The following is a 112,965-nucleotide window of genomic DNA, read 5'->3' on the forward strand; positions in this document are numbered from 1 at the left end:
AATACCTTTGAGAGAAAGGTGGCACATTATACAAGAGTAGATGTAGCAAATTTTATTATTAATGATGATAAATTTTTTAGAATGAACTCTACTGAATTTATGAACGATCCAACTGAAGGGTCATTAGTTAAGGAGTTTTTGTCACTAAAAACATTAGATTCATATTTTTATCAGCATAATTTTTTATCATGTTTTACCTTTAATCATAATTATTTAAATCAATTTCGACTATATGGTAGAACCAAAGGTTTAGATGGAACAGGTGTTAGTTTAGTTCTTAATGAAAGTTTTTTTGATAAATTGAATCGCTTTTATTTCAATGATGATGAGGTGGAGCTAGATTTACATATCCGAGAAAATAATAAATTACCTCTTTTTAGGTGTTGTTATTTTGATCCTAAATCAGAATATATTTCGATTGCTAAACGTTCAAAATTTTCTTTCTTTCAGGAGTTTAAAGGACAGAAAAGTGCGGATGAAATAGAAAAAATTTGGACTGATTATATGGACTTAATAAAACCAATTGAGAGTGATATTCGAAACAATCTAAATTATTTAAAAATAGTAATTAATGATCTGAAAAAACTTTACTATACAGGTGATGAGAAGGTTTGGAACATTGTTGATGACTTTATGAAACCTATTAATTATTTATTTAAACATTCAGCATTTAAGGAAGAAGAGGAATGCAGAATTATAAAAGTTACGAATTTAAGTGATAAAAGTATAAAAAATGAACTAAATGCTGACGGTCAAACTTTTACATATATTGAATATCCTGCTGACCTTAAAGAATCATTGGCAAATATATATATAGGTCCAGCTTCCGCGAAATATTTGACTTATTTTAAAACTTCTCTTTTAAAGAAAACAAAGAAAGAAGTAAAAATTTGTGTATCTGATAATCCTTTACGAATTTGAAATAAAAAACCCGCTCTAAAGCGGGTTTTTTATCTAAAAGCTAGATTGGCTTAACCAATTAACTTTTTCATTAATTCATTTACTTGAGCAGGGTTAGCTTTACCCTTAGACGCTTTCATGACTTGACCAACAAGACCGTTAAAGGCTTTTTCTTTACCAGACTTGTACTCTTCAACCATTTTTTCATTGGCTGCAAGTACTTCTTTAATGATTGCTTCAATTGCACCAGTGTCGGTTTCTTGCTTTAAGCCTTTTTCTGCAATAATGTCATCGGCAGATTTACCTTCCGATTCCCACATAAAGCCAAAGACTTGTTTTGCAATCTTACCGCTAATGGTGTTGTCAACAATACGAGCAATCATGCCACCAAGCTGTTCAGCAGAAACAGGTGAGTCAGCCAAATCTAGGCCTGCTTTGTTTAAAGCACCTGAGAATTCGCCCATTACCCAGTTTGCAGACACTTTACCTTGCTTCGCACCGCCAGCAGCAGCCACAACAGCTTCATAGAAGTCTGCCATTTCGCGTGAGAGCGTAAGTACATGTGCATCGTACTCAGTTACACCAAAGTCTGCGATAAAGCGTGCACGGCGTGCAGCAGGAAGCTCTGGAAGCGCAGCACGAGCAGCTTCGATTTGCTCATCTGCAATAATCACTGGTAACAAATCTGGATCTGGGAAGTAGCGGTAATCGTTCGCTTCTTCTTTAGAACGCATTGAACGCGTTTCCATTTTGTTTGGATCGAACAAACGAGTTTCTTGGTCGATACTTCCGCCGTATTCCAAAATTTCCATTTGGCGTTCAATTTCAACATTGATCGCTTGCTCAATGAAACGGAATGAGTTGAGGTTTTTAAGCTCGCAACGCGTACCAAAAGGTTGGCCCGGACGGCGTAAAGACACGTTACAGTCCGCACGGAATGAACCTTCTGCCATGTTGCCGTCAGAAATACCTAACCAACGTACTAATGTGTGAATCGCTTTGATATAAGCAACCGCTTCCTCAACCGAACGCATGTCTGGTTCAGAAACGATTTCAAGTAAAGGAGTACCAGCACGGTTTAAGTCAATGCCAGACATGCCTTCAAATTGGTCATGTACAGATTTACCCGCATCTTCTTCAAGATGAGCACGAGTTACGCCAATACGTTTAGTCGTACCATCTTCAAGTTGAATGTCGATATGACCCAAGCCCACAATCGGGTTATCCATTTGGCTAATTTGATAGCCTTTTGGTGAGTCAGGGTAGAAGTAGTTTTTACGCGCAAATACTGAAGCTTGGTCGATGTAGGCATCGATACCCAAACCAAAGCGAATAGCAAGATCAACTACTTTTTCATTTAAAACAGGGAGTACACCCGGCATAGCCAAGTCTACAAGGCTCGCTTGTGTATTTGGGTCTTGACCAAATTCAGTCGATGAACCAGAGAAAATTTTAGAATTGGTTGCAAGCTGAGTGTGAATCTCGATACCAATAACGACTTCCCAACCGTCAATCAATTTCAACTTTTGAGCTTCAGCCATTATGCATTCTCCTCAGCAATTGCCGCACGTTGAGTATGGAAATCGGTATTTTGTTGGTATTGATGAACAATCGACAATAATTGCGATTCTGACCAGTAGTTACCAATTAACTGTAAGCCTACAGGTAAGCTGTCTTTATCCAAACCAACAGGAGCATTAATCGCTGGTAAGCCTGCTAAGTTCACTGCAAGTGTATAGATATCGCCTAAATACATTTCAGTTGGACTTAAGTTCGCACCAATTTTATAAGCAGTTGTTGGTGCAGAAGGAGCCGCAATCACATCTACATTTTCAAATGCTTTTAAGAAGTCTTGTTGAATTAAACGACGTACTTTTTGAGCTTTCACATAGTAAGCATCGTAATAACCCGCAGAGAGTGCATAGGTACCAATTAATATACGACGTTGAACTTCTGGCCCAAAACCTTCTGAGCGAGAGCGCTTATAAAGATCCATCAAGTCTTCTGGGTTTTCACAGCGGTAGCCGTAACGAACGCCATCGTAACGTGACAAGTTAGAAGATGCTTCCGCTGGCGCAATCAGGTAATACGTCGGTACATAAGCTTCAGTCATGTTGAGATCGATCTCAACAAGGGTTGCACCCATTTCTTCAAGCTTTTTCAAAGACTCTTCAACACGTGCTTTAACGTCAGCATCTAAGCCTGCAACGTTAAAGTACTGTTTAGGAATACCAATGCGTAAACCCTTTACAGATGTGCCATTTAAATTTGCAACGTAGTCATCAACTTCCTTTTTAACCGAAGTTGAGTCTTTTGCATCGTGACCTGCCATTACATTCATGAGGTAAGCACAGTCTTCAGCAGAGCGTGCCATTGGACCCGCTTGGTCTAAAGATGATGCATAAGCAATGATCCCGAAACGAGATACACGACCATAGGTCGGTTTTAAGCCTGTTAAACCACAGAAAGAGGCAGGTTGACGAATTGAGCCACCTGTATCAGTACCTGTAGCAAAAGGTGCTAAATCAGCTGCTACAGCCGCAGCAGAGCCACCTGATGAGCCACCAGGAACGTGGTCAAGCGCCCATGGGTTACTTGTTGCACCAACATATGAGCTTTCAGAGGTTGAACCCATCGCAAACTCATCCATGTTCACTTTACCTAAAGTGACAAGACCAGCTGCTTTAGTTTTTTCAACAACAGTTGCATCGTAAGGAGAGATGAAGTTGTCTAATATTTTTGAACCAGCAGTGGTTTTAATGCCTTTGGTACAAAAGATATCTTTATGAGCAAGTGGAATACCCGTTAAAGCAGTTGCATTACCCGCTTTTAAAGCTGCATCGGCTGCATCGGCTTCAGCAAGCGCTTGCTCAGGCGTAACTGTCACGTAGCTTTTTACCAGTGGGTCAATTTTAGCAATACGTTTTAAATAGTGTTCAGTCAATTCGCGAGATGAAAACTTCGCTTGGCTTAAGCCTTCAGCAAGTTCACGAATTGATAAGCGATGTAAATCAGTCATGAGTAAAATTTCTTTACATTCAAAATTGGGAAGATGGATTAATTGACTAAAAGTTATTCAATCACGCGAGGAACAAGATACAAACCATCTTGAGTTGCAGGTGCAACAGCTTGGTATTCATCTCGATGATTACTTTCAGTTACCACATCAGCACGTAAAGGTTGAGGATTGTCAAAAGGACTCTTCAAAGGTTCTACGCCTTCCGTATCAATGCCTTTTAAGGTTTCCATCATGCCTAAAATTTTATTTAGACTTTGAGCATATTCAGCAGATTGCGTATCATTGAGCGACAATCGAGCAAGATTGGCGATTGCTGAAACTGTTTGTGCATTTAAATCTGCTGAATGCTGTGCATCCGATGTAGACATAACATCACCTAATCAGTATTAAAAATTTTCAAAATATCGTGCGTTATAATAAGCGATTGACTTGTTCAAATCATCACATTTAGTTTAAAGTTGCCACCTTGCATCCACATGAAAGTTTAACTGAGAACGAACCGTGATTCTAAAACGACTAATTGGCTTGTTTTCGCCGGATCTAGCCATTGATTTAGGTACAGCAAATACACTTATTTATGCACCAGGCCGCGGCATTATATTAAATGAACCAACAGTTGTGGCAATTCGTCACAGTGGTTCACAAAAAATTGTTGCTGCTGTAGGGCTGGATGCGAAACAAATGTTAGGCCGTACGCCTGCAAATATTTCTGCAATTCGTCCAATGAAAGACGGTGTAATTGCAGACTTTGAAGTGACTGAAACCATGCTGAATCAGTTCATTGGTAAAGTTCACGAAAAACGTTTGTTCCCACCTGCACCTCGTGTAGTTGTATGTGTACCATGTAAATCAACTTTGGTCGAGCGTCGTGCGATTCGTGAAGCCGTATTTAATGCGGGTGCCCGTGATGTGCGCTTAATTGAAGAGCCGATGGCGGCTGCAATTGGTGCGGGTATGCCAGTTGAACAAGCATGTGGTTCTATGGTTGTGGATGTTGGTGGTGGTACAACTGAAATTGCAATTATTTCATTGCAAGGTTGTGTCTATGCTGATTCTTTACGTATTGGTGGCGATGTATTTGATGAGCAAATCATTAATTATGTTCGTAAAGCTCACGGTTGCGTAATCGGTGAAACCACAGCTGAAATCATTAAGAAAGAAGTAGGTATGGCTGTTTCTGATGGTACGACATTAGAAATTGAAGTACGTGGTCGTAACCTTGCAGAAGGTGTGCCTCGTGCAATTACTGTAACTTCTGACGAAATTACTCAAGCGATTTCTGACCCATTACAAAGCATTGTAAGCGCGGTGAAATCAGCTCTTGAACAAACTCCTCCTGAACTTTCTTCAGATATCGCTGAGCGCGGTATTGTGTTGACAGGTGGTGGTGCGTTACTTCGTAATCTCGACAAATTATTAGCTCAAGAAACTGGTTTACCAGTTGTTGTGGCTGAAGATCCTCTTACTTGTGTAACCCGTGGTGGTGGTAAAGTATTAGAATTCTTCGACAACCCGAACCATGACATGCTTTTCGTCGGTTAAGTTTAAGGATTAGGCGGTGCAACCGAATATTTTTTCAAGACAGCCGCCATCTTTCCGCTCGTTCATTATTGCGGTCATTACATGCTTGGTTGTGCTTTTCTTTGATTGGCGTATGCCTTATGTAATTCAGCCAGCAAGGGATGTCTTGTACGCTGCATATAACCCAATTTATGCGCTTGCAAGTTATCCAGTACTGTCGAGAGAATGGCTGAATCAACAAACTAAATCTGAAACACAACTGCGCCGTGAAAACACTGCAATGCAGGCCGAGCTGTTACAAGCTCAGGTTCGGTTGCAGAAGCTGTCAGAACTGTCTGCTGAAAATACCCGATTACGCGGCTTACTTGATACACCATTAATTATTGATGGTCGTATGGAAATTGCTGAAGTAATTGGAACAGATGCCGATCCGCTGCGTCATATCATCATTATTAACCGTGGTTCAATGGATCATCTTAAGGTTGGTCAAACGGTTCTAGATGATAAAGGGATTATGGGGCAAATTATTAATGTGTACCCTCATAGTTCACGTGTGATGTTACTTTCTGATAAAGAGCATTCACTATCTGTTCGTCTAGAGCGTACAGGTATGCGGGCGATTGTTTCTGGTACTGGCGATTTAGGTCGCTTGAAAATGGAATATGTTCCAACCAGTGCAAATATTCAGGTTGGCGATAAAGTCCTGAGTTCTGGCTTAGGTGAGCATTTTCCAGCAGGTTACGCAGTGGGTACAGTAGCTAAAATTCGCCGTCATAATTCAGGTGAGTTTGCGGAAATTGATATTACTCCAGCTGCTCAGCTCGCAACGGGGCATCATGTTATTGTACTTTTCTCAGACTCATTAGCGAAGGAGCAGCCATATGCCGATCGCTAAATTGAAACGTGAGAAGCGTAATGATCCATTATGGGTAATTATACTCTCTGTAATCGTGGGTTCAGTACTCATGGTTTACCCGTTGTCCTATGATATTTCTGGCTGGCGACCATTGTTCATGCTTATGATCATGTTGTTTTGGGTCGTTTGCCAACCAACATGGTGTGGAGTATGGTTTGCATTTGGTATGGGGCTTTTTACAGACTTACTACTTGATGCTCCATTAGGACTAAATGCACTGAGCTTTGTTATTGTTACCTTTGTTACCCGGTTTTTAATACGCGAGCGTCGTATTTTGACGTTTGGTAATTTATGGACAATTGCCACTTTGGTTATTATTGCTCATTTAGCCTTTATGTGGGTGACCCAAACCATGGGAGGTACTCACTTCTCAATTGCTCGCCATTGGCAACCATTAATGACCAGTGTTCTAACTTGGCCAGTAGTTTATTATTGTTTAGCAAAATGGCGCATTTAGTTTTAGCTTCCAGTTCTCCGCGTCGGAGAGAGTTGTTGCAGCAGTTGGGTTTAGCTTTTGAAATTTATAGCCCTGATATTGATGAATCTGTTCATGACGGTGAGCTGGTTTATCAATATGTTGAGCGTTTAGCTAGAGAAAAAGCCCAAGCCGTATTAAATATTTTTCCAGATGCCGTGGTTATTGCGGCCGATACAAGTCTTGGGCTTGATGGTCAGATTATTGGTAAACCTGACTCAAAACAGCATGCCTTTGAAATTTGGAAACAATTATCTGGCCGTTGGCATGATGTGTTTTCCGGAATTTGTATTGCGACACAGCAACAAATCTTGAGTCAGGTGGTGCAAACACAAGTTGAATTTGCGGCCTTAACTACACAAGATATGGAAGACTATTGGGCCACAGGAGAACCTGTAGGGAAGGCCGGTGCGTATGCAATTCAAGGAATTGCTTCGCAATATATTCCCAAAATTCAAGGAAGTTATAGTAATGTGGTAGGACTTCCTTTGTACGAATTTTCACAGTTATTCAAAAGAGTGAAGACATAAGGGGTTGTTGATAATTCTTGATTGAATTGCATTGTCGATGAATAGTGGACAAAGCTACGTTAACAGTCTCTCTGACTCTTTAATAAAAATTTTATAATGCTTTGAGTTTATGTATGTCAGAAGAACTACTTATTAATGTCACGCCTATGGAGTGTCGGGTGGCATTAATCGAAAATGGAACTGTTAATGAGCTGTATGTAGAACGTACAGTTAAACGTGGTTTGGTCGGTAATATTTACAAAGGTAAAGTTGTTCGTGTACTGCCTGGTATGCAAGCGGCTTTTGTTGATATCGGTTTATCTAGAACAGCCTTTTTACATATTAATGATATGGTTTGGCCTCGTTCTCAACCAACGCCTAATGTTTTTGAATTACTTCATCCAGGACAAACGCTTACCGTTCAGGTTATGAAAGATATGCTGGGTACAAAAGGCGCCCGCCTGAGTACTGATCTTTCAATTCCTTCTCGCTATTTAGTTCTCATGCCATATGGTAATCATATCGGGGTTTCTCAGCGTATTGAGTCAGAAGAAGAACGTGAGCGCTTACGTAATATCATCGAAGGTATTCAGGCAGAGCACAATCTACCGGGGAGTGTGATTGTACGTACTGCTGCTGAAGGCGTAGATGATGCTGAGATTGCGCAGGATATGTGTTACCTCAGTAAGTTATGGGAATACATTCAGCGTAAGCAAGTTGACGTTGCAGTACCTTCCTTAATTTTTGAAGAATTACCGCTACCACAACGAATTATTCGTGATTTAGCAAGTGAAGAAACTGCAAAAATTTATGTCGACTCGAGAGAGATTCATGGAAAACTCCGTGAATTTGTAGATGAGTTTGTACCGAATATGCAAAGTCGCCTGATTCATTATCCAGGTGAACGTCCATTATTCGATCTTTATAACGTTGAAGAAGATATTCAAAAAGCGTTACAAACCCGTGTTGCTCTAAAGTCTGGTGGTTATCTAATGATTGACCAGACTGAAGCCATGACGACCATTGATGTGAATACTGGTTCTTATGTCGGTGGTCGTAGTCTTGAAGACACAGTCTTTAAGACCAATATGGAAGCGACTCAGGTTATTGCACGTCAGCTCAGACTAAGAAATCTGGGCGGTATCATCATTATTGATTTTATTGACATGCAAGAAGCCATTCACCGTGAAGAGGTGATGCGTCAATTTGAAAAAATGCTTGAACGCGATCATGCGAAAACCAAAATTACTCAGGTATCTGAACTTGGTTTGGTAGAAATGACGCGTAAACGGACACGGGAATCACTCGAGCACTTGTTATGTGAGTCGTGTCCAACGTGTCAAGGACGTGGTTTTGTCAAAACAGCAGAGACAGTATGTTACGAAATATTTCGTGAGATATTACGTTATACCCGTGCTTTCGAGTCTACGAGTGGCTTTACTGTTGTTGCGCATCCATCGGTGATTGACCGATTATTAACTGCAGAAGCCCCAGCAGTGGCTGATTTAGAGCATTTTATCAACAGAGTTATTAAATTTCAGGTCGAAAATTTATATACGCAAGAGCAATACGATATCATTTTAAGTTAAAGTTGTAACAAGATATCGCTTAATCCTTGTTACAACTGAAATTTTACTTTCATTCATGAATTTTAAATACTACTTACATACAGTAGCCCTAGACGTTCTCCCTATTTAAAACGTCTTAGCAAACAATAAGAGGTATAACCCATGAATGTAAGTGAAAACTTAATTAGCAACGGTCTTAAACATGTTTTAGAAAGCACGCCAGTAAATAGCTGCTATATGTTGAATGACCAAGGTAAAGAAGTACCGATCACAACTGCAATGATTCGTTCAGTATGTCATCAGTTACTTAATCAGTGCCGCACAATTAAAAAATAAGGGGCCATTTCAAAGCCCCTTAGTTTTTCTTAACCAACCGAATGATGTTTTAGTTGTTTCTCTTCAATAATCTCTTCAAAACGTTGAATCTCGTCTTCAAGATGAGTTAGAAGGTTTTGCATTTTAGGTAAAGCATTTCGACATGCTGTTAAACCTACTTCAAGCTTATCTAGATAGCTCGTCATCGTAATATTGAGTGCTTGCCCGTCCATGACAATAGAAGCTGGGTAGAGCGCATCTAATTTCGCACCATTCCAATAAAGTGGCTCACGTGGGCCTGGTACATTAGAAATCACTAAATTAAATGCTTGGCGCTTAGGAAGCATCCCAGACATGATGTTTAGACCTGCTGGACCATAAACCACAGCACTATAGTTTAAAATCTCATTTGCAGTCATGCGGCTAAAGCGTTGCTTCGAATTTTGCATACTACGACGAATAATTTCGAGTCGTTCTAAAGGCTGGTCTTTATGAGTCCCCAAATTCGCTAGAATCATCGTAATGCGATTACTCACGTCAGAGTCATCTGTGCGTAGTGAAGCAGGGACCATGGCAATAAGAGGCTTTTTAGGCAAACTGTTATGACTAATCAGGTATTCACGTAGCGCACCTGAACACACAGCAAGTACGACGTCATTGATGGTCACACCAAGCGCTTTAGAAATCTTTCTAAGACGACTTAACTCGAAAGATTGGGCTGCAAAACGGCGTGAAGCACTTACGCGCTGATTTAAAATAGAAACTGGGGCTTGAAAAGTTGAAACGTAGTCAGGATTTTTCCCCATTTCTTTAAAAATGGTTTGTGATAACTCATGCATGACTTTCGGAGTAACTTCAAGTTGTGACTTGATGCCTCCTAAAATACTTTTGATTTTACTGGTACTTGGTTTTGGCACTTTTAAGCGCTTTGTTCTTTTACTTTCTACACACCAAAGGGGAACTACATGTTTTTCTTGTGGGGTCTTAGATAGAGACTTTTCAATTAAACGCATACCCGCAACGCCATCTACCATGGCATGATGAATCTTAAAGTACATCGCGAAACGATTACCTTCGATTCCTTCAATAATGTCGCACGTCCAAAGCGGTTTTGCTCGGTCAATTAAAGAACTATGCTGCTGTGAAATATAAACGAGTAACTCACGGATTCGACCAGGATGAGGCAGAGCAATATGACGGAAATGGTGATCAATATCGAATTCTTCGTCTTCATCCCAAAATAAACCATTTAAACGGTTATTAAAGGGTGGGACAGGAATACTTTTTGATTGGCGAATTTCTTCTACTAAATCACGAACAAAAGTTTCAGGGGCATTTTCAGGAATTTCAAATAAAAACAATCCGCCAACATGCATCGGTTGTTGTCTTTTTTCTAGTGATAGAAAAATAAAATCAATAGGGTGTAATGGACGCATAACTTGTTGTGCCTCATGCTTTTTTCTAAGAAGCCCTTAACTGAGCTCTTATTAGAATTATAGAACCGTAAAATTTAGTATATAGCGTTTATTACAGATTAAATATGACTTTGTGTACGAGATATAACTGTAAAAAAAACCACTGATTCATCAGTGGTTTTTTTATACCAGACTATTTTTTTAAGTTGCCTGCGTGTAAGCCACATTCTTTTTGCGTTGCTTCTTCCCACCACCAGCGGCCTTCGCGTTCATGCTGGTTTGGAAGTACTGCACGAGTACATGGTTCACAACCAATAGAAACGAAACCACGCTCATGTAAAGGATTATATGGAATTTCCATCATACGGATATAACTCCATACTTCGGCGCTAGACCAGTTCGCAAGCGGATTATATTTAATGAGTTGTTTGTCTGGACCAGAGAAACCTACGTCAGCTTGTACGACAGGAATTTCGGTACGTGTACCCGGACTTTGATCTTTACGTTGGCCTGTAATCCAGCCATCTAAAGTTGCGAGTTTTTTACGCAAAGGCTGAACTTTTCGAATACCACAGCATTCTTGGTGTCCATCTTTAAAGAAGCTAAATAAGCCTTTTTCATTCACCATGCTTTGCACAGCTTCAGATTCAGGAAAGCAAATTTCGATATTAATATTGTAATGCTTACGAACAGTTTCAATAAATTGGTAAGTTTCAGCATGTAAGCGTCCGGTATCAAGGCTAAAAACACGGAAAGGTTTGCCTAAACGCGAAGCCATATCAATTAAGACGACGTCTTCTGCACCTGAGAATGAAATTGCGATTTCACCTTGTTGGCTTAATGCAAGTTCTAAGATCTCGCGTGGGCTTTTAGCTGCATATTCAGCTGCGAGAGCATCAACAATATCAATAGTCGGAATAACGGTCATGGGTGTTCCTGGCAAAAGGCTTGGGCGCATTGAGTTATGAAAAATATTCTAAAGGATAGTAAATAAATTGCTTAGCACTTTAATTTCGATCCTTATGAATAAAATTGATTTGATCAATAACAACGCAAAACTGAAAATCTTAATGGTATGATACAGCAATTTTTAACCAACGTTGGAAGCATTCATGGAAATCGTATGCCTAGATCTTGAAGGGGTTTTAGTTCCTGAAATCTGGATCAATTTCGCAAAAAAAACAGGGATTAAAGAACTAGAAGCAACAACTCGTGATATTCCGGATTATGATGTTTTAATGACTCAGCGTCTGAATATCTTAAAACAACATGGTTTAGGCCTAAATGACATTCAAGAAGTGATTGCTGAGATGGGACCATTACCAGGTGCCAAAGAGTTTGTTGAATGGGTAAGTACTCATTTCCAACTTGTGATCTTGTCAGATACCTTCTATGAGTTTGCTCATCCTTTAATGAAGCAATTAGGGTGGCCAACAATTTTCTGTCATAAGTTAGAGACAGATGAAGAAGGAATGATCACCGCTTATAAACTACGTCAACCAGATCAAAAACGTGAGTCAGTTAAAGCACTTCACGGTTTAAATTTCCGTGTAATCGCGGCAGGGGATTCATATAACGACACAACCATGCTTGGTGAAGCTGATCATGGCTTCTTATTTGATGCACCTGCAAATGTGATTGCTGAGTTCCCTCAGTTCCCAGCCATTCATGGTTATGATGCATTAAAAGAAGCAATTCGTTCAGTTTCGCAGCGTAATATTCCTGCTTAAGAATGGACAATAAAAAAGGCGCTTTAAGCGCCTTTTTTATATGTAATAATTTTTAAACTTAGAATTTATAACCAAGTTTTAAGCCATAAGCGATCGCATTGTTGTCAGAGAACTCTGCAACATATTGATCCGTACCAGCTTGTGCACCAGTTTGTGCTTTAGCATCACCCAACCAGAAGTATTTTACACCACCAGCAATGAAGGTTTGTGGAGTAGGGCTATATTGAACACCTAAACCTACGTTCCAGTAACCTTCTGTTGGGCCTAATGTAGTTACAGGGTTTCCTGCACCAGAGTCCCAACCTACAGAGACATTACCTGCCCATTTTTCATTAAGCTTACGACCTACACCAGCATTCACCGTCCATTGATCATCAGCATATTCAACTAAGTTAAAGCCATTTGGACGTCCAACAAGAGGTCCAACAACTTGTGAAAGTTGGCCAAATTTGTATGGTTGAATCGCGAAATCTTTCCAGTTCACCCAACGTACGTTAGCAAACGCAACAGTGTTCGCCATGATACCTGTCTGGAAATCAAAGTTTACTGACTGAGGTGTCGTAATTTTTGTGTCAGCTGAACTATTTGCAATTGCAGCAGCTGCGGCATCTTGTCCTAAAAGTGATAAAGCTGGAAGGGTAGGGATTTTTTCACGAATATTTACATCGTGATCGATTTCAGAACGATAAGTCACAGAAGCTTTAAGGGCAATTTCAGGAATTTGATAAGCAACACCAGCTAACCAACCAGCTCCACCTGTTTCTTTAATGTCAGCATCGTAGCCATTATAAATACTATAAGCTTGTCCACGTAAACTTACATTGCCTTTAATTGTTTGATAGACACCACCTGCATAGATATTCCAGTTTTGAGTCGGTTGGAAACCAAATACAAAAGATAAGTTTTGAGTATCAACTTTAACTTTTGTAGCACCAGTTCCAAGTAAACCATTTACTTGCTTCAAACCTGCATCTACTTGTGCAGCAACACCTTGTTTTACACCTGCATCAATAACAGCTTTAGTTGTTGGGTCATTATTGTATGCATTTAGAGTTGCAGCAAATTGTGCTTGACCTGCTGGAGTAGATAAGTTAACACCTTGTGCTTGAAGTGCTGCACCAACACGTTGATTTGCTGTTAAATTATTAAAAGCTGTATTAATAGTGTTTGTGCGGATACTATCTAGGGCTGCTGGAGCTAAAATAGTATTAGATGGGTCAGAGACAAATACATTTTGACCACTATATTCAGCATTAGCTCCAAATGGTTGGTCGTAGAGTAAACCAAAAGAAAATTTATCGTTGAGTTGTAATTTTAGTGCGGCATTTGGAAAATAATAATCATTAGCCATATCACCAATATCGCGACGAGTTGCGCTTGATCCTGCTTCTTTACCCTCTACAGTTGGGTCTAAAACAGAAATACCCGCTTCAAAGTAGTTACCTGGTTGTAAGAATGCAGACATTGACTGTCCAGAGCGATCCAAAGCTGCTGCGAAAACCCCAGTTGCAGGCAGCGTTGCCAAAATCATTGCAGTGCTCAGATGTTTTAATTTCATTTTAATCTTTCCTTGAACTTCAAGACATTTTTTTAAAAGTAACAGAGTTAAACCGTTTAAACTGTGTTGCCTTCAAAGCTTTTAATTACAAGTTTCAAAGCTTTGATAACTCCATGTAACAAAAATAGCATAATTACACTAAGAGTAAATCTGTTATATGAACTGGGGAGTACTCATTTTTTATACAAAAAAAGTCAATAAAGAATGAAATGTGGAGAAATTTTTACATTATTAAACTATTTTAAATAATTGATATTTATATTTTTAATCTATTAGTAATAAGCCATGTGTTTATGACATTTTTGTCAAAAATCCAAGAAAAATGGTCAAAGATTTTTTTGTAAAAATATGAGTTGATTGATCATGAAGTGAGTATTAGTTATCATTTTTACTGGATAAGTCTAGTTTCACTACAAGTGTATATTATTGATTCCATTTTATATTATTCAGAATAGAGCATAAATCAGTATTTATTTTTTACCATTTGATCAATTTTTGGGTGTTTCCAGTAGATCAATTTAACCGTCTAAAATACAAAGAATGAACCAAATTAAAAGTATGAATACAATTATTCCGATTTAGAGTTAAAACAAACCGTTAAAGGGGATATAACTTTTCATCAAATTCTTCAAGTTTGGGAAACTTTAAAGGTTCAAGCTGGTCGAGGTGGGTAAGGTACGTTATATAGTCCTCAAGAATGGTTTTTCGTGCTTCTTGGCTAATATAAGGTACATGATAGGCAATAAAAGGTGGAAAAACTTCAAAACCGCTATAGGCCAAGGTACCGCGTTGAATAGGTGATAGATAATGCTCTATTGGTCCGTGAATAGAGTTCTCGCCAAACATATGCGTTCTACCGCCCAATGTTAAACAGAGCATCGCTTTTTTACCCGCCATACCACCGTGGTTATAAAAGCGTTTTCCGCCATAAAAAAGTCCTGAAACGAATACGCGATCAATCCATCCTTTTAAAATTGCTGGGACAGAGGTCCAGTAAAGTGGGAAGTTCAAAATAATCAAATCTGCTCGTTTTACTTTTTCAATTTCCGCTTGAATATCAGGTGCTAAAAGGTTTTGCTTGGCGGCATTACGTTGTTCTAATGCGTAATTGAAATAGTCGGGTTGATTGAGTTCTAAAAAATCCTCTTTGGAAGCTACAGGGTTGAATTGTATTGCATACAAGTCAGAAACTTCTACACGATGACCCAACTTTTTAAATGTTTGCTGAGCTGTCGTTTTCAGTGATGTTGTAAAAGACTGTAGCTCTGGATGAGCATGAACGATCAAAATATTCATAAGGTGACCTGTATTCTTTTCAGAAATTGTGCTGTCTAGTGCGAATCACTGGATTCCATTTTGAACAACTATGCATCAATTTAAAAACGTGGCATAGTTCATGAACTGACAGTTTTTACCATTTGACGCCACAATTATGATTGCTAGTGGACCATGCATGAATCCAGAATTACCTGGAACTTATATTAATTTATTAGTCGATATAGTTAAGCGCTGGAATATCTCGGGTTATCAGCTTCTAGATGGAAGTGGCATAACATTAGAACAATTAACCAAACCCTATTGGTATGTTGAATTTAATGCTTTAAACAAACTTCTTGAACGCGCTATTGAACTCACTCATAAGCCAGCATTGGCGGGTTATTTGGCTTTGGAAATGAAAGCATCTTGTTATGGTTCGGTAGGTATGGCGGCCATGGTCTGTGCAAATTTAGAAGAAGCCCTTAAAACACTTGAACAATTTATTGGATCACGTTGTGATGCATTTAAGCCAGAGTTAAAACAAGAACAAGATTATATTTACTGGACTATACGCCAGCCTTTGAAAGCTTTTCAGTTGAGTCCAAATGCTAGTATTTTTTTGTTATTAGGTTTTGTTCAAATCGTGAAGCATCTAACAGGATTATCTTCTTTAGGTACCATTAAGTTAAATATGTCTGAACCCATCGGTTTTTCAAAATTAAAAGACGAATTGGGTGTAGATTGTTTATTTAATGAAAAACAGAATGTCTGGATTTTTCCAAAAGAATATTTATCGCAGCCTATCCTAACGGCCGACCCTATGCTTGCGCCTTTACTAGAAGCACAGTGTAAAAAAGATATAGATAAATTGAAGTTACGCAGCGGATGGAAAGTAGAAATTAGCCACGTAATTAAAAAATTATTGATCAATAATCAGGGAGAAATATTAAAAGTTAAACAAGTCGCGTACATGATGAATATGTCAGAGCGGAGCCTACAGCGGTATTTGGCAACTGAAAATACAAGTTTTTCAGCATTAGTTGATTTAACTCGAAAAGAACATGCGCATAATCTTTTAGAAAATAGTGCAATATCAATTGAAGCTGTGGCTTTAAGTTTAGGTTATGCAGATACATCCCATTTCACTCGCGCTTTTAAACGCTGGATGGGAGTGACACCGAAGTATTATCAAACTCAGTTAAAACTAAAAAATTTAGAGATACGTGAATAATCAAGAAGACCACAAATTTGAAAGTGGTTTTCTAAATAAGCATTAAGTTGATGGTTCTTGTTTTGATGAAAGTGAACGAATCACTTCAAAATAGCTAGGCGGGACGGGAACATGACCACGTTCTCTTAGTACTTTGTGCATACGCGGTAATTTAAAATATGGCACTGAAGCCATTAAATGATGTTCCATATGGTAGTTTACGTGGATTGGTGCAACAAAACTTCTCGCAATCCATCCAGCTCGTGTTGTTCTAGTGTTGGTTAAAGCAGTATTACTGGTTTGCATACCAGCATGTTCTGCCATAGAGCGAATACGTAAAAAAAGTGGAAATGGGGTTAAGTAAGCTAGAGGCCATAACCAATAAAAACGTTGTTGACCAAATGCTTTTAGAACACCATAAAGTGCCAGATTGGTTGCAATAGCGCCCGTACTGTTTTTTGCAATACTCTTTGCATAGTCAACGAAATTTTTATGACTGCGGTCTAGCCAAATTTGGTCATTGGCAACAGTCCATTTCATGACATCCAGATCCATTAAAACTCGACCTAAGCTAAACTTTAAGCCAGTCATACCTGTTAAGTCGCGTAAGAATTTACGAGTTAGAGATTTTTTACTGACAGGAAAACCAGCAACTAAAGAAAGATCTGGGTCATCTGGAGTAGATGTTTTTGCATGGTGACGAACATGGTGTACACGATATTTTTGAAGATCATTCCAGATGGGGCGGGCGCATAGCCATTCACCGACGAAATCATTTATTTTCTTATTTTTGAACAGACTTTTGTGAGACGCGTCGTGCATTAGAATTGCAAGACATAACTGACGACCCGCCAAGATTGCTAAGGCAAGCATACATGCTAATAATTTACCCCAACTCGGTAAGTAATCCCACATCATGATTAAGCTGGCGAATGTTCCACCAATAACAGCCCATGTACTGGCAACAGCCCAAGCACCATAGACATCTGAAGGTTCGGTAAGCTCTTGTATTTCTTCTCTGCTAAATAGGTCCGTAACACTTACCTGTGTATTCATTGTTATTCTCCCAAATTAGAGTTTGGTATCTATATTTTATATTACAAATATAGTTATAAAAATTTAAAAAGTGAAATATTTTTTTGTAAAAAAATAAATCAGATGACTATAGGTTTAATTCTTGTTCATATATTTTTTTCCAAAGTTTTTGGCCGATCGCGTCTAGCTGCTGTACATCTTGAGCAAATTGATTACGCGCAGACTCACTTACAAATGGTGCTGGTAATAGGGGATCATTCATGAGTAAAGCAATCGTTTCTCTACCTAAAAGAAGGGCTTTAACTGCTGCATCATTTAAGGAGAGGTGAGTATAGTTTTCAAGCCAGTGTGTGATATCTCGACTATACATTTCATAATTTTTTTCGAGTTGTTTGGTATCCCATAAAGAAAAAATCTGCTTAAGCGTTGAGGGTTCGAAATGGTGAATAATACAAATTTTTGCTTCTTTCTCTAGCCCAGCTAAAACAAGCTCCTCACAGGTTTTTTCAAAACTATAAGCTAAATTGTCTGGGCGGATGTAAATACCTGTTTCTAATTCTTTAAAACCAAATTGACGCAGTACACGTTCACGCTTTTTAAGAGCAGTTCGGTCTATACGACCCAATGTGCCTGTAAAAACCGCAAGATAATGTTGCTGCCATTCTTTAGTTTGTTTAATACCATTTTTACGATTGAGTATTACTTTTGCCCAATCTTTCGTAGGAGGTGAAAGTTGATAGATTCCGCGTTCTACGCTTTCGATCATACCTTCATTTAATAAACGGGTGGTCGCAACTCGAATACCATTTTCACTTAAGTTAAACAGTTTGGCAGCCACCAAAATTTGTTTAATCGTAAGTTGAGGGTAAGCAGAGGAAAGAAAGAGATCGATAATCAGATGACGTGCGTTGATTTTAGTATTTTTCATTTTGTTTAAATTTTAAATATAAATGACATATGCTTGAAATAATATCATGTTTGTTTGATGTTTTAAGATGGTTTCTTGGCTTGCTTGAGTGTAAGAACTTTTATGTATAACTAGAAGATGATTTGTTTTTGATTAGATTTTATCTTTTTACGATAGTTAACCTAAGTTTGTCATAATGATGTGATACATTATTGCACTTTAAATAATCGGCCTTTAATTAAAGGCAATAACCAAAATGCTAGAAATGATCTGATATTGAACATGAAATAATCCAAAGTATTGGTTTATCCATGATATAAAACAACTTTTTAGAGCTTTCTAGTGATTAACTTTTTGAGCAAGTGATGGAAAATTTTGAAGTTATAAAAGCACTATTTCTAGGATTTGTTGAAGGTTTAACTGAATTTTTACCAATTTCCAGTACTGGCCATTTGATTTTATTTGGTCATATTATCGATTTCCATTCAGATGGTGGTCGTGTATTTGAAGTAGTGATCCAGTTAGGTGCTATTTTGGCAGTGTGCTGGTTATATCGACAAAAAATTATTAACTTGATTAAAGGCTTCTTTAGTGGCGATGTAGAGTCGCGTCATTTTGCTTTTAGTGTATTAATTGCTTTTTTCCCAGCAGTGATTATTGGCGTTTTAGCCGTCGATTTTATTAAAAGTGTTTTGTTTAGCCCAATTGTGGTTGCGATTGCCCTCATTGTCGGTGCACTCATTATTTTCTGGGTTGAATCTAAACAGTTTGAGCATAAAACATTAGATGCAACAAAAATCACGTTTAAGCAGGCACTGTTAGTTGGTCTTGCTCAATGTGTTGCGATGATTCCGGGAACATCTCGTTCAGGTGCGACAATTGTAGGCGGGATGTTTGCAGGTTTATCACGTAAAGCCGCAACAGAATTTTCATTCTTCCTTGCAATGCCGACCATGTTAGGTGCAGCGACATTTGACTTAATTAAAAATGCTGATGTGTTGACCTCAGACAATATGATTAATATTGGTGTTGGTTTTGTTGCAGCATTTATTGCAGCTTTATTTGTAGTAAAGGCACTAGTACTTTTTGTTGAACGCCATACGCTACGCGTATTTGCTTGGTACCGTATTGTGCTCGGTGTCATTATTTTGATTGCAGCAATGTTCTTTAACTTATCTGCTTAATCATCAGATTGAATAAAAAACCTAGAATCTTCTAGGTTTTTTTATGCCTAAAAATAGCTTTAACTTGCTTATTTATACAAAGTACTACCAAGAAATACTTTTCCCTTTTAGTTTGATTGATATAGTAAATCTTAAATAGCCCGTAAAAAATAAAGCAATGCAACAGAATGATTTGATGAAAAGATTGGTAGAGGCTTTTTTATATTTGGCTCCTCAAGAAGGGCTGTATCCTACCTATATTTCAAACATCACCCTTATGAGGGTAGATCATTCCACACAACCTGTTGCTGTATTACAAGAGCCTTCAATTGTTTTAGTCATACAAGGCGTAAAGCGTGGTTATATCGGGAAAGATACTTTTCAGTTTCAACAAGGCCAGTGTTTACTCATCTCGATAGCTATTCCTTTTGACTGCGATACGTTGGTTGAAAATGAACCGATGCTGGCAATTGCGATTAAGTTTGAAACGCAAATGATGGCTGATTTAGCCACTAAAATGGATAAAGACCAGCAGCCATCTATAGATGAGCTTGAAAAAAGAGATATAAAGCTCAGTTGTGGTTTAAATATTATAGACATGAACACGGTAATATCTGAGGTTGCTTTACGCTTGTTGAATTTACTTCGTTCTAAACAAGATACTGCGATATTGGGAGAACAGATAAAACGAGAACTCATTTATCGGGTTTTGCAGGCAGGTAGTCGCGATTTAATCGAAAATCTTTCGGCTATGATAAGTCGAAATAGTGTGATTTATACAATTTGTGAAATTATTCAAAGAGATTACTATCATAATTTAACGGTTCAGGAACTTGCTAAACAAGCAGGAATGAGTGTCTCTCTTTTTCATCAAGCGTTTAAGAAAGTCACGAACTATTCTCCATTACAGTACATTAAGATTACTCGATTACATAAGGCACGTGATTTAATCTTAAATAATCAAATGGGTGTTGCTGAAGCCGCCTATCAGGTTGGGTATGTAAGTGCTTCACAGTTTAGTCGAGAGTTTAAACGGCTGTTTGGAGTTCCACCTAAATCTTCAATGAATTAAAGTAAATCAATACATTTAAAATATAAACCAAACATGGAGCATATCAATGAGTCTTCCAACAACTATGAAAATTGTTGAAATTACGGTTCCCGGCGGACCTGAGGTCTTAAAACTTCAAGATTCAGATGTTCCAGTACCTCAAGCAGATGAAGTGTTAATTGAGGTAAAAGCTGCTGGAATTAACCGTCCAGACGTATTGCAGCGTATGGGTTTATACCCAATGCCTAAAGGTGTTACGCAAATTCCGGGTCTTGAAGTCGCTGGGGTGGTGGTTGCTGTAGGTGAACAGGTGCAACAGTTCAAAGTTGGAGACAAGGTTTGTGCTTTAACCAACGGTGGTGGTTATGCAGAATACTGTGCGGTAACTGCAACGCAAGTATTGCCAATACCTGAAAATCTAACATTTACACAAGCTGCTGCGATTCCGGAAACATTCTTTACAGTTTGGGCAAACCTGTTTGATATCGGCCGTTTAAAAGAAAACGAAACAGCACTGATTCATGGTGGTGCAAGTGGTATTGGGACCACAGCTTTAGCGATTTGCCATGCTTTAGGGATTAAAACTTTTGCTACAGTTGGAAGTGAAGATAAAGTTGCAGCACTCTCTAACTTAACGACTGCAATTAACTATAAAACCCAAGATTTTGAGCAAGAAATTTTGAAACACACCCAAGACCAAGGTGTTGATGTGATTTTAGATATTGTGGGTGGTTCGTATTTCTCGAAAAACTTAAATCTATTAAAACGTGATGGTCGACTTGTGATTATTGGTTTTATGGGCGGTCGAATTGCAAAAGAATTTGATTTGCAGAAACTGATTTTAAAACGTGCAACTATTACTGGCTCAACTATGCGAGCACGTAATAGCCAAGAAAAAGCCCAGATTGCTCAGTCCTTACATGAACATGTGTGGCCGTTATTAGCGCAAGGCAAGTGCTTACCGCAAATCTATAAAACTTATGATTTTTCAGATGTACAAAGTGCCCATGCATGTATGGAACAAGGTGACCATATTGGAAAGATCGTTTTAGAGATTAATACTTAATTTAATCTGTGATAGTTTAGGTGAACGTCATGTTTGCCTAAACTGAAATTTATAATTATTAATTGTGCCTATTTCTATATAAAAATTGCCAAATTCTATTGGCGTGTTGCACCAGTTTGTTGATCTAAATATACATGTACTAAGAAATAATAACTGGCTTAAAGCTGTTATTTCGTTATTCAATTCTAAAGGATGGTAACAATGAATACCCCAGCATCAAATGATAAAAATCCGACTCCAGATTTGGCAGAAGATAATGCATTCTTCCCATCACCATACTCACTGAGCCAATATACTGCTCCTAAAACAGATTACGACGGTACGACCTACCCAACGCCGTATACAGGTAATAAAAAGGTCTTAATGATTGCAACTGATGAGCGTTATATCCAGATGCAAAACGGTAAGTTCTTTTCTACCGGAAACCATCCAGTAGAAATGCTTTTACCGATGTTTCATTTAGATAATGCAGGCTTTGAAATTGATGTTGCGACACTTTCTGGTAATCCAGCCAAGCTTGAAATGTGGGCAATGCCAAAGCAAGAACAAGTGGTATTAGATACTTTTCATAAATATGCAGATAAATTAAAAAATCCGCTAAAACTTGCCGATATTTTAGAAAATGCAGTGGGGAAAAACTCACCATACGCAGCTGTATTTATTCCGGGTGGGCATGGTGTTTTAGCTAAGATTCCACATAGCTTGGATGTCAAAAAAGTTCTGAAATGGGCAGTTGAACAAGACAAATTTATTATTACTTTATGTCATGGTCCAGCTTCGCTGCTTGCTGCGGCAGTAGATGAACAACCTGAGAATTATATTTTTAAAGATTATCAAATTTGTGTATTCCCTGATTCATTAGATAAGGGGGCAAATATTGATATCGGTTATATGCCGGGAGCTTTACCATGGTTAGTCGGTGAGAACCTTGAAAAACTCGGTGTGAAGATTTTGAACACTGGTATTACAGGTCAATGTCATAGAGATCGTAAATTATTAACAGGCGATAGTCCGCTTGCTTCTAATAATTTAGGAAAACTTGCAGCTGAAACGTTGCTGGCTGAAGTGAAGGATTAATTAAATGCGTGCGCCCTGCGGGACTCGAATTTAATAGTTAAAATTATGTTTTATTTAGTTATTTTATTTTTAATTATTTTTGATACCGTAACTCGTACCGTAAAAAGTAAAACCCTCAAACAAATAAGGCATCCTTTTTAGGATGCCATTCTGTGCTTTTCTATCCAACAGTCTATATCAGATTCAAGCCATCTCGCAATTTTTCTTTTGCCCTCACCAAATAGGATTGAAGGAGGGAAATAACCGGTTCGAATCCAGTCATAGATAGTTGACTTTGGAAGGCTGGTTTTTAATTCAACCGCCTTCAAGTCAAGCAAACGACTTTGCTTTTCTGACATCACCCCTCCTTACTTTCCGCTTTAACAAAATCTGTACCTTCTGGATCTACTCCAAGATCAACACAAAGCTGATATCCATGTGAGGCACCTGTACAAGCCATATACATGGCATGGTGCCAATTGAGTTGTTTTTTCTTTGTCTTGCTCGAACGCAAAGCCCAGTAAAGTCTCTCTTTTAGGTATTCTTCACTCATCCCTCAGCTCCCGATTCATCCATTTCAATAACATCATCAGTAAATTCACGAGAACCAGGTGTAGCGAATTTTTCAGTTGTCCCGTACTCTTCTTGAAGGTATGCGTTAAAAAACTCAGATTTTTTCATCACGCGAAAATCATCTGGCAAGTGGCCTATTATGGCTTCTACAAATGTATCCGTCTGCAATCAAGCACTGAGCATGATTGGGGCAAAATCAATCATTTCTTTTGATGAGAATACAGAGAACGCACGGCGTTGTGCTTCTTTATACGATGCTACACGTAAAGCATTGCTACGCATGCATCCGTGGTCATTTGCTAAGCGCCGTGTACAGCTAGCGCCTATCTCAACTTATCCCTCATTTGGCTATCAAAATGCCTTTCCTTTGCCTAAAGACTTTTTGCGTGTATATGACGCCGCTCAGTTTGAATATGAGATTGAAGGGCGGCATATTCTAGCTAACACCAATGTGATTAATCTTGTCTACATTGCCGATGAACAAAATGAAGACATGTGGGATTCATTGTTTAGTGAATGCATGGCGCTCTATTTGGTTACTAAGCTTGCTAAGCCAATAACAGGTAGTAGTGCCGAAGGTGATAGTGCATGGCAAAAGCTCCAAAACATGCTTAAGCAGGCGCGAGCTATCAATGGTCAGGAACGCCCAGCACAAGACTTTGCAGCTGACTATTCCCCTCAATTGATGGGAGTGCGCTACTAATGAAGCAATATGTCATCAAAAATAATTTCAGTGCGGGCGAGCTTGCGCCAACTTTATACACTCGCACAGACATTCAGCAGTATGGAAATGGAGCAAAAAAATTACTTAATGTAATTCCACTGGTTGAAGGCGGGATCAGAAAAAGACCAGGCACGTTTTTTATTGATACCAGTGCTAATGCAGTACGCTTAATCCCTTTTGTTGTTAATTCAGACAAAGCATTTATGCTTATTTTGAAACCGCAATCTATCCAGATATTTAACCCAAGAACTAAAACAATCATAGCTACAGTAACAACACCTTATACGGCTGAACAAATACCCGAATTGCAGTTTGTGCAGTACCGTTATGAGATGTTTTTTACCCACAATAATGTGCCTGTTCAGCGTTTCCGTTGTTCTACAGATTTTAGTAATTGGGAGTTTAGTGAGTTTATTTATACCAATGCACCTACAGACTCAGAAAGCGCTAGAAGCCCTTTTAGAAAGGGGACTCCATCAGGTATTGAGGTTGGGTCGTTTGTATCCTTTACGCTTGATGGTATCAACGCTTGGGTTTCTACAACGACGTACCTTGTAGGAGACGTAATTAGTTATGGTAGTAAGCCATATCAAGCTATTAAAGAAGGTGCAAATCATCAGCCAGACATATCGCCAGATTACTGGGTAATAGTTCCGATTGAAACGGGTGGATTTGTCGCTAGTGATGTTGGTAGTTTTATCGATGTAAACAGTGGAATTATTAAAATTACAGAGTTTGTTGACTCAAATCGCATTAATGGTGAAGTACTTGTAAAGCTTGAATCAGACGTAATGGCAATTGAGCGTGCTTGGACTATTCTGCCACCAGCATTTAATAGTACAGACGGTTACCCACGTTGCTGCATGTACTTCAAACAACGTTTAGTCCTAGCTAATACCAAAAAAGCGCCTAATAAAATTTGGTTTAGCGCCGTTGGTGGGAATGCAAACTTTCTTGAAACAACTGATGATGGTGATGCGTTTAGTGTTGTGTCTGCTTCTGGTCTTGCCAATAGTATTTTATTTCTGGAAGCCCAACGTGGCGTGGTTTGCTTAACTTCTGGTGGTGAATATTTAGTTAGTAGTGACGGTGCACTAACCCCTACAACAGTAAATATTAATGAAAACTCTGCGATTGGTTCATATCCATTAACTCGACCTTGTCGTGTGGGTAACGAAATTCTATTCATTCAGCGCGGTGGTAGACGTTTACGTGCTCTCTCATATCGATATGAAGTTGATGGGCTTGTAGCCCCTGAAATTAGTGCACTGTCTTCACATATTGGAGAGTCGCATAGCGGAATTAATGAAGTATGTTATCAACAAGAACCTGAGAGCATTGTTTGGTGTGTCTTAGGTGATGGGAAGGTTGCTTCAATTACTTTTAACCGTGATCAAGAGGTTATTGCTTGGTCAAATCAAGACTTTGGCGGTGTTGTAAAAAGCATGTGCTCAGTGCCAACAGGTCTTGGTTCTGATCTCTGTTTTATGTTGATCAATCGCAATGGCACCAACTGTTTAGAACAAGTTTCATTTGACGCTTATTTGGATTCTCAACGCACTGCAACCATTGTGGATAACACTTTAAACAAGTCTTCTTTCTCATATTTACATGATCTAGCTGTAAATCAAATAGATGGTGAATCAATCTTCTATGTTGGTTTTACAGAAACAAATACCGAACTAAATTTCCAAGGCATGTCAGGTCTTTTAATGGATGCAGCTGCAAAAAAAGATTGGGAAAAAGGCATTGAAGCAAATAAAACCAATAGCAGCCGTAAACGCGCACAAACTATGTTTGATGAGTTCAGTGGCGGCAATTCTCCACAATCTCAAGTATTGGCAAACCTTGGCCTTGCATATCGCTCGATGAATGTTGCTTCAATGCTTGGCGGTACTACCATTGCATCGATTGCAGATCAAGCAACAATTGCCAAAACAGCAAGTGTGCATAACGTAGCTTACCGAAAGGCATTTGGCGGCCTGTTGGAGCAGCTTAACCCAGCTAATAAAGCAGATCGAGAACTTGCACATAGCTTAGGTCTGGCTACGGAGGAAATGTTAGGCTCTATTGCACGGTGGTCAGATGATGGTCTTACATCTACTTATGGGAAATCTGAAAAGTTAGCCCGTATTTCAAGTGGTGTTGCATCACAAGTTATGAGAGTTTCATTTCTGAATGCACTTACTGCAGCATCCAAAGTTGGCTTTACTAAGTTGCTTATGGAAAAGTACGGGCGTTTAAGCCGTTCTAAAGCTTGGAATGACCTAGATGTACAAGACCGTGAATTACTTTCAAATACTGGTTTAGATGAGCGTGCTTGGCAAGTTTTCCAGTTGGCTGAACCTGTTGTGGATCGTAAAGGCAATCAACTTATGTCGGCGCGTTCTATCTATGAAATTCCCGATGAAAAGTTAGCAGCGTTTGGTGACCCTAAACAAGTTAAAGATCAAGTAGCCTCACAACTACAAGCTCATTTACTTGATGAGCAGGGCATGGCAGTAATTGAAGCAGGCCTTCGGGAACGCACATGGATGACAGTTGGAGCTAAGGGCACTATCACAGGTGAGGTGTTTAAGGGCTTAACTCAGTTTAAATCTTTCTCAGCCTCATTTCTCATGCGTCAAGGCAGCCGCATGATTGCTCAAGAAGGCTTAAAAGGCAAGGCAGCATATGGCGTACCATTATTTGTGACTATGACGTTGTTAGGTGGATTAGTTGTACAGCTTCGAGAGTTGCTAAACGGCAATGATCCGCAAACGATTTATGATAGTAATGATCCAAAAAAGGCAGGAGGCTTCTTTATGCGTTCATTAGTTGCTGGTGGTGGACTACCTGTGCTTGGTGACATCCTAGTAGCTGGTACTGACACATCTGGGCGTGATGCAAACTCTTTTGTTTCTGGTCCACTTGGTAGTGATTTTTCAGCAGCACTAGGCTTAACAGTTGGGAACTTAACTCAATATAATGAAGGCAAGGATACCAATTTCGGCAATGAAGCTTTTAAGTTTGTGAAGGGTAAAATACCTGCACAAAACTTATGGTATACAAAAGCAGCCATTAACCGCATGGTATTTGACGAAATGCAAGATGCTATTGCACCAGGTTATCGAGAGAAAGCTCTACGTAAAGCAGAACGGCAACAAGACCGTGAACGTTTTTGGGGTGATGATATCAATGATATTAGAGCACCAAATTTTGAAAGGGTTGTGAAATAAAAAAAGGACTGCATTTGCAGTCCTTTTTTTTAATTCTTAATGTCCACCAGCACGACGGTCAGCAGCACGGTCACCACAAGATGAGCCATCTTTGGCAGACTGCCAACTATGATCACATGAACCAGCAAATGCGAAAGTTGTAGGAAGCGCTAAAAGGGTAATGATAATTAGTTTTTTCATGAAGTATCCATTGATTTATTAAGTTCAAAACGAGCAATTAGTATACTAATCAGGTTTATATATTGCTAATCTATTTTTACCCAACAAATCAAAACCTGATCCCCTTTATAAGTCATTTATATAGGGGGATTTTTTATGTCTAAAGAAAAGAAAGTAGGTCATTTAAAACCTGAAACAAAAGAGAAACTGGAACTTTGTCTAGAGATGGCCGCCTCAAGTTCAGTTGATTTAATCACTGAGGCTTACGGTCGGGATATTTTTGATAAGCAAGGCCGTGGTGATCTTGTATGGCTTTATAAAGGAGCTAAAGAAGCCCTCACATGCATGGAAAAGCTTAAGCGCATTCTTAACGATGATGAGCTTGCCGTAGGCGATCCTAATGATAGAAAGATCACGCCAGAAATGCAGGCGGCTGAATTATTGAAATCCGTAGCTGAAAAGCTAGAGGCACGCAAACAGCGTCCGAGTTAATTCATGATTAAGGTCGGCTTTGCTGCTTTCTATCTAGTTTATGCTGAAACATTAAACTGGGTTGTGCCTGATTTTCATTTAGACGTCTGTGACTTTCTAGAGGATTACGGCTCGCTCGGTTTATTGATGATGCCGCGTGGGCATGGGAAATCGACCATTCTTGATATTTATAATGCTTGGCGTCTATACAACAACCCAAACCATTTGATTTTACATCAAGGTGCTACTGATCCTGATGCGTATAAAGTTAGTCGGGGTACTGAGCAAGTCTTAGAACGGCACCCACTATGCCAACTTTTCAATATTAAAAAAGAACGTGGTGAAACACAAAAGTGGTGGGTAACTGGTTCAAATGATGTGCGTCATGGTTCTATTCATGCTCGCGGCATTATGTCTAACGTTACAGGTTCACGTGCAAACGAAATCCAAAATGATGATGTAGAAGTACCGGGAAACATTGGCACACCTGAAGCACGTGAAAAGCTTAGATACCGACTAGGCGAACAAACTTTTATTTTAATACCTGGTGGGCAAGAGCTTTATGTAGGTACGCCCCATACCCATGATTCACTCTATTCTGAAATCATGCTCAACCCAGATGCGAAGTGTCTTATTTTTCGCATGTTTGAAAAAGAGAAAAGATTTGAGCAAATTATTCAGGCAGTTGTTGATTTTAAACCTGTCTATATTTTTAGCGGCATTGGCCGTAAATCAAAACTTTTAATTGAGGGCCAAGACTACCAAGTTACTAAACAAGGTTCTGGTTACTTCATTACATTTGATGAATCACATTCTCTAATTGATATCTACAGCGAAGCATTATGGCCTGAGCGATTCACGCCGAAGGAAATGCAGAAGCGTCGTCGTAAGTGTCGAACGCTCAACGAATGGGATTCTCAGTATCAATTACATGCTAAGCCTGTGGGGGATGTGAGATTAAACCCAGACAAAATGATACCTTATAACTGTGAACCAGTTCTTACGCGTGCTAATGGCGTATGGCGAATGACCTTAGGCCAACGTCAAATCGTTGGTATTACTTGTTCATGGGACCCAAGTTCAGGCAAAACTAAGTCTGACGTTTCAGCAGTTGAGTTAGTCTTACATGATGATCTCGGTAATAAATATTGGCACCGATCAATTGAACTAACTGGCGAAGTTGTTAAAACAGATGAGCAGGGGAATATTATTGGCGGTCAAGTTTGGCAGCTATGTGACCTTATCGAAGAATTCAATATTCCAAAAATAACGATTGAGACTAATGGAATTGGAAACTTTGCGCCTGCGTCATTAAAAGGTGCCTTAAAGAAACGCCGTATCCGTTGTGGTATCACAGAACAGCACTCTACACAGTCTAAAAATAAACGCATTCTTGAGGGCTTAGAAGGGCCCTTAGTGTCTGGTATGTTGTGGGTTCATGTATCTGTAATTGACACAGAGGATGGTGAGAACACCTCTAAACAATATAAACAAATGCAACAATTCAACCCCGCGCTTTCAGATCAAGAAGATGACCATCTTGATTCACTCGCCCGTGCTATTACTGATTCGCCTGAACGAGTCGGAAAAATACACAGAACAACTGAATCAAATGAACGGCCTAATTGGAGAACAAACGGTGGAATTGTAGAAGCCACCTTAGATTTTAACGATTAGGGGTAGGCGCTATGGCAGTACCAGAACAAACGCCATATAAAGAATTTACGGCAAATGGAATAACTACAGTTTTCCCATTGGAGTTTGACGTTCTTGAGCAGGATCATTTAATTGTTCTTGTAAATGATACAGAGCCTGTTCTGGGGTCGTGGCATCTTGATTCAGTATATGATTCTGTAGTTTTCAATAAGGCACCTGAAGCAGGTTCCAAAATCAAAATTCGTCGAGACACGCCTATGTCTCGTTCTTCAGACTATAAAACTTATAATAACTCGCTTCGGCCAGAACCAGTCAATTTTGATTTTGATAATATCTGGCGAAAACTTCAAGAAATGGGCGTCCTTAACTGGATGGTCGAGAATAATGTTAAAGACTTGAACGAATATGTTGATAGCTTAAATGATGAGACTAAAGCTATTTTTCTTAAAATGATTCATGATCAGGGTACATCTTTAGAGCAGTTAGATGCTTACGTTGATAGTCTTTATAAAAAACTTGCCAATACAGCTGTTGAAAAGGGTTGGCTCGCTGAATTTATTGCTGATGGTGATGAGAATCAAAAACAAATCAATGATAAAAACATTCAAGAAGTTAGTAATGTTGACATGCTTAGGGCTTTAGCCGTTCGAAAGGACGGGCAACTTGTTCGCACAAACTGTCATACAAAAGAAGGTTTTGGCGGTGGTATCTATCGTTTTGAATTACTTTCAAGCAAAGTTGATAATAATGGTACATACATTGCATCAACTGCTGCAGCTGGTACATGGGTATTACAAGACAATTTGAAGTTTGAGCATTTCGGTGTAACTGATGATGATATTGATCAGTCAACAAGAGCGCAAAAATGCATAGATTATGCATTGGAAAATGCAATCACATGCTATGGTTTTGAGAAAGCCTTCAAATGTCGCATTGATAATACGCTAGTATTTAGTGCAGTCCCAAATCCTACTGACTGGGGGATGCCAACAGATCGCACAGAAGTGACGATGAATGGTACTAGTTTTGTGTCTTCAGTAAATAATTTAACATATATCCGCATTTTACGTGATCGTGTTGAATTTAAAGATACTTTGGCTGTTGATGGGAAAGGCTCAACTGGTCAGATTGGTATAGCATTAGGTTATGAAAAAACAGATGACCCGATGGACACATCTTTGCGTCGATCAGCATGTTTCATGGTTTTAAATGGGTATTTCCCTGCAAATATTGACATTGGTATTAAATCGAATATCCCGCGTTCAATTAACGGCTCTGCTTACGGTATGTATAACCACAAAGTATTCAATTTTGATGCTCGTCATGTGAATATTGGGTGGTACGCAGATAAAGGATTTGCTGATGATCCGGTTACAAACAAATTAACTCGTACACGTGTATTTGGATTTGGTCATATTGATGGCTCATGCTCCTTCTATATGTTGGCATGTGAATCTTTTAAATGCTATGGATACAGTGGCGAACACTTAAAACGTGATGATGCTCGTTTACCAGATGGCAAAGCAGTTGGCTGGTATTCTCCAGAAAAATCAAATCCAATTGACACTTATCAAAACTCTTATAACTATATCAGCGGTTTCATTGAACAATCATATCGAGAATATGTTAACCAAAGTCCTTTTTTCACGTGGGATGTTCAGAGTTGGTTTACGGAAACTTCAATTGATGGAGCTAAGCAAGGCGTTGCCGAACTTTCGCTTTCAAAAATGGGAATTGGCTCAAATGGTACATTCATTGAAAATAAATCTGTTAAAGATTTTCACTTTAAAAATGGCGGGTTTAGAACCGCAGTTGTGACAATTACATCAAATTCAGCAGCAAACGCATCATTACCCGATTTTTACAAAAATAAGGACTTCTACGGGAATGTGCAATGGTTGCCGATGGCAAACGATTTTGAAGATACTGGTTTACTTATATTAACTGATTTTTTCTATTCAGATGGTGGATTTAGACAGTTTGTTTCACAGTACAGGAATGGCGCATGGTCACCTTGGGGTGATTTATCTTACAAGTATGGTATCGGTAATAACGATATCTCTATCATAAATAAATCTTTAGATACTTTTAAGTTTGTCAGTGGTGGTGTTCGTTTTGCTCAAGTGACAATTACTGGAGAAGATGAAGTTTCTGGTCGTTCATGTCCGAACGGCAGTTATTTTTACGGAGCTATTCAATGGATACAGACAAATGAAATCGAAGGTAAGCAGATCGCTTATAGTACAGCACCCGGTTCGAATAGTAGTCGATCATATGTGAATGGCGCATGGACGAACTGGGTTGATCTTTAATACCCAACAAACCATTACGAGCCCTAGCTTTTAATAAGTTAGGGCTTTTTTATTGCCAATAATTTTAGAGGTTCACATGCAAGAAAATGCAATACCATGGGTTTTAAAAATATTTCCAGCAGTTATAGGGGCAATTCTTGCACTTGTTTTAAGTGGAGATATTGATAAAGAAGGGAAAATCAAAGTTTCAATGGGGGTTGTTACTAAATTCGCGTGTAGCGTGACAGTAAGCCTATATGGGGGTTCAGCATTCATAGAGCATTTTGAATATCTTGATCACTCAACAATGTTTCAAGGTTTCATTATGTTGATATTTGCGGTATTTGGCTTACTAGTAATTGGCATCATTTATCAGTCAATTGCATTACTCAAAGGAAAAAGCATGTCTGAAGTAATTGCAGAAGTAAAAGCAGCATTTGTTTCTATTATTGGTGGCAAAGGTGGTAACTAATGAACATTGATCAATATCTTGATGAGTTAATTAAGCGCGAAGGTGGTTATGTAAATAACCCTGCTGATCGTGGTGGTGCTACAAAATATGGGATCACTGAAGCTGTAGCACGTGCCAATGGTTACAAAGGCAGTATGAAAGATTTACCGCTTGAAACTGCAAAAGCCATTTATAAAAAACAGTATTGGACAGCTCCGCGTTTTGATCAAGTGAATGCTTTTAGTCCAGCAGTCGCTGAAGAACTTTTAGATACTGGTGTGAACTGTGGCACTGGATTTGCAAAGCCACTTTTACAACGAGCATTGAACTTATTAAACAATCAAGGTAAAGCCGGTTGGCCTGATTTAACAGTTGATGGGGTATATGGTCCAGCAACTTTAAATGGACTGAAAACCTATTTGGCGAAGCGTGGTAAAGAAGGTGAAAAAGTATTGGTTCGAGTTCTTAATATTATGCAAGGGCAACGCTATATTGAAATCTGTGAACGCAATCCCACGCAAGAGCAATTTTTTTACGGCTGGATCAATAACCGGATCGCATAAAGTTGTTAAGTGCAAACGTACCAAAGTTGCATCGATCATCACAATGCTGTGCCTCCTTTTCTCAGGTTGCACAGCTCACACAATTAAGAGTAATGTGAATGTCTCGATTTGTGTGAGAGCTTTGTGATGCAAGTCATGATCATGGTTTATGAAGCAGGGAGGGTTGAGCACACGTGCAACCTTCTTGCTGATCTAGATAAGAATAATGAAGTCACAAAACTTTATGACTTCAATGGGAATGAGTTAAAAATTAATTTCTTAAATAATGAAGTTTACTTCAATAAGACTTGGTGGCAGTTCACTAAGAAGCAATCTCCTACCTAGTCGGTAAAGTCTTGGCATAATCTGCTTTTATTTTATCGCAATAATCTGCCCAAGCCTGCATCATCTCTCTTCTTTTCTCTAAATGCTTAGTTCTGTTATATGCTCGACCATGCATATCTTTAACTTTGTGTGCTAATTGCTGCTCAATGATCTCAATAGGATAGTTGAGTACTTCCTCTAAAATGGTTCTGGCAGATGCCCGGAACCCATGCCCACAGACTTGCTCAGATGTATAGCCTAGTCTACGTAATGCTTGGTTAATTGTATTCTCTGACATTGGCTTATGTTTGCTAGTCATTGATGGAAAGACGTACTCACTTACACCATCGGGATCATAAGTCAGTTCTTTTATTTTCAGCAACAGCTCTTTAACTTGTCTTGGAATAGGTACAAGGTGTTGAACGCCAGTTTTATTTTTTGTTTTTGGTGGCGTATATCTCCAAAGATCAATTTCTAAGTCAATATCTGGCCACTTTGCATAACGTAACTCACCGGGGCGAACAAATACATAAGGAGCAATTTTTAAAGCAATTTGGGTTATGAACGTGCCTTCATAAAAATCGATGTCATAAAGTAGTTGAGCAAATTCATTCGATTCAGTTAGAGCTGATAAATGTTTTACCTTAGGTGTTTTTAAAACGCCTCTTAAATCTTGGGTTACGTCTCTCTCGCATCTACCAGTGGCAACACCATATCTCATGATTTGACCACATTTAACTTTAACCTTTTTCGCTGTTTCTAATTTTCCTTGTTTCTCATAAATGCGGCAGATACTTAAAACTTCTACTGGCGTAACTTTATCAATAGGTTTTTTCCCAATATTCGCGTTTATGACTTGAAGTAATCTTTTATGACCACGGATAGTTGATTCTGCAAAATCTTGTTTGCTTTCCCATTCTGCAGCGACAGCTCCAAAAGTATTTTTTTCGGAGTTTGCGTGTTCTTGTTCAACCCTTTTACGCTCAACATGCGGGTCTATATTTTGCGCTAGTAATGTTCTAGCCTCATCTCGTTTAGATCGAGCATCTGCAAGACTTACCTCTGGATATGATCCGAAACCAATGGTGTTTCTTTTTTTTGTATACGGGCGTGAATAATCAAAACGCCAAAACTTATTTTGGTTTTTATCAATAAGCAAATAGAGACCCGAACCGTCAGATAGTTTCAGGGATTTACCATTTTCTGATTTTGCTTTCTTTATCTTTGTATCAGTAAGTGGGACAACGGTTTTAGGCATTTTTGCGGTACCAGTTTTGCGGTATTTTATGAGGTACTGTAATAAGTACCGTAAAAAAACAAGAATTATCTCGGTCTATGTCGGACTATTAAAGACTATAAAAATTTAATAATCAATTGTAGACAAAGGGTTCCCGTACTATTTCGGACTACTGTGTAATTTAATTTGGTGCGCCCTGCGGGACTCGAACCCACGTCGGTCGCTTAGGAGGCAACTGCTCTATCCAGTTAAGCTAAGGGCGCATAATTTTATGATTATAAACAAAAAAGCTATTGCTAAGGCAATGGCTTTTGTCATGTTTTAGGTATTAAAAATTTTGTCATAGTGGTTAATAAAAAGTTAAACTACTCAAAGGTTTTAGAACTGTTTATGTCTTATATAAAAAAATAGAGTTTATAAAGCAAAAAAATCACAAAAAATTCATGTTTGCCTTTCTATGATCTGAAGCAAAACACGAAAACATTCAAGGCAAGCAATCGGGTAAGTGAAGCTATTTCAGAAAGGTTGTTTGTTAAAGAATCAGATTTGGTTACAGCATAATTTAAAAGGGCATAACATGAAAAAAATTGATGAACAGGACCTATCTAGAATTATTGAAATGGCATGGGAAGATCGAACCCCATTTGAAGCAATTGAGCGAGAGTATGGCTTAGGTGAAAGTGAAGTTATTCGTTTAATGAGATACAACTTAAAATCGAGCAGTTTTAAACTCTGGCGCAAGCGTATGGCAGGGCGTAAAACCAAGCATCAGCAATTACGTTCACCAGAAGTTGAAAGAGCTTACTGTTCTCGTCAGTATAAATATGCTTAAGACCATCACATATAATCAATTGAAAGACAACTGATTCAACAATGAAGAGTAGTGTTGAATCAGTTAAAACAATCGCGTGAAATATTTACTTATTTGAGCGGGCTTGTCGTTTACATCTTTCAGAGCAATATTTTACTTCTTCCCAGCAACGCTCCCATTTCTTTCGCCAGTCAAAAGGGCGTTGACAATAGACACATATTTTCTGGGGTAGATGCTGTTTTTTCATGATCTTAAAGCTCATCAAGTTGATGAATAAGTAACTTTGCATGCTGCATGACAGAAGCTTTATCTTTCATACGATCAAGGTTTTTATAGACCATCGCCATTCTGGGATTTTGACGAAATATGGCCTCATGCTGGCTCATAAAATACCAATACAAGCTGTTAAATGGGCAACTGTCTGGTTCAGTTTTGGTTTTGACGTTATATGTACAGTGCTGACAGTAATTTGACATTTTATGTATGTAATTACCTGATGCAGCATAGGGTTTACTTGCCATGATGCCACCATCTGCATACATGGCCATGCCTAATGTATTCGGTAATTCGACCCATTCATAAGCATCTACATAGACTGCTAAATACCATTCGCAAATTTCTGATGGATTTACACCTGCTAAAAGCGCAAAGTTGCCTGTAATCATTAAACGCTGAATATGGTGGGCATAGCCATGTTGAAAGGTATTTCTGAAACACTCGGCCATACATGCCATTTTTGTATCACCCGTCCAGTAAAATTGTGGCAGCGGCGTGCTGGCATGAAGGGTATTTTGATCGCTATAGTCAGGCATAGACAACCAATAGATTCCACGCACATATTCCCGCCATCCTAAAATCTGACGAATAAATCCTTCTACTGCATTTAAGGGAGCCTGTCCGTTGTAATAAGCTGTTTGGGCAGCGTCACATACCTCTTTTGGTAATAACAATCCACAATTTAAATAAGGCGAGAGCAGGCTATGAAACATAAAGTCTGAACCATAAACCATAGCATCTTGATAATCGCCAAAGTGGGGCAAGCTGTTAGAAATAAAATGGTCTAAAGCAAGTAAGGCATTTTGACGGGTTGTTGCCCATTGAAAGGAATCGATATTGCCGATATGTTGAGAAAATTCTTTCTTGACCAGTTGAATAACATCTATATCAATTTGATCATGCTCAAAGGTTAATTTTGGTGGCAAAGGTGGATTGCCTGACCACGCTTTTCGATTGGCTTGATCAAAGTTCCATTGCCCGCCTACGGGTTGTTGGTCATGCATTAAATAGTGAGTTTGCTTGCGCATTTCTCGGTAAAAGTATTCCATCCTTAGCGTTTTATATTTGTTTGCCCATTGCTTGAATTGTTCTACGGTACAAAAGAAACGATCATCTTTTAAACAAATAACAGGTAGTTTTAGTGAGTTAGACCATGAAGTATCGATTTCATGCTGTAAGCGATACTCACCACATTGGGTAACGATGAGAGTATTTGCCGAGAAGTGTTGTTGCTGCAAAGCAATAAAGTCGACTAACTTTTTTATATGACTTTCGCGCTTAAATGTGTGATAACGGATTTTCCAGCCCTGTGCTTTTAATTCTTTTGCAAAGTGTCGCATTGCACTAAAAATCAGCGCTATTTTTTGTGGATGATGAGCAACATAAGATGTTTCCTCAAGTACTTCAGCCATCAAAATAATGTCTTCATTCCGGTTTAAATACTTGAGCGTTGCGAGTTGGTGATTTAATTGATCACCCAGAATTAAACCAAATCGCATATTTTTGCTTCATGAGATGGAACTAAAACTAGTCTAAATTTTCAGAGATCAATTTTATGTGAAGCAGTGCTTCTAAGTTCATCACTGGTCAGTTAGCTATAAAGTCATAGATATAACTTAAAAGCATAGCATGCGTGAATAAAATGTGATTTTAATCAAAAAGATACAAATTAAATAAATTGAAGATGTTTGCCAGTATGCGTAAGATTTTTGAAAAATATGTTTTAAGTCTGATCCTTTTGAAGAAGCTATAGAGGCCGTCGAAAGGTTCTTCACTCGAGTATATAAATGGATACCAACAACCTTCCTATTGCTTATATTTTTCAGCAACAACAACTTTTGGTTGATGCGAATTTTAATTTGCCTTGCCTTAAACAGCAGGAACATGATTTACATATACAAGCAGACCCTCAAGTAATAGCAAGAGATTTCCAAGAAGGTGAACCTATACCAAATGGATATCAGTTCATACCTATTCGCCAACTCTTACAATATTGGACTAAACCGCAGTTTGAACAGGCGAGTCGTGCTTTTCAGTTACTAGAGTGGCGTCGTAATCATCAGTTTTGTAGCCGTTGTGGGCATAAAACCCAGCAGCATAAGACTGAATATTCTATGACTTGTCCAGCATGTAGTTTTAGTCAATATCCTAGAGTTAACCCTTGTGTGATTACTATTATTACACGTGGAGAGAACGAGATTTTGCTGGCTAAAAATGCCAGAAATACAACCCAGATGTACAGTTTAATCGCTGGCTTTGTCGAGGTAGGAGAAACACTAGAAGATGCCGTTCGACGTGAAACATTAGAAGAAGTTGGATTGCACATTAAGAATATTCAGTATTTGGCGAGTCAACCATGGCCATTTCCGAGTAACTTAATGTTGGCTTTTAAAGCTGAATATGAAGCGGGCGAAATTGAAATTCAGGAGAAAGAACTGAGTGATGCTCAGTTTTTCAAACTTGATCAATTACCTGAAATTCCATTTAAAGGCAGTATTGCGTATGCAATGATTATGCATGTTATTCATGGCACACCTGTGGCTGATGATACGAAACAGTGGCTCTAAAAGACATTCAAATATGGTTTTAATCTTAGAGCCTTAAATAAAAAAGCCATTGTCGAGACAATGGCTTTTTTCATGTTTTAAGTACAAATATTCAGATTATTGTTCTTTAGCATTGAGTACTTTAAACAAAATAAACATAAGAACAATCCAGATCGGAATCATCATTACAGACTCTTTAAAGCCTTGACTCCACATAATGTAGAGTACAACAGCAATGAAACCTAAAACCAAATAGTTACTAAATGGTGCCCAAAGTGCAGGGAAGTGAGTTTTTTGACCGAGTTTTTTCATTGCTGATTTAAACTTAAGGTGAGTCATACTGATCATCGCCCAGTTCAATACCAATGCGCCAACTACAATGTACATTAAGTGGCTTAAAGCATCTTCAGGTACAAAGTAATTTAAAAGAACACAGCCAAAAATAAGTAATGCAGACAACAAAACTGCTGGTACAGGTACACCTTGTTTGTTTACTTTCTTGAAAATTTTTGGCGCATTACCTTGTTGAGCTAAACCGTAAAGCATACGGCTATTGGCAAACATCCCGCTGTTATAAACAGAGAGGGCAGCGGTTAAAATAATAAAGTTAAGTAAGTGTGCAGCCCAACCAATACCCATTTGACTAAAGATCATAACAAATGGACTTTTATCGAGACCGCCAAGATCTAATTGGTTCCAAGGCACTAATGAAAGTAAAATTGCCAATGAACCGATATAGAAAATCAAGATACGGAAAACAACTTGGTTAATTGCTTTTGGAATGGTTTTTTTCGGATCTTTTGCTTCTGCCGCAGCCATACCAATCAGTTCAATACCACCAAAGGCGAACATCAAGAAAGCCAACATGTAGAACAGGCCACTAAAGCCATTTGGAAAGAATCCACCATGTGTCCAAAGGTTGCTAAATGAAATGCTTGAACCTACATCTGCTGTAAATAGCAAGTAAAGTCCAAAAATAATCATTGAGATAACTGCAACAACTTTAATAATAGCGAGCCAGAATTCGGACTCACCATAAAATTTGACGTTTGTTAGGTTAATTGCCGTAATCACGACAAAGAAAAATAAGACAGACGTCCACGCTGGAATATGAGGCCACCAATAATTAATATATTTGGCTACCGCAGTAAGTTCGCTCATCGCGACCAGAACGTAGAGTATCCAATAATTCCATCCAGCTAAAAATCCGGGAAATTTCCCCCAATATTTATAAGCAAAATGGCTGAACGATCCTGCAACAGGTTCTTCAACAATCATTTCTCCCAAATGACGCATAATCAAAAATGCGATTAAGCCGCCAATGGCATATCCTAAAATAATGGATGGTCCCGCAGATTGAATCACTTGCGCCGAGCCTAAAAATAATCCGGTACCAATTGCTCCACCCATAGCAATTAATTGGATATGTCGATTTTTTAGTCCTCGTTGCAGTGTAGAAGATTCGTTGGTCAAAGGTCTTCACTCACTATGAATAAGTAAATTATTCTAATAGATGGATTTATTTTAGCCTAGACTACAAATTAACAAGCGGTGACTGAAAAGTAACACTAAAAAATATTTAAAATCATTAACTTGCTTTTAATAATGCAAAAATGATTGAAAAACATTCTAAAAATATATTTTTTGATAGACTCTTTTTTTCATGATTTTGCTTAATTCGGTCATTGCGAGCATGAATCTAAATTCTCAGAATAAGTCTGCGTCAATACGATTGATGTATAAAAGCATAACGCTATCTCTAGATCACAAAACGATTTAAGATGAAGCGAATGACTAAACAAGTCTGTTTGTTTCGAGATATAAAAACACAATAGTAAGGATAACAGTTGATATGAGCTCAGTACCGCAAATTAAAATTCCAGCAACCTATATGCGTGGTGGAACCAGTAAAGGTGTATTTTTTAAACTTGATGATTTGCCGGAAAGAGCTCAGGTGGCAGGTCAAGCAAGAGATCAACTCTTACTACGTGTCATTGGTAGCCCAGATCCTTATGGAAAGCAAATTGATGGAATGGGTGGAGCGACTTCAAGTACCAGTAAAACTGTTATTTTGGCTAAAAGTACCCAGCCAGATCATGATGTCGACTATTTGTTTGGACAGGTTTCAATAGATCAGCCTTTTGTGGACTGGAGCGGTAACTGCGGTAATTTAACTGCTGCGGTTGGCTCATTTGCGATTTCAAATGGTTTGGTTGATGCAGATCGTATTCCCGAAAATGGCCTCTGTACTGTTCGAATTTGGCAAAAAAATATTCAAAAAACCATTATTGCGCATGTACCTATCACCAATGGTCAAGTTCAAGAAACTGGTGACTTCGAACTGGATGGAGTGACTTTCCCTGCTGCTGAAGTTCAAATTGAGTTTTTAGACCCAGCCGATGATGGTGAAGAGGGCGGTGATATGTTCCCGACAGGAAATGTGGTCGACAAACTAGATGTACCTGAGATTGGCAGTTTTCAAGCAACATTTATTAATGCAGGTATTCCAACCATTTTCTTAAATGCAGAAGATCTGGGTTATCAAGGTACAGAGTTGCAAGATCATATTAATAGTGATGCAGCAGCATTGGCACGTTTTGAAAAAATCCGTGCATATGGTGCTGTGCAAATGGGGTTAATTAAAGATATTTCAGAAGCAGCTGCGCGTCAGCACACACCAAAAATTGCTTTTGTTTCTAAACCGAAAAACTACACGGCATCTAGTGGTAAGTCCGTTTCAGAAAACGATGTTGACTTACTGGTTCGTGCTTTGTCGATGGGTAAACTTCACCATGCCATGATGGGCACAGCAGCAGTAGCAATTGGTACGGCTGCTGCCATTCCGGGTACATTGGTAAATTTAGCAGCTGGTGGTGGCGAGCGTGAAGCAGTGCGTTTTGGACATCCTTCTGGAACATTACGTGTTGGTGCTCAAGCTGAACTTGCAAATGGCCAATGGGTGGTAAAAAAAGCCATTATGAGCCGTAGTGCACGTGTCTTAATGGAAGGCTGGGTTCGAGTTCCGGGCGACAGTTTCTAAAAGTTATTTAAATGAAAGAGCCTCTCTACTATAGAGAGGCTCTTTTGCATGTGGCATCCATAACACATCACGCACTTTTTACAGCGAATCGTGTATGATGTAGTACACGAATGTTTCATAACATTTAATAAAATTTCTCTACTGATTTTACGAGGCGACTGTGTCATCACTCTCTCAAGTTAATGCGGATGTTTTAAAACAAGCTCAACAACGTATTCAACAAGATTTATTGACAACACTCGCTGCATTTTCAATTCCTGAACCTTTAAAAAGCGCAGTACACCATGCAGTTATGCTTGGTGGAAAACGTGTTCGTCCAGCTTTATGCTACGCCACAGCTTCTTTACAAGATAATCCAAATTTTGCTGCGGCTCGCCGTGCTGCAGTTGCAGTTGAACTTATTCATTGTTACTCGCTAGCGCATGATGACTTGCCTTGTATGGACAATGACTTGCTTCGTCGTGGTCAGCCAACGTGTCATGTAGCATTTGGTGAAGATACCGCTTTACTTGCAGGCGATATTTTACAATCAATGGCTTTTGAGGTTTTAGGTAGCCGTTTGTTTGATGAACAAGGGCAGGGAACTGATGCTGCAATTGTCTTAAAGCAAATTCAAATTTTAGCAACAGCCAGCTCTAAAATGGTTTGTGGACAGGTGTTAGACCTACAAGCTGAAGCTAAGCAAATTTCTCAAGATGAACTAGAAAATATCCATCGTAATAAAACGGGTGCGCTTATTCAGGCTGCCATTATGATGGGGGCAGTGACAATTTTCTCTGGAACAGATCAGGCAATTCCGAAATTGCGCCAATATGGACAAGCAATTGGACTGGCTTTTCAGGTGCAAGATGATATCTTGGACATTACCTCAAGCACTGAAACTTTAGGTAAAACTGCGGGTAAGGATGAACAAGTACAAAAGTCGACTTATCCTGCTTTAATGGGCCTTGAGCAAGCACAGGTTTATGCAAAAGAGTTGCATGACCAAGCTTTTGAGGCTTTAGCGCATTTTGGTGAAAATGCAAAAGAGTTAGTTGAGATTTCACAATTCCTTTTAGCCCGTACCAACTAATATAAAATCAAATTAATAATCCTGCTTGTATTCATATTGAATGAATAAAGGAGATAAGAGTGAATGGTGATCAGCTCCATCAAGTTGCAATAGAGATTGCGCGTAATCTTCCTTTTAGTGAGCAAAGCCAACCCTTTGGTCCAGAATGCGACGTCTTTAAAATTTTAGAAAAGGTGTTTTTATTAGTAGGGGAAGGAACGGGCACAAAAATGATTACTGTTAAATGTGATCCATATAAAAGTCAGGAATATCAGGAGCTTTATCCTTTTATTATTCCGGGGTATCACATGAATAAAAAACACTGGATCTCTATTAATCCGCATAAAAACTTAACACGTGATTTACTTCAAGATTTGATTCGCGATTCTTATGACTTGGTTGTAAAAAAGCTCCCTTTGAAAGATCAGAAAAGATTAAACAACCAATAATACTCAATATAAAAACGGCGACTTGATGGTCGCCGTTTGTATTTCAATGACTTATTTGAAGCAATTAAATTAATTATGCTTTCCCATAATGCCACGAATTGTATTTAAAACATCGGCAGGTAACACAACAGTTTTGGCATTGCTTGATTTCGCCATCTCTTGCATTGCTTTAACATATTGTTCACCTAACAGGTAAGCAACAGGTGTTTCTTTATCACCCACTGCGCTTGTTACCATTTCAATCGCTTTTTGAGATGCTTCTGCTAAGACAACTTGTGCTTCTGCATCACGGCGGGATGCTTCTAAGCGACCATCAGCTTCTAAAATAGCAGCTTGTTTCTCACCGTCAGCTCTAGTCACTGTAGCACGACGTTGACGTTCAGCAGCAGCTTGAGCTTCCATGGCAGCTTGCATGGTTGAAGATGGCTGAATGTCTTGAATTTCTACAGTTTTTAAAGTGATACCCCAATCCGAAATATCATCAGAAATCGCAGCTTTGAGCTTAGCTTTAATATGATCTCGTGAAGACAGTGCATCATCTAGATCCATTTCACCAACAATAGAACGTAGTGAAGTCTGTACAAGGTTTTGAATGGCCCATGTATAGTTTTCAATACCGTAGACTGCTTTTTCAGGAGTAGTCAAATTGATATACGCTACTGCATTCATAAGTAATACAGCATTATCACGGGTAATCACTTCTTGAGATGGAATATCAAGCACAATATCTTTAGTGGTGACTTTATATGCCACTTCGTCAATATAAGGAATAACGAAGTTAAGCCCCGGATTAAGCGTAGAATGATATTTGCCTAAACGCTGAACAATCCATTTATAACCTTGAGGAACAATACGTACCCCTTTAAAAATGGTAACTGCAACAAAAGCCAAAAAGGCTAAAACAATAATGGTACCAACTGGCATGAAAATAACCTCTCTTTATCTTTAATGTTTATGAAGTACTGTGGGGCTGAACAATTAAGTCATTACCCGAAATATCAATGACTCGAACTCGATCACCGACTTTCACAGGGGTAGTGCTTCGACAGTTCCATTCATCGGCTCCTAAAATAGGCATAGGGAAACGAACAATAATTTGGTCATGGGCGAGTTCGGTTTGAATCACCATACCAATTTGCCCAATGGTGGCTTCACGAGGTAAACCCGCTTTAGTTTTATCAATCGACAATGGTTTAATAAATTTGAACCAAAGAATAGTGCACAGCACCGATAAAATAATCCACAATACAATTTGTGTTGTGAGGCTAATATCTGGAAATAGCCAATAGAGAAAGCAAACCATAATGGCTGCAATACCAAACCAGAGAGCGGCAAAAGCAGGGATAATCAGCTCAGAAAGAATAAGTAAGATACCCAATACAAACCAGTGCCAAGGTTCTACAACAAACTCCATAGATCTGCTCTTTTATATATCTTTATGATGGGTAAAAGTGATCTCATATCACTTTTACCACTGTAGCAGATGATGGTAGGTGTGGATAGAAAAAAACCACCTCAATTAAAATTTAGGACGTGGTGCTGGCTTAAATGCGGCAGGAGATTTTTTGAAATTCGCAATTGCAGTTTCAATTTGACGAATTTGACCTTGAGCAGCTTTCTCACCCTCTAAAATAGCCTCATTGCTTGATTTTAAATCGAGTGTACCTAGGTGTCCGACTTTAGGTTGGATGACTACGTTTGCTAGCTTTAACTCTTCATTAATACTTTGTTGACCCATAATATTAATGGTTTGATCAAGTAATCCCCACATATTTGCTGGGCGATTTCCTGCTGGACGTGCTGAAATATCAACCGCAATCACAATATCTGCACCCATATCACGTGCTGTTTTTACAGGAATTGGGCTAACTAATCCGCCATCTACATATTTTTGATTACCAATAGTTGCAGGTACAAATACGTTTGGAATACTACAAGATGCGCGTACGGCTTGACCTGCATTACCTTTAATGAAATCAGCTTTTTGACCATTATCAAGGCGAGTTGCTACCGCGGCAAAACGAATTGGGAACTTCTCAATCGGCTTGTTCCCCACGTTACGGTTCACATAGTCTTGTAGCTTTTGCCCAAGAATAATACCTTGGCGATTAAGCGTTAAATCACGAATATCAGATTCTTGCAGTTTAAGTGCAAGATTTTGGAGCTGATAAGGTGTTTGTCCGCTGGCATAGATACTTCCTACAAAACTGCCGGCACTTGTACCCGTAACAATTTTAGGCTTAATACCATGTGATTCTAAAACCTTGATAACACCAATATGTGAAAATCCTTTTGCTCCACCGCCACCTAAGGCAAGTGCGATTACTGGTTCGCGTGCTTTAACTGAAGTGGTCGGTGTTGGTGTTTTGCTGAACTTATCACAGCCGAATAGGGCTAAAGAGATAAATCCGATACTGGCAAATTGAGCAATTTTCATCTTTAAAAAACAATCTATGGCAAGATAAATTAAGATGGCTCATCAGACCAGATTCGTTCAATTTTTGCTAGGTTTTTTTCACAAGATTTTGTAAAGGCTCCGCAAGCCAATTACGATTTTTCGGTGACATTTTTCCTTTATAACGCTCAAAAATCTTTTGTAGATCTTCATCATAGTTACCACTAGGATTTAAGTGTCCTAGGCAGTGAATAGTTTTACGATCATAATCAAAAGAAAACATCACAATCGGAATATTGGCTTTTGCAGCAATATGATAAAAACCACTCTTCATTTTTTTTGCTTTCTTACGTGTGCCTTCAGGTGCCATGCCAATCCAAATTTTGTCATAGTCTTGAATCGTGGCAACAACTTGTTCCGTCAGTCCATTGGCTGAGTCACGTTTTACAGGAATAACACCTGCCCAATCTAGAGCGCGTTTAAACGGTGGCTTAAATAGACTGTCTTTGCCTAGTACCGTAATTTGAATACCCAATCCAAAAATGGCAAGAAAACCATACCAGCCATCAATATTAGATGTATGGGGAGAAATGATAGCTACTGCTTTAGGAAAGTTGGGTACTTCACCTTCTATAGTCCAACCTTGAGCCAAAAAAAGTTTCTTAAATAATGCTCGACTTAAAGCATTACCACGTTGAGGTACCTCTGGAGGGAGGGTAGGGAAATGTTGTTCCATATTTTTAAGTTTTAAATCATCCTTTGTTTTATCTTAATCTTTTGAAATCTGTGCTTCATTGGCAAAATGTAAGACCACGCATGGTATTTCATGTGATTACCGCACAAACAAATAAAAGTAGGTATATATGTTCCGACAGCAAAATCTTTACCTTTTGCTATTTTCCCTATATTGGGCACAAGGTTTGCCTGTTGGTTTTATGACACATGCTTTGCCTGTCATATTAAGAGCTCAAGGTGTATCACTAGCACATATTGGTGGTTTTGGGCTGCTCATGCTGCCTTGGTCAATCAAAATATTTTGGGCACCGTGGGTAGACCGTCATGCGATTTCACGCTTAGGACATTATCGAAGCTGGATTTTACCTACTCAGCTTTTGACGGTGGCCGTACTTTGTGTTTTATCTTTCTTTCCCATTCAAGCCTTAGATCAGCCGCTGTACTTATTTATATTTTTTATTGCACTGTTATTTATGAACTTGACGGGCGCAACACAAGATATTGCAACCGATGCGTTAGCTGTTAATTTATTGCAACACGATCAGCAGCATTGGGGAAATACTTTTCAAGTGGTAGGTTCTCGGCTTGGTTTTATCGTGGGTGGGGGAGCTGTGCTGTGGTGTCTAGACTGGTTGTCATGGCAGCCGACATTTTTATTACTAGCTGCTTTAGTCTTCGTCAATACGCTACCGGTTTTACTATTTAAAGAACCTGTTCATAGTTCTCATTCTATTAATGAACCTAGCCAGCTAAATTTGGTCACCAAAATTAAGGCTTATTTGAGTTATTTTTCTCAAAATAAAGAACTTCGATCTTGGTTAATGGTACTTATCACTTTTAAAGTGGCCGATGGCTTAGCTGGGCCGTTACTCAAACCCTTAATGGTTGATATGGGATTAAGTTTTACCCAAATTGGTGTTTACATCACTATGCTAGGCGCTGTAGCTGCTTTAGTGGGGGCATTTATTGCAGGGTGGGTATTAAAGTATTTTTCTAGACCAACTACATTAATTAGTTTTTCAATATTAAAAATTATGAGTTTAGGTGCTTATGTTTATTTGGCTTATGCTTACGAGCAAAAGATAAAAATAAATGCATGGCTTATCTATACTATAAATGCTTTAGAAGATGCCTTTGCCGCGATGTTACTCGTTGTAATGTTAACCTTAGTCATGCATTACAGTCGAAAGAACTATGCCGGCACTGATTTTACTTTCCAAGTTTCGGTCATGGCGACCGTAAGTGGTGGGCTTTATACTTTGAGTGGTGTTATTGGAGATGTACTTGGTTATTTCCATTATTTGATAGCTATTGTCACTATTGCTGTACTATTTTTAATTCCTATTTACGTATGGAAAGCAACAAAAACTGTATAAAAAATGATATTAAGTCGATGAAATAAAGAGACTTAAATCAGCTTAAGTTATGTTAAAAAATGGTGGTTATGTATTTAGTCATTCTTTTAAAAATGTATATTTTTAGCTATTCAAATGGCTTATTAATTGTGCCATCTTGTTTGAATAGCAAATGGAGGCTAGATGGAGAAAAGGGATGCGGATAACAAGAAAAATCATGTGAATCAATCGATTTGGATAAAAGAATATTCAATTAGACTGTATATTAGCCTAAAGTCTAAAAAAGAATAATGAAATAATGATTTAATCATTCTATAAGATAAGAGAGTTGTGTAGGATTCGTTACAACATGAAGTTAAGGTAAAAGTTCTGTAAACAAAAAGCTGTTTTGATGTTTTTGATTTGGAATTTTTAATCTTACCCAGCGTTAAAATTGGTTTTGATTGCGGTAATAAAATTAATGCAATCAAATTTGGAGAAGAGTTGATTTTTTAGTGCTCAATGGTCACACGAATCAACTTGGCATGGATAAGCGACATAAAATATATTTTTAGGAGTTTTTGATGGATCTATTCCTTAATCGTAAATCGTTTGTTGTTAAAAGTTTAGCTATTACAGTAACAGCTTTAATGATGAGTGGGGCAAATGCGGCAACCTCTGAAAAAGAGGAAATTCAAAAACTTCGTCAAGAAGTTGAAGCATTAAAAGCATTAGTTAAAGAACAGCGTCAAGTACAACAGCAGCAGCAACAAGTACAGCAACAACAGCAAGTACAGTTAGCTGAAGTTAAAGCACAGCCACAACCAGTTGCTGCGCCAGCTTCGCCATTAGCTGGATTTAAATCTAAAGCTGGTGCTGATGTAAACCTTTATGGTTTTGTTCGTGGTGATGCTAACTACATTATCGAAGGTGCAGATAATGACTTTGCTGACGTTAGTAAGACTGATGGTAAAACACACGATAAATTACGTGCAACTGCTAAAACTACACGTCTTGGTTTAGATTTTACTGCTCCAGTAAATGATGCTAAAGTGGGCGGTAAACTCGAAGTTGACTTTGCTGGTTCAACAACAGATTCAAATGGTTCATTGCGTATTCGCCATGCTTACTTAACGTATAATGACTGGTTATTTGGTCAAACGACATCTAATTTCTTATCAAGCCATGCACCAGAAATGATCGACTTCTCGACAAACGTCGGTGGTGGTACTAAACGTGTACCGCAAGTACGCTATGGTTACAAGTTAGGACCAACTACACAATTGTTTATTTCTGCTGAAAAAGGCGATAGCACTTCTGCGGCAACTGGCGATAGTATCAAGTATAGCTTACCTGCATTAACTGCTAAAATTACTCAAGGTTATGCAGACGGTAGAGGTTCTGCATCAGCTCGTGCTTTAGTGGAAAATTATAAATCATCAATTGGTGATGATAATAAAACTGGCTGGGGTATTGCTGCGGGTACAGACTTTAAAGTTTCTGATCCTCTAAAACTATTTGCTGATGTTTCATATGTAGTTGGTGATAGTAGCTATTTATACGGTAGTAACGCTGCCTATACATTGGTAAATAACAATATCGAGCAAAATAAATTTGTTGCTGTACAAGTAGGTGGTACTTATAAAATTCTACCTAACTTACGCTCAACTTTAGCGTACGGTGCAGAATTTGCTGATGATGGCACTGATTATGCTAAAGCGTATACAGCTGGTAATGAAAAAGTTCAGCAAGCTTGGATCAACGTTATCTATTCACCTGTTAAGCCAATTGACTTAGGTCTTGAATATATCAACGGTAAGCGTGATACATTTGCGGGCCAGTCTTACAAAGATAACCGTATTGGTTTAATGGCTAAATATAGCTTCTAATTTTTCAAAGATTTAAGTCTGAAAAAGTCGAGGTTCTAGTTAACCTCGACTTTTTATTTGTAGTTGAGTTAAATAATACTAAGCGCTTAAAAATGGTTTATACCGGTCATTCTATTATTTAAGTCATTTTTAAGTTTCAATTTTTACATTAGAAGATCATAAAAAAGGTCGTAGTAACCAGAGATGCTGAGTTTTTTTTCTAAATTAAGAAATAAGCAGATTTCCCTGTTTATGTTCAACGTCATTATAGCCATTTGGTTAGGAGCAATTCTAAATATTGGTTTTTATAAGAAAGTTCACCTGTTAACACCATATTTAGGTATAAAAGCAACCTTATTTTTAGCGGCTACCGTAGTGATTGTTGTTGCTACCTATTATGCAGCTTTACAAATTTTAAACTGGAAATGGACGGCCAAATTTTTTGCCATTTTGTTGGTATTTATTGGTGGATTTAGCTCATATTTTGTAAATACTTTGGGTGTGATTGTTTCACCTGACCAAATTCAAAATATTGTACAAACAGATGTCTCTGAAGCTACAGATTTACTTTCTTTGCGTTTTGCACTCTGGACTATTTTCTTTGTTGTTTTACCTATATTTTTGATTACTCAGGTCAAACTCAAATCAGAAAAAATACTTCCGCTTTTACTTAAAAAAGTACTTTCAATTGCTCTTGCATTTGCGGTCGTAGGTGGTTTGCTGTTTACTTATTATGTCGATTTTGCAGCAATATTTAGAGAGCATCGTGATTTAAAAGGAATGATATCACCTCAGAATACCATTTCTTCGGTCATGTCTTATTATCGTAAAAAAGCACCTAAGAAAAATCTTCCACTTGTGAAATATGGTGAAGATGCTCATCAAGTGCAGCAAACTCAGAAAGATTTACCTAAGCTTATGGTGCTTGTAGTGGGTGAAACCGCACGTGCTGAAAGCTTCTCGCTTAATGGTTATGCCAAAAATACAAATCCAGAGCTTTCTAAACAAGATATTTTAAACTTTTCACAAGTGACATCCTGTGGTACGGCAACAGCAGTTTCTGTGCCATGTATGTTCTCTGGTATGTCACGTGCTGATTATGATGAGCAATTAGCGGGTCACCGCGAAGGATTACTGGATATTGCTAAACGTGCAGGCTATCAAGTGACTTGGATTGATAATAACTCAGGTTGTAAAGGTGCATGCGATCGCGTTGAACAATATCAAATTCCAGAAGAGTTAAAGCAAAAGTGGTGTAAAGATGATGAATGTCTTGATGGCATTCTGGTTGATAGCTTAAAACAGTATTTGGCTTCTATTCCAAAAGATGATAAGCGTCCACGTTTAGTTGTATTACATCAGATGGGTAGCCACGGGCCAGCATATTACAAGCGTGCACCTGATGGATTCCAACCATTTAAACCAACTTGTGATACCAATGCGATACAGGGTTGCTCGCCAGCTGAACTCGTAAATACTTACGATAATACAATCGTATATACAGACCATGTATTGAACCAAATGATTAATACTTTAAAAGAAGTATCGAATTATCAAACAGGTTTCTGGTATTTATCTGATCATGGTGAGTCTACAGGTGAACATGGTATGTATTTACATGGTTCACCGTATTCAATCGCACCGAGCCAACAAACGCATATCCCAATGATTATGTGGTTCTCTGATGGCTGGAAACAACATAATCTTGCTCAAGTAAATTGTTTAAACCAACAAACCAAACAAAAGTTAAGTCAGGATAATTTATTCCCAAGTTTGTTAAGTTTGTTAGATGTAAAAACTCAGGTCATCAACCCTCAACTCGACATGTTGCACTCTTGTGCCAATGTAAACTAAAGCGAGCCTAGAACATGACAAAAATCTTGATGATTGAAGATGATTTTATGATTGCAGAGTCAACGACTACGTTGCTGCAATATCATCAATTCGAGGTGGAATGGGTCAATAACGGTTTAGATGGTTTGGCCCAACTGGCAAAGAATAAGTTTGATCTCATTCTTTTAGACTTAGGCTTGCCAATGATGGATGGTATGCAGGTGTTAAAGCAGATCCGTCAAAGAGCAGCTACACCAGTCTTGATTATCTCTGCGCGTGACCAGTTGCAAAACCGTGTTGATGGTTTAAATCTGGGAGCAGATGATTATTTAATTAAGCCTTATGAGTTCGATGAGTTACTCGCTCGCATTCATGCGTTATTACGCCGTACAGGGGTAGAGGCTCAACTTGCGAGCCAAGATCAACTCTTAGAAAGTGGTGATCTGGTTTTAAATGTTGAACAGCATATTGCAACATTTAAAGGGCAACGTATTGATTTATCAAACCGCGAGTGGGCAATTCTGATTCCGCTTATGAGTCATCCAAATAAAATTTTCTCGAAAGCTAATTTGGAAGATAAGTTATATGATTTTGATAGTGATGTGACTAGCAACACGATTGAAGTATATGTCCATCATTTAAGAGCAAAGTTGGGTAAAGACTTTATTCGAACGATCCGAGGGTTGGGTTACCGTTTAGGTCAATCATAATTTAAGATTTCGGGACTTCATGAACGTGCATTATTCACTAAAAAAGCGACTGATTTGGGGCACCTCAATCTTCAGTGTGATCTTAGGTTGTATTTTGATTTTTAGTGCATATAAGGTTGCACTTCAAGAAGTCGATGAAATTTTAGATACTCAAATGCAGTACTTAGCCGAAAGAACGGCTGAGTACCCCTTAAAAGCAGTAAGTAGCAAGTTTGACTTACATCGAACTTACCACGAAGAAGATTTATTTTTAGATATCTGGGCTTATAAAGATCAGGCTAATTTATCTCATCGTCTTCACTTACTGGTTCCTCCTGTCGAGCAAGCTGGTTTTTATTCACATAAAACCGCTGAGGGTGTAGTCCGAACATATGTTCTACCGTTAAAAGACTATCAAATTCAGGTGAGTCAACAAGAACGTGTTCGAGAAGCTTTCGCATGGGAGCTTGCGGGCAGCATGTTCATTCCTTATTTAATTATTTTACCTTTTGCGATATTTGCCTTGGCCGCTATTATTAGTCGTGGTTTAAAACCAATAGATGATTTTAAAAATGAGTTAATGGAACGAGATTCTGAGGAATTGACACCAATTGAGGTGGATAATTATCCTCAGGAACTTTTGCCTACCATTGATGAAATGAATCGTCTGTTCGACCGTATTTCTAAAGCACAAAATGAACAGAAGCAATTCATTGCAGATGCTGCTCATGAACTACGAACACCTGTTACTGCACTGAACTTACAAACCAAGATTTTGCTAAGTCAGTTCCCTGAACATGAGTCGTTGCACAACTTAAGCAAGGGATTGGCACGTATTCAGCATCTAGTTACACAGCTTTTGGCACTGGCAAAGCAAGACGTAACGCTTAGTATGGTTGAACCTACAGGCTATTTTCAGCTTAATGATGTGGCTTTAAATTGCGTTGAGCAGTTAGTTAATTTAGCCATGCAAAAAGAAATCGATTTAGGCTTTGTGAGAAATGATCCTGTTGAGATGCATAGTATTGAACCTACTGTGCATTCGATTATTTTTAACTTAATTGATAATGCGATTAAATACACACCGCATCAAGGCGTTATTAACATTTCAGTTTATACCGACCCAGATAACTATGCATGTATTCAAATTGAAGATAGTGGTGCAGGTATAGACCCTGAAAATTACGATAAAGTACTTAAACGTTTTTATCGAGTACACCACCATCTAGAAGTAGGAAGTGGTTTAGGTTTATCAATTGTAGACCGTGCAACTCAAAGACTTGGTGGAACTTTAAGTCTCGACAAGAGTTTAGAGCTTGGTGGTCTTTCTGTTTTAGTGAAGTTACCTAAAGTACTACATGTAAATGAAACAAGAGCTTAACTAAGCTCTTGTTTTAATTGTTTTTCGAACTCAAAGCGATGAATACAAATTGCATAAAATAAAATATTGACTGCCCAAACGACCCAACCAGTCCATAAGTTATGACTCAGAAAATGTGCTCCTCGCATCATTTGTGCCCAACCCATCATAAAACCCAATAAAATGCCTGCAATTAAATAAAAGTAAGCACGTTTAGGTTTTTCAAGGCGATAAACAAAATAACAAGTCATGATGATAAAACCTGCGCTAGCATGACCACCCGGGAAACAATGTCCGTGTTTCGCCGTGAAGTCCCAAATATAGCCACCTAAACTGTTAGGATGAACCATATTCCAAGGACATGCATGAGCAGATTGTGACTTCAGTAGACCAACAACACCGCTACCGATCATACTGACAAAAAACATATAACCATATTGCCAGCGATATATTTTTAGCTTTTCTACTTTAAATGAAGCAAGCCAGAGGCCAAAAAACATAATATAAACCGCAGTAATAATATCTTTTACGATTTGATGATTAAGTCTTTCAAGATACCAATTTTCCCGATTAAAAAATTGACCAGTTGAATCAATCCAAGGTTGGATAAGATACATATCAATTTTTCCACCCACTGGAAATACAAATAAGAGTATAAAAAAACTGATGGTAAGAAAAATAAGCTGAAGCTGAAAAAAATGTTTTTGTTGATTCATTGTGTTGTAACATCAATTTAAGCGCGAATTGAAGGCATTACATAAAATAAAACTTAAATTGTTCTTAAACTATTTAATATTTCATCTATAAATCTTAAGATAATATTAAAATTAATATATTTTTCAATATTCTAAATTGATTAAATAAAGACTTAAAAGAATATTTTTTAATCAATAATTAGTGTTTTTATTTAAGAAGTTTTACTTATATAGCGCAGTATGAAGCAGGATATTTAAATCCTGCTTCATAATCGCTGAATTAAAACATACCTTCTTCAGAGTTGGCAGAGATTTTATGAATAGATAAATCTGCACCTCTAAACTCATCTTCTTGAGATAAACGAATACCAATAGTTGCTTTAAGTAAACCATAAACAATAAAGCCACCAGCGAGTGCAATGGCAATAGCGAGTGCTGTTCCAATCAACTGAGAAATGAAAGATACGCCGCCTAAACCACCCAGCCACTTTTGACCAAATAAACCTACGGCAATACCACCGAATGCGCCGCAAACACCATGTAATGGCCATACACCTAGTACATCATCCACTTTGAGTTTATTTTGAGTATAGGTAAATAGGTATACGAACATTGCACCAGCTACACCACCAATCACAAGTGCACTAATAGGGTGAACAATATCAGACCCTGCACAGATTGCTACTAAACCAGCAAGAGGACCGTTATGTAAGAAACCAGGGTCATTTCTCCCAATTGCATTTGCTGTAATGGTTCCGCCCACCATTGCCATAAGTGAATTAATAGCAACTAGGCCAGAAATGGCATCAAGGCGTTGAGCACTCATTACGTTAAAGCCAAACCAACCTACAATCAAAATCCATGAACCAAGTGCTAAAAATGGAATAGAAGAAGGAGGGTGAGCACTTACGCGACCATCTTTCTTATAGCGACCAGAACGTGCACCCAATAAAATTACAGCAGCAAATGCAATCCAACCGCCCATAGCATGGACTACGACTGAACCTGCAAAGTCGTGAAAAGCTGCACCAAAAGTCGTTTCTAACCACTTTTGTAGACCGTAGTTACCATTCCAAACCATTCCTTCAAAAAAAGGATAGACCAAACCCACTAAAGCGAGTGTTGCAATTGCTTGTGAACGCATTTTGGCACGTTCAGCAATACCACCTGAAATAATCGCAGGAATTGCTGCTGCAAAAGTGAGTAAAAAGAAGCAACGCATGAGGTTGTAGCCATGATCACTTGCTAGGGCTGTGCCGTCATGGAAGAAATGCTGGCCATACGAAATGTAATAGCCAACAAAGAAATAGGCGATTGCAGAAAGGGCAAAGTCAGTCAGAATTTTACTAAGCGCGTTCACCTGATTTTTGTGGCGAACGGTACCAAGTTCCAAGAATGCAAAACCTGCGTGCATGGCTAGAACCAAAACTGCACCAAGTAATAAGAAAAATAGATCTACATTTTGCATAGCATGCTCGAAAAAAGTGCTAAATTCCATTTTGGAACAAATCTGGGTCTGTAAATTGCACCAAAATAGATTTAAGGAATCTAAAAACCTAAGTTTGTCGAAACAAACTCAATTGCATAAAAGTGAATATGCAATAAGCGCACCAATTTGGATTGTAAAATTAGTTTTTGGCGATAAATGGTGCGTTAATTTGCTTAAAATAGGCTGTTATGGCACATTTTTATGATAAAAGTCATCTAATTTGTTTATAAAACGACCTAAATGAGTTCGTTATTAAAATATGAAACAAATTAAATTCTGACTAAATTATTGATTCGACCAAACCTCTTGAGCAACTTCTATAAATGCTTTCACTGCTGGACTGATGTGTTTTTTATTTTTTACTGCAAGGCCTATAGAGCGTTTAAGGTTCGGTTTAAAAGGGCGTTTAACTACGTTTGGATAAAGTGAGAGTAGCTCTTTGGTAATGACCATATCAGACACAATAGACACTCCCAACTGATTGTGAACCATGCTCACAATACTCAAAATTTGTGAAACATAAAATTTAATGTCTGGCTTCACATTAAAGTTTTTTAAAATTAATTCGACCTGATGTCGACTACCCGCCATTGTCATAATAAAAGGGCAATTTTCTAGCTGTGCTGGATCAATATAGAGTTGTTGCGCGAGCGGGTAACCATTCGGAATTAGGGCCACAAAACGGTCTTCAATTAAAGGGAATGTATCGAATCGCTCATCTGGCATAATCAAGAAACCGACCTCAATGCGCCGTTCTAATAACCACTGAGCAACTTCTTTATCTTCACCTTCATCGATATAAATCTCGATTTTGGGGTAACGCTGCCGAAAGGTTTCTAAAATTTCAGGTAATAGATAAATAGATGATGATGCCCCAAAAGAACCAATACGTAATGTGCCTTCGTTTAAACCATGGATCGCTGCCACTTCTTTTTCTAAGGTATCGGAAATACTCAATAGCTCTTTTACATGAGTCAATAACTGCTGACCTGTCGTGGTGAGCTCAATATCGCTTTGAGTTCTTGAAATCAGGTTAATGCCCCATTGTTGTTCTAATGATTTAAGCGCATGGGAAACTGCCGACTGTGAAATTCCTAGCTTTTCTGCTGTAGCAGTAAAGCTTTTTAGTTCAGCAATGAGTGCGAAAATTTCAAGCTGGGTAAAGGTCATGTTGTATTTGTTATGAGTAAAAACTCATTTTATCATGAGTTTTCATTATCTTTAATATATGAGTAAGCCAAGGTTATTGCCAAAAACAGCAAGCCTCAACAAAACTCGAGTAAAGAAATGAATAGCATTGTTTTATCTCTTTTTCCCTTAGTTGCATTAATTGCATCGGGATACTTATTTAAAAAATATCGTTTTTTTAACGATGAGTTTTGGGCGGGGGCAGAGAAGCTCAATTACTATATTTTATTTCCTGCTTTGCTTTTTAGTACGCTATCAACCGCAAAAATTGACTTAAAAAGTTTGAGCACAGCCTTTATTGCAATGTTGATTGTGGTTTTAGTAGTGACTGCCTTTTTATACATATTTCGAATGTTTTGGCACATACCGCCTGCACGTTTTGGTGTGCATGTACAAAGTATGGTTCGCTTTAATACCTATATTGGTTTGGCTTTAGTGACTTCGCTTTTTAAAAGTGAAGGAATGGCAATTCTGGCAATTTTATTGGCGCTTTGCATTCCACTTGTAAATATTATTTCTGTGCTTGCTTTAACTTCTAAAGAACACATGGCAATTAAACCTGTTTTGATTGCACTTCTTAAAAATCCTTTAATTGCATCGTGTGTGGTTGGGGCAGCATTCAATGCACTTCATATCCCAATTTGGGAAGGCTTTACTCAGTTTATTAAGCTTTTTTCAGTGTCGAGTTTGCCACTAGGATTGTTATGTGTGGGGGCAGCTTTGCAGTTTATGCAAATTAAAAAAGACATTGTGGTATTGGCAGCAGATACATTTGCACGACTTTTAGCAGTGCCTGCTTTGGCCTATGCAGTCTGTATGTGGTTTGGTTTACCAAGTTTACAAACACAAATTTTAGTTATTTTCTTTGCACTACCGACGGCTTCCGCTTCCTACATTTTAACCAAAGTTTTGGGTGGCGATAGTCAGCTCATGGCAGCCGTAATTAGCTTTCAAACTCTATGTGCCGCAGTAACCTTGCCATTAGTGATTTGGTGGATTTCTTAAGATATAAACTTTAGATAAGTCACATTCTATTTTCTAAAAATGAATAGGCTGATTCTGATTTAAAGAATGCTTGGCTACCTTCCTCATCTGATTATTGCTACACTTTTTTCTTTTTCAGGTGGATGAGTATGTCCTTTGATCTCAAAGTGAGCTTGCAGCAAAGGTCTGAACCGTCTGTACAGCAGAAAAAACTGAATCGCCTGATTGATAAAATAGAGCAGCAAAAAGTTAGCCTAAGCTCATGGCAAAATGCACAAGCCGAGATTCAACAGCACATACGGCAAAAACTGATGCCTGTGTATGGCGATTTGCATGAAGTATTATTCCAACAGTTAGAGCAACTCTGGAATATGCTGCATAGCCATGAGTTTTCCAAAGCAGATATACAACAACTAGATGAAAAAATTGCCCAGCTTGCACAAATGTTGAAGCGCTCCAAAATGCTCTCTACTGAACAGTTGGAGTTAGTAAAGCAGATAGATACCTTTTATGAGCAACATGCGGGGGAGTCGGTAAAAAAGAATAAAAAAGCTCAATCAATAAAATCTGAATATGAAGAAAGTGCTGAGCAAGGTTTAGAGTTAGAAGAAGACTTTGAACAGTATGCTGCTGAGCAACAACAAGCGCGAGAACAAGCCAAACAGCAAAGACAGCAACAGAAACGTGAACAAGCTGAGCAAATGGCAGCGCAGTCACTCAAAACAGTTTATTTAAAAATTGCCGCGATGATTCACCCAGACCGTGAGCAAGATGAAACCAAAAAAGAAGAAAAAACTGAGTTGTTTCAACAAGCCAGTCAGGCCTACGAAAAGCAGGATTTGTTTTATTTACTTAAACTCCAGTTACAGCTTGAACAGAATAAAGGGCTAGGCGCTAAAGAGTTATCTGCCGAACAGTTGCGATTTTATAAACTTGCTTTAGATGCACAAAGTCAGCAGCTTGAAAGTCAAATTGCTGAGATTTTGGATTCTTTTCAGTTAGCGAAGAATGTAAAAGCAGAGCATGTACACATTAGTGATGTTTATAAAGCTGTAGATGCAGACTGTGTTGAATTAAAGCAGCAGTTAAAGTGGGAAAAGGAGCGTTTAAAGCATATGAAAAAGGTGAGTGGGGTAGAGATGTTGTTGGGGCATGGAGTTTTATAACCTCTCCCTAAATCCTCTTCTAGAAAGAAAGCGGACATAACATATTCTATCCCAAACTCTGTTAGTATTTTGATTGTTTGTGAGTGGTGATTAAATTTAGAATTGAATAAAATTTTAAAGAGACTTTTTATGGGAATAAGTGCTGGTGGTTTAGTTGTACCATTTAATGGGACCTTGGAAAATGCAATAGAATTAGTTTCAGGTTGGAAGAATAGAACTATTAATGTTGTTAGTTTGACTGAGCGAGCGGATTTTGATACGCGATATGATAATTGTATAAGTTTAAAGATTTTTAATAATGTATTGATAATTTATCATGCAGATTTTTTATTTTCTGCAATGGATGATCACTCATTATGGGCAAAGCGATTTAAAGAAAGTAATTTAACAGAATGGGTATTATTTTTTGCTGCTTATGATAGTGGTGGTACATATGGATATTCATTTTTTCAGTATGGGGAGTTTGTACGCTCGGTTTTTCAGATGGTTGATGATTTTAAAATAGAAGGTAAGTTATCTGAATTAGAGCAAAAAATTATAAACGCACCTGTATTTTTTGAATATTTTAATGAGGAAGATGAATCAGAATATTTAGATCTTGAAGGACTTAAAGCTAATGATTTATTAGATGCGAACGGTGATATTCAAGAATGGGCAGATTGTTATAAATGTTATTATTTTGAGGATGAATATGTGGCTGAGCATGACTTAGCTTTTAGATTTTTATCCGAAATGGTAATCGAATATGTAGGATGTGATTTTCTCTACGATACTGAGCACGACCAAATCTATTTAGAAGTTATTCAAGATTATTAGACTATCAAAAATAAAGGGCTGAATAATCAGCCCTTTATATTACAGATTAAATTGTGAACTTTAAAGATTAAAGCGCAGCAATCTGCTCCATATTTGCTTTAACTTTCTCTAACTGAGCAGCAAACTCAGCAAGCTTCGCTTTTTCACCTTCAACAACTGCCGCTGGTGCTTTAGATACAAAGCCTTCGTTTGCAAGTTTGCCCGCGATTTGGTCGTGTTGCTTTTGGATTTTATCCAAGTCTTTTTGCAAACGAGCAAGCTCAGCTTTAGGGTCAATTAAACCTTTCATTGGTACAAATACCGATGCATGGCTAACAACGCTAGAGCAAGACAAAGGTGGTTCTTGGTCTTTATTCAAGAACTCAATGCTTTCAACTTTAGCTAGTGCTTTGAACAATGCTTCAATACGAATGATTTGTTCACGTTCAGCATCAGATGTGTTTTGAAGTAATACTGGCAACAAGCGCGCATTACCTAAGCCTAATTCACCACGAATGTTACGTACTGCACCAATCAAACCTTGAAGCCATTGCATATCTGCTTCAGCTTGTTCATTGATTTTCGCTTGCTCAGGAATAGGGTATTGAGCAGTCATAATCGTTGGGCCGCCTTGACCAAGCATTGGTGCAAGCGTTTGCCAGATTTCTTCTGTCAAATACGGCATTAATGGATGAGCCAATCGTAAAGAAGCTTCCATTACAGCAAGTAATACACGGCGTACTTCAGCTTTACGCTCTTCTGAAACTTCTGCATCGTTTAGAACTGGTTTAGTTAACTCAACGTACCAGTCACAGTATTCATTCCAAATAAAGTCATAAATCGCTTGAGCAGCAAGGTCTAAACGATACGTTGCAAACGCTTGGTGTACAGCAGCTTCAGCTTTTTGCAGACGGCTCATAATCCATTGTTCTGGAAGTTCCCAAAGGTCAGGGCGAGCGTCGGTACCAACAGTTTGACCTTCAACATTCATCAGAACGAAACGAGTCGCGTTCCAGATTTTGTTACAGAAGTTACGGTAGCCTTCAACACGTTTTAAGTCGAACTTGATGTCACGACCAGTGTTTGCAAGCGCACAGAACGTGAAACGAACTGCGTCAGTACCGTAAGCATTAATACCTTCTGGGAACTCTTTGCGCGTTGATTTTTCAATCTTCGCTGCATCTTTCGGGTTCATTAGGCCAGTTGTACGTTTTGCAACTAAGCTTTCTAAATCAATACCGTCAATCAAGTCTAATGGATCAAGTACGTTACCTTTAGACTTCGACATTTTTTGACCTTCACCATCACGTACTAAGCCGTGAACGTAAACAGTCTTAAATGGAACTTGCGATGAACCATCTTCATTTTTCATGAAGTGTAGGGTCATCATGATCATACGGGCAACCCAGAAGAAAATGATGTCAAAACCAGTCACCAACACATCTGTTGGGTGGAAGGTTTTTAAGAAATCATTTGCTGCATCTTTTTGTGCATCGCCAGTCCAACCTAAGGTTGAGAATGTCCAAAGTGCAGATGAGAACCATGTATCAAGAACGTCTTCGTCTTGTTTAAGTTCAACGTCAGCCGCGATGTTATTTTTCGCACGTACTTCTTCTTCGTTACGACCCACATAGATGTTGCCATTCGCATCGTACCAAGCTGGAATACGGTGACCCCACCAAAGTTGACGTGAAATACACCAGTCTTGAATGTCACGCATCCACGCCATGTACATGTTGCTGTACTGCTCTGGAACAAACTTAATACGGCCATCTTGAACTGCTTCAATTGCAGGTTCAGCAAGAGGCGCAATTTTTACGTACCATTGGTCAGTGAGTAATGGCTCAATGATCACGCCTGAACGGTCGCCACGTGGCGCTTTTAAGTCATACGGTTGGATTTGATCTAACCAGCCTTCAGCTTCAGCTTGAGCAACTAATTTTTTACGTGCTTCAAAACGCTCTAAACCAGCATATTCCGCAGGTGCAGTAATAGTTTTAGAAATTTGTTCGCCAGCTTTGGCAATATATTCAAACTCGCCTAAAACTTCGGCGTTTTTGTTGAAGATATTAATGATTGGCAAGCTATTGCGTTTACCTAGGTCATAGTCGTTGAAGTCATGAGCAGGGGTAATTTTTACACAACCAGTACCGAAGTCTTTTTCAACGTAGTCGTCAGCAACGATTGGAATTAAACGACCAGTAATTGGCAATACAATATTTTTACCAACAAGGTGTGCATAACGCTCATCTTCAGGGTGAACAGCAACAGCAGTATCACCAAGTAATGTTTCAGGTCGAGTCGTTGCAACTACGAGATAGTCTTTGCCATCTTGAGTTTTAACTGATTTATCTTCAAAGAAATATTTAAAGTGCCAAAGTGAGCCTTTTTCTTCTTTGCTTTCTACTTCAAGGTCAGAAAGGGCAGTTTGAAGTTTAGGGTCCCAGTTTACAAGACGCTTACCACGGTAAATTAAACCGTCTTCGTGCAAACGAACGAATACTTCTTTAACTGCGTTTGATAAACCTTCATCCATCGTGAAGCGTTCACGTGACCAGTCTACGGACGAACCTAAACGACGAATTTGTTTGGTAATTGTGCCGCCAGATTGTTCTTTCCATTCCCAAACTTTTTCGATGAACTTTTCACGGCCTAAGTCGTGACGAGTTACACCTTGTAAGCCAAGTTGACGCTCAACCACCATTTGAGTTGCAATACCAGCATGGTCAGTACCCGGTTGCCACAAAGTGTTTTTACCCATCATGCGGTTATAACGGGTAAGGGCATCCATAATGGCATTGTTAAAACCATGGCCCATATGCAAACTACCAGTGACGTTTGGTGGTGGAATCATGATACAGAATGATTCACCGTGACCAGAAGGTTTGAAGTAACCTTGTTCTTCCCACGTTTTGTACCACTTCTTTTCGATCTCGGTTGGATCGTATGTGGTGGCAATATTTTGAGCGGTTTGAGCGTCAGACATAGTAGCTTAGATCGAATATGCATAAAAAATTGCATCTATTGTAGCAAAAAAATGCCTCGAAATTAATGTGCTGAAAACAGATAAACGGTTTTGTATTTTTTTCAAAAAACGGTAGATTTATGAAGCATGGAACACAATTTAATCGTGTAGCGGCACGGCACAAAAATTACAAAAGAATTGATAAGGGATGCAACTCATGAGCTACAAAGTTTTCTTAAAAATTTCCGACTCGACCTATACGCAATTTGCTGCGATTCGAGAGAAATTGCACGCTGGGGTAAAAGAAAGCCAATCCAAAGTACTGGGTAGTGTTCTTTCTGATTTATCTTGTGAAATTATTGAGCAGGTGTTCTCGGTATTGTTACAGGCAGAGCAGGATAACTCGGCTATGACTGAGAAACAGCGTCATGAGTCCGAGAAAGTTCTTCAACAAATTTTAGATACTTTCCGAAAGTATATGCCTTGGTCAGTCTCTTTTTTTGGTAATGAGCGACTTTTACCTTTAGTTGATTATATGACATCACTCATGAAAGAACGTGAGCAAGATGTTTATATTACATACCCTATAACCCAACAACTTGTGCAACAAGCCCAAACACTCACCGAGCAAATACGCGCGGGTAATATGCAAAGCGTAGAAGAAGCTTTTCAAACCTTGATTCAAATTGTGGATTTAGGCGTAACAAGCCTAGTACGTGAACCTAAAAAACGTTTAAAATTTAATTTGGTTGTCGATAAAACCCTAAATGGGGTCATTAATATGACAACGCATTTGGGCTATAAACGTTTGGAAAAATTGGGAACGCAGGTTGATCAGACCACAGCAACTCACTATATCAATCACTTTTTGGCCTTCATGCATCAAGCAGCATAATTTAAAAAGATAATAGGAAGTTAAAATGGCCAAACTTGATACTTTGCAAAATAAAGTGGTGTGGATTACGGGAGCATCTTCTGGTTTAGGGAAAGCTTTAGCTGGTGAGTTTGCTTTGCAAGGTGCTCAAGTGATTTTAACTTCACGTCGCTTTGAAGAGTTAGAGGAAGTCCGTGTTGGTTTACTGCATCCAGACCAACATCTATCTGTAGTTGCAGACATTACCAATCAAGAGCAAGTTCAAGAAGCGTATGAGCAGATTTTAAAAGCCAAAGGCCGAATTGATTGGCTTATTAATAATGCGGGTTTAAGTCAACGTGCTTTGATTCAGGACACCACAATGGAAACTGAAAGAGCCATTATGGAAGTCGATTATTTCTCACAAGTCGCATTAACTAAAACTGTGCTGCCGACCATGCTCAAACAAAAGTCTGGTCGAGTTGTATTTGTGTCTAGTGTAGCAGGCTTATTAGGGACACAATACCGTGCAAGTTATTCGGCTGCTAAAGCTGCTATTCATATGTGGGCCAACAGTTTACGTGCCGAAGTTTCAGATCAGGGCGTTGAAGTTTCTGTGATTTTCCCAGGCTTTGTAAAAACCAATGTTTCTTTTAATGCATTAAATGGTGCAGGGCAGCCTCAGGGCCATCAAGATGAAGCAATTGAAAATGGATTAGAAGCAGATGTTTTTGCAGAACAGTCAGTTAAGGCGTTAATGCAAGGGCAAGAGTATATAGTAGTGGGCGGCACGAAAGAAAAACTGGGTGTGATGGTTTCTCGTATGTCCCCGAAATTACTCTATAAAATGATACGAAAAACAAAAGTGAAATAAAAAAGAGATTTCGCCGTGCTAAATTGATGGAAAACCCATATAGAAGGTTCACCATGGATCAAGACTACCATCGTATTTTAGATGTTGTAACGCGTTTTCAATTGGTCTTTGACCAGAAAAATTGGGATGCGTTTGATGAGTTATTGGCCGATCAACTTGAGGTGGACTATTTCCAGTTTAGAGGAGAACCTTTATGTGTGGTGTCTTGTCATGAATTTAAAGGTTCGCGGCAACAAGCTTTGTCGCATTTGCGATTACAGCACAATTTGAGTAATCCTCTTATTCGGATTGAACAAGACCGAGCATGGCTAGAGTGTAATTATCAAATTTACCGTTTTTCGGAAAATGATTATTTTCATTCTTTTGGTCGCTATTATTTTACTTTGGCAAAACAACAGGATAAATGGAAAATTACCGGAATTTGCCAACACTTAACTAAAAATATTGGCAATCCACGTATTCACTTTTCTGCTATGGGGCAGTGCTAGTCTTTGACTGCTGTACCATAAGCAAAAACCTCAACCATTCCGCCTTGCATACCGAGTTCGGTTGTACTCAGCCGAACTCCCATAATATGGTTCGCACCTACACTATGTGCTTGTTGTTTTAAACGAATAATAGCTTCGCGGCGAGCACGCTCAACAATACTTTCATAACTGCTAAGACGTCCACCTAAAATGTTTTTTATAGAAGCCAATACATATTTAAAATAGTCATGTGAAATGACTACATTACTGCTAATAAAATGCCCCAACTGATCACTTGTTGCAAAACGGTTGGTATCAATTCTGATATGGGCAAATTGTTGCTCTTTTTCTAGAAGTTCATTCAAATGCTTTCGCTCAATATGGCGACCAAAAGCCCATCCAATGCTAAAAAGAATGAGAAAAACAACAAGCTGAAAAATAAGATTGTCCATTTTCTACCTATACTTTAAATGGATCTGGTAGATGTGGAGTTTGAGGTTGCACAACGACTGCTGTGCCATATACAAATAGCTCGGAAGCGCCTTGAGCAATGTTTGACGTTGAAAAACGAATACCAACAATTGCATTTGCGCCAAGCTGTTGGGCTTTGGCAATCATACGATCCATGGCTTCTTGGCGGGATTCTTCTAAAAGTTCGGTGTAGCCTGTAAGTTCACCACCCACAATGTTTTTTAAACTTGCCATGAGGTCACGGCCTACATGTTTGCTACGAACAGTGCTTCCATACACAACATCGAGTTGTTTTAAAATTTGATGGCCTGGAACGCTTTCTAAATTACTTAATAACATTGTTTTTTATCAATCGACATTTCTTAAAGATTCAAGATAAAAAATATTCAGATGAGTTGCAATAAAAAAGCCCACCGAAGTGAGCTTTTATGAAAATCAGAATTAAAGCTTATTGCTTTTTCAGTTCAGCACTTGATGGTTGATGTACCACTGTATCTGAAGAGTTTGATTTTAAACCACCACCTAGAGTTTTATATAACTCGATTTGGTTGTTTAAGTTTGCTTGTTGAAGCAATAACAAACCTTGTTCTGCTGAATAAGATGAACGCTGTGCATCAAGAACAGTCAGGTAACTATCAATACCAGCACGGAAGCGAGCATTTGAAAGTGTGTAGTTGCGGTTAGTTGCTTCTACCAAACGTTGTTGTGCTGTTAAACGGTCACCAATGTTGGCACGTGTAGCAAGTGCATCATTCACTTCGCGGAACGCAGATTGAACCGATTTTTCATAATTAGACAATGCAATTTTCTGATCAGTTTCAGAAATTTTTACATTGGCACGACGAGTGCCCCAGTCAAAAATTGGTAAATCTAAACTTGGGCCAATTGACCATGCAAACCCACCAGACTTAAATAGATCACTTAAGTCAGTTGATGCATAACCAGCTGAACCCGTTAAGCTAATGGTTGGGAATAAACGTGCTTTTGCAGCACCAATATTCGCACCCGCAGCGCTTAAGTTATATTCAGCCGCTTTTACATCTGGACGGTTGTTTAACAAGTCACTTGGTAAACCAGCAGTGAATACATTTTGCTGAGCAACACGTTTTACTGGTTGTGTAGGCAACAAGTTTTGTGCAACTGGTTGACCCACAAGTAAGTTCAACAAGTTTTGTGCTTGGGCAATTTGAGTTTTGTAGTTCGCTACGTCATTACGCGCAGTTTCTACAGAAATCTGTGCCTGACGTAATGGAACTTCACTGTCGATACCTACATCAAAACGTTTTTTGTTGAGATTGTAAGAGTCTTGCTGTGCTTTAAGTGTTTGCTCTGCAAGTCGTAAGTTTGCTGTTGCAAACGAATAATTTAACCATGCTTGAGCAACTTCGCTGATAAGACTGATTTGAGTCGAATCGCGAGCACTTTGAGTTGAAAGATAACTATCTAAAGCAGCATCTTTTAGACTACGAACACGACCCCAAAAATCAAGCTCGTAAGCAGTTACACCCAAACCTACTTGATAAGTAGAGTAGGGGTTATTTGGATTACTGCTTGGAGTAACTTGACGAATCGCACTAGCGCTTGCACCAATAGTTGGAAGCTGATTGTTCTTTGTAATCTGATATTGCTCTTGAGCACGTTCAATATTGAGCGTTGCTGTACGCAAGTCACGGTTGTTGGCAAGAGCCAAGTCAATCACTTCGAGCAAACGAGGATCAGCAAAGAACTGCTTATAACCTTGTTCAGCAATAGACGTACCAGAAGCGCTGTTATATGCATAGCTTTGTGGTATATCGGTTTTCACGACTGGTTCTGGGCCGCGCATGCTTTGACAAGCTGCCAAAGCAAGCGCAAGTGCAGATACCGCAATGCTACGACCTGAAATAGACCATACTTTTTGCATCACGATTTATGCTCCTGAGTGTTTATGGTTTTTGGTTTGTACTTAAAGATACTACGAATCCACACATAGAATACAGGGATAAAGAAGATACCTAAGAACGTTGCACTGAGTACGCCACCAAGTACACCAAAGCCTACCGAGTGTTGACTTCCTGCACCAGCACCTGTTGAAAGAGCAAGTGGAAGTACACCGAAACCGAAGGCAAGTGTCGTCATGATAATTGGGCGTAAACGCATTTTTGCAGCATGTAAAGTTGCATCAAGCAAGTCTTCACCTTTCTCTTGCAGTTCTTTTGCGAACTCGACAATCAAGATCGCATTTTTTGCAGAAAGACCGATCACCGCAATAATTGCTACTTGGAAGTAAATGTTATTTGAGAGATTTGGATCTCCTTTAATAATCATACCCAAGTAAGTCAATACGATCGCACCAATGACACCAAGTGGTACCACAAGTAAAACCGAGAACGGAATTGACCAGCTTTCATACAATGCTGCTAAGCAAAGGAATACGATTAACAATGAAAGCGCATATAAGAATGGAGCTTGAGCACCTGACTCACGTTCTTCAAGTGATAAACCTGTCCATTCATAGTCGAAACCTTGTAAGCCCATAGATGGTAACTTACCAATAATTTCTTCCATTGCTTTCATGGCATCACCAGAGCTCACGCCAGTTGCAGGAGTACCTTGAATGTTAACCGATGATACGCCGTTATAACGTTCAAGACGAGGAGAACCATAAGTCCATTCACCAGTAGCAAATGCAGAGAATGGAACCATTTCACCTTTGTTATTACGTACATACCACTTGTTTAAGTCTTCAGGCATCATACGGCTACCCGCATCACCTTGAACATAAACTTTTTTCACACGACCACGGTCAACGAAGTCGTTAATGTATGAACCACCCCATGCAATACGCATTGTATTGTTGATGTCAGCAATGCTCACACCCATTGCGCCAGCTTGAGCCTGATCTACATTAATTTGATACTGAGGTGTATCTTCTTGACCATTTGGACGTACACCCATAAGGCGTTTATCTTGTGATGCAAGACCTAAAATCGTGTTACGAGCGGCGATCAGTTTCTCATGGCCTTGACCACTTGAATCTTTAAGCTGTAAGTTAAATCCAGCAGTTACACCCAATTCAGGCATCGCTGGTAGTTGTAATGGCATGATATAAGATGCGTCTTTAACGATCATATTTAATGCCATACCACGTTTAATTAATGCACCGATTTGAGTTTCTGGTGATGTACGCTTGCTCCAGTCTTTTAACTTAACAAATCCAATACCAGCATTTTGACCAACACCTGTGAATGAGAAACCAGAAACGGCAAAGACAGACTCAACAGTGTCTTTTTCATTCATAAAGAAGTTTGTCATGGTATCAATCACTTTACCTGTGCGGTCAAGCGTTGCATTAGGAGGTAGTTGAACAAGTGTCATTACAACGCCCTGATCTTCTTCTGGTAAGAATGAAGATGGGAGTTTTTGGAACAAGAATACTAAAAGGGCAACTACAACAGCATAAAGAACGCCAGAGAAGATTTTGCCTTTAAGCATGCGACTAACACCATTTTGGTAGCTATGCGACATGCGGTCAAAACCATTGTTAAAGCTTCTAAAGAAACGAGCAAAGATATTATTACTTGGTTCTTTATTCGGATCATGCTGTTTTAAAATAGTTGCACAAAGTGCAGGGGTGAATGTTAACGCTACAATTAGCGATAGAACCATTGCTGTTACAAGAGTAATCGAGAATTGACGATAAATTACACCCGTTGTACCACCAAAGAAGGCCATTGGTACGAATACCGCTGTCAATACACTGGTAATACCCACTAATGCACCAGAAATCTGCTGCATTGAACGAGAAGTTGCCGTAACCGGATCGGTATGGTCTTCGCTCATTACACGTTCAACGTTTTCGACTACAACAATGGCGTCATCGACCAGAAGACCGATTGCCAATACCATAGCGAACATGGTTAAAGTGTTAATCGAGAAACCGAAAATATTAATAACAGCAAATGTACCTAATACAACTACTGGAACTGCAAGCGTTGGAATAATCGTTGCGCGCCAGTTTTGTAAAAATAGGAACATGACGATGAATACCAAAATCACAGCTTCAATTAATGTGTGTACTACACTTTCAATTGAAAGACGGATAAATGGAGTCGTGTCATAAGCCAATTTATCAGCAAGACCTGCTGGATAGTTCTTACGTAATTCAGATAAACGTTGTTCAACAGCAGCAGCTGTATCTAGTGCGTTCGCACCTGTTGCAATTTTAATTGCAAGACCGCCTGCTGGTTTACCATTAAATTTTGAGTCGAACTGGTAGTTATCAGAACCTAACTCTACGCGAGCAACATCTTTTAAACGAACTTCAGCACCAGATGCTGTGTTCTTTAAGAAGATATTTTTAAACTGCTCAGGAGTCTGTAACAAGCTTTGTGCGTTTACTGTTGCGTTAAGTACTTGACCTTGTACGGCAGGTGCGCCACCTAACTGACCTACAGCAACTTGCGAGTTTTGTGCTTGTAACGCAGTCGCAATATCACTTGGAGTGAGTTGATAACTTGTTAGTTTGGCCGGATCAAGCCAAATACGCATTGCGTATGAACCACCAAATACTTGTACCTCACCAACACCAGCAACACGGCTAAGCGGTTCTTTAATTGTCGAGTTTACATAGTCTTTAATGTCTGAGTCTGAAAGGCTGTTATCTGGTGAGTAAAATGCAATAACTTGCAAGAAGCTTGCACCAGATTTAGTAACAGTTACACCTTGACGTTGTACGTCTTCAGGTAGAAGAGCAGTTGCAGATTGCAATTTGTTTTGAACCTGAACTTGTGCAATATCAGGGTCAACTCCTTGCTCAAAGTTTAACTGAATAGATGCCTGACCATTACCAGCACTGTTAGATGAAATATAGCGTAAGCCATCAAGACCATTCATTTGTTGTTCAATGATCTGGGTTACGGTATTTTCAACGGTTTCAGCCGATGCACCAGGGTAAGTCGCAGCAATTGTGACTGTCGGTGGTGCAATCGTTGGATACTGTGCAATAGGCATTTTTGTTAGCGTGAGAATACCCGCCAACATAATGACTAATGCAATCACCCACGCAAAGATGGGGCGATGAATAAAAAATTGTGCCATTCAATCTACCCCTTATGCATTTGAAGCTGCTTTCTGTTCTGCTTGAGGTTTACCTGATTGAGCCGGTTTAGCAGCATTTGGTGCTGCACCTTGAGGATTTGCTGGTTGAGCTTGATAAGGTTTTGCCGATACTTCTTGCCCTTCTTTAACTTTGGCAACACCATCAACAATGACTTTATCACCGGCTTTTAAGCCGTTTGTCACAATCCAGTTCTGTCCTTGAACACCTGAGGTTTCAACAGGACGACTCTCAACAGCCCCTTTAGCATTAACAAGCATTGCTACAGCTTGACCTGTAGGTAGACGTGTAATGGCTGCTTGTGGGATCAGATAAGCATTTGGAACAACACCCTGAACAATTTGTGCAGTGGTATACATACCCGGAAGCAATAAATGATTCGGGTTAGAGAATACGGCACGTAATGTAATTGTTCCTGTATCTTGGTTTACAGAAGCATCAGAGAAAGCAAGCTGGCCTTCGATCGGGTAGGTAGAACCATCTTCAAGCTTTAATTTTACTTTCGTGTTGTTACTATTATTCAGACTGCCTTTACTCAATTGTTGACGTAAACGCAATAATTCAGCACTAGATTGATTAATATCAACATAGATTGGATCTAACTGTTGAATTGTCACTAATGGATCAGTCTGATTTGCAGTAACCAAAGCACCAGCTGTTACTGTCGAACGTCCAGATTGCCCAGAAATAGGAGAGCGAATTGTAGAATAACCAAGATCTACATTTGCATTTGTTACTTGAGCCTTAGCTGCAGCAACTTGTGCTTCTGCAACATTAACTTGACCAAGTAAATCATCGTATTCCTGTTTAGACACAGCATTACTAGAAACAAGTTGTTTGTAACGATTTAACTTGGTACGTAGTGAAGCTAGATTTGCCTGTTGTTGTAGGAGAGATGCTTTTGCATTTTCTAACGTTGCGCGGTTCGTTCTAGAGTCAAGCTCATAAAGTGCCTGACCTTCACGAACGTAGCTTCCTTCAGCAAATAAACGTTTTAAAATCACGCCACTTGTTTGAGGGCGAACTTCAGAAATTTGATATGCTGAAGTACGGCCTGAAAGCTCAACGCTTTGTTCAACACTTTGTGGTTGAGCAACAATAACACCTACTTCTGCAGGCGGCATTTTCTGAGCAGCAGCAGCTTGCTGTTTCTCATCGGAGCCTTTGCTACAACCAACAAGTGCGATACTTGTTGCTAATGCGCAAGCAGTAAGGGCTGGTGCCCAAAGCTTAGCCGACATCATTGTTCCACCTCGTTTAGATAAAATCTAAAAATATATTTGTTTTCTACTTAACCTACTTTGTGTTTGTAATAACCAGAGCCAAAGCAGTGCAATCCAAATAAAACCAATGCCCCAACCAGCGAGTACATCTGTTGGGAAATGAACTCCTGCATATATTCTTGAAAGCCCCATACACACAAACCAAAGACAGGAGATCAAAACAATATAAGGAGAGTTAGTGTTGTGCTTATGGCATAACATAATCATTGCCAGACAAGCCAGTGTTGATGCATAAACACTGTGTGCACTTGGGAACGATGCACCGTAACTTTCAACAATATGATATGCCGCAGGAGGTCTAGGCCGGTTAACACACCATTTGAGCAGCCAACCAATGGTGATACTGCCGATAACTCCCAAGCTAATGAAAATAACAGTAATAAATTTTTTATACCATGCTAAATATACACATACTAGAAAGGATAAAAAACATACAAAAGGCATGCCGCCTACGCGTGCAAGAAAGGTAGTTATACTATTAAGATAATCTAAACGATGATGACTCAATGTTTGAACGGTGAGCAAGTCCAAAGATTGAAGACTTGGTACAAAAAGACCAAGAACACCTAATCCTAAAAAAACACAACCAATACAAAGCAATAGATAGGGCATAAACACACCTTTGCTCATTCATATAGTTTTTTCACTATTGAACGCCGTTGGAAGTGTACTTGCCAGTACACTTTTTTTCAAGCCTGATAGATCATCGTAAATTCATTTTGAAATTTTTTTAACATTTGGAAAAACAATCACAACAAAATTGACGAAATTCACATTTTATGTACAAAGCAAAACTCAGTGTTCTGCTTTTTTACCGCTACTGGCTTGTGTATTTTCTTCGAGTTCTAGTGGCTGTTTGGGTGGCCAAAAGAAATCGCTTGGACGTGTAAGAAAATGGGTCATGACTAGTTTGGCTAAAGGTTTCCATTGTTCAAAGCGAACTCGGCGTGCGCGTAGGGCTACAATAATCGTTAAGGTGAAACTTACGAATAAGTTGGTGAGGCCGATACATAGCACACCTAAAAACGAAACTATAATCAAACCAATATCAGGGCTACCATTAATGGTCATTAAACCTTGTATGAAGTTCGCCGAAGCAAAGGCAATATGTCGAATATCAAGAGGTAGACCAAGGATGAAACCTATGGTTCCCATACTTCCTAGCATCACACCAAATAGAAAGTTACCCGCAAGAGCACCTAAGTTAAGTTCAATATATTCAGCAAAACGATTAAGACGTTCTTGTCCAAATAAGTTCCTTAAACGGCGGTGTGCTTTTAAACGCGGCCCTACTTTTCTATAAACAGCCATATTATCGAAATAGCCTGCGATAAGCCCTGACAAGAACAAACACACACCTGCGATTGCTGCATGTGGAACTGCTAACGACGTAAAAGGATTTAAGCTATGTAATAAATAGGTTGCTTTGGTGTGGGTTAATAAAGGCTCATCTAGGTAAAACTGCCAAGCAAAAGTAATCAGGGCAGCAGTGGGAATCGCAATTGAGATGTTACCCAAAATAGCAATAAACTGAGTTCGAATAATATTAATAATAAGCGCTGCTAATTCTGCAATTTGTGCAGTTTTAGAACCTTTACGTTGCTGTACAGTTGCAGCGAGTGCAGCAGCAGTCATCGCAGGTTGTTTTGTTGCAACGGTAAAGTGCAGTACGTGAATCAGAATAAAGCCAAGTGAATAATTCATACTGAACGTAAAAGCTTGCATGAGCGGTGCCATGGTCATTCGTGCAGCAAGAATCTTTAATGTTGCCATGCAGGCAATAATGACACCTGCACCAGCAGCAGCTTTGTACATTCCCCAAAAGCCTTTAGTGTCTGTACTTACATAATGTTCACCGGTGCGGCTCGCATTCTCTGTAACCTGAAATGCGATGAGTTCACTGGTGGTGCTTAATAAAGAGCGAACACTTTTTTCACTATAATGGGCTTTAGTTAAGTCCGAAATTAGGTTTCCTAAAGAAACGTAGCGTCCTTCACTGTCGTCTACAACTAGATAAAGTAATAATTCAATTCGATCTAAACACTGCTCAAGTAAAGACAACAAATAAGTCAAACTTAAACTAACACCGATTCTTTTGGTGGCCCGACGTATTTTTAAAACAACATCTCGACATTGTTCTAACATTACAAAGGCTTGCGAAGCATCTGGAGGTACTGTTACGACAGTGTCATGTTGAGAAATATCTTGTTTTTTATATTTTTCGATAAACTCAATGATTTCACGGTTTTGTACCAAAAAAGGTGATTCGTATTCAGTTAGTTCTGGTTGAGCATTAATAAACTCGGGATAAAGACCAATACCGCTAATCCGATAAGACAAGACGGTAATAGCCTTAATCATTTCACGTTGAATAGCGTGTTTTTCATCGACGTTACTATTACTTTGTCCAATAAGTCCGAATAACGTTGCCCAATTTTTATCATCAATATGATTCAACCAGATTGAATCACTTTCTAAATAGAAAATTTTCCCAATCAAAATTTTGAGTTGACTTGAATCTTCAATAAGTGGCAGGAAATGGCCACCGAGTCTTTGCCCAAGCTGATTCCAGAAACCATCTAAAGACAGAATGCCGCTATCTGCATATAAGCTCACTTGCTTATATTGATTAATTAAACGTAATAAAAAAGATTGTAAGAGAGCTGAAGCGGTAGGGGTAAGTAAAAGGCTGTCAATAAATGCTTGTATTTTTTGTTGTATCTCCTCCGTATCGTGAGGATCGGATGGCCGTAAAGCATTGACTAAATCAATAAGTATATTTTCATCAATAACAGCTTGAGGATTTTCAAGCTGTTTCTGGATTTTTAAAAAATGATCTGAAAAATTTATATGCATAGGCAAAATAGTATCTACTGTATTCGATGTAATGCAAGCCGAGTTAAATTCATCAATGCCTGACGATAAGGTGTATCAGGTAAGATGGATAAGGCTTGCAGTGCTGCTTCTGTTTCTTCTTGGGCACGACGCTGGCAATAATCTAAAGCACCAGACTTTTGTACAATTTCAATGACTTTTGATAATTGGTCAACCCCACCAGTCGCAATACTACGACGAATTATGGCGTGTTCTTCACCATTTGAATGTGCTAATGCTGAAATTAACGGTAAAGTCGGTTTACCTTCCATCAAATCATCACCAATATTTTTACCTAATGTTTCAGCATCCGACGTGTAGTCTAAAATATCGTCAATAATTTGGAAGGCATTTCCGAAGTGACCTGCAAATAATCTTAAAGGTTCACGATAGGCTTCTTGGCCCGCCAAAATAGCAGCACCTTCAGTTGCAAGTTCAAATAAACGAGAAGTTTTACCGTGAATAATTTTTAAATATGTTTCTTCAGTTGTATCTGGTTGATGCTGAGATTGAAGCTGTAGTACTTCACCTTCTGCAATTTCACATGTACCTGTTGAGAAGTCTTTTAATAAGGTCATGTTGTTTAAGTCGACCAATAGGTCAAAAGCGCGAGCAATAAGGAAATCACCCACTAACACGGCAGTTTGGTTGTTCCAAGTTGCATTGGCAGTAGGACGGCCACGGCGAAGCCCCGATTCATCGACCACATCATCATGCACTAAAGTTGCGGTATGGAGCATTTCAATAATGGCTGCCAGACGCTGTGCATTTGCCATGTTCTCTAAACCACAAGCACGTGCTGCAAGTAAACACATGATTGGGCGCATACGTTTGCCACCAGCTTCAACAACATGTTTACTGACCGACATGACCAAGCCGACTTTTGAGCTAATTCCTTCATTAATCAAGTGATCCATCGCAGCAAAGTCTGTAGCAACAGGAGCGAGAATGTCTTGCTTAAAATCGATGACCATATGAAGAAAAACCCCGTATAGGTAATAATTGGCGTTAGTGTATCAATTAAAAGTGCATTAAACAGGGAAACAAGCAATTGATATTCATCATTGTATATTCATGAAGAGTTCTTTGTTCTTTATTTCGGCAAAACGATGTGTTTCCGACAAAACAATAAATTTTAATAACGTCAACATGAATACAGCTTGTTCTTGTTGCAAGTTGTGATTGGAACTTTATTTTAAATTCTATTCAGAATCAATGAAAAGTACCAAATTCGAATCGAAGCTGTTTTTATTGTGTAAGAATAACCCCTTCTAGTTGTATAGATAAAGATAAAGCACTTGTCGTTTGATCAAATTTCACTTAAAATCTGTCGCCTTGTATAACCCCAGTGGCGTTCGTTTTAAGATCGATATATCCCTTTATCGACACGACGACACGGGCTGATTGGAGTACATTATGTACGCAGTAATCCAAAGCGGTGGTAAACAGCACCGTGTAGTTGAGGGTGAAACCCTTAAAGTTGAATTATTGAAAGCTGAGTCTGGCGCAACTATTACATTTGATGATGTATTAATGGTTGTAAATGGTGACAGCATTCAAATCGGTGCTCCAGTTGTAGCTGGCGCTAAAGTAACTGCAGAAGTGATTGGTCATGGTCGTCACGACAAAATCCGCATTATCAAAATGCGTCGTCGTAAACACTACCGTAAGCAACAAGGTCACCGTCAATGGTTCACTGAGTTGAAAATTACTGGTATTTCAGGCTAATCACGAGGAGTAAGAGACATGGCAACTAAAAAAGCCGGTGGATCGACGAAGAACGGTCGTGATTCAAACCCAAAAATGTTAGGTGTTAAAGTTTACGGTGGTCAAACTGTAACTGCTGGTAACATCATCGTTCGTCAACGTGGTACTGAATTCCACGCTGGTGCAAATGTTGGTATGGGTCGTGACCATACTTTATTTGCTACTGCTGACGGTGTAGTAAAATTCGAAGTGAAAGGTCAATTTGGCCGTCGCTACGTAAAAGTTGAAGCTGTTTAAGTTTTAGCTTTAAAAAAAAGCCCACATTTTGTGGGCTTTTTTTATGGAACTTCATTAATTTTATCTTCATCATGATGAATGAAATTCTACAAACAATATGAATAACATAACAAAATATCTTATTTTCTCAATGATTAGCACTGAGTTTGTCGGTTAATATGGGTCATGAAATGAAGAGCTTATTCTGCTTGTTCTAATCAAAGCTTAATAGGTTATCTTACAGCAACTAAAAAGGTGATGACATGAATATGCTTCGTAAAACCATGTGTGCTATTACACTCAGCGCGTCAGTGCTTGCTCCTGTAATGAGTACTACAGCGTTCGCTGCACCAGTAGCAGCACCGGAGCAACAGGCAATTGGGAACTTGGTAAATCAGTTGTCAGGATTACAACGTTTAACTGCCGATTTTGAGCAAACAACGAAATCTAATACAAAAACTGTGGTACAGAAAAAAGGTTTAGGTGCTCAGCATATGAACCAGACGTTTAAGGGATCTATGAAAGTTGAACGTCCAGGGAAATTTTATTGGGAAACTGTGAGCCCGTCTAAACAGACTATTGTAACTAGTGGTAAAACAGTCTGGATTTATGATCCTGATTTACAACAAGCCGTACGTCAAAGCTTAGATTCTCAAGTAGCCGATACACCAGCTTTATTGCTCTCTGGTAATACTAATCAAATCATGAAGTCTTACCGAGTGACTCAGCCAGATAAATCTAAATTATATTTCACGTTGTTCCCTAAAAAAGAAGATGGCGCTTTTCAAAGTTTAACGATTAGTTTTGGTGCAAACAAAGCACCTACGTTAATGGTGCTACAAGATTCTTTAGGTCAAACCACTTACGTGAAATTTAATAATGTGAAAGTGAATGCTTCAATTCCAGCTTCTACTTTTAATTTTACGCCTCCTAAAGGCACCGATATTATTGATCAATAATTATTCTGACTCTTTAAGAAAGCCACCATTTCAGGTGGCTTTCTTTTTATATATCAACCCTAGATACATTTTTTAACCCCGTCTTATTCTTACGCTTTGTATAGTGATAAAAGAGAATATACGGGGATTAACATGCGACTTTACGACAAGAAAATTATTTTCATTCTTCCTATAGTAGCTGCCATGGTGGCAGTAAGTGGCTGTCAGCCAAAATCTGCAGCTAAAGATGAGCAACCCGCATCTAGTGCTTCAGTAAAAGAGCAAAAACAAGCAGAAGTTCCTGTTATTCAGGCAAAAGTAATTCCAGTAAAATTACCAAAGTCTAAAGTTTGCCTTGAAGATGGCTGTACTGAATATGATTTCCAGACAGTACAAACGAATGAAAAATGGATTAATGATTATTTTACGAACCGTATAAAAAAGGCAGACCCAAATGCATTTGCAAACTTGGCTGATAAACCTGTTGAAGTACCAGAGGGAGAGCCTCGTTCAAGTCAAAGTGCAATTTATGTTCGTTATTTAGGACAAAATTATAATCTTGCAACCTTTGCCTTACAGACATACTCTTACTCTGCAGGTGCAGCACATGGCATGTCACATCAAGAATTCGTAAATTTCGATTTATTAAATAAAAAGCACATTACTGTTGCTGAGCTTATTAAGCCAGATGTAGAAAAACAACTTGTTGATGCACTTTTTGATGCGAATACCAACTGGCTTCAAGACCATAATATTACCCGTGAAAAACTGCAGTTAAGTGATAATTACTACTATGGTGCCAATGGGATTGTTTTTGTTTATCCAGTTTATGAATTGGCTTCTTATGCAGAGGGTATGACTGAATTAACACTGCCGTATTTTGAGTCAGCTAAGTTCATTAAACTTGAGTATTTACCAAGTGTGCCAAACTACAACATGTAAAATACGTGGTCTCTTCTCGGAATTGTGTGAAAGCTATTCGATATGAAGATGATCACTATATTTTTTAGTGCTAAGGGCTTACACTATAGCCAGTTTTTTACCCATATTATGATTAATTATGATCGACCCTAAGTTACTCAGAAATAATATTGAAGTCGTTAATGCAGCTTTAGCAAAACGTGGTGTTCAGCTAGATGTCCAAGAATGGGCATCTTTAGAAACTCGCCGTAAAGACTTGCAATCAAAAACTGAAAAGTTACAGGCAGAGCGAAATGCCGGTGCTAAACAAGTGGGTCAGATTAAAAAATCCGGTGGCGATGCTTCTGAAATCATGGCACGTATGCAGGCCATTGGTGATGAGATTAAAGCTGCTGAAGTTGCTTTATCAGAACTACAAAATGAGATTGAGCAAAAAGCACTAAGCATTCCTAACTTACCAGATGAATCTGTTCCAGTTGGTAAGGATGAAAGTGATAACGTTGAAATCTCAAAATGGGGTACACCTCGTCAGTTCGATTTTGAAATCAAAGATCATACTGATTTAGGCGAGTGGATGGGCGGCCTAGAGTTTGAAACTGCGACCAAACTTACCGGTTCACGTTTCAGCGTGTTGAAGGGGCCTTTAGCGCGTCTACAACGTGCTTTAACTCAGTTCATGCTTGATACCCATACTTTAAAGAATGGCTATACTGAAGCTTACGTACCTTATTTGGTTAATGCTGACTCACTTCGTGGGACAGGACAATTACCAAAATTTGAAGAAGATTTATTTAAACTTCAAGGCGAAAAAGAATACTATCTTATTCCTACAGCTGAAGTTCCTGTCACAAACTTTGTTCGTGACGAAATCATTGATGCAGACCGTTTACCATTAAAATATGCAGCGCATACACCATGTTTCCGTAGTGAAGCTGGTTCTTATGGTCGTGATACACGTGGTTTAATCCGTCAACACCAATTTGATAAAGTTGAAATGGTGCAAATCGTTAAACCTGAAACATCTATGCAGGCACTTGAAGAACTCACTGCACATGCTGAGGGCATTTTGCAGGCACTTGGTTTGCCATACCGCAAAATTTTGCTCTGTGGTGGTGATATGGGCTTTGGTGCGATGAAAACTTACGACTTAGAAGTATGGGTTCCAAGCCAAAATACATATCGTGAGATTTCAAGCTGCTCTAATATGGGTGATTTCCAAGCACGTCGTATGAAAGCGCGCTTCCGTATGGATCAGAAGAAGACTGAATTAGTGCATACGCTAAACGGCTCAGGTCTTGCAGTAGGACGTACTTTGCTTGCAGTTATGGAAAATTACCAACGTGAAGACGGCTCAATCGAGATTCCAGAAGTATTACGCCCATATATGGGTGGTGTAACGTTTATTGACTAAACTTTGCATCTAAATTGTGCACGTTTTTTGCTTAAACATAATCAGATGATTGATGTAGAGGTTTAAGGTGGATATTTTTCCAATCTCTTTGAAGTTGCAGCAGCAACATTGTCTGATTGTGGGCGGAGGGCATATTGCTTTACGCAAGGCAACTTTATTAGCTAAGGCGGGGGCAATAATTGATATTGTTGCTCCTGAAATTGAAGAACAGCTTCTGCAATTAGTGGCAACAACAAATGGTCAGCATTTTGTTGACGTTTTCTCTGAGAAGTTTTTAAGTACACCATATCGACTCGTCATTGCCGCGACCAATGATCCGCAAGTCAATAAAACAGTCTTCGAGCAATGTGAAGTACGTAATTTACTCGTAAACAGTGTTGATGATATTCCACATTGCCGTTTTATGGTTCCTGCGATTATTGACCGTTCACCTTTAGTGATTTCGGTTGCTTCAAATGGGACATCTCCTGTTTTATCTCGTCAAATCCGCACACAGTTAGAGACATCCATTCCGCATGGAATGGGGAAGTTAGCTGAGTTTTCAGGAAAATGGCGAAATAAGGTTAAAGAAAAAATTTCTAATCCCGATGAACGCCGTATTTTTTGGGAAAACTTGTATGCAAGTCCCTTAAAAGAGCAGGTTTTTAACGATAATCTAGATGTTGCCAACAGTATGCTTGAACAAGCATTAGAGGCATGGAAAGCACCTAAAGGTGAAGTTTATTTAGTGGGTGCAGGTCCTGGTGATCCCGAACTGCTTACCTTAAAAGCTTTACGTTTAATGCAGCAAGCTGATGTGGTCATTTATGATCGTTTAGTATCTCAACCCATTTTAGAGTTATGCCGTCGAGACGCGACAAAAATATATGTCGGAAAAGCTCGCTCAAATCACTCGGTTCCCCAAGATGGGATCAATGCTTTACTCGTTGAATATGCTCAACAAGGAAAGCGTGTTTGTCGTTTAAAAGGCGGTGATCCGTTTATTTTTGGGCGTGGTGGTGAAGAGATCCAAGAATTATTCCAAGCTGGTGTGCCATTTCAGGTGGTTCCGGGTATTACGGCAGCGTCAGGCTGTTCAGCTTATGCGGGTATTCCACTCACTCATCGTGATTATGCGCAGAGTGTACGTTTTCTAACTGGCCATTTAAAAGAAGGCTCTCCTGAGCTTCCTTGGAATGAGCTGGTATATGAGAACCAGACTTTAGTTCTCTATATGGGCTTAGTAGGCTTGGAACGTATTTGTGAGCAATTAATCGCTCACGGACAGCGCCCAGATATGCCAGTTGCATTAATTTCAAAGGGTACAACCCCTGAACAAAAGGTTGTGGTGGGGTCACTTGCTGATATCGCATCTAAAGTGACAGAACATCAAATTCATGCGCCGACTCTCACGATTATTGGTGAGGTCGTACGTCTGCGTGAACAGTTACAGTGGAACTAGTGGGCTAATAATTATCTTCGATCAAGTTAATGATTGCCTGAGCTAACCAACAAGTAATTTAAGTGAGTAATTAAGTGATTCATGTTGTTCTATACGAGCCTGAGATTCCTGCAAACACAGGAAATATTATTCGACTATGTGCGAATACAGGGGCTCAATTGCATTTGGTTAAGCCTTTAGGTTTTGAGCTTGATGATAAAAAGCTTAAACGTGCAGGGCTTGATTATCATGAATGGGCAAGAATGCAGATTTGGGACAATATTGAAGCATGCCTCGCAGACTTAAAGTCAAAAGGTGTTGAGCATGTCTTTCCTCTAACGACGAAGGGTTCTGCAACTCCGCATACAGTTGATTTGAATCGACCTGTGGCTTTACTGATGGGGCCAGAAACACGCGGCTTGCCTGAGCATGTTCGTTTGATGTTCCCTCAAGAGCAGTGGATTCGCTTACCAATGGCTGAAAACTCTAGAAGTTTGAATTTGTCTAACGCAACGGCTGTAATTGTTTACGAAGCATGGCGTCAGCAAGGTTTTAAAAATTTAGGTTAGTTTTTCAAATGCTAAAAAATAAGGCCCTAGGTGGCCTTATTTTTTGGTCTAATTTTATTTAAGCTTGTTCTAGTACTTTTTCATCATAGATGATTTGTGCTGCTAAAACTTGCTCAATGTTTGTTTCAGCCCATTCCTTTAATTGGAATGCCATTGAAGCGACATTTTGGCCTAATGGTGTAAGTGAATAGTCAACACGAATAGGTGAAGTGTCTTGAATCTTGCGTTCGATAAAGCCATCTCTTTCTAGCATTTTTAACTTTTGTGACAAGACTTTAGGTGAAATACCTTGAATATTCTTTTTGAGTAAATTGAAGTGGTGCGTTTCTTCCTCAAGAATATTTAAGATGAGTAAAACCCACTTATCTGCAATTTTTTCAAAAAATAAACGAGCAGGGCAATGTTGTTGAAAAATATTGTATTTTAGACATTCATTCATACCATTTACCTACTTATTTCTAAAAAAATATACTAGTTACCAAGTGGTAACTAATTGACACCTAGTTTCTAAAATATATCATAAAATGGAATTTAATAAAACACAGGTTTCTCCCATGTCTAATTCTAATATTGCGGTTGTATATTTCTCTGGTTATGGCCACACGAAAGTAGTTGCTGAAACTTTTGCTAATGAAATTAATGCTCAACTTATCCAGATTGATCAGGAAGGTAATATTACTGAGCAAGATTGGGAAACATTAAACAATGCAAAAGGTATTGTTTTCGGTGCTCCAACTTACATGGGTACAGCACCATGGCAATTTAAAAAATTTGCTGACGCAACTTCAAAAATTTGGTTTACACGTGGTTGGGAAGATAAAGTATTTGCAGGCTTTACCAATAGTGCAAGTCTAAATGGTGATAAGCAAGTTACGCTTATCCAATTACAAACTTTAGCATCACAACACGGCGGTATTTGGGTGAGTCTTGGATTGCCGCCATCAAATACAAAAAGTGCAACACGTGAAGATGTAAATAACCTAGGCGGTTCAGTAGGCTTACTTGTTCAGTCGCCATCTGATGCAAGTGTAGACGAGATTCCAACAGGGGACTTGGAAACAGCAAAACTTTATGCAAAACGCGTACAAGGTATTGTAAATAAAATATTTGGATAATAAGTCCATAAAAAAAGGCGCTTTAAGCGCCTTTTTTATTATTCATGCTCGTTGTGTTGAGGAGCATTGTATTTAAAGCCTTTGGTCTTGTAAGCAAGATAACCTACACCAACCACTGCCCAAGCCAAGCCAATTTGTAAAGCAAGCTTGTCAATTTCTAACCACATTAGGAACACACTGGCAAAGCCAAGCGTCGGTACAATAATGTAATTAATAATATCTTTAACAGATTTGTTTTTACCATCTCTAAGCGCATAGCGCGAAATTACAGAGAAGTTCACAAAACTAAAAGCAGTTAAGGCCCCGAAACTAATTAAGTTAACAATATGTTCAAGGTCTAAAAAGCCAGCAGACAACGCAACTACACCAACAATAAGAATGTTGTAAGTTGGGGTATGTAGTCTTGGGCTAATATGACCAAACAACTTTTTATTGATAACGCCATCACGTCCCATAACATACATTAAGCGAGATACACCAGCATGTGCTGAAATACCCGATGCCATTACTGCAACCACGGCAAAGTATAAAACTAATGTTTTAAATGCAATGCTACCAATTGCTGCAACCATCACAGGTTGTGATTCATCTAAAGGCTTGAAGTAAGTATTAGGGTTGCTCGGGAAATACAGCTGGATAAAGTAAGTGCTTATGATAAAAATGACACCAGCAAGAAGTGCTGTTGAAAAAATCGCTTTTGGAAGCGTTTTTTCTGCATCTTTTGTTTCTTCAGCAAGTGAAGATAACGCATCAAAACCTGTAAAAGAAAAGCACAGTACTGTTGCACCACCAATCAAAGCACTAATAGAGGTCATATCATTCCAAAAAGGAGTGAGTGACCATAATTCAGCTTTATCCGGATTTAGAGTACCGTCCGCATATACACCTTGGGTCAGCAAGGTATACACTTGATAAACAAAGTAAAAAATAACACCGAGTTGAATAACTACAATTGTGCTGTTAAAGCGAGCAACAAAACGTGCGCCGAATAAGTTAATAACAGTCATTAATGCAGTTAAGCCAATAACCCATAACCAATTATTTACTTCCGGAAACAATGCTCTTAAATAAATATCGGCCAAAATGATATTGACGAGTGGTGAAAGTAAATAATCTAGCCAAGATGACCAACCCACCATAAAACCAACATTAGGGTGAATTGACTTTTGGGCATAGGTATATGCTGATCCTGAAGAAGGATAGCGTTTGATCATGTGTCCATAACTGATCGACGTCAATAAAATCGCAACTAACGCAAAAATATAAGAAGTAGGTACATGACCACCACTTCGTTCTGATACTAAACCAAAAGTATCAAATAAAGTTAATGGTTGAATATAAGCTAAACCAATAATAATGATGTGCCATAGCACAAGATTCTTTTGGAGCTTAGCTGTTGGTTTAGTCCCAGATAAGTTTGTCAACGGCGTTATCCTCATAATCGTTGATCAAGGATCAGCTTGGTGTTAAGGATCGTTTGAGACGAACGATCCCCCCTACATAAAAGATAAAGTGCGCCAATCTATCCTAAATTGATGCAAATTGTCAGTACTTTCGTGGAATTTTTAGCAAATTTTTTGCCATATTTCCAAAGAAAATGATGAATAAAAATTCATAGATATAAAAAAGGTCTGATTTATCATAAAAATCAGACCTTTAAGTTTTACTTTAAATATCTAAAACTTAAGTTACCAAGCTTTTTGTAAGATCTCGCGTATGTCTTTTAAGCTTGCTTCCTTAGGATTATAAATAATAGAGCCATCATTTAGTGCTTTTTCAGCAACTTCATCAAGTTGAGCTTCAGTAACCTTACCAGTTTCGCGCAAGGTACGAGGTAACTTAGTTAGGCTAAACAAGCGATCACGCATTGCTAGAATAGTCGTAATTGCTCTATCTGCACGTTGGGTTGCTGGAGTTTGGGCATAAATATCTGCACCAGCTAGAGGTAATAGTAACTCACCAATTTTCTGACCATTTACTTGTTTGTTGTATTCAAGCACATAAGGTAAGAATAGGTTCATACATAAACCGTGGGGCAGGTGAGCGACCGCACCTAATGCATGTCCTAAAGAGTGTACAAGACCTACCATCGAGTTAGAAAATGCGATACCTGCCATTGTGGAAGCTTGTGCAAGCTCTAAACGACCTTGTGAGTCATTTGGATTTTCTAAAACGTTAAATAGATTTTCACTAATCTTTTTGATACCTGCACTTGCATAAGCATCGCTGAGTGGATTGGCTGCCATACAGGTATATGCTTCCACACAGTGTGTTAATGCATCCATACCAGTCATTGCCGTCAAGTGAGGTGGTAATGTTAATGTCATGCGTGGATCTAAGATTGCAGCATGTGGCATTAAATAGTATGAAGCAAAGGCTAATTTAACATTCTTTTGTGTGTCGGAAACCACCGCAACCATAGTCACTTCTGAACCAGTACCTGAAGTGGTCGGAATCACAAAAAATGGCTTTAATGGTTTTGGTAGGTTATGAGCGCCAGAATATTGAAGAAGGTCATTTCCACCTTCTGAGACTAAAATATTGGTTGCTTTGGAGGTGTCAATAACAGAGCCACCACCAACAGCAATAATCGCATCACATTTATTTGTGCGATAAGCTTCAGCAGCAAGACGAACTACTTCAAGACTTGAGTCTGGTGGGACATCATCAAAAACATGACCAATCACCGCATCAGTCGTGCTAAATGCAGCTTCAATAGGGTTGAGTAAGCCATTTGCACGGACCCCTTTATCTGTAATGATAAGTGGACGCTTTGCACCTAAAGTTGCAAGTTCAAACGGAATATGTTCTAAAGCAGCATTACCGGCAATGACTTTTACAGGACAAAAGAATTCGTAATATGGTTTAGCCATGTTATGCGCTCCGCTTGAAGTAAGACTTAGCTACTTTTAAGTAAATATTTGCAGCTTCGTTGAATTTTTCTTTTAGGGTGAGTTCGGTTGGATATTCTTTAACTGCAAGTGACGCTACCAATTTTGGTAAAATGAGAGATTCCATTTTATTCAGGCAGCGCACTAAACGAATTGCTGCTGATACATCGCCATCAGCAATCATGCGGTCATTTGCAAATGCTTGAGCGGTACTTTCCTGAAAAGAGAACACCAAAAATGCATGTGTCACATGCTTAAAAGTGATGGTTAAATCAGGTTTTTTTTCCGCTCTTTTCAGCAGTTCTAATTGTTTATCTTCTGTCACTCGTGCAAAAAATGCTGGTCCATTTGGGAAAACATTCATTGAAAGTACAAAGTGAACAGGAAATTTAGACACTTCCTCTTGTATTTCACTATCTACCTGACTTGCCATGACTAAGCCTCGACCAACAACGTCCATCATGAGCTTAACGTAGGCAAGTTGCAGAGTGGGCTTTACAGCTTTTGTCGAAATCACTTGCTATCCCTTCTTAAAATTATGCAAAAGCAAATTTAGAGTAATTACTCTAATATATTTTTATTCCATCTCAAAATCATTTATTCAATTTTGACTTCAGGGTCATTAAAGTGACCAGATGTCTTAATATACTCAATAAAGTCCTGACAAAGTTGTTCAAATGATGGATATGGAGTCACCAAATCTTGTATGCGAACCATTTCTAAACCTGCATAACCACATGGGTTAATGGTTTGAAAACCAGTTAATGCACAGTCTAGGTTTAAGGCTAGACCATGATAACTACGACCACGACGAATTTTGAAACCTAAGGAACCTATTTTTCTGTCATTTACATATACACCTGGAGCATCAGGTTTTGCATATGCTTCAATATTATATTTCTTTAAAACATCTATCATAAATTGTTCAGCAAAACTGACTAATGTACGCACATTCCACTTCAGACGATTAAGATCAAACATGAAGTAAGCAACGAGTTGACCAGGTCCATGCCATGTCACTTGCCCACCACGGTCAGTTTGAACCACAGGAATGTTAGATGGAATTAGAATATGCTCGGGTTTTCCTGCCTGACCTTGAGTTAGAACTTCGTGATGCTGGAGTAACCACAGCTCGTCGGGTGTATTTTCATCACGTTGATTAGTCAGGTTTTTCATCAATTCGAATTTGCTTTGATAATCTTGTAAATCGTTCCACTGACGAATAATCAAAGTGGGTTTATCAAGGCTCATTAAACATTTTCCTGTGCGATGTACTTAACAGAAGAGCAACTTCACTTTTAGGTTATGAAAATATGCTCTTGATGAGTTTAAAGTATTTTGCTTAAACGATTCTAAATATTTGTAATTATTTATAATAAGCTTGATAGAAATAAAAATGCCATGACACGAAATTTGTCATGGCATCTTAAAATTAAAGTGCAGTTCTGATCTGCGGGCAAGCAGCCAAGTCTGCATACAAAGCATGAACTTGTTCCAATTCATCAAAACGTAATTGTGCGGTTAATGAATGGTATTTGCCTGTACGAGATTCTTGTACTTTTAACGTTGATTGGTCAAAGTCAGGAAAATGTTTCACTAGAATATCAACTACAGCTATACGTAATTCTTCACCCGCATCGCCAATCAGTTTAATTGGATAGTCCATTGGAAATACCCAAAGGTCTTCACGGAGTTCGCGAGATGGAGTGCGGTCTAACATAAGTAACCTCATCATGTGAAACGCCTGCATCATCGCAGGCGTTTGTAGCTCTTTCTATTAAATGGGGACTAGTGCCGAAATTTCAAGATTTCAGAACTTAGTCATTCTCTAAGAAAGAACGCAAGTGTTCAGAACGAGAAGGGTGACGTAATTTACGTAATGCTTTCGCCTCGATCTGACGAATACGTTCACGCGTTACATCAAACTGTTTACCAACTTCTTCTAAAGTATGGTCAGTTGGCATATCGATACCAAAACGCATTTTCAATACTTTAGCTTCACGTTCAGTTAAGTTTTCTAGAACTTCACGAGTTGCTTCTTTTAAGCCTTCTGAAGTCGCAGCATCAATTGGAGAAGTGATGTTCTGGTCTTCAATAAAGTCCCCAAGATGCGAATCTTCATCATCACCAATTGGAGTTTCCATTGAAATAGGTTCTTTAGCAATTTTAAGAACCTTACGAACTTTAACTTCATCCATTTCCAAACGTTCACCTAACTCTTCTGGAGTAGGTTCACGGCCCATTTCCTGCAATAACTGACGAGAAACACGGTTAATCTTGTTAATCGTTTCAATCATATGTACAGGAATACGAATTGTACGTGCTTGGTCTGCGATAGAACGGGTAATTGCCTGACGAATCCACCAAGTTGCATAAGTCGAGAATTTATAACCGCGACGGTATTCAAACTTGTCTACAGCTTTCATCAAGCCAATGTTCCCTTCTTGAATCAAGTCAAGGAACTGTAAACCACGGTTGGTGTATTTCTTCGCAATCGAAATTACCAAACGAAGGTTAGCTTCTACCATTTCTTTTTTAGCACGACGAGCTTTGGCTTCACCAATCGCCATACGTTTAGAAATATCTTTAATTTCAGCAACGCTTAAATTAAGTTCTTTCTCAATATCTGCAATCTTTTGCTGGAATGCTAGAACATCCGGACGAACTTTTTCTAAATGCGCCTTAATTTCAGCAGGAGCTTTAGCAATTTGTTCATCTAACCAAGCTGGATTAGATTCTTGTTTTGGGAAAGATGTACGGAATTGAGTACGATCCATACGACCACGACGTACTGCATAACGCATAATTTCACGTTCATTAGCACGGATTTGTTCGTGAGTTCCACGAATCATTTCTGAAATGATGTCAAATAAACGTGGAGTAAATTTAAACATCATGAATACAGTTGCCAAAGACTCAAGTGCTTCATTTGCTTCACGGCTATTACGGCCATGTTTTTCAATAATAGCTTTTGTTTGAGTCCATGCTGCTTCTAATTCAGTAAAACGAACTTTTGCAACTTCTGGGTCAGGACCTGAATCACCTTCAGAGTCATCATCACCTTCAGATTCTTCTTCCTCATCGTCATCATCAAGCTTAACTTCTTTTGTTGATTTTGAAGATGATTCGTCTTCTTCCTCAAGTTCCTCAACGTCTTCCAAAACTTCAGGAATATCTTCATCAGTTTCAGGATCGAGGTAACCAGATAAAATATCTGCAAGACGACGTTCGCCAGTTAAAAAATCATTATATTCTTTTAATACAACTTCAACCGCATTTGGCCAGTAAGCAATTGAATTCAGGACATCACGAATCCCTTCTTCAATACGTTTGGCGATGCTGATTTCACCTTCACGGGTTAATAGTTCTACTGTACCCATTTCACGCATGTACATACGTACAGGGTCTGTCGTACGTCCAGGCTCATTTTCAACCGATGCAAGTACGGCAGCAGCTTCTTCTTCAGCAACTTCATCTGCTGTGTCAGTTGACTCACCGAACATAGTATCGTCAGATTCAGGTGCACGCTCGTGTACAGGAATACCAACGTCTTGAAGCATCTGAATAATGTCTTCAATCTGTTCGCTTTCAGTAATCGAGTCCGGCAGATGATCGTTAACCTCAGCGTAAGTTAAGTAACCTTGTTCTTTGCCTCGGCTAATCAGAGCCGCTACTTGAGAAGTAGGGGAATGCATATCGCTCATCTTTGCTTACTCTTTGTTGAATCTGTGGCAGTGAAAAACCGTGCATGATAGCACAATTTGCTTGAAATGTTTTGGCTTTGATCGATGACCGTTAAATAAAAAATATCTTTGAATTCACGACTATTTTTTGAATATTGGGCTAAAATCATTTTTTTCAAGTTTAAATCATGGAAAAATTTGTATAAATCTTCGCTTATCGAAAGATTATGGTGTTTTATAAATACACAATTTTTTGGGTGAAAAACAGTACAAATGAGCAATTAAATGAAAAAAATATAAATAAAACTTGACAAGGAAAAGTAAGAAAGATAAATAGCGGCTAGACCCATTCACATTTTTTCATTATGAGGTAGTTTTAGTGTCTTCTACAGATTTTGAACTAGATGATAACTACGGCGATGATGATGATGTCGGTTTTGATGAGTCATCAGGCAAAATCAGTGCAAAAGAATCGTTGGAAAAACGTAGATTAATTGATGATCTATTGGCACAGCGTCGTTTAGAGCGTGAGTTAAAAGATTTCGATTATGATTTAGACGATGATGATCTTGATGATGAAGACTGATCAAAACTAAATAGGGCATCGTCGGCTTAAGTGCTATGCTATCGTCAATTTCTTTTAAAGTCAGGTAACACAATGAGTGCATTAGATTTAGACCAGTTAAGTGAATATCTAGATGGAGACCACAATGAGTATGGTCTAGACTTTGCTGCAACTCATGGTTTTTTGTGTGCAATTGCAGTAGGTCCTCAATTTGACCGTTGGTTAGATGAATTATTTGATAGTAACCATAAAAAGGTTCCTGCAGAGATCATTCAGCAAATCAAACTTTGGTTAGAGTCGATTCGTCAAGATTTAGCAAATGAAAATGGAATTGAATTTCCATTTGAAGTTGAGGAAGCGGATGTTGAGTCAAGTCTAGGCGATTGGAGTGTTGGGTTTGTTGATGCAATGTTCTTAAACGAAGAAGCATGGTTTGCTCCTGAGTATGAAGAACAATTGGTTGATTTAACTTTACCGATCATGGTTTTTAGCGGAATTGATGAAGAAGATCCGCAGATGGAATCTTTCCGTCGCAATGGACAGTTAATGGATGAACTGGCAGAAGAAATTCCAGATAATTTGAATGAATTATATTTGATGTATCACACTCCAAATTAATTTATTAGAAGAAATAATAAATAACGTCCTTTCTAGGGCGTTTTTTATGTTTAGGCCTTTTTAATTCTTTAGGAATGAATTCGTCTATCTAAGAGTTTTGGTCTTTAGTTTGTAGTCTTAATTAAGATGTTGAATAATATGATTTTATCATTTTATAGAGAGTAACATTGAAGCTTTTAGAAGAATCTTTGAGTGAATGATTTTTTAGAAAGGGTGGTAATAAAAATATTTTTATTATTTAGTATTTTTATATAATTTATAGAAAAGGCATTTAGAAAACCAAATGCCTTTTAATTAAAGATTATAAGCGTTTGCGTTTAGCTGCGGCAATTTGTGATTGGCGCATACGGAAACCAGCTTTTTGTTTTTCAGTTGTTTTGTCGATGCAATACACGCATGAAACACCATGTTCATAACTTGGAAGCGCAGACTCTTCCGGAGTTAAAGGCCAGCCACAAGCATGACATTTAATGTTTGCACCTTCTTCAACACCATGAGTTACAGCAGTACGTCCATCAAATACGAAACATTCACCTTCCCAAAGGCTCTCATCTGCTGGAGTTTCTTCTAAGTATTTAAGAATACCGCCTTTTAAGTGATAAACCTCTGTAAATCCTTCTTGAAGAAGTAAAGATGTTGATTTCTCACAACGAATACCGCCAGTACAGAACATCGCAATTTTTTTGTCTTTGTGTTGTTCTAACTCTTTTTTAACATACTCTGGAAACTCACGGAATGTTTCTGTTTTAGGGTCGATCGCACCTTTAAAAGTACCAGCCTTATATTCATAATCATTACGTGTATCGATTAGAATAACATCATCACGTGCAATTAAATCATTCCATTCTTTAGGATCAAGATAGTGACCAACTAAATCGCGAGGTTTTACTTCTACGCCTAAAGTTACAATTTCTTTTTTAAGTTTAATTTTCATTTTACGGAAAGGTTTATCGGAGCTATGGGACTCTTTATATTCCATCGCTTTAAAACCTTCGTTTAACAAAAATTGATGAATTTTATCAATTGCCTCACGGTCCCCAGCCACGGTACCATTAATTCCTTCGCCTGCTACAATTAGAGTTCCACAAAGGTTGATTGTTTTCACTAAGTCTAAAAGACGTTGTTGAAGATCGGCAGGATCTTGAACTTCTTTAAATTGATATAGTGCTGCAACAACCCAACCCGCGGTCGCTTGCTGTTCTACAGGTGCAAGCTGTTCTACAGTAGCGTTCATGGAAAACTCCAAATGTATTAAGATAGAAATTTAAGGCGCATATTTTAGCGCGAAAATGAGTAATAAGCGAGAAAACCATAAAAAGTATATGGTTTATTTAAGGAGTTTGTTTTGAGTAATGATCATCGAACGCTCTCTCTCACCCCATGTGCAGGGCGTTGTTCAACAGTTTTTGGTGATCAGGTATGTCGTGGTTGTCGCCGTTTTAACCATGAAGTCATTCAATGGAATACTTATACAGCAGAGCAGCGCTTGGCTGTCTGGAAGCGCTTAGATGATCAATTGAACCAAATCTTGGTACCTATGCTGCCTCATGCAAATCTCCAGCATGTCGAGGGTTTTATTCTAAGTAAGCGTGTTCGTTTGATGGAAGGGGCGAGTAAAGGCCGTAAGCTTTATCATGCCTTAAAAATCTGTGAGAAAAATAAACATCTTGCCTCAGAAAGTGGTTTGGGTATTTTAGATTCTCAAGTTAAAACAATTTGGGATGAATTTGAAAGACGCGTCTTGGCTTTGGCTAAAGCAAGTTATGAATTGGCTTGGTTAAGAGCTGATGGTATTAGTCATCATTTGTTAAATATGTTTGAAGAAGAATAATTTTTTAAAAAACTTATTTATAAAAAAAGCTGCCTCTTGGCAGCTTTTTTACATTAATGTTCTTTCGAATATTAACGCTTGATGTCACGTTGAACTTCACCAGTGTAAAGCTGACGTGGACGACCAATTTTGTAAGGGCCGCTGTGCATTTCTAACCAGTGGCTGATCCAACCAACTGTACGTGCAAGAGCGAAGATTACAGTAAACATTTCTGTTGGAATACCAATCGCTTTAAGGATGATACCAGAGTAGAAGTCTACGTTAGGGTAAAGTTTACGCTCAACAAAGTACGGGTCGTTTAGTGCAATGCGCTCAAGTTCCATAGCAAGTGCTAATTGAGGATCATTGATACCTAAAGCTTCAAGTACTTCGTCACAAGTTTGTTTCATGACTTTAGCACGTGGGTCGAAGTTTTTGTAAACGCGGTGACCGAAGCCCATAAGTTTAACTTCTTTGCGCTTAACTTTTTCCATGAATTCTGCAACGTTTTCAACGCTACCGATTTCATCAAGCATCTTAAGAACTGCTTCGTTAGCACCACCGTGAGCAGGTCCCCAAAGAGCAGAGATACCAGCAGAGATACATGCATACGGGTTTGCACCAGTAGAACCAGCAAGACGAACTGTAGAAGTAGACGCGTTTTGTTCATGGTCAGCATGAAGCGTGAAAATACGATCCATTGCACGAGCAAGAACAGGATTAACTTTGTAATCACGGTCAGCAGGAGTAGCAAACATCATGTGTAAGAAGTTTTCCGCATAACCTAAATCGTTACGTGGATAGATGAATGGTTGACCTACTGTGTATTTATAACTCCAAGCAGCAAGTGTTGGAATTTTTGCAATTAAACGAATTGCAGTGATTTCACGGTGGTTAATGTCTTCGATGTCAAGATTGTTGTGATAGAACGCAGATAATGCACCAACAACACCAACCATGATTGCCATAGGGTGAGCATCACGACGGAAACCATTGAAGAAACGGCTAACTTGATCGTGAACCATAGTGTGAGCACGAACTTTCGTATCAAACTCAACTTTTTGTTCAGCAGTTGGGAGCTCGCCATTTAATAATAAATAACAAGTTTCAAGATAGTCTGCTTGAGTTGCTAGTTGGTCAATCGGGTAACCACGGTGTAATAAAATACCTTTGTCACCATCAATGAAAGTAATTTTAGATTCGCATGCGGCTGTCGCCATAAAACCAGGATCGAAAGTAAAATGACCTTCTTTCAGTATGCTGCTCACATCAATTACATCTGGACCTAAAGTGCCACTGTAGATTGGTAATCCAATTTCTTTGCCATCAAGATGTAATACGGCTTTTTTGCCATTTGCTTCAGACATTCAATAGATCTCCTGTCCTGGTGAATGATTATCTGACTCGAAATCCTAATTTTCTCATGTGCGAATCAGACGGTGTCAAAATTTGCTATAAGATTAGTGAGTACTGAAATTTTGTCAATTATACTTATGGATAAAAAATGACGTTCCCACAGAGAGTTAGTCATTAAGACCCGAGCAAAAAAGTCAGTAAAATCACTGCATCGGGATGGTATCATAAGTCAATTCAATAAGAACGTGCAGAAAAAAAATGAAGGGTGAGTACAATTGTAAGCAAATTTATAAATAAAAAATTAGACTCAGAACTGGTTATAAAATGCCAATTTGCTTAAAAAAATCATAAAACTCAGTCTGTAATTTTAAATTGTGATTCAAAAATAACCTAATTATCACCATTTGATAATTCCAAAAGTTGTACTTTTTTTAAGTTTAATTGTTTAAAAAATAGCTTGTTGATCATGTTGTAAAAATTAAAACTCATTTTTTGTAAAAATAGTGCTCATTGTTAAGAGTCAAGTGGCTCTTTATTGCTTTTAATATAAAAAGGGTGTTAATTATTTTTAAATAAAGTTATTAAAATTAGGGTGTAAGCGCAATTTTGGTTTATCCTTTTGATTAGACTTGATGAATTATTAACTTTATCTTTAGTCTAAAACGCACTTATTTTAAATAAAGCAGTAGAAAAGATTTTTTTTATAAAAGATGAGATTAAACAAGCACATGTTTTGTTTAATTTTAACTTTGGTATAGGGAGGATCGCTGTTTGGCTATGTGAATGATTCTTATTTAATGAGTTTTTGCGGAAAAGGCAAAGTGGATTGTTTGTATTTTGATATTTCGCGTTTTATAATTCAGTGTCGTTTATAGGTTAGGCATGAGCTGTGCTTGCCTAACAATGCCAGCTTTCCTTGGAATTAATTCAACAAACTCCGGTCGGAGTTTCTACCTACAGGATGCCCGCTGTGAAAAGCAACAGACCTGTCAATTTGTCCATGGGTCAGGTGTTAGCGGTAAATTTACGCTCACCCGTGGCTATTGCATCAATTTTACACCGTTTATCAGGTGTCATCGTTTTCTTATTAGTACCAGTTCTATTATGGATTTTAGATAAATCATTATCTTCGCCAGAAGGATTTGACTACGTTAAAAATGTCGTTTTCGGAAATATCCTTGTACGTTTTGTCGTGTGGGTATTTGTAGCCGGCTTAATTTTCCACTTTATTGCTGGGGTTAAGCATTTGCTTGCAGATCTAGGTTTTGCTGAAGAACTGCAAAGCGGTCGTATTGCAGCGACAATTTCATTGATCTTATCTGTGGTAGCCATTATCGCAGCCTTTGTATGGATTATGTTCTAATGAAAAGTGCTACAGGTTTAACAGGTTCAGGTTCTCGTGATTGGTTTATCCAGCGTGTAAGTGCTGTAGTATTGGCAGCTTATACTGTTGTTCTTTTGGGTTGGATTCTCTGCAAAGGCGGATTTGACTATCAACAATGGGCTGGCTTCATGATGACATTACCAATGAAGATTTTTTCTTTATTGGCAATTTTGTCGCTTATCGCACACGCATGGATTGGTATGTGGCAGGTTTTCACTGACTACGTCACTACTCGTCAAATGGGTCCTTCAGCGAAAGGTTTACGCCTTGTACTGACTACGGCTGTCATTATTGCAGTGTTTGTGTACGCAATCTGGGGTATCCAGATTTTCTGGGCGAATTGATAGGAAGATATCATGGGCGCGATAACCCCTAAAGAAGATTATTCAAATATTCAAAACCTCACTTTCGATGCTGTTATCGTTGGTGGTGGTGGTTCTGGTATGCGTGCATCTTACCAACTTGCTCAAGCAGGTTTGAAAGTTGCAGTACTTACTAAAGTTTTCCCAACACGTTCACATACAGTTGCTGCTCAAGGCGGTATCGGTGCGTCGTTAGGTAACATGCAAGAAGATAACTGGCATTTCCACTTTTACGACACAGTAAAAGGTTCTGACTGGTTAGGTGACCAAGACGCAATTGAGTTTATGTGTCGTGAAGCGCCAAAAGTTGTATATGAACTAGAACACATGGGTATGCCGTTTGACCGTAACGCCGATGGTACAATTTACCAACGTCCGTTCGGTGGTCACTCTGCGAACTATGGTGATAAACCAGTTCCACGTGCTTGTGCTGCTGCTGACCGTACTGGTCACGCATTATTACACACGCTTTATCAAAGCAACGTGAAAATGGGTACTCAATTCTTCGTTGAATGGATCGCTCTTGATTTGATCCGTAACGAAGCAGGTGATGTACTCGGTGTAACTGCAATTGACCAAGAAACTGGCAACATCGCAGTATTCCAAGCTAAAGCAACATTGTTTGCAACTGGTGGTGCTGGTCGTGTTTACCGTGCATCAACAAACGCTTATATCAACACTGGTGACGGTCTTGGTATGGCTGCTCGTGCTGGTATTCCATTACAAGATATGGAATTCTGGCAGTTCCACCCTACAGGTGTTGCGGGCGCAGGCGTATTGTTAACTGAGGGTTGTCGTGGTGAAGGTGCAATCCTTCGTAACAAAGACGGCGAACCGTTCATGGAACGTTATGCACCGACTTTAAAAGACTTGGCTCCACGTGACTTCGTATCACGCTCTATGGACCAAGAAATTAAAGAAGGTCGTGGTTGTGGTCCAAAAGGTGATTATATCTTGCTTGATATGACTCACTTGGGTGCTGACACAATTATGAAGCGTTTACCATCTGTATTTGAGATTGGTAAAAAATTCGCAAACGTAGACATTACTAAAGAACCAATTCCAGTAGTACCAACAATCCATTACCAAATGGGTGGTATTCCTACGAATATGCATGGTCAAGTGTGCTTACCAGAACCTGGTACAGACAACTACACTAAACCTGTAAAAGGTTTCTATGCAATTGGTGAATGTTCTTGCGTATCAGTACATGGTGCAAACCGTTTAGGTACTAACTCACTTCTTGACTTGGTTGTATTTGGTAAAGCTGCTGGTGAGCACATTATCGATTACGTAACTAAGCACCATGGTGATGAATATGCACCGCTTCCAACAAACGTATTAGAGCAAACTTTAGAGCGCGTGCGTAAGTTGGATGACTCAACTACTGGTGAAAACGCTCAAGAAGTTGCTGATGCAATTCGTGATATCGTTCAAGATCACGCGGGTGTATTCCGTACTCAAGCTTTACTTGATAAAGGTGTTAAAGAGATTCTTGCTCTTGAGCCACGTGTACGTAACATCCACTTGAAAGATAAATCTAAAGTATTTAACACTGCGCGTGTTGAAGCGCTTGAAGTTGAAAACTTATATGAAGTTGCAAAAGCTACATTAATTTCAGCTGCTGCGCGTAAAGAATGTCGTGGTGCGCATACGGTAGTTGATTATGAATTACCAGCTGATCACCCAACTTATTCATACGGTCGCCGTGATGATGAGTGGATGAAACATACTTTATGGTATTCATCAGATAACCGTTTGGAATATAAGCCAGTGCGCTTCAAGCCGTTAACTGTTGATGCAATTCCACCAGCACCACGTACATTCTAATCGGGAGTATAAAGATGAGTAGAGGTACTCGTACATTCGAAATCTACCGCTATGATCCTGATAAGGATAAAGCGCCGTACATGCAAACTTTCAAACTTGAATTGACTGATAAGCACCGTATGTTGCTTGATGCATTGCTTGCTTTGAAAGTTCAAGACGAAACGTTAACATTCCGTCGTTCATGCCGTGAAGGTATTTGTGGTTCGGATGGTGTGAACATCAATGGTAAAAATGGTTTGGCTTGTTTATGGAACTTAAACGACCTACCTGAGAAAATTGTAATTCGTCCATTGCCAGGTTTGCCAGTTATTAAAGATTTGGTTGTTGATATGAACCAATTCTATGATCAATATGACAAAATTCAGCCATTTTTGATCAATAACCAACCAGCTCCACCTAAAGAGCGTTTACAGTCTCCTGAAGAGCGTGAACACTTAAATGGTTTGTATGAATGTATTCTTTGTGCATGTTGTTCAACTTCATGCCCATCATTCTGGTGGAACCCTGATAAATTCTTGGGTCCTTCAGCATTGTTGAATGCATACCGTTTTATTATCGACTCTCGTGATACTGCAACAGCAGATCGTTTGGCTCGTCTTGACGATCCATTCAGCTTATTCCGCTGTAAAGGTATTATGAACTGTGTGTCAGTATGTCCTAAAGGTTTGAATCCAACAAAAGCAATCGGTCATATCCGTAACATGTTGTTAGATCAAGCGGGTTAATTCTGCGCAAATAGGAAACGCACATCCTTGATGTGCGTTTTTTTTTAACTTTATAATACGCACCTTATACTTTAGTCGGTAAAATAGGGGTTTTTATATAAAGCACCATATATTAATAGATAAAATTGGATATGTATTTCGCCAATTTATAGATGGTATGTGTCAAAAAAATCAATCGTTCGTTAAGAACATGATACGATTTGCCACAAAGTTATAGGTGAAAAAAGCGTATACTACTGAAATTAAATTAAGTGGCACGATCTTAGATCAGTGCTTAATTTTTATGGTCAAAGTCATTTTAGAAAAGTTAATTGTATAGTTAATTTTTCTAAAAAGATTTGCAAAAAATTGCTCGGTTTTAATCGAGTATAAGGTGAGTGATGATGCCATTGAGGGCGTTGTGATTCATTAATTACCTATGGAGTTTTCTCTCTAGGTAGTATGACGCCCCATGGTCGTAAAGACCTGTTGGGTAAGTAGTGTCATTTTTACCGATTTGACATTATGCATCATGGGTGTGCTTAAAAGGCAGCCTGTAATATTTTTTGCAATAGGAAATGGGTCCACAAATGCAAGAAGTTGCTGACGCATTGCGTCTTGACACTGAACTTTCCGCTGATAGTGCAGCGTATATTGAAGAACTTTACGAGCAGTACCTGACTTCCCCAACCTCTGTAGCTGAGGACTGGCGCCAATATTTCGATAAATATCCAAAAGGTGACCAACCACACAGCGCTGTGCGTGAGCAATTCCTATTACTAGGACGTAATGCTAACCGTGTTCAACCTGTTGTACAAAGTACTGTAAGTACTGAGCATGAGCGTCGTCAAATTGGCGTTTTACAACTTATTGCTGCTTATCGCAATCGCGGACATCAAAAAGCTAAATTAGATCCATTAGGTCTTGCTAAGCGTGAAGATATTCCTGATTTAGATCTTTCAGCACATGGTTTAACCAAATCAGATTTAGACACAGTATTCAACACAGGCAATCTTGAGATTGGTAAGAGTGAAGCAACTCTTGCTGAAATGATTGAAGCAATGGAAGCGATCTATTGTGGTTCAATCGGTGTTGAATACATGCATATCGTGGACACAAAAGAGAAGCGTTGGATTCAACAACGTCTTGAAAGTGCCCGTGGTAAGTTCAATTACTCAAATGATCAAAAGAAAGGCTTCTTAGAGCGTTTAACTGCTGCTGAGGGTCTAGAAAAATATCTTGGTAATAAATACGTCGGCGCTAAACGCTTTGGTGTTGAAGGCGGCGAATCTTTTATTCCTATGGTAAACGAGATTATCCAGCGTGCTGGTGCTGTAGGTTGTAAAGAAGTTGTTATCGGTATGCCACACCGTGGCCGTTTGAACCTTCTTGTTAATATTATGGGTAAAAATCCTGCGGACTTATTTGGTGAGTTCGAAGGTAAATCAATTCATAAGAAAGGTTCAGGTGACGTTAAATACCACCAAGGTTTCTCAAGTAATGTAATGACTCCAGGTGGCGAAGTTCACTTGGCATTGGCATTTAACCCATCTCACTTGGAAATTGTTGGTCCTGTAGTTGAAGGTTCTGTACGTGCACGTCAAGTACGTCGTAGAGACATCGGCGGTGATGACGTATTACCAGTTATTGTTCATGGTGATGCTGCATTTGCAGGTCAAGGCGTGAACATGGAAACCTTCCAAATGTCACAAACTCGTGGCTATACGGTTGGTGGTACGGTTCATATCATTGTGAACAACCAAGTTGGTTTCACAACTTCTGATCCGCGTGATGCGCGTTCTACAGAGTACTGTACAGACGTTGCTAAAATGATTCAGGCGCCGATTTTCCATGTAAATGGCGATGATCCTGAAGCAGTTATCTTTGCTACTCAATTAGCACATGATTTCCGTCACGAATTCCGTAAAGATGTTGTTATCGATTTGTTCTGTTATCGCCGTCGCGGCCATAACGAAGCAGATGAGCCATCTGGTACACAACCATTGATGTATCAAGTAATTGCGAAGAAAGCAACTACTCGTACACTTTATGCTGATCAACTTGTACAACAGAAAGTACTTGATCGTGCTGAAGCGGATCAAATGGTTGAAGATTACCGTTCTGACTTAGAAGCGGGTAATCATGTAGCAAACGCATTGATTCTTGAACCAAATACCAAAATGTTTGTTGATTGGACTCCATATTTGGGCCATGACTACACAGACGATTGGGATACTTCATTCGACTTGAACCGCCTTAAAGAATTAGGCGAGGGCATGAGCAAACTTCCTGAAGGGTTTGTAATGCAGCGTCAAGTTCAAAAAGTAATTGAAGATCGCGTGAAAATGCAAACTGGTGAAACTCCTTTGAACTGGGGTGCAGCAGAAACTTTAGCTTATGCAACTTTATTAGATGAAGACTATCTAGTTCGTATTACTGGTGAAGACGTGGGTCGTGGTACCTTCTCACACCGTCATGCGAAATTGCATAACCAAGCTGATGGTTCAACTTACATTCCACTTTGTCATGTTAAAGAGAACCAACCACGTTTTGCGATTTACGATTCTTTATTATCTGAAGAAGCAGTTCTTGCATTCGAATATGGTTACGCGACTACAATTCCTAAGAGCTTGATTATTTGGGAAGCACAATTTGGTGACTTCGTAAACTGTGCTCAAGTTGTGATTGACCAGTTTATTGCTTCTGGTGAGACTAAGTGGGAGCGTGTTTGTGGTTTAACAATGTTGTTACCACATGGTTTCGAAGGTCAAGGTCCAGAGCATTCTTCAGCTCGTTTAGAACGTTTCTTACAGTTATGTGCTGAAGATAACATGCAAGTGATCACTCCAACGACACCTGCACAGATTTTCCATGCATTACGTCGTCAAGCTGTACGCCCAATTCGTAAGCCATTGATCGTAATGTCACCAAAATCTTTACTTCGTCATAAACTTGCAACTTCTACTTTAGAAGAACTTGCAAATGGTTCATTCCAAACTGTAATTGACGAAATCGATCAAATTAACAAGTCAGATGTAACTCGTCTTGTACTTTGTGGCGGTAAAGTTTATTACGACTTACTCGAAAAACGTCGTGAACAAAACTTAACTAATGTTGCAATCGTACGTATTGAACAGTTGTATCCATACCCAGAGCAACGTCTTGCGGAAATCTTGGCTGCTTATCCAAATGTGAAAGAACTCGTTTGGGCACAAGAAGAGCCGAAGAACCAAGGCGCATGGTTATTTATTGCACCGCGTTTATATGACGATATCTTAAAATCTGGCAAACAAATCCGTATCAGTTTTGCAGGTCGTGAAGCTTCTGCTGCACCAGCTTGTGGCTCACCGTACTTGCATGCAAAACAACAAGCTCAGCTAATTAATGATGCATTGGCAATCGAAGCTGAACAATCAGGAGATTCTCAATAATGGCAACCGAAATTAAAGCACCGGTATTCCCAGAGTCTGTTGCAGATGGCACCATCGCAACTTGGCATAAAAAGGTGGGTGAACCTGTATCACGTGATGAAGTAATCTGTGATATTGAAACCGACAAAGTTGTTTTAGAAGTTGTTGCTCCTGCAGATGGTAGCTTGGTTGCAATCATTAAAGGTGAAGGCGATACAGTTCTTTCTGACGAAGTTATTGCTCAATTCGAAGCTGGTGCTGGTGCAGCGGCTGCTGCTCCTGCGGCAGTAGAACAAGCAGTTGCTCAAACTCAAGCTGGTGCAGCTCCTGTTGTTGAACGTACAGAAACTGTATCTGATCAAGCTCCTGCGGTTCGTAAAGCTTTAACTGAATCTGGTATTGCTGCTGCTGACGTACAAGGTACTGGCCGTGGTGGTCGTATCACTAAAGAAGATGTTGCAAACCATCAAACTAAACCAGCTGCTAACGTTACTCCGTTAAGTGTTGCTGTTGGTGAGCGTATCGAAAAACGTGTTCCAATGACTCGTTTACGTAAGCGTGTTGCTGAGCGTCTTCTTGCTGCAACTCAAGAAACTGCAATGTTAACTACATTTAACGAAGTTAACATGAAGCCAATCATGGAATTGCGTAAGCAATATAAAGATGCTTTCGAAAAGCGTCATGGTGCTCGTTTAGGCTTCATGTCATTCTTCGTTAAAGCAGCAACTGAAGCGCTTAAACGCTACCCAGCTGTAAATGCTTCAATTGATGGCGACGATATCGTTTATCACGGTTACTATGACATCGGTGTTGCAGTATCTTCTGATCGTGGTCTTGTCGTTCCAGTATTACGTGATACTGACCGTATGAGCTATGCAGAAGTTGAAGCAGGTATTGCTGCTTATGCTGGTAAAGCACGTGACGGTAAATTATCTATCGAAGAAATGACTGGTGGTACTTTCACAATCACTAACGGTGGTACTTTCGGTTCATTGCTTTCAACTCCTATTTTGAACCAACCGCAAACTGGTATCTTGGGTATGCACAAAATCCAAGAGCGTCCTATGGCGGTAAATGGTCAAGTTGAAATCTTGCCAATGATGTACTTAGCGCTTTCTTATGACCACCGTATGATCGATGGTAAAGAAGCTGTAGGTTTCTTAGTAGCAATCAAAGAATTGTTAGAAGAGCCAGCTAAACTCATCCTTGATCTTTAATTTCTTCGAATAAATACCTACCAGGGTAGAGCGATCCTCTATCCTGGTTTATGGAGATAAAAATGTCTCAACAATTTGATCTTGTTGTCATCGGCGGTGGTCCTGGTGGTTATGAAGCTGCGATTCGTGCTGCTCAACTAGGTTTCAAAGTCGCTTGTATTGAAAAACGTATTCACAACGGTAAGCCTTCTTTAGGTGGTACTTGCTTAAACGTAGGTTGTATCCCTTCTAAAGCTTTGCTTGATTCTTCTCATCGTTATGAAGATACAGTGCATCACTTAGCTGATCACGGTATTACAACTGGTGAAGTGAATTTCGATCTTGCAAAACTTCTTGCTCGTAAAGACAAAATTGTTGACCAATTGACTGGCGGTATCGATCAATTGCTTAAAGGCAACGGTATTGAGTGGTTAAAAGGTACAGGTAAATTACTTGCTGGTAAAAAAGTTGAGTTCGTTTCTCATGAAGGTGAAACTCAAGTTTTAGAACCTAAATACGTAATTCTTGCGTCTGGTTCTGTGCCTGTAAATATTCCTGTAGCTCCTGTAGATCAAGACATTATTGTTGATTCAACTGGCGCATTAAACTTCCCAGAAGTACCTAAGCGTTTAGGTGTGATCGGTGCTGGTGTAATCGGTTTAGAGCTTGGTTCAGTATGGCGTCGTCTTGGTGCTGAAGTTGTTGTATTTGAAGCAATGGATGCATTCTTACCAATGGCTGATAAAGCTTTGGCAAAAGAATACCAAAAGCTTTTAACTAAGCAAGGTCTTGATATTCGCGTTGGTGCTAAAGTTTCTGGCACTGAAGTTAATGGTCGTGAAGTGACTGTTAAATACACTCAAGGTGGCGAAGAAAAAACTCAAACTTTTGACAAATTAATCGTTTGTGTTGGCCGTAAAGCATATGCAGAAGGTTTATTGGCTGAAGATTCAGGCATTAAATTAACTGAACGTGGTTTAGTTGAAGTAAATGATCACTGTGCAACTTCTGTAGAAGGTGTATACGCGATTGGTGACTTGGTTCGCGGTCCAATGCTTGCTCATAAAGCAATGGAAGAAGGTGTAATGGCTGTTGAGCGTATTCACGGTCACGCAGCTCAAGTGAACTATGACACAATCATTTCTGTTATCTATACACACCCTGAAGCGGCGTGGGTAGGTTTAACTGAAGAGCAAGCTAAAGAAAAAGGTCATGAAGTAAAAACTGGTCAATTCGGTTTTGCTGTAAATGGTCGTGCTTTAGCTGCTGGTGAAGGCGCAGGTTTTGTTAAGTTCGTTGCTGATGCAAAAACTGACCGTTTATTAGGTATGCATGTCATTGGACCTGCAGCATCTGATATCGTTCATCAAGGTATGATCGCTCTTGAATTTGTATCTTCTGTTGAAGATCTTCAGTTGATGACTTTTGGTCACCCAACATTCTCTGAAGTTGTTCATGAAGCTGCACTTGCTGTAGATGGTCGTGCAATTCACGCGATTCAACGTAAGCGTAAATAAAATTAAAGAGCGGTTCTCCGCTCTTTTTCACATTCGATGGTGTGATTAAAAAATCATCAAGTTGATAGACGTAGACAGCAATTTGCATATACAACATGAGAATGTTGCGCAAATTGAAGACAACAAACAAAGTTAAGTAGGTAACTAAATGAACTTACATGAGTATCAAGCTAAAGCGTTATTGAAAGAATATGGTATGCCGGTACAAGAAGGTATCTTGGCAACCAATGCAGACGAAGCAGTTGCTGCATTTGAACAGCTTGGTGGTAAATTCGCTGTAATGAAGGCGCAAGTTCATGCTGGTGGTCGTGGTAAGGCTGGTGGCGTTAAAGTTGCAAAATCTAAAGAAGATGTTATCGAATTTGCAAACAATATCATTGGTACTCGTCTTGTAACGTATCAAACTGATGCAAATGGTCAACCAGTAAACAGCATCATTGTTGCTGAAGACGTATATCCAGTTGAGCGTGAGCTTTACTTGGGCGCGGTTGTAGACCGTTCTAGCCGTCGTATTACTTTCATGGCTTCTACAGAAGGTGGTGTAGAAATCGAGAAAGTTGCTGAAGAAACTCCAGAAAAAATTATCAAAGTTGAAGTTGATCCATTAGTTGGCTTACAACCATTCCAAGCACGTGAAGTTGCGTTTGCTTTAGGTTTGAAAGACAAACAAATCGGTCAATTCGTAAAAATCATGACAGCTGCTTACCAAGCATTTGTTGAAAACGATTTTGCTTTATTTGAAATTAACCCACTTTCAGTTCGTGAAAATGGCGAAATTTTATGTGTAGACGCGAAAGTAGGTATCGACTCTAACGCGCTTTACCGTTTACCTAAAGTTGCTGCTTTACGTGACAAATCTCAAGAGAATGAGCGTGAATTAAAAGCATCTGAATTTGATCTTAACTATGTTGCTTTAGAAGGTAACATTGGTTGTATGGTTAACGGTGCTGGTCTTGCAATGGCAACTATGGACATCATTAAACTTTATGGTGGTCAGCCTGCAAACTTCCTTGACGTTGGTGGCGGTGCAACTAAAGAGCGCGTAATCGAAGCGTTCAAAATCATCCTTGCTGATACATCTGTACAAGGTGTTTTAATCAACATCTTCGGTGGTATCGTACGTTGTGACATGATTGCTGAAGCAATTATTGCAGCGGTTCAAGAAGTAAACGTAACTGTTCCAGTTGTTGTTCGTTTAGAAGGTAACAACGCTGAGTTAGGTGCTAAATTACTTGATGAATCTGGTTTGAAATTAATTTCTGCGAACGGTTTGTCTGATGCCGCAGAAAAAGTTGTAGCTGCAGTTAAAGCGTAAGGGGAGTATCAATCATGAGCGTATTAATTAATAAAGACACTAAAGTATTGGTACAAGGTTTTACTGGTAAAAACGGTACTTTCCACTCTGCACAAGCTTTAGACTACGGTACAAAAGTTGTTGGTGGTGTTACTCCAGGTAAAGGTGGTACAACTCACCTTGACTTACCAGTATTCAACACAATGAAAGAAGCTGTACGTGAAACAAATGCAGATGCATCTGTAATCTATGTACCAGCTCCATTCGTTTTAGACTCAATCGTTGAAGCGGTTGATTCAGGTGTTGGCCTAATCGTTGTGATCACTGAAGGTGTTCCAACAATCGACATGCTTAAAGCAAAACGTTATTTAGAAACTAACGGTAACGGTACTCGTTTAGTTGGTCCTAACTGCCCAGGCGTGATCACTCCAGGTGAATGTAAGATCGGTATTATGCCTGGTCACATCCACCAACCAGGTCGTATTGGTATTATCTCACGTTCAGGTACATTGACTTATGAAGCGGTTGCTCAAACAACTAAGCTTGGTTTAGGTCAGTCTACTTGTATCGGTATTGGTGGTGACCCAATCCCAGGTATGAACCAAATTGAAGCTCTTCAATTGTTCCAAGACGATCCAGATACTGATGCAATCATCATGATCGGTGAAATTGGTGGTACAGCGGAAGAAGAAGCTGCTGAATTCATCAAATCTAACGTGACTAAGCCTGTAGTAGGTTACATCGCTGGTGTAACTGCTCCTAAAGGTAAGCGTATGGGTCACGCTGGTGCGATCATTTCTGGTGGTCAAGGTACTGCTGAAGAGAAATTTGCTGCATTTGAAAAAGCAGGTATGGCTTACACTCGTAGCCCAGCTGAGCTTGGTTCAACTATGTTGCAAGTATTAAAAGAGAAAGGTTTAGCTTAATAGTTTCCTTGAATCTTTAAAAAATACCGCATCTGAAAAATGATGCGGTATTTTTTTGCATCATTTAAAAGTAGCATAAAATGAAATAAGAAATAATAAGGCGAAAAAAAGACAAAAAAATACGCAATGATTGGGGTGATCATTGCGTAGAACAACGAATCTGTTAAAAACAGTTTCGGCTTAAGGAGAAATGTCGTGAGGTTCATATCAACCTACTTAAGCTATATTAGTTAAGGTTTAATATTTCTTCATTAAGGTTCGCGTTAATTAGTGTTACTTCACGTTAAAAGGGTAAGTGCATGTGAATCATTATAAATATATTAACAATGTAATATTTTAAACTATTGAATCTTAATGTAATTATAAAAAAAAGCCCCGTAGGGCTTTTTACTTATATGTTTACTCTAGAGTTAAAACTTAAATAAGCCTAAGCCATCTTTAACTTCATCTAAAGTTTGTTGAGTAATGATTCTGCATTTGTCAGTACCTTGACGTAAAACATCCATAATGTAATCAGGATCTTTAGCAAGTTCTTCGCGACGTTCACGAATAGGTGTAATTAATTCTTTTAACACACCTTCAAGACGTTTTTTAACAGTACCATCACCAAGACCACCGCGGCGGTAGTGAGCTTTTAATTCTTCAACTTCTTCTTTATTTGGATCAAATGCATCTAAATAAGTAAATACAATGTTTCCTTCAACTTGACCTGGATCTTCAATACGAAGGTGATTTGGGTCTGTGTACATTGCATTTACAGCTTTTTTAATGTCTTTGTCAGAAGCATTTAAAACAATAGTATTGCCTAATGATTTAGACATTTTTGCTTTACCATCAAAACCTGGTAAACGAGCCATATTAGAAAGTAAGGCTTTACATTCAGGTAAAAGGTCTTGACCAATTTGGCGATTCACACGACGGACCACTTCATTGGTTTGTTCAATCATTGGAATCTGATCTTCACCCACTGGTACTACAGTTGCTTTAAAAGCCGTAATATCAGCAGCCTGTGCAACAGGGTAGCAAAGGAAACCAGCAGGAATGTCACGCTCAAAACCACGCATTTGAATTTCAGATTTGATGGTTGGGTTACGTTCTAAACGAGCTACAGTTACAAAGTTAAGATATAACATTGTAAGCTCATTCAATGCTGGTAAACATGACTGTACGCAAATCGTGGTCTTAGTTGGATCAATACCAACTGCTAAATAATCTAGAGCAACTTCCAAAATATTGCGACGTACTTTATCTGGGTTATCTGCATTGTCAGTTAGGGCTTGTGCATCTGCTAATAAGAGATGTTGATGATGGCTATCCTGTAAACCTACACGTGAACGCAAAGAACCGACAAAATGCCCAAGATGAAGTTGTCCGGTTGGGCGGTCGCCTGTCAAAATAATTGGACGCTGATCAACATTACTCATTATTTATTCCACTATCGTATTGGCTTAATCAGGGATAGTAAGCCCTGTAATATAAAGATTGGCATTATTGTACGGGAAATAAAATTTTTTCGTCAGCGATTGGATAAACTTTCTTAAAATAATATTGTGAATTTATTCAGTAAAATTACAGAAATTAGAATATTTCATCTTACAATAGCCAGATAAATACAAACTTGGATAAGAAATGGCAAGTGGCTTACTTTTATTACTAGATGATATTGCAACAATTTTAGATGATGTCGCTTTAATGAGCAAAATGGCAGCAAAGAAAACTGCTGGTGTTTTAGGAGATGATTTGGCTTTAAATGCACAACAGGTAACAGGTGTGCGCGCTGATCGTGAACTGCCTATTGTGTGGAAAGTCGCTAAAGGTTCATTGGTTAATAAGCTTATTTTAGTACCTTTGGCTTTATTAATTAGTGTGATTGCTCCTTGGTTGATTAACCCGCTATTGATGCTAGGTGGCTTATTTTTATGTTATGAAGGTGTTGAAAAGGTTCTTCATACCATCATGCATAAAAAAGCTTCGACCTCTGAAGAAGCAGAAAAAGAGTTTAATAATGAAGAGTTAGATTTAGAAGCCTTTGAAAAAGAGAAAGTAAAAGGAGCTATTCGAACTGACTTTATTTTATCTGCTGAAATTGTTGTTATTTCTTTAGGTACGGTTGCTACTGCTGCTTTAATGACAAAAATAAGTGTCCTGAGCATTATTGCTGTTGTGATGACGCTAGGTGTTTATGGCTTGGTTGGTGTGATTGTTAAAATTGATGATTTAGGATTATATTTAACAAAACAAGCTGCTTCTTTCAAACAAACATTAGGACGTGGGTTACTTGCTTTTGCTCCTCTTTTAATGAAGTTACTTTCTATTGTTGGAACTATTGCAATGTTTTTAGTAGGTGGAGGGATTATTAACCATACGATTCCTTTACTTCATCATATTACTGAAGATACGGTCGATCATTTAGAAACTATACCTGCGGTCGGAAATATTATTGGTGCTTTAACACCAACATTGATGAACTTTGTGATAGGAATGATTGCTGGTGCAGTTGTATTACTTATCGTAAGTTTAATACAAAAAATTTGGCCTAAAAAAGCATCGAACTCTTGATGCCATTCTAAAATAAGAGGGAAATTATGCGTTGGAGAGATCGTAGAGTCAGTACCAATGTTGAGGACCGTCGAGGTGGGGGCGGTCTTAAAGCAGGTGGTATTAGTATTATTGGTTTGGTCGTAGCATTTGTTGCATGGAAATTTTTTGGCGTTGATCCACAAATGGCCTATCAGGCAACGCAGCAGGTTACTGCTTCACAACAATCAAATGAAACTGCACCGCAAACTTTGACACCTGAGCAAAAAGAAGCTTCAGATTTTGTTGGAACAGTATTAGCTGATACAGAAGATACCTGGACACCTATATTTAAACAGTTAGGTAAAACTTATACGCCACCAAAGTTGGTTTTATTTAGTGGAATGACTCGTTCAGGTTGTGGCACTGCTCAATCTGCTATGGGGCCCTTTTATTGTCCGGCTGACCAGAAAGTTTATATTGATACTGAATTTTTTAAAGATATGCGTGAGCAAATGGGTATCTCGGGTGAGCAAAATAAATCAGAGCTCTCTCGCCAAGATCAGGCAGGTGATTTTGCACAAGCCTATGTTGTTGCGCATGAAGTGGGCCATCATGTTCAAACCTTGCTTGGTATTTCTTCGCAAGTGCAACAAGCACGTTCGCAAGTCAGTCAGAAAGAAGGTAATCAGTTATCTGTTCGTCAAGAGTTACAAGCTGACTGTTTAGCAGGTATATGGGCAAATCATAATCAACAGCGTACTCAGTTTTTAGAGGCAGGCGATGTTGAAGAAGCAATGGATGCTGCTCAAAAAATTGGTGATGACTATTTACAAAAACGTGCAACAGGTCAAGTTGTGCCTGATAGTTTTACCCATGGCACCAGTGAGCAAAGGATGCATTGGTTTCAAGTGGGCTTAAAGTCAGGTGATATTAATCAATGCGATACTTTTAATAACGCTATTTGAACTACAAAGATGAGTTTGCCATAGGTTTAGGTGAACTCATTTTTTATAATCTCTCTGATTCATAATTAATGTTAAGAAATTTAACTGATTGCTATAGTACTTAGCGTAATTCGTTAAACTTATATTCTAACTTTTAACTGCTTGGGCACACATGTAGTGCCCATTTTTTCGCTCTGTTCAGTTTAGCTGTCTAGGTTTTTATTTGGTCATTGACCCAGAAGAAGGGTGTTCATGGGTAATTTTTTCTTATTACAAGCATTTACGGTTGTATTTGCCTTATCAATTGCAACCACAATATTCAATAAGCGTATTTTAGGCTTTCCTCAAGCGATTGGCGTACCTCTTGTTTCTGCAATTTTTGTCTTCATTTTGCAATGGGGCGCCAGTCTCTTAAATGGTAATCAGTTCATTAGCATTAATATTCATAATATTGAAAATGCAGTTCGAAATATTGATTTCTATGACTTTTTAATTAATGGTGTTATTTGTTTTATTCTGACATCTTCAGCACTTAAATTTAAAATTTCAGATTTAAGAAGTTATTGGAAACAAATTAGTATTTTAGCAACGATTGCACTCGTTATCTGTGCAGTATTGTTTGGTGGTTTACTTTATGGTTTCCAATTGTTGATTGGCCATCATGTACCAATATTGGTTCTTCTCTTATTAGGTGCTGCCTTGGGTGCAACAGACCCCATTGGTATTAAGGGCGTTTTAAGTTCGATTCGGGCACCTCATCATCTTATTGTGAAATTAGAAGGCGAGTCTTTATTTAATGATGCAATGTGTATTGCATTATTTATGACACTACTTAATGTTTTACAAGGTGAACATTTTTCATTAGTTGCAACGTTGGAAGCTTTACTTTATGAAATTGTGGTTGCCATTGGTATTGGATGGGCATTTGGTATAGGAACATTACGTCTATTACGTGGTAAGCACGAAATGGAATCCTTAATTTTAACGACGGCATTGCTGGCCAGTGGCGCATATCTGGTGGCTTTATTCGCCCATGCATCTGCACCAATCGCTTGTGTGATTGGGGGGTTAATTGTTGGTAATAAATGGAAAGAAATTCGTGAAGAACGTGAGATTAGAGAAGTTAACCATTTTTGGCATACTGTAGAAGGAATTATCAATTCATTCTTATTTACTTTAATTGGTCTTGAATTATTTATTCTAGATTTAAACTTTAGCCTGATTTTGGGTGGAATTGTTGCTTTCCTTATTCTGCATATTTCGCGTTTTGCGGCAAACTTTATGTCTTTTGCCTTCTTCCCAACAATGCGAAAGACCAAAAGTTACAATGGTAGTTTAACCATTTTATCTTGGGGAGGGGTTAGGGGTGGCATTTCACTTGCTTTAATTTTAGCAGTTGCAAATATTCCCGCGCTTAGCCCTTATAGTAGTATTCTCATTGGATACACCTTTATTAGTGTATTGTTATCTGGTGTAGTGTGTGGTCTGGGCTTACCAGCGGTAATGAATGCCTTTTATTACAATCCAAATGAAGAAAAGGAAGGGCTTAAAGGTTTTTACCAAAAACTATGTCATAAAATGAACCGCCGTGGTTTTCAATATGTAGTTGGAGAAGATACCTTGGGAAGAGAAACAATTACAATCTTTAATCCAGATGTTATTGTTGATCAAAAAACTGAAGATGGTATTGCAACTATGCATGATCCAAATAAGTTACAAGAAGTAAAACGCTTTGAAAGCCCTGATAATTTTTAGAAAAACTTAAAAGTATATTTAATTAGATTTAAAAAGTATGGCTTTAGTGTAATAGTAAAATATTCACTAGGGCCATTTTTTTTCTATATGTATCATTAATAATATATTTTATTTCATTGAGATATTAAAAGTTATTAAATAAAGATTCGAATTAAGATAATTTTCAATAATTAAAAGCTAAATTTGTTTTATATATAAAACATTTAATTTATGTTTATTTAAAATTATAAGAATAAGAACGAGAATTTTATTTATATAAAATTTGTATTAATTACTTTTTTTTCTTTGAGGACTTTAGTATTTGTTTTTTTTATTTTAAAGTGGTTAATGTAAAAATGATCACATTACTTAATGTTTTTAAGTTGTAGGTCAAAAACTCAAAAGCATTAAGTAAAAAAATATACATAAAATTATTCAAATCAATAATATAAAAGGAATATAGATATGCCTGAAATACAAATTATTGCCAAGGAAAGTCATGATACCTTGTCAACAATAAAAGGGACTTCAGCCAAACTCTCAGAAGCTTCGGTTGTAGTGGTAAAGGTAGCTGCTAGTGATGTATTAGTAGTGAATAGGGAGGGTACCAATGCAGTAATTCGTCTTAAAAATGGCGAAACTATTGTTATTGAAGGTTTCTTTAGTGGTACAGCTGAACCTGCGGACAATAGTCTTGTTTTTCAAGACCAAAATGGACAATTAATTTGGGCAAAATTTAAAGATGCTGAAAATGATGCAGATGCTGATAGTGATGCAGATGCAGATGCTGATAGTGATGTGGCACCGCAAGCACTTTTAGGTGAAGATTTACCAGCAGCATTGCCAGCAGAAGCTCCACAAGGATTAGTATCTGATGTTATTTATCAGCCTATTTCTTCAATTCAACCATTACTTTATCACGATGCTGGCTTGAACCCATGGTTGTTAGCAGCGATACCTTTGGTTGCTGGTGGTATTATTGCTGCTGCATCAAATAGTAGCAATGACTCTTCAACACCTTCAGATACTACGCCTCCAAACACAAATGGTGTTACTTTCTCAGTTGATCCTATTACTTCTGATAATGTTATTAATGGAACAGAGGCTGCTGGTAATATTACAATTACAGGCAGCTTAAAGAATATCCCAGCAGATGCAGTAAATACAGTCGTTACAGTAGTTGTTAACGGGGTAACATATACTGCAATTATCGATAAAGTAGCAGGTACATGGAGTGCAGTTGTACCAGGCAGTGGATTAATTGCAGATAGCGACAAAACGATTGATGCAAAAGTTACATTTACTGATGCAGCGGGTAATAGTAGCAATATCAATGAGTCAAAATCTTATACAGTAGATACTACAGCACCAGATGCACCAGTGATTGATCCGATCAATGCAAGTAATCCTGTCACAGGTACGGCAGAACCTGGTTCAACAGTGAAGGTGACTTTCCCGGATGGCAGTACAGCAACAGTTGTTGCAGGCCCTGATGGGAAATGGACAGTACCAAATCCAGGTGATCTCAAAGATGGTGATAAAATTACAGCAGTGGCAACTGACCCTGCAGGCAACCCATCAAATCCTTCAACTGGTACTGTAGATGCAGTTGCACCAACAGTAACTGTAACGACAGCATTGACTAATGACAGTACACCTGCATTAACAGGTACAGTAAACGATCCAACTGCGAAAGTTGTGGTGAATGTCGATGGTGTGAACTATCCAGCGACGAACAATGGTAATGGTACCTGGACGCTTGCAGACAATACGCTTCCTACATTGACAGATGGTCCACATACGGTCACTGTGACTGCAACCGATCCTGCAGGTAATGTGGGAACAACAAATGCAGTCGTGACAGTAGATACCACAGCACCAAATGCACCAGTGATTGATCCGATCAATGCAAGCAATCCTGTCACAGGTACGGCTGAACCAGGTTCAACAGTGAAGGT

General features: G+C 38.8%; 104 protein-coding genes, 1 tRNA gene and 3 pseudogenes (1 of these 108 running past the window's edge). 63 read left to right on the forward strand and 45 right to left on the reverse strand.

Annotated elements, in window-relative coordinates:
- A protein-coding gene (locus AC056_RS00830) for a DUF2971 domain-containing protein (RefSeq protein ID WP_077162452.1) crosses the window boundary here: on the forward strand, window positions 1-921 show its 3' portion. The gene continues 519 nt to the left of window position 1, outside the view; only the last 921 of its 1,440 coding nucleotides appear in the window; its start codon lies beyond the left edge, outside the window; the stop codon is at window positions 919-921.
- Between the two features lie 50 nt (window positions 922-971).
- On the opposite strand, the gene gatB is transcribed toward AC056_RS00830, so the two are convergent.
- From gatB to gatC, 3 genes are read right to left on the reverse strand one after another with little or no spacing between them, the layout of a single operon-like run.
- A complete protein-coding gene (gene gatB / locus AC056_RS00835; protein ID WP_000796643.1) occupies window positions 972-2,441 on the reverse strand; it encodes an Asp-tRNA(Asn)/Glu-tRNA(Gln) amidotransferase subunit GatB in 1,470 nt (489 codons plus the stop codon).
- Complete coding sequence (gene gatA / locus AC056_RS00840; protein ID WP_077162453.1) at window positions 2,441-3,919, reverse strand: Asp-tRNA(Asn)/Glu-tRNA(Gln) amidotransferase subunit GatA; 1,479 nt, start codon at window positions 3,917-3,919, stop codon at window positions 2,441-2,443. The genes gatB and gatA overlap by 1 nt, the downstream gene beginning before the upstream one ends.
- A 53-nt stretch (window positions 3,920-3,972) precedes the next feature.
- Window positions 3,973-4,287, reverse strand: a complete 315-nt coding sequence (gene gatC / locus AC056_RS00845) for an Asp-tRNA(Asn)/Glu-tRNA(Gln) amidotransferase subunit GatC (protein ID WP_000107699.1) — start codon at window positions 4,285-4,287, stop codon at window positions 3,973-3,975.
- A gap of 133 nt (window positions 4,288-4,420) precedes the next feature.
- Between gatC and AC056_RS00850 the strand changes: the two genes are divergently transcribed.
- The 6 genes from AC056_RS00850 (at window position 4,421) to AC056_RS00875 (ending at window position 9,244) form a co-directional block, all read left to right on the forward strand.
- Window positions 4,421-5,461, forward strand: a complete 1,041-nt coding sequence (locus AC056_RS00850) for a rod shape-determining protein (protein ID WP_000601379.1) — start codon at window positions 4,421-4,423, stop codon at window positions 5,459-5,461.
- 16 nt (window positions 5,462-5,477) lie between these two features.
- On the forward strand, window positions 5,478-6,335 hold the full coding sequence (gene mreC / locus AC056_RS00855) for a rod shape-determining protein MreC (protein ID WP_004705808.1): 858 nt from the start codon (window positions 5,478-5,480) through the stop codon (window positions 6,333-6,335).
- Window positions 6,322-6,813, forward strand: a complete 492-nt coding sequence (mreD, locus tag AC056_RS00860; RefSeq protein ID WP_004705810.1) for a rod shape-determining protein MreD — start codon at window positions 6,322-6,324, stop codon at window positions 6,811-6,813. Before mreC ends, mreD begins: the two co-directional genes overlap by 14 nt.
- Complete coding sequence (locus AC056_RS00865; protein ID WP_077162454.1) at window positions 6,801-7,361, forward strand: Maf-like protein; 561 nt, start codon at window positions 6,801-6,803, stop codon at window positions 7,359-7,361. The genes mreD and AC056_RS00865 overlap by 13 nt, the downstream gene beginning before the upstream one ends.
- A 113-nt stretch (window positions 7,362-7,474) precedes the next feature.
- On the forward strand, window positions 7,475-8,929 hold the full coding sequence (gene rng / locus AC056_RS00870; RefSeq protein WP_004705812.1) for a ribonuclease G: 1,455 nt from the start codon (window positions 7,475-7,477) through the stop codon (window positions 8,927-8,929).
- Between the two features lie 141 nt (window positions 8,930-9,070).
- Window positions 9,071-9,244 carry a PA1571 family protein gene (locus AC056_RS00875; RefSeq protein WP_002116397.1) on the forward strand — a complete coding sequence of 58 codons (174 nt, stop codon included), beginning with the start codon at window positions 9,071-9,073 and terminating at the stop codon, window positions 9,242-9,244.
- A gap of 29 nt (window positions 9,245-9,273) precedes the next feature.
- Here the strand turns inward: AC056_RS00875 and AC056_RS00880 are convergent, their stop codons facing one another.
- Window positions 9,274-10,659, reverse strand: a complete 1,386-nt coding sequence (locus AC056_RS00880) for a WS/DGAT/MGAT family O-acyltransferase (protein WP_039249986.1) — start codon at window positions 10,657-10,659, stop codon at window positions 9,274-9,276.
- Window positions 10,660-10,831: 172 nt separating this feature from the next.
- Window positions 10,832-11,566, reverse strand: coding sequence for a phosphoadenylyl-sulfate reductase (locus AC056_RS00885; protein ID WP_004705815.1), 735 nt, complete (start codon window positions 11,564-11,566; stop codon window positions 10,832-10,834).
- A gap of 184 nt (window positions 11,567-11,750) precedes the next feature.
- On the opposite strand from AC056_RS00885, the gene thrH reads away from it, so the two are divergent.
- On the forward strand, window positions 11,751-12,368 hold the full coding sequence (gene thrH / locus AC056_RS00890; RefSeq protein WP_017400224.1) for a bifunctional phosphoserine phosphatase/homoserine phosphotransferase ThrH: 618 nt from the start codon (window positions 11,751-11,753) through the stop codon (window positions 12,366-12,368).
- Window positions 12,369-12,426: 58 nt separating this feature from the next.
- On the opposite strand, the gene AC056_RS00895 is transcribed toward thrH, so the two are convergent.
- Both AC056_RS00895 and AC056_RS00900 read right to left on the reverse strand, forming a co-directional pair.
- Complete coding sequence (locus AC056_RS00895) at window positions 12,427-13,926, reverse strand: outer membrane protein transport protein (RefSeq protein WP_004705816.1); 1,500 nt, start codon at window positions 13,924-13,926, stop codon at window positions 12,427-12,429.
- A 597-nt stretch (window positions 13,927-14,523) separates the two neighbouring features.
- Complete coding sequence (locus AC056_RS00900; protein ID WP_077162455.1) at window positions 14,524-15,222, reverse strand: NAD(P)H-dependent oxidoreductase; 699 nt, start codon at window positions 15,220-15,222, stop codon at window positions 14,524-14,526.
- 157 nt (window positions 15,223-15,379) lie between these two features.
- Here AC056_RS00900 and AC056_RS00905 point away from each other — a divergent pair, with 157 nt between their 5' ends.
- Complete coding sequence (locus AC056_RS00905) at window positions 15,380-16,414, forward strand: AraC family transcriptional regulator (RefSeq protein ID WP_077162456.1); 1,035 nt, start codon at window positions 15,380-15,382, stop codon at window positions 16,412-16,414.
- A gap of 42 nt (window positions 16,415-16,456) precedes the next feature.
- Here AC056_RS00905 and AC056_RS00910 read toward each other — a convergent pair whose 3' ends face one another.
- Together AC056_RS00910 and AC056_RS00915 are read right to left on the reverse strand one after the other, a co-directional pair.
- The gene (locus AC056_RS00910; RefSeq protein ID WP_077162457.1) at window positions 16,457-17,449 is read right to left on the reverse strand and encodes a fatty acid desaturase family protein; all 993 of its coding nucleotides are present in this window, start codon (window positions 17,447-17,449) and stop codon (window positions 16,457-16,459) included.
- Window positions 17,450-17,555: 106 nt separating this feature from the next.
- A complete protein-coding gene (locus AC056_RS00915) occupies window positions 17,556-18,356 on the reverse strand; it encodes a PaaX family transcriptional regulator C-terminal domain-containing protein (protein WP_077162458.1) in 801 nt (266 codons plus the stop codon).
- A gap of 344 nt (window positions 18,357-18,700) precedes the next feature.
- On the opposite strand from AC056_RS00915, the gene AC056_RS00920 reads away from it, so the two are divergent.
- The 4 genes from AC056_RS00920 (at window position 18,701) to hchA (ending at window position 22,692) form a co-directional block, all read left to right on the forward strand.
- Window positions 18,701-19,519, forward strand: a complete 819-nt coding sequence (locus AC056_RS00920; protein ID WP_017393864.1) for an undecaprenyl-diphosphate phosphatase — start codon at window positions 18,701-18,703, stop codon at window positions 19,517-19,519.
- A 157-nt stretch (window positions 19,520-19,676) separates the two neighbouring features.
- Window positions 19,677-20,570 (forward strand): AraC family transcriptional regulator, encoded by an 894-nt coding sequence (locus AC056_RS00925; protein WP_004705824.1) that lies wholly within the window; start codon window positions 19,677-19,679, stop codon window positions 20,568-20,570.
- Window positions 20,571-20,616: 46 nt separating this feature from the next.
- On the forward strand, window positions 20,617-21,615 hold the full coding sequence (locus tag AC056_RS00930) for an NAD(P)H-quinone oxidoreductase (RefSeq protein WP_077162459.1): 999 nt from the start codon (window positions 20,617-20,619) through the stop codon (window positions 21,613-21,615).
- Between the two features lie 201 nt (window positions 21,616-21,816).
- A complete protein-coding gene (gene hchA / locus AC056_RS00935) occupies window positions 21,817-22,692 on the forward strand; it encodes a glyoxalase III HchA (RefSeq protein WP_039250000.1) in 876 nt (291 codons plus the stop codon).
- A gap of 137 nt (window positions 22,693-22,829) precedes the next feature.
- Here hchA and AC056_RS00940 read toward each other — a convergent pair whose 3' ends face one another.
- Genes AC056_RS00940 through AC056_RS20005 form a run of 3 tightly spaced genes read right to left on the reverse strand, consistent with a single transcriptional unit; the run spans window position 22,830 to window position 23,352 of the window.
- Complete coding sequence (locus tag AC056_RS00940) at window positions 22,830-23,030, reverse strand: helix-turn-helix transcriptional regulator (protein WP_004712152.1); 201 nt, start codon at window positions 23,028-23,030, stop codon at window positions 22,830-22,832.
- The gene (locus AC056_RS00945; protein WP_002045855.1) at window positions 23,030-23,224 is read right to left on the reverse strand and encodes a hypothetical protein; all 195 of its coding nucleotides are present in this window, start codon (window positions 23,222-23,224) and stop codon (window positions 23,030-23,032) included. The genes AC056_RS00940 and AC056_RS00945 overlap by 1 nt, the downstream gene beginning before the upstream one ends.
- Window positions 23,221-23,352, reverse strand: a complete 132-nt coding sequence (locus tag AC056_RS20005; protein WP_265733974.1) for a hypothetical protein — start codon at window positions 23,350-23,352, stop codon at window positions 23,221-23,223. The genes AC056_RS00945 and AC056_RS20005 overlap by 4 nt, the downstream gene beginning before the upstream one ends.
- 31 nt (window positions 23,353-23,383) lie before the next feature.
- Between AC056_RS20005 and AC056_RS00955 the strand changes: the two genes are divergently transcribed.
- Window positions 23,384-23,947, forward strand: coding sequence for a hypothetical protein (locus AC056_RS00955; RefSeq protein ID WP_077162461.1), 564 nt, complete (start codon window positions 23,384-23,386; stop codon window positions 23,945-23,947).
- The gene (locus AC056_RS19760; RefSeq protein WP_228144345.1) at window positions 23,947-27,186 is read left to right on the forward strand and encodes a hypothetical protein; all 3,240 of its coding nucleotides are present in this window, start codon (window positions 23,947-23,949) and stop codon (window positions 27,184-27,186) included. Before AC056_RS00955 ends, AC056_RS19760 begins: the two co-directional genes overlap by 1 nt.
- Before the next feature lie 36 nt (window positions 27,187-27,222).
- Here AC056_RS19760 and AC056_RS19515 read toward each other — a convergent pair whose 3' ends face one another.
- The gene (locus AC056_RS19515; RefSeq protein WP_167370365.1) at window positions 27,223-27,366 is read right to left on the reverse strand and encodes a hypothetical protein; all 144 of its coding nucleotides are present in this window, start codon (window positions 27,364-27,366) and stop codon (window positions 27,223-27,225) included.
- Window positions 27,367-27,501: 135 nt separating this feature from the next.
- Between AC056_RS19515 and AC056_RS00970 the strand changes: the two genes are divergently transcribed.
- From AC056_RS00970 to AC056_RS19765, 6 genes are all read left to right on the forward strand, one after another.
- Window positions 27,502-27,837: a hypothetical protein gene (locus AC056_RS00970; RefSeq protein WP_077162462.1), complete on the forward strand. Its 336-nt coding sequence runs from the start codon at window positions 27,502-27,504 to the stop codon at window positions 27,835-27,837.
- A 3-nt stretch (window positions 27,838-27,840) separates the two neighbouring features.
- On the forward strand, window positions 27,841-29,493 hold the full coding sequence (gene terL, locus AC056_RS00975; protein WP_077162463.1) for a phage terminase large subunit: 1,653 nt from the start codon (window positions 27,841-27,843) through the stop codon (window positions 29,491-29,493).
- 11 nt (window positions 29,494-29,504) lie between these two features.
- Window positions 29,505-31,784 carry a hypothetical protein gene (locus AC056_RS00980; RefSeq protein ID WP_077162464.1) on the forward strand — a complete coding sequence of 760 codons (2,280 nt, stop codon included), beginning with the start codon at window positions 29,505-29,507 and terminating at the stop codon, window positions 31,782-31,784.
- Between the two features lie 76 nt (window positions 31,785-31,860).
- Entirely contained in the window at window positions 31,861-32,235 is a 375-nt protein-coding gene (locus AC056_RS00985; protein ID WP_077162465.1) for a hypothetical protein, read from the forward strand.
- Window positions 32,235-32,777, forward strand: coding sequence for a glycoside hydrolase family 108 protein (locus tag AC056_RS00990; RefSeq protein WP_077162466.1), 543 nt, complete (start codon window positions 32,235-32,237; stop codon window positions 32,775-32,777). Before AC056_RS00985 ends, AC056_RS00990 begins: the two co-directional genes overlap by 1 nt.
- Window positions 32,778-32,903: 126 nt before the next feature.
- Entirely contained in the window at window positions 32,904-33,101 is a 198-nt protein-coding gene (locus tag AC056_RS19765) for a hypothetical protein (RefSeq protein ID WP_077162467.1), read from the forward strand.
- Here AC056_RS19765 and AC056_RS01000 read toward each other — a convergent pair.
- Both AC056_RS01000 and AC056_RS01005 read right to left on the reverse strand, forming a co-directional pair.
- The gene (locus AC056_RS01000) at window positions 33,094-34,338 is read right to left on the reverse strand and encodes a tyrosine-type recombinase/integrase (protein WP_077162468.1); all 1,245 of its coding nucleotides are present in this window, start codon (window positions 34,336-34,338) and stop codon (window positions 33,094-33,096) included. The genes AC056_RS19765 and AC056_RS01000 overlap by 8 nt on opposite strands.
- Before the next feature lie 166 nt (window positions 34,339-34,504).
- A tRNA-Arg gene (locus AC056_RS01005) sits at window positions 34,505-34,580 on the reverse strand.
- Window positions 34,581-34,894: 314 nt separating this feature from the next.
- Between AC056_RS01005 and AC056_RS01010 the strand changes: the two genes are divergently transcribed.
- The gene (locus AC056_RS01010) at window positions 34,895-35,149 is read left to right on the forward strand and encodes a TIGR03643 family protein (RefSeq protein WP_049066178.1); all 255 of its coding nucleotides are present in this window, start codon (window positions 34,895-34,897) and stop codon (window positions 35,147-35,149) included.
- An 85-nt stretch (window positions 35,150-35,234) separates the two neighbouring features.
- Here AC056_RS01010 and AC056_RS01015 read toward each other — a convergent pair whose 3' ends face one another.
- Together AC056_RS01015 and AC056_RS01020 are read right to left on the reverse strand one after the other, a co-directional pair.
- Window positions 35,235-35,375, reverse strand: a complete 141-nt coding sequence (locus AC056_RS01015) for a DUF2256 domain-containing protein (protein ID WP_077162469.1) — start codon at window positions 35,373-35,375, stop codon at window positions 35,235-35,237.
- A gap of 4 nt (window positions 35,376-35,379) precedes the next feature.
- Window positions 35,380-36,903, reverse strand: a complete 1,524-nt coding sequence (locus AC056_RS01020; protein ID WP_077162470.1) for a cryptochrome/photolyase family protein — start codon at window positions 36,901-36,903, stop codon at window positions 35,380-35,382.
- 288 nt (window positions 36,904-37,191) lie between these two features.
- Here AC056_RS01020 and nudC point away from each other — a divergent pair, with 288 nt between their 5' ends.
- On the forward strand, window positions 37,192-37,971 hold the full coding sequence (gene nudC, locus AC056_RS01025) for an NAD(+) diphosphatase (RefSeq protein ID WP_077162471.1): 780 nt from the start codon (window positions 37,192-37,194) through the stop codon (window positions 37,969-37,971).
- A 96-nt stretch (window positions 37,972-38,067) separates the two neighbouring features.
- Here nudC and AC056_RS01030 read toward each other — a convergent pair whose 3' ends face one another.
- Window positions 38,068-39,423 carry an amino acid permease gene (locus AC056_RS01030; RefSeq protein ID WP_004705835.1) on the reverse strand — a complete coding sequence of 452 codons (1,356 nt, stop codon included), beginning with the start codon at window positions 39,421-39,423 and terminating at the stop codon, window positions 38,068-38,070.
- A 379-nt stretch (window positions 39,424-39,802) separates the two neighbouring features.
- On the opposite strand from AC056_RS01030, the gene prpF reads away from it, so the two are divergent.
- The 3 genes from prpF to AC056_RS01045 all read left to right on the forward strand — a co-directional run bounded on the left by prpF (window position 39,803) and on the right by AC056_RS01045 (window position 42,490).
- Entirely contained in the window at window positions 39,803-40,990 is a 1,188-nt protein-coding gene (gene prpF, locus AC056_RS01035) for a 2-methylaconitate cis-trans isomerase PrpF (protein WP_077162472.1), read from the forward strand.
- Between the two features lie 160 nt (window positions 40,991-41,150).
- Window positions 41,151-42,062 carry a polyprenyl synthetase family protein gene (locus AC056_RS01040; protein WP_000097114.1) on the forward strand — a complete coding sequence of 304 codons (912 nt, stop codon included), beginning with the start codon at window positions 41,151-41,153 and terminating at the stop codon, window positions 42,060-42,062.
- Window positions 42,063-42,121: 59 nt separating this feature from the next.
- Entirely contained in the window at window positions 42,122-42,490 is a 369-nt protein-coding gene (locus AC056_RS01045; protein ID WP_039250018.1) for an MmcQ/YjbR family DNA-binding protein, read from the forward strand.
- A gap of 69 nt (window positions 42,491-42,559) precedes the next feature.
- On the opposite strand, the gene AC056_RS01050 is transcribed toward AC056_RS01045, so the two are convergent.
- The 4 genes from AC056_RS01050 to AC056_RS01065 all read right to left on the reverse strand — a co-directional run bounded on the left by AC056_RS01050 (window position 42,560) and on the right by AC056_RS01065 (window position 45,621).
- Window positions 42,560-43,414, reverse strand: coding sequence for an SPFH domain-containing protein (locus tag AC056_RS01050; protein ID WP_004705838.1), 855 nt, complete (start codon window positions 43,412-43,414; stop codon window positions 42,560-42,562).
- 28 nt (window positions 43,415-43,442) lie between these two features.
- Window positions 43,443-43,904 carry an NfeD family protein gene (locus AC056_RS01055; protein ID WP_004705839.1) on the reverse strand — a complete coding sequence of 154 codons (462 nt, stop codon included), beginning with the start codon at window positions 43,902-43,904 and terminating at the stop codon, window positions 43,443-43,445.
- A 105-nt stretch (window positions 43,905-44,009) separates the two neighbouring features.
- Window positions 44,010-44,927: a patatin-like phospholipase family protein gene (locus AC056_RS01060; RefSeq protein ID WP_004705841.1), complete on the reverse strand. Its 918-nt coding sequence runs from the start codon at window positions 44,925-44,927 to the stop codon at window positions 44,010-44,012.
- Window positions 44,928-44,994: 67 nt separating this feature from the next.
- Window positions 44,995-45,621 carry a lysophospholipid acyltransferase family protein gene (locus tag AC056_RS01065; protein ID WP_077162473.1) on the reverse strand — a complete coding sequence of 209 codons (627 nt, stop codon included), beginning with the start codon at window positions 45,619-45,621 and terminating at the stop codon, window positions 44,995-44,997.
- Window positions 45,622-45,748: 127 nt separating this feature from the next.
- On the opposite strand from AC056_RS01065, the gene AC056_RS01070 reads away from it, so the two are divergent.
- From AC056_RS01070 to AC056_RS01095, 6 genes and pseudogenes are all read left to right on the forward strand, one after another.
- The gene (locus tag AC056_RS01070; protein WP_139344611.1) at window positions 45,749-46,996 is read left to right on the forward strand and encodes an MFS transporter; all 1,248 of its coding nucleotides are present in this window, start codon (window positions 45,749-45,751) and stop codon (window positions 46,994-46,996) included.
- A gap of 80 nt (window positions 46,997-47,076) precedes the next feature.
- Window positions 47,077-47,266, forward strand: a pseudogene (locus tag AC056_RS19655) (hypothetical protein).
- A 272-nt stretch (window positions 47,267-47,538) separates the two neighbouring features.
- Window positions 47,539-48,843, forward strand: coding sequence for a DcaP family trimeric outer membrane transporter (locus AC056_RS01080; protein WP_077162474.1), 1,305 nt, complete (start codon window positions 47,539-47,541; stop codon window positions 48,841-48,843).
- 183 nt (window positions 48,844-49,026) lie between these two features.
- A complete protein-coding gene (locus tag AC056_RS01085) occupies window positions 49,027-50,676 on the forward strand; it encodes a phosphoethanolamine transferase (RefSeq protein WP_077162475.1) in 1,650 nt (549 codons plus the stop codon).
- Window positions 50,677-50,690: 14 nt separating this feature from the next.
- On the forward strand, window positions 50,691-51,365 hold the full coding sequence (locus AC056_RS01090; RefSeq protein ID WP_004705846.1) for a DNA-binding response regulator PmrA: 675 nt from the start codon (window positions 50,691-50,693) through the stop codon (window positions 51,363-51,365).
- Window positions 51,366-51,390: 25 nt separating this feature from the next.
- Complete coding sequence (locus tag AC056_RS01095) at window positions 51,391-52,725, forward strand: ATP-binding protein (protein WP_077162505.1); 1,335 nt, start codon at window positions 51,391-51,393, stop codon at window positions 52,723-52,725.
- Here AC056_RS01095 and AC056_RS01100 read toward each other — a convergent pair.
- The 3 genes from AC056_RS01100 to AC056_RS01115 form a co-directional block, all read right to left on the reverse strand.
- Window positions 52,722-53,420: a phosphatase PAP2 family protein gene (locus AC056_RS01100; RefSeq protein WP_077162476.1), complete on the reverse strand. Its 699-nt coding sequence runs from the start codon at window positions 53,418-53,420 to the stop codon at window positions 52,722-52,724. The genes AC056_RS01095 and AC056_RS01100 overlap by 4 nt on opposite strands.
- 259 nt (window positions 53,421-53,679) lie before the next feature.
- Complete coding sequence (locus AC056_RS01105; RefSeq protein ID WP_077162506.1) at window positions 53,680-54,867, reverse strand: ammonium transporter; 1,188 nt, start codon at window positions 54,865-54,867, stop codon at window positions 53,680-53,682.
- 306 nt (window positions 54,868-55,173) lie between these two features.
- The gene (locus AC056_RS01115) at window positions 55,174-56,058 is read right to left on the reverse strand and encodes a LysR family transcriptional regulator (RefSeq protein ID WP_077162478.1); all 885 of its coding nucleotides are present in this window, start codon (window positions 56,056-56,058) and stop codon (window positions 55,174-55,176) included.
- Window positions 56,059-56,175: 117 nt separating this feature from the next.
- On the opposite strand from AC056_RS01115, the gene AC056_RS01120 reads away from it, so the two are divergent.
- From AC056_RS01120 to AC056_RS01130, 3 genes are all read left to right on the forward strand, one after another.
- Window positions 56,176-57,081 (forward strand): AEC family transporter, encoded by a 906-nt coding sequence (locus AC056_RS01120; RefSeq protein WP_077162479.1) that lies wholly within the window; start codon window positions 56,176-56,178, stop codon window positions 57,079-57,081.
- 128 nt (window positions 57,082-57,209) lie between these two features.
- Window positions 57,210-58,226, forward strand: coding sequence for a molecular chaperone DnaJ (locus AC056_RS01125; RefSeq protein ID WP_139344612.1), 1,017 nt, complete (start codon window positions 57,210-57,212; stop codon window positions 58,224-58,226).
- Between the two features lie 129 nt (window positions 58,227-58,355).
- Window positions 58,356-59,042, forward strand: coding sequence for a hypothetical protein (locus AC056_RS01130; RefSeq protein ID WP_077162480.1), 687 nt, complete (start codon window positions 58,356-58,358; stop codon window positions 59,040-59,042).
- A 67-nt stretch (window positions 59,043-59,109) separates the two neighbouring features.
- Here the strand turns inward: AC056_RS01130 and AC056_RS01135 are convergent, their stop codons facing one another.
- Window positions 59,110-62,007, reverse strand: a complete 2,898-nt coding sequence (locus tag AC056_RS01135; protein WP_077162481.1) for a valine--tRNA ligase — start codon at window positions 62,005-62,007, stop codon at window positions 59,110-59,112.
- 196 nt (window positions 62,008-62,203) lie between these two features.
- Between AC056_RS01135 and AC056_RS01140 the strand changes: the two genes are divergently transcribed.
- The 3 genes from AC056_RS01140 to AC056_RS01150 are packed head-to-tail and all read left to right on the forward strand — an operon-like array spanning window position 62,204 to window position 64,201.
- On the forward strand, window positions 62,204-62,881 hold the full coding sequence (locus AC056_RS01140) for a hypothetical protein (protein ID WP_077162508.1): 678 nt from the start codon (window positions 62,204-62,206) through the stop codon (window positions 62,879-62,881).
- Between the two features lie 25 nt (window positions 62,882-62,906).
- Entirely contained in the window at window positions 62,907-63,713 is an 807-nt protein-coding gene (locus tag AC056_RS01145; RefSeq protein ID WP_077162482.1) for an SDR family NAD(P)-dependent oxidoreductase, read from the forward strand.
- 53 nt (window positions 63,714-63,766) lie between these two features.
- Window positions 63,767-64,201: a nuclear transport factor 2 family protein gene (locus tag AC056_RS01150; protein ID WP_004705860.1), complete on the forward strand. Its 435-nt coding sequence runs from the start codon at window positions 63,767-63,769 to the stop codon at window positions 64,199-64,201.
- Here the strand turns inward: AC056_RS01150 and AC056_RS01155 are convergent.
- The 9 genes and pseudogenes from AC056_RS01155 to AC056_RS01195 form a co-directional block, all read right to left on the reverse strand.
- Window positions 64,198-64,632 (reverse strand): YbjQ family protein, encoded by a 435-nt coding sequence (locus AC056_RS01155; RefSeq protein ID WP_077162483.1) that lies wholly within the window; start codon window positions 64,630-64,632, stop codon window positions 64,198-64,200. The two genes, AC056_RS01150 and AC056_RS01155, sit on opposite strands and share 4 nt — an antisense overlap.
- A gap of 7 nt (window positions 64,633-64,639) precedes the next feature.
- Window positions 64,640-64,990 (reverse strand): YbjQ family protein, encoded by a 351-nt coding sequence (locus AC056_RS01160; protein WP_019457194.1) that lies wholly within the window; start codon window positions 64,988-64,990, stop codon window positions 64,640-64,642.
- 109 nt (window positions 64,991-65,099) lie between these two features.
- Window positions 65,100-66,554 (reverse strand): multidrug efflux RND transporter outer membrane channel subunit AdeK, encoded by a 1,455-nt coding sequence (gene adeK, locus AC056_RS01165; protein WP_004705863.1) that lies wholly within the window; start codon window positions 66,552-66,554, stop codon window positions 65,100-65,102.
- Entirely contained in the window at window positions 66,554-69,730 is a 3,177-nt protein-coding gene (gene adeJ / locus AC056_RS01170; protein WP_077162484.1) for a multidrug efflux RND transporter permease subunit AdeJ, read from the reverse strand. The genes adeK and adeJ overlap by 1 nt, the downstream gene beginning before the upstream one ends.
- Before the next feature lie 12 nt (window positions 69,731-69,742).
- Window positions 69,743-70,993, reverse strand: a complete 1,251-nt coding sequence (gene adeI / locus AC056_RS01175) for a multidrug efflux RND transporter periplasmic adaptor subunit AdeI (RefSeq protein WP_004705865.1) — start codon at window positions 70,991-70,993, stop codon at window positions 69,743-69,745.
- 24 nt (window positions 70,994-71,017) lie between these two features.
- A complete protein-coding gene (locus AC056_RS01180; protein ID WP_004705866.1) occupies window positions 71,018-71,644 on the reverse strand; it encodes a phosphatase PAP2 family protein in 627 nt (208 codons plus the stop codon).
- Window positions 71,645-71,827: 183 nt separating this feature from the next.
- On the reverse strand, window positions 71,828-73,888 hold the full coding sequence (locus AC056_RS01185; RefSeq protein ID WP_077162485.1) for a site-specific recombinase: 2,061 nt from the start codon (window positions 73,886-73,888) through the stop codon (window positions 71,828-71,830).
- A 14-nt stretch (window positions 73,889-73,902) separates the two neighbouring features.
- Window positions 73,903-74,880 carry an All-trans-nonaprenyl-diphosphate synthase gene (gene sdsA / locus AC056_RS01190; protein ID WP_077162486.1) on the reverse strand — a complete coding sequence of 326 codons (978 nt, stop codon included), beginning with the start codon at window positions 74,878-74,880 and terminating at the stop codon, window positions 73,903-73,905.
- Window positions 74,881-74,926: 46 nt separating this feature from the next.
- Window positions 74,927-75,226: pseudogene (locus AC056_RS01195) on the reverse strand (hypothetical protein).
- Window positions 75,227-75,322: 96 nt separating this feature from the next.
- Here AC056_RS01195 and rplU point away from each other — a divergent pair.
- From rplU to AC056_RS01230, 7 genes are all read left to right on the forward strand, one after another.
- Window positions 75,323-75,634 (forward strand): 50S ribosomal protein L21, encoded by a 312-nt coding sequence (gene rplU, locus AC056_RS01200; RefSeq protein WP_004705870.1) that lies wholly within the window; start codon window positions 75,323-75,325, stop codon window positions 75,632-75,634.
- Window positions 75,635-75,652: 18 nt separating this feature from the next.
- Entirely contained in the window at window positions 75,653-75,910 is a 258-nt protein-coding gene (rpmA, locus tag AC056_RS01205) for a 50S ribosomal protein L27 (RefSeq protein ID WP_004705871.1), read from the forward strand.
- 242 nt (window positions 75,911-76,152) lie between these two features.
- Window positions 76,153-76,848: an outer membrane lipoprotein chaperone LolA gene (gene lolA / locus AC056_RS01210; RefSeq protein ID WP_039250044.1), complete on the forward strand. Its 696-nt coding sequence runs from the start codon at window positions 76,153-76,155 to the stop codon at window positions 76,846-76,848.
- Between the two features lie 132 nt (window positions 76,849-76,980).
- The gene (locus AC056_RS01215; RefSeq protein WP_077162487.1) at window positions 76,981-77,769 is read left to right on the forward strand and encodes an RsiV family protein; all 789 of its coding nucleotides are present in this window, start codon (window positions 76,981-76,983) and stop codon (window positions 77,767-77,769) included.
- A gap of 118 nt (window positions 77,770-77,887) precedes the next feature.
- Window positions 77,888-79,159, forward strand: coding sequence for a serine--tRNA ligase (gene serS, locus AC056_RS01220; RefSeq protein ID WP_004705874.1), 1,272 nt, complete (start codon window positions 77,888-77,890; stop codon window positions 79,157-79,159).
- A gap of 67 nt (window positions 79,160-79,226) precedes the next feature.
- On the forward strand, window positions 79,227-80,600 hold the full coding sequence (cysG, locus tag AC056_RS01225) for a siroheme synthase CysG (protein ID WP_077162488.1): 1,374 nt from the start codon (window positions 79,227-79,229) through the stop codon (window positions 80,598-80,600).
- Window positions 80,601-80,674: 74 nt separating this feature from the next.
- The gene (locus tag AC056_RS01230; protein WP_002051239.1) at window positions 80,675-81,148 is read left to right on the forward strand and encodes a tRNA (cytidine(34)-2'-O)-methyltransferase; all 474 of its coding nucleotides are present in this window, start codon (window positions 80,675-80,677) and stop codon (window positions 81,146-81,148) included.
- Between the two features lie 58 nt (window positions 81,149-81,206).
- Here the strand turns inward: AC056_RS01230 and AC056_RS01235 are convergent, their stop codons facing one another.
- Window positions 81,207-81,587, reverse strand: coding sequence for a winged helix-turn-helix transcriptional regulator (locus tag AC056_RS01235; protein WP_077162489.1), 381 nt, complete (start codon window positions 81,585-81,587; stop codon window positions 81,207-81,209).
- A gap of 115 nt (window positions 81,588-81,702) precedes the next feature.
- Here AC056_RS01235 and AC056_RS01240 point away from each other — a divergent pair, with 115 nt between their 5' ends.
- Window positions 81,703-82,263, forward strand: coding sequence for a flavodoxin family protein (locus AC056_RS01240; protein WP_004705878.1), 561 nt, complete (start codon window positions 81,703-81,705; stop codon window positions 82,261-82,263).
- A gap of 38 nt (window positions 82,264-82,301) precedes the next feature.
- On the opposite strand, the gene AC056_RS01245 is transcribed toward AC056_RS01240, so the two are convergent.
- From AC056_RS01245 to rpoD, 6 genes are all read right to left on the reverse strand, one after another.
- Window positions 82,302-83,687, reverse strand: coding sequence for an APC family permease (locus tag AC056_RS01245; protein WP_019457184.1), 1,386 nt, complete (start codon window positions 83,685-83,687; stop codon window positions 82,302-82,304).
- Window positions 83,688-83,951: 264 nt separating this feature from the next.
- Window positions 83,952-85,136 (reverse strand): iron-containing alcohol dehydrogenase, encoded by a 1,185-nt coding sequence (locus AC056_RS01250; RefSeq protein WP_004705881.1) that lies wholly within the window; start codon window positions 85,134-85,136, stop codon window positions 83,952-83,954.
- Window position 85,137: 1 nt separating this feature from the next.
- Window positions 85,138-85,671 carry a hypothetical protein gene (locus AC056_RS01255; protein WP_004705882.1) on the reverse strand — a complete coding sequence of 178 codons (534 nt, stop codon included), beginning with the start codon at window positions 85,669-85,671 and terminating at the stop codon, window positions 85,138-85,140.
- An 80-nt stretch (window positions 85,672-85,751) separates the two neighbouring features.
- Window positions 85,752-86,405, reverse strand: a complete 654-nt coding sequence (gene lipB / locus AC056_RS01260; RefSeq protein WP_004705883.1) for a lipoyl(octanoyl) transferase LipB — start codon at window positions 86,403-86,405, stop codon at window positions 85,752-85,754.
- A gap of 181 nt (window positions 86,406-86,586) precedes the next feature.
- Complete coding sequence (locus tag AC056_RS01265) at window positions 86,587-86,874, reverse strand: YbeD family protein (RefSeq protein WP_002051390.1); 288 nt, start codon at window positions 86,872-86,874, stop codon at window positions 86,587-86,589.
- A gap of 97 nt (window positions 86,875-86,971) precedes the next feature.
- A complete protein-coding gene (gene rpoD, locus AC056_RS01270) occupies window positions 86,972-88,858 on the reverse strand; it encodes an RNA polymerase sigma factor RpoD (protein WP_004705884.1) in 1,887 nt (628 codons plus the stop codon).
- Between the two features lie 358 nt (window positions 88,859-89,216).
- Between rpoD and AC056_RS01275 the strand changes: the two genes are divergently transcribed.
- Together AC056_RS01275 and AC056_RS01280 are read left to right on the forward strand one after the other, a co-directional pair.
- A complete protein-coding gene (locus AC056_RS01275; protein ID WP_000099358.1) occupies window positions 89,217-89,423 on the forward strand; it encodes a PA3496 family putative envelope integrity protein in 207 nt (68 codons plus the stop codon).
- Window positions 89,424-89,495: 72 nt separating this feature from the next.
- Window positions 89,496-90,020 (forward strand): YecA family protein, encoded by a 525-nt coding sequence (locus AC056_RS01280; RefSeq protein WP_019457182.1) that lies wholly within the window; start codon window positions 89,496-89,498, stop codon window positions 90,018-90,020.
- Between the two features lie 301 nt (window positions 90,021-90,321).
- On the opposite strand, the gene AC056_RS01285 is transcribed toward AC056_RS01280, so the two are convergent.
- Window positions 90,322-91,254: a rhodanese-related sulfurtransferase gene (locus tag AC056_RS01285; protein WP_004705888.1), complete on the reverse strand. Its 933-nt coding sequence runs from the start codon at window positions 91,252-91,254 to the stop codon at window positions 90,322-90,324.
- A 111-nt stretch (window positions 91,255-91,365) separates the two neighbouring features.
- On the opposite strand from AC056_RS01285, the gene AC056_RS01290 reads away from it, so the two are divergent.
- Window positions 91,366-91,851 (forward strand): DUF1289 domain-containing protein, encoded by a 486-nt coding sequence (locus tag AC056_RS01290; RefSeq protein ID WP_004705889.1) that lies wholly within the window; start codon window positions 91,366-91,368, stop codon window positions 91,849-91,851.
- A gap of 71 nt (window positions 91,852-91,922) precedes the next feature.
- Here AC056_RS01290 and gltA read toward each other — a convergent pair whose 3' ends face one another.
- Window positions 91,923-93,197 carry a citrate synthase gene (gene gltA, locus AC056_RS01295; RefSeq protein ID WP_077162490.1) on the reverse strand — a complete coding sequence of 425 codons (1,275 nt, stop codon included), beginning with the start codon at window positions 93,195-93,197 and terminating at the stop codon, window positions 91,923-91,925.
- 950 nt (window positions 93,198-94,147) lie between these two features.
- Between gltA and sdhC the strand changes: the two genes are divergently transcribed.
- From sdhC to sucD, 10 genes and pseudogenes are all read left to right on the forward strand, one after another.
- A complete protein-coding gene (sdhC, locus tag AC056_RS01300; protein ID WP_001984863.1) occupies window positions 94,148-94,549 on the forward strand; it encodes a succinate dehydrogenase, cytochrome b556 subunit in 402 nt (133 codons plus the stop codon).
- Window positions 94,549-94,914: a succinate dehydrogenase, hydrophobic membrane anchor protein gene (gene sdhD / locus AC056_RS01305; RefSeq protein ID WP_003655454.1), complete on the forward strand. Its 366-nt coding sequence runs from the start codon at window positions 94,549-94,551 to the stop codon at window positions 94,912-94,914. The genes sdhC and sdhD overlap by 1 nt, the downstream gene beginning before the upstream one ends.
- A 12-nt stretch (window positions 94,915-94,926) precedes the next feature.
- Window positions 94,927-96,762, forward strand: coding sequence for a succinate dehydrogenase flavoprotein subunit (gene sdhA / locus AC056_RS01310; RefSeq protein WP_039250058.1), 1,836 nt, complete (start codon window positions 94,927-94,929; stop codon window positions 96,760-96,762).
- A 14-nt stretch (window positions 96,763-96,776) separates the two neighbouring features.
- Window positions 96,777-97,487 (forward strand): succinate dehydrogenase iron-sulfur subunit, encoded by a 711-nt coding sequence (locus tag AC056_RS01315; protein ID WP_004705893.1) that lies wholly within the window; start codon window positions 96,777-96,779, stop codon window positions 97,485-97,487.
- Window positions 97,488-97,770: 283 nt separating this feature from the next.
- Window positions 97,771-97,899, forward strand: a pseudogene (locus AC056_RS01320) (hypothetical protein).
- A 157-nt stretch (window positions 97,900-98,056) separates the two neighbouring features.
- A complete protein-coding gene (locus AC056_RS01330) occupies window positions 98,057-100,897 on the forward strand; it encodes a 2-oxoglutarate dehydrogenase E1 component (protein ID WP_068936437.1) in 2,841 nt (946 codons plus the stop codon).
- Complete coding sequence (gene odhB / locus AC056_RS01335; protein WP_004705895.1) at window positions 100,897-102,093, forward strand: 2-oxoglutarate dehydrogenase complex dihydrolipoyllysine-residue succinyltransferase; 1,197 nt, start codon at window positions 100,897-100,899, stop codon at window positions 102,091-102,093. The genes AC056_RS01330 and odhB overlap by 1 nt, the downstream gene beginning before the upstream one ends.
- Window positions 102,094-102,155: 62 nt before the next feature.
- Window positions 102,156-103,589: a dihydrolipoyl dehydrogenase gene (gene lpdA, locus AC056_RS01340; protein ID WP_002051272.1), complete on the forward strand. Its 1,434-nt coding sequence runs from the start codon at window positions 102,156-102,158 to the stop codon at window positions 103,587-103,589.
- Between the two features lie 148 nt (window positions 103,590-103,737).
- Window positions 103,738-104,904 (forward strand): ADP-forming succinate--CoA ligase subunit beta, encoded by a 1,167-nt coding sequence (gene sucC / locus AC056_RS01345; RefSeq protein WP_001048573.1) that lies wholly within the window; start codon window positions 103,738-103,740, stop codon window positions 104,902-104,904.
- Between the two features lie 14 nt (window positions 104,905-104,918).
- Complete coding sequence (sucD, locus tag AC056_RS01350) at window positions 104,919-105,809, forward strand: succinate--CoA ligase subunit alpha (RefSeq protein WP_000114637.1); 891 nt, start codon at window positions 104,919-104,921, stop codon at window positions 105,807-105,809.
- 410 nt (window positions 105,810-106,219) lie between these two features.
- Here sucD and trpS read toward each other — a convergent pair whose 3' ends face one another.
- Complete coding sequence (trpS, locus tag AC056_RS01355; RefSeq protein WP_004705897.1) at window positions 106,220-107,233, reverse strand: tryptophan--tRNA ligase; 1,014 nt, start codon at window positions 107,231-107,233, stop codon at window positions 106,220-106,222.
- Window positions 107,234-107,438: 205 nt separating this feature from the next.
- Here trpS and AC056_RS01360 point away from each other — a divergent pair, with 205 nt between their 5' ends.
- The 4 genes from AC056_RS01360 to AC056_RS01375 form a co-directional block, all read left to right on the forward strand.
- The gene (locus AC056_RS01360) at window positions 107,439-108,368 is read left to right on the forward strand and encodes a DUF808 domain-containing protein (RefSeq protein WP_019457178.1); all 930 of its coding nucleotides are present in this window, start codon (window positions 107,439-107,441) and stop codon (window positions 108,366-108,368) included.
- Between the two features lie 26 nt (window positions 108,369-108,394).
- Window positions 108,395-109,294 carry a neutral zinc metallopeptidase gene (locus AC056_RS01365; protein WP_077162492.1) on the forward strand — a complete coding sequence of 300 codons (900 nt, stop codon included), beginning with the start codon at window positions 108,395-108,397 and terminating at the stop codon, window positions 109,292-109,294.
- Between the two features lie 231 nt (window positions 109,295-109,525).
- The gene (locus AC056_RS01370) at window positions 109,526-111,028 is read left to right on the forward strand and encodes a cation:proton antiporter (protein WP_077162493.1); all 1,503 of its coding nucleotides are present in this window, start codon (window positions 109,526-109,528) and stop codon (window positions 111,026-111,028) included.
- 444 nt (window positions 111,029-111,472) lie between these two features.
- Window positions 111,473-112,965 (forward strand): BapA/Bap/LapF family prefix-like domain-containing protein (locus tag AC056_RS01375; protein ID WP_139344613.1); only part of this gene is annotated, 1,493 nt, incomplete at its 3' end.

The organism is Acinetobacter genomosp. 33YU, from assembly GCF_001990725.1.
Classification (GTDB): Bacteria; Pseudomonadota; Gammaproteobacteria; order Pseudomonadales; family Moraxellaceae; genus Acinetobacter; species Acinetobacter seifertii.

What these genes read in the sequence shown, in the direction of transcription:
- gatB (WP_000796643.1), bottom strand. Translation starts at nt 2,441, where the DNA reads ATGGCTGAAGCTCAAAAGTTGAAATTGATTGACGGTTGGGAAGTCGTT.
- gatA (WP_077162453.1), bottom strand. Translation starts at nt 3,919, where the DNA reads ATGACTGATTTACATCGCTTATCAATTCGTGAACTTGCTGAAGGCTTA.
- gatC (WP_000107699.1), bottom strand. Translation starts at nt 4,287, where the DNA reads ATGTCTACATCGGATGCACAGCATTCAGCAGATTTAAATGCACAAACA.
- mreD (WP_004705810.1), top strand. Translation starts at nt 6,322, where the DNA reads ATGCCGATCGCTAAATTGAAACGTGAGAAGCGTAATGATCCATTATGG.
- AC056_RS00865 (WP_077162454.1), top strand. Translation starts at nt 6,801, where the DNA reads ATGGCGCATTTAGTTTTAGCTTCCAGTTCTCCGCGTCGGAGAGAGTTG.
- rng (WP_004705812.1), top strand. Translation starts at nt 7,475, where the DNA reads ATGTCAGAAGAACTACTTATTAATGTCACGCCTATGGAGTGTCGGGTG.
- AC056_RS00875 (WP_002116397.1), top strand. Translation starts at nt 9,071, where the DNA reads ATGAATGTAAGTGAAAACTTAATTAGCAACGGTCTTAAACATGTTTTA.
- AC056_RS00880 (WP_039249986.1), bottom strand. Translation starts at nt 10,659, where the DNA reads ATGCGTCCATTACACCCTATTGATTTTATTTTTCTATCACTAGAAAAA.
- AC056_RS00885 (WP_004705815.1), bottom strand. Translation starts at nt 11,566, where the DNA reads ATGACCGTTATTCCGACTATTGATATTGTTGATGCTCTCGCAGCTGAA.
- thrH (WP_017400224.1), top strand. Translation starts at nt 11,751, where the DNA reads ATGGAAATCGTATGCCTAGATCTTGAAGGGGTTTTAGTTCCTGAAATC.
- AC056_RS00895 (WP_004705816.1), bottom strand. Translation starts at nt 13,926, where the DNA reads ATGAAATTAAAACATCTGAGCACTGCAATGATTTTGGCAACGCTGCCT.
- AC056_RS00900 (WP_077162455.1), bottom strand. Translation starts at nt 15,222, where the DNA reads ATGAATATTTTGATCGTTCATGCTCATCCAGAGCTACAGTCTTTTACA.
- AC056_RS00905 (WP_077162456.1), top strand. Translation starts at nt 15,380, where the DNA reads ATGAATCCAGAATTACCTGGAACTTATATTAATTTATTAGTCGATATA.
- AC056_RS00910 (WP_077162457.1), bottom strand. Translation starts at nt 17,449, where the DNA reads ATGAATACACAGGTAAGTGTTACGGACCTATTTAGCAGAGAAGAAATA.
- AC056_RS00915 (WP_077162458.1), bottom strand. Translation starts at nt 18,356, where the DNA reads ATGAAAAATACTAAAATCAACGCACGTCATCTGATTATCGATCTCTTT.
- AC056_RS00920 (WP_017393864.1), top strand. Translation starts at nt 18,701, where the DNA reads ATGGAAAATTTTGAAGTTATAAAAGCACTATTTCTAGGATTTGTTGAA.
- AC056_RS00925 (WP_004705824.1), top strand. Translation starts at nt 19,677, where the DNA reads ATGCAACAGAATGATTTGATGAAAAGATTGGTAGAGGCTTTTTTATAT.
- AC056_RS00930 (WP_077162459.1), top strand. Translation starts at nt 20,617, where the DNA reads ATGAGTCTTCCAACAACTATGAAAATTGTTGAAATTACGGTTCCCGGC.
- hchA (WP_039250000.1), top strand. Translation starts at nt 21,817, where the DNA reads ATGAATACCCCAGCATCAAATGATAAAAATCCGACTCCAGATTTGGCA.
- AC056_RS00940 (WP_004712152.1), bottom strand. Translation starts at nt 23,030, where the DNA reads ATGTCAGAAAAGCAAAGTCGTTTGCTTGACTTGAAGGCGGTTGAATTA.
- AC056_RS00945 (WP_002045855.1), bottom strand. Translation starts at nt 23,224, where the DNA reads ATGAGTGAAGAATACCTAAAAGAGAGACTTTACTGGGCTTTGCGTTCG.
- AC056_RS20005 (WP_265733974.1), bottom strand. Translation starts at nt 23,352, where the DNA reads ATGAAAAAATCTGAGTTTTTTAACGCATACCTTCAAGAAGAGTACGGG.
- AC056_RS00955 (WP_077162461.1), top strand. Translation starts at nt 23,384, where the DNA reads ATGGCTTCTACAAATGTATCCGTCTGCAATCAAGCACTGAGCATGATT.
- AC056_RS19760 (WP_228144345.1), top strand. Translation starts at nt 23,947, where the DNA reads ATGAAGCAATATGTCATCAAAAATAATTTCAGTGCGGGCGAGCTTGCG.
- AC056_RS19515 (WP_167370365.1), bottom strand. Translation starts at nt 27,366, where the DNA reads ATGAAAAAACTAATTATCATTACCCTTTTAGCGCTTCCTACAACTTTC.
- AC056_RS00970 (WP_077162462.1), top strand. Translation starts at nt 27,502, where the DNA reads ATGTCTAAAGAAAAGAAAGTAGGTCATTTAAAACCTGAAACAAAAGAG.
- terL (WP_077162463.1), top strand. Translation starts at nt 27,841, where the DNA reads ATGATTAAGGTCGGCTTTGCTGCTTTCTATCTAGTTTATGCTGAAACA.
- AC056_RS00980 (WP_077162464.1), top strand. Translation starts at nt 29,505, where the DNA reads ATGGCAGTACCAGAACAAACGCCATATAAAGAATTTACGGCAAATGGA.
- AC056_RS00985 (WP_077162465.1), top strand. Translation starts at nt 31,861, where the DNA reads ATGCAAGAAAATGCAATACCATGGGTTTTAAAAATATTTCCAGCAGTT.
- AC056_RS00990 (WP_077162466.1), top strand. Translation starts at nt 32,235, where the DNA reads ATGAACATTGATCAATATCTTGATGAGTTAATTAAGCGCGAAGGTGGT.
- AC056_RS19765 (WP_077162467.1), top strand. Translation starts at nt 32,904, where the DNA reads ATGCAAGTCATGATCATGGTTTATGAAGCAGGGAGGGTTGAGCACACG.
- AC056_RS01000 (WP_077162468.1), bottom strand. Translation starts at nt 34,338, where the DNA reads ATGCCTAAAACCGTTGTCCCACTTACTGATACAAAGATAAAGAAAGCA.
- AC056_RS01010 (WP_049066178.1), top strand. Translation starts at nt 34,895, where the DNA reads ATGAAAAAAATTGATGAACAGGACCTATCTAGAATTATTGAAATGGCA.
- AC056_RS01015 (WP_077162469.1), bottom strand. Translation starts at nt 35,375, where the DNA reads ATGAAAAAACAGCATCTACCCCAGAAAATATGTGTCTATTGTCAACGC.
- AC056_RS01020 (WP_077162470.1), bottom strand. Translation starts at nt 36,903, where the DNA reads ATGCGATTTGGTTTAATTCTGGGTGATCAATTAAATCACCAACTCGCA.
- nudC (WP_077162471.1), top strand. Translation starts at nt 37,192, where the DNA reads ATGGATACCAACAACCTTCCTATTGCTTATATTTTTCAGCAACAACAA.
- prpF (WP_077162472.1), top strand. Translation starts at nt 39,803, where the DNA reads ATGAGCTCAGTACCGCAAATTAAAATTCCAGCAACCTATATGCGTGGT.
- AC056_RS01050 (WP_004705838.1), bottom strand. Translation starts at nt 43,414, where the DNA reads ATGCCAGTTGGTACCATTATTGTTTTAGCCTTTTTGGCTTTTGTTGCA.
- AC056_RS01055 (WP_004705839.1), bottom strand. Translation starts at nt 43,904, where the DNA reads ATGGAGTTTGTTGTAGAACCTTGGCACTGGTTTGTATTGGGTATCTTA.
- AC056_RS01060 (WP_004705841.1), bottom strand. Translation starts at nt 44,927, where the DNA reads ATGAAAATTGCTCAATTTGCCAGTATCGGATTTATCTCTTTAGCCCTA.
- AC056_RS01065 (WP_077162473.1), bottom strand. Translation starts at nt 45,621, where the DNA reads ATGGAACAACATTTCCCTACCCTCCCTCCAGAGGTACCTCAACGTGGT.
- AC056_RS01070 (WP_139344611.1), top strand. Translation starts at nt 45,749, where the DNA reads ATGTTCCGACAGCAAAATCTTTACCTTTTGCTATTTTCCCTATATTGG.
- AC056_RS01080 (WP_077162474.1), top strand. Translation starts at nt 47,539, where the DNA reads ATGGATCTATTCCTTAATCGTAAATCGTTTGTTGTTAAAAGTTTAGCT.
- AC056_RS01085 (WP_077162475.1), top strand. Translation starts at nt 49,027, where the DNA reads ATGCTGAGTTTTTTTTCTAAATTAAGAAATAAGCAGATTTCCCTGTTT.
- AC056_RS01090 (WP_004705846.1), top strand. Translation starts at nt 50,691, where the DNA reads ATGACAAAAATCTTGATGATTGAAGATGATTTTATGATTGCAGAGTCA.
- AC056_RS01100 (WP_077162476.1), bottom strand. Translation starts at nt 53,420, where the DNA reads ATGAATCAACAAAAACATTTTTTTCAGCTTCAGCTTATTTTTCTTACC.
- AC056_RS01105 (WP_077162506.1), bottom strand. Translation starts at nt 54,867, where the DNA reads ATGCAAAATGTAGATCTATTTTTCTTATTACTTGGTGCAGTTTTGGTT.
- AC056_RS01115 (WP_077162478.1), bottom strand. Translation starts at nt 56,058, where the DNA reads ATGACCTTTACCCAGCTTGAAATTTTCGCACTCATTGCTGAACTAAAA.
- AC056_RS01120 (WP_077162479.1), top strand. Translation starts at nt 56,176, where the DNA reads ATGAATAGCATTGTTTTATCTCTTTTTCCCTTAGTTGCATTAATTGCA.
- AC056_RS01125 (WP_139344612.1), top strand. Translation starts at nt 57,210, where the DNA reads ATGTCCTTTGATCTCAAAGTGAGCTTGCAGCAAAGGTCTGAACCGTCT.
- AC056_RS01130 (WP_077162480.1), top strand. Translation starts at nt 58,356, where the DNA reads ATGGGAATAAGTGCTGGTGGTTTAGTTGTACCATTTAATGGGACCTTG.
- AC056_RS01135 (WP_077162481.1), bottom strand. Translation starts at nt 62,007, where the DNA reads ATGTCTGACGCTCAAACCGCTCAAAATATTGCCACCACATACGATCCA.
- AC056_RS01140 (WP_077162508.1), top strand. Translation starts at nt 62,204, where the DNA reads ATGAGCTACAAAGTTTTCTTAAAAATTTCCGACTCGACCTATACGCAA.
- AC056_RS01145 (WP_077162482.1), top strand. Translation starts at nt 62,907, where the DNA reads ATGGCCAAACTTGATACTTTGCAAAATAAAGTGGTGTGGATTACGGGA.
- AC056_RS01150 (WP_004705860.1), top strand. Translation starts at nt 63,767, where the DNA reads ATGGATCAAGACTACCATCGTATTTTAGATGTTGTAACGCGTTTTCAA.
- AC056_RS01155 (WP_077162483.1), bottom strand. Translation starts at nt 64,632, where the DNA reads ATGGACAATCTTATTTTTCAGCTTGTTGTTTTTCTCATTCTTTTTAGC.
- AC056_RS01160 (WP_019457194.1), bottom strand. Translation starts at nt 64,990, where the DNA reads ATGTTATTAAGTAATTTAGAAAGCGTTCCAGGCCATCAAATTTTAAAA.
- adeK (WP_004705863.1), bottom strand. Translation starts at nt 66,554, where the DNA reads ATGCAAAAAGTATGGTCTATTTCAGGTCGTAGCATTGCGGTATCTGCA.
- adeJ (WP_077162484.1), bottom strand. Translation starts at nt 69,730, where the DNA reads ATGGCACAATTTTTTATTCATCGCCCCATCTTTGCGTGGGTGATTGCA.
- adeI (WP_004705865.1), bottom strand. Translation starts at nt 70,993, where the DNA reads ATGATGTCGGCTAAGCTTTGGGCACCAGCCCTTACTGCTTGCGCATTA.
- AC056_RS01180 (WP_004705866.1), bottom strand. Translation starts at nt 71,644, where the DNA reads ATGCCCTATCTATTGCTTTGTATTGGTTGTGTTTTTTTAGGATTAGGT.
- AC056_RS01185 (WP_077162485.1), bottom strand. Translation starts at nt 73,888, where the DNA reads ATGCATATAAATTTTTCAGATCATTTTTTAAAAATCCAGAAACAGCTT.
- sdsA (WP_077162486.1), bottom strand. Translation starts at nt 74,880, where the DNA reads ATGGTCATCGATTTTAAGCAAGACATTCTCGCTCCTGTTGCTACAGAC.
- rplU (WP_004705870.1), top strand. Translation starts at nt 75,323, where the DNA reads ATGTACGCAGTAATCCAAAGCGGTGGTAAACAGCACCGTGTAGTTGAG.
- rpmA (WP_004705871.1), top strand. Translation starts at nt 75,653, where the DNA reads ATGGCAACTAAAAAAGCCGGTGGATCGACGAAGAACGGTCGTGATTCA.
- lolA (WP_039250044.1), top strand. Translation starts at nt 76,153, where the DNA reads ATGAATATGCTTCGTAAAACCATGTGTGCTATTACACTCAGCGCGTCA.
- AC056_RS01215 (WP_077162487.1), top strand. Translation starts at nt 76,981, where the DNA reads ATGCGACTTTACGACAAGAAAATTATTTTCATTCTTCCTATAGTAGCT.
- serS (WP_004705874.1), top strand. Translation starts at nt 77,888, where the DNA reads ATGATCGACCCTAAGTTACTCAGAAATAATATTGAAGTCGTTAATGCA.
- AC056_RS01235 (WP_077162489.1), bottom strand. Translation starts at nt 81,587, where the DNA reads ATGAATGAATGTCTAAAATACAATATTTTTCAACAACATTGCCCTGCT.
- AC056_RS01240 (WP_004705878.1), top strand. Translation starts at nt 81,703, where the DNA reads ATGTCTAATTCTAATATTGCGGTTGTATATTTCTCTGGTTATGGCCAC.
- AC056_RS01250 (WP_004705881.1), bottom strand. Translation starts at nt 85,136, where the DNA reads ATGGCTAAACCATATTACGAATTCTTTTGTCCTGTAAAAGTCATTGCC.
- lipB (WP_004705883.1), bottom strand. Translation starts at nt 86,405, where the DNA reads ATGAGCCTTGATAAACCCACTTTGATTATTCGTCAGTGGAACGATTTA.
- AC056_RS01265 (WP_002051390.1), bottom strand. Translation starts at nt 86,874, where the DNA reads ATGTTAGACCGCACTCCATCTCGCGAACTCCGTGAAGACCTTTGGGTA.
- rpoD (WP_004705884.1), bottom strand. Translation starts at nt 88,858, where the DNA reads ATGAGCGATATGCATTCCCCTACTTCTCAAGTAGCGGCTCTGATTAGC.
- AC056_RS01280 (WP_019457182.1), top strand. Translation starts at nt 89,496, where the DNA reads ATGAGTGCATTAGATTTAGACCAGTTAAGTGAATATCTAGATGGAGAC.
- AC056_RS01285 (WP_004705888.1), bottom strand. Translation starts at nt 91,254, where the DNA reads ATGAACGCTACTGTAGAACAGCTTGCACCTGTAGAACAGCAAGCGACC.
- gltA (WP_077162490.1), bottom strand. Translation starts at nt 93,197, where the DNA reads ATGTCTGAAGCAAATGGCAAAAAAGCCGTATTACATCTTGATGGCAAA.
- sdhC (WP_001984863.1), top strand. Translation starts at nt 94,148, where the DNA reads ATGCCCGCTGTGAAAAGCAACAGACCTGTCAATTTGTCCATGGGTCAG.
- sdhD (WP_003655454.1), top strand. Translation starts at nt 94,549, where the DNA reads ATGAAAAGTGCTACAGGTTTAACAGGTTCAGGTTCTCGTGATTGGTTT.
- sdhA (WP_039250058.1), top strand. Translation starts at nt 94,927, where the DNA reads ATGGGCGCGATAACCCCTAAAGAAGATTATTCAAATATTCAAAACCTC.
- AC056_RS01315 (WP_004705893.1), top strand. Translation starts at nt 96,777, where the DNA reads ATGAGTAGAGGTACTCGTACATTCGAAATCTACCGCTATGATCCTGAT.
- AC056_RS01330 (WP_068936437.1), top strand. Translation starts at nt 98,057, where the DNA reads ATGCAAGAAGTTGCTGACGCATTGCGTCTTGACACTGAACTTTCCGCT.
- odhB (WP_004705895.1), top strand. Translation starts at nt 100,897, where the DNA reads ATGGCAACCGAAATTAAAGCACCGGTATTCCCAGAGTCTGTTGCAGAT.
- lpdA (WP_002051272.1), top strand. Translation starts at nt 102,156, where the DNA reads ATGTCTCAACAATTTGATCTTGTTGTCATCGGCGGTGGTCCTGGTGGT.
- sucC (WP_001048573.1), top strand. Translation starts at nt 103,738, where the DNA reads ATGAACTTACATGAGTATCAAGCTAAAGCGTTATTGAAAGAATATGGT.
- sucD (WP_000114637.1), top strand. Translation starts at nt 104,919, where the DNA reads ATGAGCGTATTAATTAATAAAGACACTAAAGTATTGGTACAAGGTTTT.
- trpS (WP_004705897.1), bottom strand. Translation starts at nt 107,233, where the DNA reads ATGAGTAATGTTGATCAGCGTCCAATTATTTTGACAGGCGACCGCCCA.
- AC056_RS01360 (WP_019457178.1), top strand. Translation starts at nt 107,439, where the DNA reads ATGGCAAGTGGCTTACTTTTATTACTAGATGATATTGCAACAATTTTA.
- AC056_RS01365 (WP_077162492.1), top strand. Translation starts at nt 108,395, where the DNA reads ATGCGTTGGAGAGATCGTAGAGTCAGTACCAATGTTGAGGACCGTCGA.
- AC056_RS01370 (WP_077162493.1), top strand. Translation starts at nt 109,526, where the DNA reads ATGGGTAATTTTTTCTTATTACAAGCATTTACGGTTGTATTTGCCTTA.